Here is a 115,343-nt window from a genome sequence, read left to right as displayed (position 1 = left end):
ATAATGACGGTGGTAACTTTGATCAGTGAGAACCAATATTCCGCTTCACCAAATCCGCGAACGGAAATGTAGTTCAGCAGGAAGATAACGCCAAGGAACAGCGCACTCCAGATCCAGCCCGGCGTGTCCGGGAACCACCAGCTCATCACCAACTGTGCGGCCACCAGGTCAACGGCAATCGTTACCGCCCAGTTGTACCAGTAGTTCCAGCCCAGCGCGAAGCCAAAGCCTTCTTCTACATAGTTCTGACCGTAGGTGGAAAACGAGCCGGAAACCGGCATATAGGCAGCCAGTTCACCGAGGCTGGTCATCAGGAAGTACACCATCAGACCGATCAGAATATAAGAGAACAACGCGCCGCCTGGACCCGCTGCAGAAATAGTTGCACCAGATGCAACGAAAAGACCTGTACCGATGGAGCCTCCAATGGCAATCATCGTCAGGTGACGCGCCTTCAGTTCACGACGTAGCGTGGGCGCTTCTGTGGTTTTAGTTTCGGAAACCATGTGAAAATGCTATCCATCCAAAAAATGAGGCGCGATTGTAGCAGACGAAATGGCATTCTTCCGGCACAAATACGCTGTTATAAGAGACCTTCATGACTGGCCGCGGATTATAAGTAAAGCAGAAAATTTGCGGCGCACAGCGGTTAAGATATAACCGCCGTTCTATAAAGAGATGACCTTACGACTGTAAGCGCCCTATTCGCCCAGCTCGACCTGATCGCTGTAATGTAAAAAACGCGTAATGGCATTTGAAAGGTGTTTTTGACGGTGATGGACGCGCCAGAGAGTGCGGACTAAACGCGGCAGCGGCACGGGAACTTCGCTCAGCGTTCCCGCCTGCAACTGCTCCGCAATGACCCGACGCGACAAGCAGCTGATCCCGAGACCATGGCGTACCGCATGCTTAATGGCCTCTGAGTTACCCAACTCCATTGCCATCTGAAATCTCGGCAGATGAGACAACAGCAGGTAATCCACCAGTTCACGCGTACCGGATCCTCGCTCACGCAGGATCCACGGCGAAGCCGCCAGCTGTTCCAGCGTAACAGGCCCCTTTGTGAGCGGTGACGACGGTGCGGCAAACACCACCAGCTCGTCTTCCAGCCACGGTTCAGAGATAATTTCAGTACTGTGACACGGCCCTTCAATCAGCCCAATGTCTACCCGAAAATCAAGCACCGCATTGATCACATCCTGACTGTTACCCACGCTCAGCTCGAGCGGCAAATCAGGAAAATCCTGCCGATAGCGGGCGATCATAGCAGGCAAGATATAGTTACCAATGGTGCTACTGGCATAGACCCGAATGGCACCATTATCTTCGCGAAAAAGCTGTTCGATTTCGGTCGTTTGCTCAAGTAACGCCAACGCTCGCGGGTAGAGCAAACGCCCGTGCTCGTTGACCACTAGCCGTTTGCCGACGCGGTCAAACAGTTGCACGCCGAGTTGCCCTTCCAGATCGGTAAGTGCCGCACTCACCGCCGATTGCGACAATGCCAGCATGACAGACGCCTGGGTCGTTGAACCGCTTTTTAGTACCTCAGCAAACACTTCAAGTTGCCGCAAGGTGATATGCATAGTCGTTTTCCACCGGATATCCGTTACTTACCACTTATAGAGATTAATTATAAATATATAATCAATTTTATTTTTAAACCACTTCGCCGTACTCTTTTACCCAGATAAAGGAGAAGGATATGACAGAACTCACCTTGCAGACTCATCGTCGTACAGCGTGGCATTTTATTCCGGGGCTTGCCCTAAGTGCAGTTATCACTGGGGTCGCCTTATGGGGTGGATCCATTCCCGCCGTCGCAGGTGCCGGGTTCAGCGCCCTCACCTTAGCAATCTTGTTGGGGATGGTCCTCGGCAACACCGTCTATCCGCACATCTGGAAAAGCTGTGACGGCGGCGTGCTGTTTGCTAAACAACACTTATTACGTTTGGGGATCATCCTCTACGGCTTCCGCCTCACCTTCGCGCAAATTGCTGACGTCGGCGTCAGCGGTATCGTGATTGATGTGTTAACGCTGAGCAGTACCTTTATGATTGCCTGCTTCCTGGGGCAGAAAGTGTTTGGTCTGGACCGCCATACCAGTTGGCTGATTGGTGCGGGGAGCAGCATTTGTGGTGCCGCCGCCGTGCTGGCAACCGAGCCGGTAGTGAAAGCGGAAGCCAGTAAGGTAACCGTCGCTGTCGCCACCGTGGTGATCTTCGGTACCATCGCTATCTTCCTGTATCCGGCAATGTATCCGCTGCTGGCACACTGGTTTAGCCCAGAAACCTACGGCATTTACATTGGTTCCACCATGCATGAAGTAGCACAGGTAGTGGCTGCCGGGCACGCCATTAACCCGGATGCGGAAAACGCCGCGGTTATTGCCAAAATGCTGCGTGTCATGATGCTGGCACCGTTCCTCATCCTCCTGGCCGCACGCGTTAAACAGTTGTCTCCGGCTACGGGCGGTGAGAAAAGCAAAATCACTATTCCATGGTTTGCCATCCTGTTCATTGTGGTCGCGATTTTTAACTCGTTCCACCTGCTGCCGCAGTCGGTTGTGAACATGCTGGTAACGCTGGACACCATTTTGCTGGCAATGGCAATGGCTGCACTGGGGTTAACCACTCACGTTAGCGCACTGAAAAAAGCCGGTGCCAAACCGTTACTGATGGCCCTGCTGCTGTTTGTCTGGCTGATTGTCGGTGGTGGTGCGATTAACGTCGCTGTCCACGCCCTGATGGCATAAACGATCACGACTCACCTCCATTAACCCGCTATACTCTCCCTTTTTGTATTTGAGTATGGCGGGTTAAATTTATGAAATACATCGGAGCGCACGTAAGCGCCGCTGGCGGTCTGGCTAACGCCGCTATTCGAGCCGCAGAAATCGAAGCGACCGCATTCGCCCTGTTCACCAAGAATCAGCGCCAGTGGCGTGCTGCGCCGCTAACCACAGAAATCATTGATGATTTCAAATCTGCCTGCGAGAAGTACCACTACACCTCCGCACAAATCCTGCCTCACGACAGTTACCTGATTAACCTCGGTCACCCGGTCAGCGATGCGCTGGAAAAATCGCGTGATGCGTTTCTTGATGAAATGCAACGCTGTGAACTGCTGGGCTTATCCCTGCTGAACTTTCACCCGGGCAGCCATTTGATGCAGATCCCGGAAGATGAATGTCTGGCGCGCATTGCCGAATCCATCAACATCGTCCTCGCTCAGACCCAGGGCGTGACGGCAGTTATCGAAAATACCGCCGGACAAGGTAGTAATCTGGGATTCAAGTTTGAGCACCTGGCCGCCATTATCGACGGCGTCGAAGATAAGTCCCGTGTTGGCGTTTGTATTGATACCTGCCACGCTTTCGCGGCGGGGTACGATTTGCGTTCCGCAGAAGAGTGCGAAAAGACGTTTGCGGAATTTGAACGTATTGTCGGTTTCAAGTATCTACGCGGTATGCACCTGAACGACGCCAAGAGCGCGTTTGGCAGTCGCGTTGACCGTCATCACAGCCTGGGTGAAGGCAATATTGGCCATGATGCCTTCCGTTGGATTATGCAGGATAATCGTTTTGACGGTATTCCGCTGGTACTGGAAACCATTAATCCGGATATATGGGCCGAAGAGATCGCCTGGCTGAAAGCCCAGCAAACAGAAAAAGCAGTGGCGTAACGATCCCCGCGCGCCAGACAAGCTGGCGCGTATCAAGTGAGCGTAACCAGATCCTCTGGCATATGGTTGTACAAAATCCGCCAGAAATGCTCAGCCGTTTTATTCAAACGGGTATCCATTCGGTAAATATAGGCCTGAATTGGCACCATCAACTCCGGCGTGTCCAGACAAACCAGGCGCTTATCCCGTAGTTCGTTCACGATCGTCCACGCTGGCAGCCAGGCGATACCATGACCATCCAATGCCATATTCTTCAATAGCTCACTCATCGAAGACATAAACAGCGTACGCGCTGAAATACTCCCCACCTCCGCCAGGTGACGGTTAACCAATCTTCCCATGTAGGAAGTGCTGGTATAGTTCAGAATCGGCACCTGCGGCTGATAGATATCAAACAACGCCTTACCCTGTGCATCCGCAGCACAGACGGGATACAGCTCAGACTCAAAAACCTTCAAGCCGCAGAAAGGTGACTGCATTAAGTCTTCATCGCGAAAGGAGATAATAAAATCACTTTTCCCCTCGCGCAGCGTATTCACCGCCTGGACTACGTCAATCGCTTCGACGTGGTAAACAAACTCCTCGCCCCATGCCGACATTGAATGTACTAATCTGGGCAACATCGTCAGCGACAGAGAATGTGCCGCCGCTATTTTGATATTGGGAACGCCAAGCAGGTTGTGACCGCTTAGCTCATCTAAATTGCATTCCAGCTGTTGTAGCAGGCTACGGGTCTGCGAATGGAATAACTTACCCTCCTCCGTCAGCTGCAGTGGACTTGTCGTACGGTCAAACAGCAGCACCCCAACAGCGGATTCGAGCGCCTTGATCCGCCGACTAAATGCCGGTTGGGATAGGTTGCGCTCCTCTGCGGCCTGAGAAAAATGACGACACGCTTCCAGCGTTAGAAAATCATATAACCATTTTGTCTCGATATTTTTCATGCCTGTCACGCGGATGTTTAAATATGTCGATTAGTCTTAAGCATCATGCCTGAATATTCCCGGAGATGATATTCAACATCAGCATCTGGTGATTCGTTTTTTGCATAATACCTTCGTTTTTGACATTAACATGTTTCTTTACCCATCGACCACGACCGCTCACCCACCGCGTAATGTCGGGCCTCTGGCTGATTACCGGCCTGCTGAAGTGGTAAAAGACATCACACTCATGCGTTTATTGCATTGAATCAAACATTATTGCATTTCTCCTCACGACACTCTGCTGTTAAACATAAGCACCAGATAGAAACCAGCTCTGAATATTAAAAATCGGTAAATAGAGGTATATATCGTGAAAGGTTTAATTGGCGTACTTGGTGGTATGGGGCCTGCTGCAACCGTCGATCTTTTTAATAAATTCGTCACATTTACCGCAGCGCAACGCGATCAGGAACATATTCCATTAATTATTTCATCCATCCCTGATATTCCAGACCGAACTGATGCGTTAATGCATCATGGTCATTCCCCACTTCCGGCAATGCGTGATTATATGCACAAACTGGAAGATGCTGGTGCGGAGTGTATTGTGATCCCCTGTAATACCGCCCACTTTTGGTTTAATGAATTAAAAGAGTGCTGTCATACAGAGTTACTCAGTATCGTTGAAACAACCATGAATGAGGTCAAAAACTGCGGAAAATCACGTATCGGTTTACTTGCTACTAACGCCACCCTTTACATGGGACTCTACCAAAAAGGCATAGAATCTCTTGGTTTAACCTGCATCAGTCCTGATTCATCCGGTCAGGAAAAGGTCATGGAAAGTATTTATTGCTTAAAAGCCGGCGACCTTAAGCGGGCACAAACGCTGATGAATGAACAGGCTGAAGTGCTCTTCTCACGCGGCGCACAAATCATTGTACTGGGATGTACTGAAGTCCCCGTCATTCTTGCCGACGCAGTCAGAAAGTCTCCAGATAAATATATTGACTCAACCGGATCATTAGTTCGCGCCGGTATTAAATGGTACGAAAAACGAGTTGGCAAACATCATCTTCTGGCGCAATAACAGCCGTCACCAGATTAATAAAGCATTAAACAACCACTTATTTTAATAACAAATTATTCTCTGGCGGAGGCCATTATGGTTTGGTTAGAAATTATCGTCGTGTTGGGTGCAATATTTTTTGGTATCCGCCTCGGCGGAATAGGTATCGGTTTATGCGGTGGTCTGGGGCTGGCTATTTTAACGTTGGGATTTGATCTGCAAATTGGCTCGCCACCCGTTGACGTTATCCTCATTATTATGACAGTTGTCGTGGCAGCATCGGCGCTACAGGCCGCAGGAGGTATGGATTATCTGGTTCGCGTTGCCGGTAATTTCATGCGGCGTAACCCTAAATATATCAATATTATTGCACCGATTATCACCTGGTCGATGACCATTATGGCCGGAACAGGGTTCATTGTATTTTCTACCCTGCCAGTGATTGCCGAAGTCGCCAAAGAGTCCGGTATCCGCCCTTCTCGTACGCTCGCCGGATCCGTAGTCGCCTCCCAGGTGGCGATATCCGGTTCGCCGATCAGTGCCGCAATGGCGGCTATGCTGACCATTATGGAAGGCAACGGTATCACTTTTATTCAGGTCATGGCTGTATGTCTGCCAGCTTCTTTTGTCGCCGCGATGGTTGCCGCTTTTATCGCCTCACGTCAGGGATGCGAGCTACAGGATGATGAAGTCTATCTGGAACGCCTGCAAAAAGGATTAGTGCGTAAATATGAAGGGCAAAACAGCACCACGCCGGGTGCCAAACTCTCAGTCGCCCTGTTTATGCTGGCAACGGTCGTCATCGTTATTCTTGCCGCCTGCCCGCAGCTACGCCCTGGATTCGATGCAGGCAACCCAATGAATACCCGGGATATCATCATTATCTGTATGCTGGCTGCCGCTTGCCTGATGGTGGTGTTATGCAAAACTTCAACCGATGCTATTGTCCTGACATCCACGTTTCGATCGGGGATGAGTTCACTGGCGGTCATTCTCGGGATTGTTACACTGGGAACGACCTTCATTGATGCCCACTTAGCGGAGATTAAGGATATCGCAGGCGATATTCTACGGGCTTATCCCATGCTGTTGGCACTGGTGCTGTTTGGTACCTGCGCGCTTCTCTACTCGCAAGGCGCCACCACGCCGCTGATCATCCCTCTGGCCGTTGCGCTCGGCGTGCCTACATGGGCAATTCTGGCCTCCTATGTGGCGGTAACCGGGGTGTTTGTTCTACCAACATACCCGACTTCTCTGGCGGCAATGGAGTTCGACACCACAGGGACAACGCGCGTGGGCAAGTATGTCTTAAACCATCCATTTATGCTGCCAGGACTGGGTGGGATCATTGCTGGCGTTGCCTTTGGTTTTATCATTGCGCCAATGATTGCCTGACCCGTTTTATTAAGGCTGGATGGATTATTGTGGCGATGCTGCAACGGTATAGGTAAATGCATAAAAAAAGGGGCAGAGAATTCTCTGCCCCTGGTATTGACGTTAAATCAGGCCGCCCTTGCCACAACCTCAGCTTCCGGGCGCTTCAGCACCGCGTAGGAGAGACCGGCTACCAGCGTACCGGCAATAATTGCCAGCAGGTATCCCAACACCGGCGTGATTGCGCCTGGGATTAACAGGACAAACAGCCCGCCGTGTGGCGCCATCAGCTTCGCACCCACCGCCATCGAGATAGCCCCGGTAATCGCACCACCAACGATACAGCAAGGCAGAACGCGCATTGGGTCACGGGCAGCGAACGGGATTGCCCCTTCGGTAATAAAGCACAGGCCCAGTACCAGAGCAGCTTTACCGCCTTCCTGCTGCGCTTTGTCGAACTTACGACGCGCAACCAGCGTTGCCAGACCCAGAGCCAGCGGAGGTACCATACCCGCAGCCATGATGGCCGCCATCGGCGCATAAGTTTGCGTACTCAGCAGACCCACACCGAAAGCATACGCCGCCTTGTTAACCGGACCACCCATGTCGGTACACATCATGCCGCCAAGAATCGCGCCAAGCAGCACCGCATTGGCCGTACCCATGGTTTGCAGCCAGTGAGTCAAACCTTCCAGAATACCCGCCACTGGTTTGCCGATCAGGTAAATCATGGCCAGACCAACCACCAGGCTTGAGAACAGCGGAATGATCAGGATCGGTTTCAGCGCTTCCATACTCTGCGGGAGTTTCAGCTTCGTGCTGATAAGCTTCGCCACATAACCGGCAAGGAAACCAGCAATAATCCCGCCAATAAAGCCGGAACCGGTGCTCACCGCCAGCATACCGCCGATAAGACCCGGCGTCAGACCCGGACGGTCAGCGATGGAAAACGCGATATAACCTGCCAGTACCGGCACCATCAGCGCGAAGGCTGAACCACCGCCAATCTGCATCAGCGCCGCCGCCAGCGTACCCTGCTCTTTAAACGCTTCGATACCAAAAGCGAACGAGAGTGCAATACACAGACCGCCAGCAACCACCATCGGCAGCATGTAAGAGACGCCCGTCAGCAGGTGACGATACGCCCCCGCGCTCTCTTTCTTACTTTCGGTTGCTGAAGTCTGCGCTTTACCGGTTGGCTGGTACGGTGTTGCTTCTTCCAGCGCTTTGTCCAGCTCCTGCTTGGTTTTCTTCAACGCAAGACCGGTAGAGGTGCGGTACATCGGTTTGCCGGCAAACTTCGCCAGATCAACTTCAATGTCAGCGGCCACAATCACCAGATCAGCCTGAGCCACTTCTTCCGGCGTAATGGCATTACCTGCACCAACAGAACCTCGGGTTTCAACCTTCACCCACCAGCCACGTTTTTTCGCTTCAGTTTCAATCGCTTCAGCGGCCATAAACGTATGAGCAACACCGGTCGGACACGCCGTCACCGCCACCACGCGTTTTGGACCACTGCTGGCCACAGGTGCTGTTGCAACCGGGGCGCTGTAGGGTTTTGCATGGCCTTTAGCTTCGCTGAGGAAGAGTTCAGGATGCGCAACCGCACGACCAATGTCGCCCAGCCAGACTTTTTTGCCGTTCAGCGAACTGTCGGCAGGAAGCGTATCGCCCAGAACAATTGCCAGTTCGGCATCATTCGGATTATCAATAATTTCCAGATGTGCTTTCTGTGCCGCCGCTCCAAGCAGGGTTTTCGCCATGTAAGCGCGAGCCTGGCCGAGATTAGCGTCAATAATCAGCAGCGTTTTCATTATGCCTCTCCTGCTGTCAGTTAAACGGTTTTAAGTCGACACGCGCCATCATTGCGGCCAACTGAGGACGATCGGTAATGCCTACATTACTTTGGCTTACCGCCAGAGCGGCAACAGCCGTCGCCAGACGCAGGGTATGTTCGCTGGACTCACGCATCAGCAGACCGTAAATCAGACCGCCAACCATTGAATCACCCGCGCCGACGGTGCTGACCACCTCAACTGACGGCGGTTTAGCAATCCACTCACCTGAGGCGTTAACCCACAGCGCACCTTCCGCGCCGAGTGAAATCACCACATGAGCGATCCCCTGTTCACGCAGCGCATGCGCCGCTTCAATCACATCTTTCATTTCCGGCAGCTTACGGCCGGCCCAGATTTCCAGTTCGCGACGGTTTGGCTTCACCAGCCATGGTGCCGCTTTCAGACCTGCTACCAACGCTTCACGACTACTATCAAAGATAATGCAAGGACACTGACTACGCAGGCGCGTCATCCAGTCGGTGAAGGCTTCCGGGCTCACGCCGGTTGGCAAACTGCCGCTGACGCACACCATGTCGAACTGGCCCAGCCAGCTCAGCGAATCATTCACAAAGCGTTCCCAGTCAGCCGGGGTAACTTCAAAACCAGAGAAGTTAAAGTCAGATACTTCACCGTCTTTTTCGGTCAGCTTGACGTTAATACGGGTACGGCCCTGCACGACCTGAAAACGGTTGGCAATGCCCAGCTCGCTGAACAACTGCTGAAAACCATCCTGGTTGTCTTTACCCAGGAAGCCGCCCACAGTGACATCGATACCTAAATCCTTCAAAACCTTAGCGACGTTGATCCCTTTCCCTGCCGCATGCAGACCGGTGGTTTTAACCAGGTTCACTTCACCGCGTTCAATTTCCGGGCAGAAGCCCACCAGGTCGTAGGCCGGGTTAAGGGTGATAGTAGCAACACGTCTGCTCATTACGCGCCCTCCCCAAGACCTGCCGCGATGGCTTCGCCAATCGCCTTCAGCGCCTGTTCAGCATCTTCACCCTGTGCAGTAAAGCGCAGGTGATGTCCTTTCTTCACGCCTAACGCCACAACTTTCATCAGACTGCGTCCATTCGCCGGCTTGCCGGTTCCATCAAGATTTGTCACGGTAATTTCACTGTTAAATTGTTTAATCGTATTCACCAGCATGGTGCCCGGGCGGGCATGTAAACCATGCTCATTGCGCACAATAAATTCGGCGCTCAGTACATCATCAGTTAAGGCGTCATCGCTGGTCAGCAGCGCCAGCACCGTTGCCGCATCAGCTTTCAACAAACGGTCAGCTTTATTATTCAGCAGCAGATCGCCAAGGCGCTTCAGCACCGCAACCGGTTGATCGTCATTCATGGCGACGGTCACCAGCAGGGCTGCCGCTTCACCTTGTACATCGAACGCTGTTGCTGCACGGCTGACCGCAACGGCGCTACGCACGTTACCTTCAGCACAGTCATTCAGCCAGATCCCCTGACCAAGATTCATCGGCTGCTCATTGATTGCTCTGGCTACAAAGGTGGCGTCAACCGCACCGACTTCTTTCAGCCGCGCCGCGTTGAGTGCCTGCAGCGTCACCAGTGAGTTGGCCACGACATCCAGCGACAGCGTTTCGTTATCAAGCTTCAGCTGTTCACTTTGCTTTTCACCCATCAGCAGCGCACGCAGTTCTTCCGCCGTGGTCGCAGATTTCAGCTGTTCAGCGACGGAGTCATCGCTCAGCACGTGTGTCAGCTGACGCAGTAAACCGAGGTGTTCATCAGAGCTTGCGGCGATACCAATTGCCACATAAGCAACCTGCCCTTCGCCCCAGGTCACGCCTTGCGGAAACTGAAATACCTGCACACCGGTTTTCAGTACCTGATCGCGCGTGTCCGTCGTACCGTGAGGAATCGCAATACCGTTGCCGAGGAACGTGGACGTCTGTTGTTCGCGCGCCAGCATGCCATCGACGTAGCCTTCCGCGACGTTACCCGCCTGCACTAAGGCAGCGGCAACCTGGCGAATAGCCTCTTCTTTATTCCCGGCCTGTTCGCCCGGGTGAATATCCTGAACAGATAACTGGAACATGATTCTCCTCTCCCGCTGAATTGAAACGATTCAGCCAACATGAGAAAAAAGGCGCCACCCGACTCCATCAGTTAAGGCAAGATGACGCTGAAACGTTTCAAGAAGTCTTGCTCTTTTTTCTTCAGCACACAAGTAAAGTTGACAAATTACTTGCTGAATTTAGAGATAACGCACATTTTCTCTGCGAAGGAGTAAAAAATGCTGACGCAAAAACGCCGTCAGCTTGTCAGATTCAGCAACGTCAGCAAACAGCAGTCTTTGACTGAAATGCTATTTTGATTTTTGATGCCGATTTTGATTTGGCTCCCTGTTTATTTTCTGACAAGCGGCGTAAACTCCGCGTCTCTTCACATCATTGATATCAAAACATGCATAACACTCCCGTAGCCGCCACACCCAAGGCGTTTGATTTAACGTCTTCGGCGTTCCTGCTTGTCGCATTTCTGACGGGTATCGCCGGTGCGTTGCAGACGCCAACGCTCAGCCTTTTTCTGACGGATGAAGTCCACGCCCGTCCCGGCATGGTCGGGTTCTTTTTTACCGGTAGCGCTGTGATCGGTATTCTGGTAAGTCAGTTTCTGGCCGGACGTTCAGATAGAAAAGGCGATCGCAAGAACCTGATTGTGTTTTGCTGCGTGCTGGGGATGCTGGCCTGCGTGCTGTTCGCCTGGAACCGTAATTATTTTATCTTGCTGTTTGTCGGGGTATTCCTCAGCAGCTTTGGATCGACCGCCAACCCGCAAATGTTTGCTCTCGCCCGTGAACACGCCGACCGCACAGGTCGGGAAGCCGTCATGTTCAGCTCAATATTACGTGCGCAGGTTTCGCTGGCCTGGGTAATTGGCCCGCCGCTGGCCTACGCGCTGGCCATGGGATTCAGCTTTACGGTGATGTATCTCAGCGCGGCGGTGGCGTTTGTTGTCTGCGGCGTAATGGTCTGGCTGTTTTTACCCTCAATGAGTAAAAACGTGCCTCTCGCGACAGGCGCAGTTGAGGCCCCGCGCCGCAATCGACGCGACACGTTGCTGCTGTTTGTTATCTGCACATTAATGTGGGGAACCAATAGTCTCTATATCATTAATATGCCGCTGTTTATCATCAACGAACTGCATCTGCCGGAAAAACTGGCGGGCATCATGATGGGCACCGCAGCCGGACTGGAAATCCCAACCATGCTGATTGCTGGCTATTTTGCAAAGCGTCTGGGTAAACGTCTGTTGATGAGAATTGCCGTTGTTGCCGGATTCTTCTTTTATGCCGGTATGCTGCTGGCTCACTCTCCGGCGATATTGCTTGGCTTACAGCTGCTGAACGCGATTTACATCGGTATTCTCGGCGGGATTGGTATGCTCTATTTCCAGGACCTGATGCCGGGACAGGCGGGTTCAGCCACCACCCTCTATACGAATACCATTCGCGTAGGCTGGATTATTGCCGGATCGCTGGCAGGGATTGCCGCTGAAATTTGGAACTATCACGCGGTGTTCTGGTTTGCGCTGGTGATGATCGTCGCCACCGTCGCGTGCCTGGCGCGCATCAAGGACGTTTAAGGCGCGGTTAGCGCTTCAAGCTCGATGAGATAAACCATGGCCTGGTGCGTCGTCCGCCCGCACATTTCCGCACTGGGCTGTAAACCGCCGCACACCTTTGGTCGTAGCGGCGACGCAAAAATTTTGCAACGCAGGGATTCATCCAACTGAACGCAGGGCGTATTAGCGGGCTTGCCATCAGGCATACCGGGGATGGGACTGGAGATTGAAGGCGCGGTGCAGCATGCACCACAATCCGGACGGCATTCCATACAGTACTCTCTTTATCGTAAACCATCGGATTGTGCGGGAAGGGCACAGTACCACCTTTTTTGCACCAGCAAAAGCATGAATTCCGCTTGCCTGAATGCCCCGGCGCGAGTAGTTTTACGCGATATTTTAGACACTCCTCACTACAGGATTTTTTCGATGCCAAGAGCGAACGAAATTAAAAAAGGTATGGTACTGAACTACAACGGCAAACTGCTGATTGTAAAAGATATCGATATTCAATCACCGTCTGCACGTGGTGCTGCCACGCTGTACAAAATGCGTTTTTCTGATGTGCGTACCGGTCTGAAAGTTGAAGAGCGCTTCAAAGGTGACGATATCGTGGATACCGTCACTCTGAGCCGTCGTGGCGTTGATTTCTCCTACGTCGATGGCAACGAATACATCTTTATGGATAAAGAAGACTATACCCCGTATACCTTCACCAAAGACCAGATTGAAGAAGAGCTGCTGTTCATGCCGGAAGGCGGGATGCCGGACATGCAGGTACTGACCTGGGACGGCCAACTGCTGGCGCTTGAACTGCCGCAGACCGTAGACCTGGAAATCGTTGAAACTTCACCGGGGATTAAAGGTGCTTCAGCGAGTGCGCGCAACAAACCAGCAACCCTGAGCACCGGTCTGGTGATCCAGGTTCCTGAGTATCTGAGTGCGGGTGAAAAAATCCGTATTCATATCGAAGAACGTCGCTATATGGGCCGTGCAGATTAATTTTCTGCTGCGCAGTGACGGCAAGGGACAGCGCTGGCTGTAATGCTCGTCTTTTAAGCATGTATGGTGAACATGTGATTCCGGCTCAGGGTTCCGTTCATCTCAGCGGTGTCATTTCTCTGAAGCACCGATACCTGTGAACGTGCAAGGGAGGCTCACCGCCGCCTCCCTTGCAACCCAGGCTCCCGGCGGGAAAATCGTCGCTACGCGATTCATTCGTCTTATGCCGTCTGCCTGTCGGGTCGGGGCCGAGCCTGCGTCCATGCAGGCCGTCCCCTCTGCCCGCATCCCTGCGGGCAGTCCCGGTCAGTCGTCAACGCCTCATCGACTTTCAGCCGGACCAGGGTCATCGCTTCAACGCACTGACTTCCAGTTAAATCTTTTTTGCTGTTTAAACAAAAAACGCAGATGGTCAGGTGTGGGCTGGTCCGGCTGAAAATTGCCGACGTGTTTCCGTAAGGCCGGGAGAGCTAGCATGGATGCTGGCTCAGGGCGCGCTTTGCAGGGACGCTTCCTCGCGCCCGGCCCGGTAGCCAGGAGGAATAAGCGGAGGGTATTGCGTAGCAACAATTTTCCCGCCGGGAGCCGGGATTGTAAAGGGCGTGGCGGAGAACGCCCTTTACACGTTCACGGGAATCCGTGTTTCAGAGAAACGATGAACATGAGGTGAACGGAACTCTATCTCCGAGATAGCATGTTCTTAACCTCCGCCAGTTTACTGAAACTGAGGCGCTAACTGACTGGCATTACAACGCAGGCTGTCCCTTTTTTCATTTTCAGCGCTGGCTGCTGAAATAAAAATCATCCATCAGCAATGACTCCAGATACTGTTCATCCTCTTGCATAAAACGCACTATCAGATTCACCGCCTGAGGATAAAACCCCTCGTTATCCCGCACCAGACAAGCGTCGCGAAATAACGGTGCCCAGCACAGAATATGATGATGCAAAAAGTAATATTGCGCCGATACCCTCTCCTCTTTAGCAACCATCCTCGCCATTAATGCCAACTGCACAGCAATATGATCGGAGGGTTCATTCTCTCGCGCTGCCAGACCTTGCTCAATCAGCAGCACATTCATTTGCCGACGTTCTTCTGCCGCTGTCGTGTGTGGATAGTGCCCTGCATAGGGAGAAACACTAGCCGGCGGGGCCAGCAGAAACAGCGAGGCAAAATCTGCTGCCAGCTCCAGCTGTCGGGAGTCGCGCCGCAAAACCCGGCCCAGGCTGCGCTCAAAACGTTTAACCTCGGCAGACACTCCAGGAACCGCCGCCAGTGAGGCAATCCAAGCCTGGCTATCGCCGTTTTCCAGACTGGCGAGCTGTTTTTCATCCAGCTCACGAAATAACAGTTGCGAAAACCACTGGTACACAGCTGCCCGCTGCTGATGAATTTGCTTATGCTGCACTGGTCCCCTCCTCTTTCACAATCTGCGGACCACCGAAAGCCGTCACCTGCGGGGCTTTCTGCTGATAACGCTCGACCTCCACCAGCACGGTATGCGCTGAAGGCCCCTGGGCCAGCTGTGAAGTACCGATATCCGCGCTCAGCACGTTCGGGTCGCCATAAGTGCATAATGTCCCGGCTTTCCCCCCTTCCTGCGGGGAGTACCATGCACCTTCATGAATACGGACCACGCCAGGGGAAAAATCCGGGCTGACAACTACGCCAGCCAGTACCTGACCACGAGCGTTGAAGACGCGGGCGATATCACCGGCTTTTAAGCCACGAGCGGTGGCATCCTGTTCACTGATATAAAGCGGTTCTCTTCCGGCAACCGCATAGGTGTTGCGAAACACCTCGCTAGAGCACAGTTGGGAATGCAGACGTTTATCCGGATGGCAGGATTGCAGATGCAGTGGATATTTATCTTTTTTGCCACTATGGGTACGCTCAAAGGGTTCCATCCACACCGGATGCCCCGGACAATCCTCGTAGGCGAAGCCCGCGATGGTTTTACTGTAGATTTCAATCAGACCTGACGGCGTTCCCAGCGGATTCAGGTCTGGCTGGTCGCGAAACTCGCCGTGACGTACCCACGGCTGACCCGGCGGATATTCAATATATCCGTCACCCTGCCAGAACGTTGTGAAATCCGGTAATGAGACGCCGAGCGATGCCCCCATCTTCACGCCTTCGTCATAAAGCGCCTGTATCCACTGCATTTCATCACGGTTTTCACGGTACACCGCTTCCTTGTCAAAGCGCTTACACAGCCCGGCAAATACATCAAAATCATGTCGCGCTTCATATTGCGGTTTGACGATCTGATGCAACGCCATCAACCCTTTATTCGAATGCGTACCGAACTGCTCAATATCGTTACGTTCAAAGCGGGTAGTAACGGGCAGGACGATATCGGCAAATCGGCACGACGCGGTCCATTGGTGATCCAACACCACCACGGTTTCCAGCTTCTTCCACGCGTCGATCATGCGATTCCTGTCCTGCTGCGCATGAAATGGATTCGCCGCGCTGTAGATCGCCATTTTGATGTCAGGCCAGGTTAACGTCTCGCCGTTAAAGGCAACCTTTTTGCCCGGCTCAAGCAGGCAGTCAACGATACGCGAAGTGGGGATATGCTCCGATGCGCCGCGAAAATCCGCGTTGTACTTTGCCTTCGGGGGATTCGTGATCCCTCCCAGTCCAGAAAGCACAGGCCCGGCGGATGTTACCGTACCACCGCCGTTGTAGTGCCAGCCAAATCCTACCCCGCCGCCGGGCAAACCAATTTGACCGACCATGCTGGCCAGCACCACCAGCATCCACGGATACTGCTCACCATGGTGCATGCGTTGTACGCACCAACCGCCCATAAACTGTGTCCGGCCTTTCACCAACAGACGGGCGAAGTCTCGGATCTGCTCTGCCGTCAGGCCGCAGATTTCGGCCGCCCATTCGGCATTTTTCGGCTGTTTATCGGTTTCGCCCAGCAAATACGGCAAAAACTGCTCAAAACCGACGGTGTAATCGGTAATAAACGCCATGTCGTACAGTTTTTCTTCGTACAAGGTATGCGCCAGCGCCAGCATTAACGCGACATCGGTTTGTGGCCGCAACGCCAACTGCTCGCAGCCAAGATAGTTTTGCGACTTGCTACGCACCGGATCAACGCTGATAACGCGCATCTTACCCTGCGCTACCGCCTCTTTAATCTGCTGCCAGTAGCCAAACGCATCGTGATCGGGAACCAAAAACTCGATCTGCAGGTTCTTGATCGGATCGCAGCCCCACAGCACGATGGTATTGCTGTTTTGAATCACTAGCGGAAGCGACGTCTGCTGCTCATAAACTTCCAGCGAACCAATCACATGCGGTAAAATGACTTGTGCCGCTGCCGCAGAATAGTCGCCGACGGTTGTCACATAGCTACCATGCAGGCCAAGTCCCCGATCCATCGCCCCGCCCGCTTTATGGTATTTGCCCACCATTTGCCAGTCGGCAAGCCCGGTAAATACGCCTGATGAGCCATAGGTTTTTTGCACCCTCTCCAGCTCTTCGTAAAATAGATCCAGCGCCTGATCCCAACTGACCCGTACAAAACGGTTATCTCCGCGCTGACTGCGATCTGACTTCTCACGCTTACGCAGCCAGTCCAGACGCACCATCGGGTAGCGCACCCGCGACGGGTTGTAGACCACTTCACGCACCGCGTTCAGCATATCGCAGGGGTATTTGTCATGTTTGAACGGACGGGTTTCGGTCCACTCACCGTTGACCACTTTGGCTTCAAAAGCGCCATAGTGCGAACCAGATTGGATCCACTGTTCGGGATTTTCCCCCGCCGCCCACACTTTTGATATCAGCGGATTAGGCGCCAGTGCACTGGCAGCCCCCACCGCCAGCATTCCGTTGAGAAAACGGCGGCGGGACGGATTAAAGTCATGAATATCCATACATTATCCTTACTTTTTGTTGGTTTCAGACACATCGCTGGCGTGGGTCTGGAGGTATTTCAACAACGTACGTTCCTCCACCGGATTAAGCCGGTAATAGGTCGACATGGCTTTCAGTCCGGCGATCCAGCCGTTAGCGGTATATCGGGTTGTAGGAGGAGTGCTATGACAGGCGCTACAGGTGGATTGCAGCATTTGATCTGAGTATTCCCAGATTGGCGCAAGCGTGTTGATAAAGTCCTGATCGGTGGTCCAGGCGGTGACGCTCACCTGCTGCCATTCCTGATGTGAGTCAGGATCGACCTGGGTGTGTAGCACTTTTACGTTCGCCATCAGGGGCTCATCGAGAACGGCGGAGAAAACGCGTTTCCCCATATACTGGGTGATCACCCGTCCACGCCCTTTGCTTTCTCGCCAGCCCGTGATTTCGAGCTGCACGTTACTGCCTTCTTTTTTCAGCACCTTGACCTCGGTAGCAGGAAATAACAGCGCCTTCCCGGCCGGACTCCCTGCCGTTGCCGCCAGTGATTTTTCGCTTAATGAGAACAGTGTGGTCGCATCTGCTGGCATATCTCCCTGACGCTGTAGCTGCTTATAGCGATCGCGAAAACCGCTGCTCATATCGGGTTTGTGATGGGCTATTCCTTTGTGACAATCGATACAGTTACTGTCTTTTGCTGCCGCTGCGGTCATTTGCGCCGCCGCGTTTGCCGATTGCTTGCCATGATCCATTGCCTCATAGCTATGGCAGGATTTACACGCCGCTGAATTATTCGCGCTCATGCGTGCCCACTCCCGCTGGGCCAGCTCCGGGCGTTTGGCAGCAAACTTTTCAGGAGTATCGATAAAAGGAGAAATAAAGGTGTGATAGAGGTCGTTTAAGGCTTCAGTTTTACGAATAAGCGTTGGAACAACGCCCGGGGGGATATGACAATCCTTACACTCAGCCCGCACGCCAGATGCGTTACGAAAATGCACGCTGGTTTTATATTCCTCTCCAGCCGTGCGCATCGAGTGACACGATAAACAAAATTCGGTGGTACTGGTGTAATGAACGCCTTGCCACGTTCCCCAAATAGCCAGGGCCATTGCCACCGCCCCAGCCAATACGCACCACAATGCGTTCTTTCTTATCCACGACATGCTTGCCTCCATTTTTTTAATAGCGACACGCTAAGGGATAATAAAAATCAAAAATAGAGACAGCGATGGCAAGCTATAGGAACAGCCGCTACTCCATGAGGTGTATCAAATAGTAAAAACGAGAAATTCGTAATATAGTGGCTATATATTAATAAGGAATTCCTCATGCTTACATTAACGCTCAATAGAGAACTCCGCACTCCGCTGCAATTGCAAATTTTTCAATTTTATTTCCAGGCTATTCAGCGGGGAGATTTGCTTTGTGGCGATAAGCTTCCCTCTATTCGCGAGCAGGCTCAGGTATTGAACGTAGCCAAAATAACGGTAGTGATGGCCTATGATAAGCTTATGGCTGCAGGGTTAATCAAGAGCCGACACGGCATTGGCTATGAAGTGATATTCACCACGCCTGTACGTATAACACCAACGCATGTGCCCGTTACCCAGGGTTCTCCGCCGACAAAACCTAAAGCTGCCGGAGTCTCAACCGATGTTTACGCCGAGCCTGGACGAGAGTGCTACTGTCGGATGGGCGTCCCCGATCCCAACGCTTTTCCCTGGTCAAGTTGGCGGAAATGGAATAATGCTCCAAGCATACTTAAAGAACAATTATTTACCCGATACCATTCACCAAGTGGATTATTTTCACTGCGTGAGCAATTGGTCAGATACCTTAATTTATCCCGCGGAATTAATACCCGAGCAGAGAACATCATCATTACCAACGGGATTCAGGAAGGATTATCACTGCTCAGCCAAATATTTATTATTCATCATGCTGTCAGTCAGAAAAAAAAGTGCCATATTGTGACCGAATCCCCTTGTTATTCTGGCGCATGGCATCTTTTTAATTATTACGGTGCAGACATTACGTCAATTGCCGTAGATAACCACGGGCTGCAGACAGATAATTTACCCGAGTATGAAACCCAGCTTTGTTATGTTACTCCAGCGCATCAGTATCCGATGGGAAGCGTGCTTTCACTGGAGCGCCGTCAGTCATTATTAACGTGGGCGCAACGCGTCGGCGCTTACATCATTGAAGATGATTACGATGCCGTTTTTACCTATGGGGAAAATCCCCTTCCCGCGCTGAAAGCCATGGATTATCACAACCGGGTTATCTACATGGGGACATTTTCTAAAACGCTGGGGCCAGGCGCACGGCTTGGCTATCTTATTTGCCCTGATGAACTGCTTCCGGCGGTACAGAATATGAAAGCGCTCAATAACAACGGCAGTCAGTGGTTGTTGCAGCAATTTTTGGCCGAACTGATGCAAAACCAGGTGTTCTATACGCATATCAGCAAGCTGGCCTGCAGCTATGCGACGCGCCTCACCCTGTTACGCGATGGCCTTTCCACTCTGTTTCCCGAAGGGAAAATCGCTGGCGCAACGGCAGGTCTGCACCTCTCGTTACGCATTGCCAGACACGCAGAACTCATCACCAGGTTGCAGCAATGCTGCCTGTTGGCCGGGATCCGTTTCGACACTCTGCCGGATATAGAAAATGGATCAGAAGCCGCATGGCGCAAAGAGAACAGCGATGCTGTTATGTTTTTTGGGTTTGGTGGATTGCAGATACAGCAGATCAATAAAGTGCTGACAGTGCTGGAGCAGGCGCTCGCGCAGCCTTGATGAAAAACAGGGATCGCGCCTGTCGCGCAATCCCTGTTGTTAGACTTACAGCAGATCGCGGAACTGCGTTTGTTTCAGCGCCAGCTCAACGCCACGGACTTCTGCCAGGCCTTTCAGGCGGCCAATCGCAGAGTAGCCCGGGTTGGTTTTCTTGTGCAGATCGTCAAGCATCTGGTGTCCATGATCCGGACGCATCGGGATAGGACGCAGGTCGCCCGCCTTTTTACGCCGCTGCTCTTCGCTCAAAATGGCAGCCACCACCGATACCATATCCACATCGCCCTGCAGGTGCGCACCTTCGTGGAAGGTTTTCGGGTTATCTTCACGACAGGTTGAGCGCAGGTGCGTGAAGTGGATACGATCGCCAAAGGTTTCGATCATTTTCACCAGATCGTTATCAGCGCGCACGCCGTAAGAACCGGTGCACATGGTGAAACCGTTATTTATGCTGTCGACCGTTTCTTTCAGCCACTGCATATCTTCGATAGTCGAAACGATACGCGGCAGGCCAAGGATCGGGCGCGGCGGATCGTCAGGATGCACGGCCAGACGCACGCCGACTTCTTCTGCCACTGGCACAATCGCCCGCAGGAATACCGCCATATTATCGCGCAGATCGTCCTTGCTGATGCCGTCGTATTCAGCGAGACGCGCACGGAACTGATCCAGCGTATAGCCCTCTTCTGCACCAGGCAGGCCAGCAATGATATTGCGGGTCAGTTTTTCAATTTCTGCATCACTCATGGCATTGAAGTAGTCCATCGCCTGGCGTTGTTCTTCGGCGGTATAATCCGCTTCAGCTCCCGGGCGTTGCAGAATGTGAAGTTCAAAGGCCGCAAAAGCAATCTGGTCAAAACGCAGCGCTTTGGAACCATCCGGCAGTTGATATTCGAGGTCGGTACGCGTCCAGTCGAGGATCGGCATGAAGTTATAGCACACCGTATCGATACCACAGGTCGCCAGATTACGGATACTCTGCTGATAGTTGGCAATCCACGTTTGATATTGACCTGAACGCGTTTTGATATCTTCGTGGACAGGGATACTTTCCACTACCGACCAGGTCAGCCCTTTTTCAGCCAGAATGGCCTGACGCTGCTGAATTTCTTCTACCGGCCACACTTCACCGTTTGGAATATGGTGCAAGGCGGTCACAACACCCGTTGCGCCAGCCTGACGCACATCATCAAGCGATACCGGATCGTTAGGTCCGTACCAACGCCAGGTTTGTTCCATTGTTTCACCTCACAAGTTGTTATACCAAATTAAATCATCTTAATGACGACTACCATACAGGTATCCGTCAACTGATCAACACATTGCCGATTATTGGTTGATCAAGCTCACATTCCCCGGATAAATGAGGCACACCAATTCAATTTGTTGTCATATAACTTTATACTACCATTGTTAATTTATGGTTAATCAGGTGTATTAAATGAAAACTATTGCCTCAGCGCCACTGGCGGAAAATGTCATGATGCCGCAATACGACCGCCAGCAATTAAAAACGCGGATTGTGCATTTTGGTTTCGGTGCTTTTCACCGCGCCCATCAGGCGTTACTAACCGACAGGGTGCTGAATGCGCAGGGTGGAGACTGGGGTATTTGTGAGATCAGTCTGTTCAGCGGCGATCGACTGATGAGCCAACTACGCGAACAGGATCATTTATTTACCGTGCTGGAAAAAGGGGCCAACGGTAACCAACCAATTGTTATCGGCGCCGTCAACGAATGTCTCAACGCCAGGCTGGATTCGCTGGCGGCCATTATCGAAAAATTCTGCGAACCTCAGGTGGCTATTGTCTCGCTAACCATCACAGAAAAAGGCTACTGCATCGATCCAGCGACAGGCTCGTTAGACCTCAGTAATCCACGTATTGCTCACGATCTGCAAACACCGACTGAACCGCACTCTGCCCCCGGAATTATTGTTGAAGCCCTACATCGCCGACGTGAACGCGGGCTACAGCCGTTTACCGTCCTCTCTTGCGATAACATCCCGGACAATGGTCATGTGGTAAAAAACGCCGTCCTTGGAATGGCGGAGAAACGTTCACCAGAACTGGCAACCTGGATTCAGGAGCATGTCAGTTTCCCAGGCACCATGGTCGACCGCATTGTCCCTGCCGCCACTGAAGAGTCACTGGCCGAAATTGCCCGCGAGCTGGGGGTTGCTGATCCTTGCGCAATCAGCTGCGAACCGTTTATCCAGTGGGTGATTGAAGATAATTTTGTGTGTGGCCGCCCACAATGGGAAACGGCGGGCGTCCAGATGGTCGAAAATGTGTTGCCGTGGGAACAAATGAAACTGCGGATGCTGAACGGCAGTCATTCGTTTCTCGCTTATCTCGGCTATCTGGCCGGGTTCCAGCACATCAGCGACTGTATGCAGGACAGCGCATTTCGTGAAGCCGCTTACCGCCTGATGCTCAACGAACAGGCACCTACGCTGCAAATTACCGATGTTGATTTAGACCAGTATGCCCTAAGCCTGTTGGAGCGTTTTGCCAACCCAGCGTTGAAACATAAAACCTGGCAAATCGCGATGGACGGTAGCCAGAAATTACCCCAGCGCATGTTGGAAGGGATCCGCGTACATTTAGCCCGCCAAAGCGAGTGGCCACTGCTGGCGCTCGGCGTCGCGGGCTGGATGCGTTATGTGAGCGGCGTGGATGATTCAGGCACCGCTATTGATGTTCGTGACCCGTTGAGTGAAAAAATTGCCGCTCTGGTTAAACAGAGCACAGAGTCAGAACGCGTCAACGCCCTGCTTTCGCTGCGCGAGATTTTCGCCACCGATCTCGTACAGAATCCGCAGTTTGTCGCGGCCATTCAGCAGGCCTGGCAACGCATTGCCCAATACGGTGCGCATCAGGCTGTCATTGAGACGTTAAAAAGTTAACGATTTCTGCCATTAAGCAGGACGAAGCGCCTCTTCGTCCTCTCACCCCTTCTCTTTTTCCCCGTTTTTCGCCAGGATTGTTAAATGCCATTACGGTAATTTATGATTCTGGAGTAAATGTGACTAAAACCAATCTCATCACCGGTTTTCTCGGCAGTGGCAAAACCACCTCTATTCTTCATTTATTGGCAAACAAAGATCCTGCTGAGAAGTGGGCCGTGCTGGTTAATGAGTTTGGTGAAGTTGGCATTGATGGCGCGTTGCTGGCCGACAGCGGTGCGCTGCTAAAAGAGATCCCCGGCGGCTGTATGTGCTGTGTTAACGGTCTGCCAATGCAGGTTGGCCTCAATACGCTGCTGCGTCAGGGAAAACCCGAGCGCCTGCTGATTGAACCCACCGGCCTCGGGCATCCCAAACAGATTCTGGATTTACTCACCGCACCGGTTTATGAGCCGTGGATCGATCTGCGCGCAACCCTCTGTATCCTTGATCCTCGCCTGTTACTGGATGAGAAAAGCGTCGCCAATGACAATTTCCGCGATCAGCTGGCCGCCGCTGATATCATTGTTGCCAACAAAACCGACCGTGCCACGACGGAAAGCGAAAACGCCCTACAAAGCTGGTGGCAACACTACGGTGGTAATCGCCAGTTAGTTCATGCCGACCATGGGCAAATTGACGGACAGCTACTGGATTTGCCCCGACTAAACCTGGCGGAGCTTCCTGCAAGCGCGGAGCACGCCCATAGCCATGCCAACAAAAAGGGGTTGGCAGCGTTGAGCTTACCCGCACAGCAGCGTTGGCGTCGTAGCCTGAACAGCGGTCAGGGCCATCAGGCCTGCGGTTGGATTTTTGACGCCGATACAGTGTTCGATACCATCGGTCTGCTGGAATGGTCGCGTCTTGCTCCTGTTGGACGCGTGAAGGGGGTAATGCGTATTAAAGAAGGACTGGTACGCATTAACCGCCAGGGAGACGACTGGCATATAGAGACGCAAAACGTCGCGCCACCGGATAGCCGTATTGAACTCATCGCCAATACCGAGACCGACTGGAATGCGTTACAGAGCGCGTTGTTGAGACTTCGTTTAGACGCTAGCGCGTAAGGTTGCCTTCGTTTTTAGCAATGGTAAACGACGATGAAAACCCGATACCCTTTAATCCTCCTGCTTAATATTGCTGGTCTGGCACTGTTTCTGTCCTGGTATATTCCAGCCGGGCATGGGTTCTGGTCTTCACTCGATACGGGCGTTTTCCGCTTCTTTAATCATAAACTGGTGGAAAGCCCGCTGTTCTTATGGGTTGTTGCTATCACCAATAATCGGGCATTTGATGGCTGCTCATTGCTGGCTATGGGCGCATTGATGCTGCACTTTTGGCTCAAAGAGACGTCGGAAGGTCGCCGACGCATTGTGGCAATTGGTTTGGTTATGCTGCTCACCGCAGTGGTATTAAATCAGCTGGGCCAGGCGCTTATTCCCGTTAAACGCGCCAGCCCCACGCTTATGCTGGATAATATTTATCGCGTCAGCGAACTGCTGCATATTCCGACCAAAGATGCGTCGAAAGACAGTTTTCCTGGCGATCACGGCATGATGCTGCTTATTTTTTCCGCATTTATGCTGCGTTATTTCGGAAAAGTCGCAGGAATAATCGGCCTTATTATTGCTGTGGTTTTTGCCTTCCCGCGCGTAATGATTGGCGCTCATTGGCTCACCGATATCGTGGTTGGTTCCATGACGGTGGTCTTGATTGGCCTTCCCTGGTGGCTAATGACGCCATTAAGCGACCGATTAGTCACTCTGTTCGTGAATTATCTACCCGGCAAAAACAAACAATTTTTAAACAAATAACGCAGAGTAATTAACATCATCAGGGATACTTCTGATTCCCTGATGATGCCGGGCAATATTTCATCATTCTGATTGTCATTCTCCTGTCATCTTATTCATGTTTAAAATGAGTAGGTTGCGTATTTTTTACCCTGATTGTTCTTAATTTAGACAATGCCGTTTATTCACTTTCTGTATCAATTTTTCTTATAAGAAATCACGTAAAATCACTCGCATTGACCGGAACGATCGGGTAATCTCGAACTCGTTTTGCCTCGCGGGATAATTATTCCCTTTCAGAATAAATTTGTGCGTTCTGCCACAGATTTGACCTTAAGGAATTGTCTCATCGTGCGATGGTAATTAGTCTCGTCACGTTTGGCATTTTTTATAACGATATTTATCGTTAAGGACTTCAAGGGAAAACAAACAAAATGGTCAAATCTCAACCGATTTTGAGATATATCTTGCGGGGCATACCCGCGATAGCAGTTGCGGTTCTGCTTTCTGCATGTAGCACAACGAACACCGCCAAGAATATGCATTCTGAGACGCATGCTGTGGGCAATGGAGATAACTCTTCACTGCAAGCCTCTCAGGATGAATTTGAAAATATGGTACGTAATATCGATGTTAAATCACGTATTATGGACCAGTATGCTGACTGGAAAGGCGTGCGTTACCGCCTTGGCGGCAGCACCAAAAAAGGTATTGATTGCTCAAGCTTCGTGCAGCGTACATTCCGCGAGCAATTTGGTTTAGAGCTTCCGCGCTCAACCTATGAACAACAGGAAACGGGAAAATCCGTTTCGCGCACTAATCTGCGCACAGGCGATCTGGTTCTGTTCCGTGCTGGTTCTACTGGCCGTCACGTCGGTATTTATATCGGTAACAACCAGTTTGTACATGCCTCGACCAGCAGTGGCGTTATCATTTCCAGCATGAACGAGCCTTACTGGAAAAAACGTTACAACGAAGCTCGCCGGGTTCTGAGCCGCAGTTAGTTTCGTTTGGCAGCTATCCCTTGGCTATCCTGATGAGACATTCCAAAAGCACTGCTTCGGCGGTGCTTTTTTGTTTCCCCCTGCGACTAAGAAAAATCTCACAACATGAGTCATTTCAGGTTATATTCATACAGAGTAAGCGGTTAAACCAGGTAAAATAAGGATCTATGTTCAGACGCTCTTCTTCATCCGGTCGGAAAATCCTGCTTTCCTGTATGTTAACGGGGCTTATCGTCGCAATACTCGTGAGTACCCTGCAGTTTTTCGTCACCTGGCATAAACGAGAAGTTAAGTACGACACGCTCCTTGCCGATATCCAGAATTACGTCAGCAGCTACTTCACCGACCTCAAAACCACCACCGATGCCCTTCAGCCGCTGGTTGCCAACAGTTGCCAACAAGTCGGCGCTAAGCTGACCTCCAGTGCAGCCTTTAGCCTGAACGTTCGCGCTTTCTTGCTGGTAAAAGACGGCATCGCTTTCTGCTCTTCCGCGACAGGTTCCATGTTCACTCCGATTTTGGATTTGATACCAAACCTCGATATCAGCAGAAATATTGATGTGGAATTACTTCCCGGCACGCCCATGATGCCGGATAAGCCAGCGATCATGATTTGGCACCGAAACGCGTCGTTCAACGATAGCGGCGTATTTACCTCATTGAATATTAATCTGGCGCCTTACCTACTCTATACCGCCCGGCAGGATGATTTTGACGGTATTGCTATTATCGTTGGTAATACTGCAATTTCGACATTCTCATCGCAAATCATCGATGTCTCCGCTCTTCCTCATACCCCCTGGCGGCAGGCAACCCTTGAAGGGATCCCGCTTAAAATTCGCTTATACGCAGAAGAGTGGAACTATACCGACGTCTGGTATTCTATTATGTTGGGATGCATGGCTGGTATTATTGTCGCTCTTCTTCTCTGGTACTACATCTACAGCATCCGTTTACGCCCAGGCAAAGATATCCTCAACGCCATCAAACATAACCAGTTTTATGTGGTATATCAGCCCGTAGTAGAGATGCAAACGCTGGAGGTGAAAGGCGTCGAGGTCCTGTTACGTTGGAATCACCCAACAACAGGCGAGATCCCACCGGATGCCTTTATTCATTACGCTGAATCACAGAAAATGATCGTCCCGCTGACTCAGCATCTCTTTAAGTTGATCGCCCAGGACGCCCCGACACTACAAAAAGTGTTACCCGCTGGCGCAAAATTGGGGATCAATATCGCGCCATCGCATCTGCATGGCGAGACATTTAAAGACGACATCCGGCACCTGCACGCTTCACTTCCCGCAAACTATTTTCAGATAGTGCTGGAAATCACTGAACGAGATATGCTCAATCAGCACGAGGCCACAAAGCTATTTGAATGGCTGCATTCCGCAGGTTTTGAAATTGCGATTGATGATTTTGGCACCGGCCATAGCGCGCTTATTTATCTGGAACGCTTTACCGTTGACTACCTGAAAATCGATCGTGGGTTTATTAACGCCATTGGAACAGAAACCCTGACCTCTCCGGTTCTGGACGCCGTGTTGACACTTTCTAAACGTCTTAATATGCTGACGGTTGCGGAAGGGGTAGAAACTCCTGAACAAGCCCGTTGGCTGCGCGATCGTGGGGTGCATTTTTTCCAGGGATACTGGATTAGCCGACCATTACAGCTTGCTGATTTTGTGCGTTGGATGGCGCAGCCCAATAAGCAGACGTGGTGATCGCAGTATGCGATTCATATACTCTCACTCGCCGCTACATCCCTTATCTTTCAGGCATGATGCCCGTCGGGTTGTGGCAGGAAAAGGAAATCGCTTTTATATGATCCCTCGCGTACTGCTTCTGTTTATTACCCTCATCGGGTTTAGCGCCCAGGCGCAATCCATCAAAGAAAGCTATGCTTTTGCCGTACTGGGTGAACCAAAGTACGCATTTAACTTTAATCACTTCGATTATGTGAATCCCGCAGCCCCTAAAGGGGGTCAAATCACCCTGTCCGCCATTGGCACATTTGACAACTTTAACCGCTATGCGATGCGCGGTAACCCCGGCGCACGTACCGAAACGCTTTACGATACGCTGTTTACGACCTCTGACGATGAACCTGGTAGCTATTACCCGCTCATTGCCGACAGCGCGCGCTATGCTGACGACTATTCCTGGGTAGAAATTGCCATTAATCCACGAGCGCGTTTTCATGATGGCTCACCCATTACCGCCCGCGACGTCGCATTCACCTTCCACAAATTTATGACTGAAGGCGTGCCGCAGTTTCGTCTGGTCTACAAGGGAACAACGGTAAAAGCCATCGCGCCATTAACCGTACGCATTGAATTAGCCAAACCGGGTAAAGAGGACATGCTCAGCCTGTTTTCGTTACCTGTGATGCCAGAGAAGTACTGGAAAGATCATAAGCTCAGCGATCCCTTATCATCGCCACCGCTCGCCAGCGGCCCTTATCGTATTACGAAATGGAAGATGGGCCAGTATATTGTCTATTCGCGCGTCAAAGATTATTGGGCCGCTAATCTGCCCGTCAATCGTGGACGCTGGAACTTTGATACCATCCGCTACGACTACTATCTGGATGATAACGTCGCCTTTGAAGCGTTTAAGGCCGGTGCGTTTGATCTGCGTCTTGAAAATGATGCCAAAAACTGGGCGACGCGCTATACCGGGAAAAATTTCGCGAATCACTACATCATCAAAGATGAACAAAAGAACGAATCCGCGCAGGATACCCGCTGGCTGGCATTTAATATTCAGCGCCCGGTATTCAACGACCGACGGGTGCGGGAAGCCATCACGCTGGCCTTTGATTTTGAATGGATGAATAAAGCGCTGTTCTATAATGCCTGGAGCCGGACCAACAGCTATTTTCAGAATACCGAATATGCCGCGACAAAATACCCCGACGCAGATGAACTGGTGATACTCGCGCCCTTGAAAAAAGATCTCCCCTCTGAGGTCTTTAGCCAAATCTATCAGCCGCCAAAATCAAAAGGCGATGGCTACGATCGCGACAACCTGTTGAAAGCCGATACCTTACTGGAGCAGGCCGGGTGGGTACTAAAGGGTCAGCAGCGCGTAAATAGCGCCAGCGGTAAACCTCTGAGCTTTGAACTGTTGCTCCCGGCGGGCAGCAACAGTCAATGGGTGCTGCCGTTCCAGCACAACCTGCAGCGCTTAGGTATTACCATGAATATCCGCCAGGTGGATAACTCACAAATCACGAACCGCCTGCGCAGTCGCGACTATGACATGATGCCGAGGTTGTATCGCGCGATGCCGTGGCCGAGTTCGGACCTGCAAATTCTGTGGGCCTCTCAATATATTGATTCCAGCTACAACGCCCCCGGCGTACAAAGCCCGGTGATTGATAAACTGATCGACCAAATCATCGCGGCACAAGGTGATAAAGCCAAATTGATCCCACTGGGCCGGGCACTGGACAGGGTATTAACCTGGAACTACTACATGTTGCCGATGTGGTTTATGGCAGAGGATCGCATTGCATGGTGGGATAAATTTTCACATCCTGCTATTCGCCCAATTTACACCATTGGCCTCGACAACTGGTGGTATGACGTCAACAAAGCGGCGAAACTGCCCGCAGCCAGACGACAGGGAGAATAAATGGGCGCGTATCTGATTCGACGTCTACTGCTGGTGATCCCAACGCTTTGGGCCATCATCACCATCAACTTTTTTATCGTGCAAATAGCCCCAGGCGGACCGGTTGAACAGGCCGTCGCCGCCATTGAGTTCGGGCAAAGCGGGGCATTACCCGGCGCGGGTAGCGAAGGCGTTCGCGCCAGCCACGCGCAAACCGGCGTTGGTAACATCAGCGACAGTAATTATCGAGGCGGACGGGGTCTGGACCCGGAAGTGATCGCCGAAATCACTCGCCGCTATGGGTTCGATAAGCCCATTCATGAGCGTTACTTCAAAATGCTCTGGGATTACATTCGTTTCGATTTCGGTGACAGCCTGTTTCGTAGCGCCTCGGTGCTGACGCTTATCAAAGACAGCCTGCCTGTTTCCGTCACGCTGGGGCTGTGGAGTACGCTCATCATCTATCTGGTGTCGATACCGCTTGGGATCCGCAAAGCGGTGCATAACGGCAGCCGGTTTGATGTCTGGAGCAGCGCATTTATTATTATCGGCTATGCCATACCGGCCTTTCTGTTTGCCATTTTGCTGATCGTCTTTTTTGCCGGAGGAAGCTACTACGACCTGTTCCCGCTTCGCGGGCTGGTTTCCGCCAATTTTGACTCCCTGCCCTGGTATCAGAAAGTAACCGACTACCTTTGGCATATTACCCTGCCGGTGCTGGCGACGGTGGTTGGTGGGTTTGCCGCGCTGACTATGCTGACCAAGAACTCATTTCTGGATGAGGTGCGCAAACAATATGTCGTCACCGCACGCGCTAAAGGGGTCAGCGAGAAAAATATTCTGTGGAAACATGTGTTTCGCAATGCCATGTTGCTGGTGATCGCCGGCTTCCCGGCAACGTTTATCAGCATGTTTTTTACCGGCTCACTGCTGATTGAAGTGATGTTTTCGCTTAACGGCCTGGGATTGCTGGGTTATGAATCCACCGTATCACGCGACTATCCGGTAATGTTTGGTACGCTTTATATCTTCACCCTGATCGGTCTGCTGCTGAATATCCTCAGCGACATCAGCTATACGCTGGTCGATCCTCGTATTGATTTTGAGGGACGCTAATGTCGCGATTAAGCCCCGTCAATCAGGCCCGCTGGGCGCGCTTTCGCCACAACCGTCGCGGCTACTGGTCGCTGTGGATTTTTCTGGTGCTGTTCGGTCTTAGCCTGTGTTCAGAACTGATTGCCAATGATAAGCCGCTACTGGTGCGCTACGACAATAGCTGGTATTTCCCCCTGTTCAAAAACTACAGTGAAAGCGACTTCGGCGGACCGCTGGCGACTCAGGCTGATTATCAGGACCCATGGCTACAACAGCGCCTGGAAAACCAGGGCTGGATCCTGTGGGCACCAATACGCTTTGGGGCCACCAGCATTAACTTTGCCACCGATAAGCCCTTCCCTTCCCCACCTTCCGCACAAAACTGGCTGGGAACAGACGCCAACGGCGGTGATGTACTGGCGCGCATCCTCTACGGCACACGTATATCTGTCTTGTTTGGTCTAATGCTCACTCTCTGTTCGAGCGTGATGGGCATTATGGCTGGCGCAATTCAGGGCTATTATGGCGGCAAGGTGGACCTGTGGGGGCAACGATTCATTGAAGTTTGGTCAGGAATGCCAACGCTGTTTCTCATCATCCTATTGTCGAGCGTGGTCCAGCCTAACTTCTGGTGGCTGTTGGGCATTACCGTATTGTTTGGCTGGATGAGTCTGGTTGGCGTGGTGCGCGCGGAATTTTTACGTACCCGAAACTTTGATTACATTCGAGCCGCTCAAGCGCTAGGCGTAAGCGATCGCAGTATTATTCTGCGTCATATGCTGCCTAACGCGATGGTCGCGGCCCTGACTTTTTTACCGTTTATTTTATGCGCTTCGATAACTACTCTGACCTCACTGGATTTTCTTGGGTTCGGTTTACCGCTTGGCTCGCCATCACTGGGAGAACTCCTGTTACAGGGTAAAAACAACCTGCAGGCACCGTGGCTTGGCATCACCGCGTTCATCTCCGTTGCCCTGCTACTATCACTACTGATCTTTATTGGTGAAGCGGTACGCGATGCGTTTGATCCCAACAAGGCGATTTAAAATGACACAACCTCTGTTAGCCATTGAGAATTTATCGGTAGGTTTTCGTCAACAAGAGACCGTGCGCACCGTAGTCAATGCCCTCTCACTACGGGTTGATGCCGGACAAACGCTGGCGCTGGTGGGCGAGTCTGGCTCGGGGAAAAGCGTGACCGCGCTTTCTATCCTACGGTTGTTACCGTCCCCTCCGGTAGTTTACCCTTCCGGGGACATCCGTTTTCATGGTGAATCATTACTTCACGCCAACGAGCAGACGCTTCGCGGCGTACGGGGGAATAAAATCGCCATGATTTTCCAGGAGCCGATGGTGTCACTGAACCCGCTCCACAATCTGGAAAAACAGCTTTATGAAGTGCTGTCGCTGCATAGGGGAATGCGTCGGGAAGCGGCGCGGGCAGAAATCCTGACCTGCCTGGATCGCGTTGGCATCCGTCAGGCAGCCAAACGTCTCGCAGATTACCCACACCAACTGTCCGGCGGTGAACGCCAGCGTGTGATGATCGCCATGGCACTGCTGACACGACCTGAGCTGCTTATTGCTGATGAACCGACTACCGCGCTGGACGTTTCCGTTCAGGCACAGATCCTGCAATTGCTGAGGGAACTACAGCGCGAGCTGAACATGGGATTACTGTTCATCACCCACAACCTGAGTATTGTGAAAAAACTGGCCGATACCGTGGCGGTCATGCAAAACGGCCAGTGCGTTGAGCAAAATAGAGCAGCACAGTTGCTCACTGCGCCAACGCATCCCTACACGAAGAAATTGTTAAACAGCGAACCTTCCGGCGACCCGGTACCTTTGCCTGTCGGGCAAGCTCCGTTGCTGGAAGTGGAAAAACTCCGCGTCGCCTTTCCTATCCGCAAAGGTATCCTGAAACGCGTGGTGGACCACAACGTCGTCGTTAACGACGTCAGTTTTTCCCTCCGGCCCGGTGAAACGCTGGGGCTGGTTGGAGAGTCAGGCTCCGGAAAAAGCACTACCGGACTGGCGCTTCTGCGGTTAATCACCTCGCAGGGAAGCATTGTGTTCGATGGTCTGGCACTGCATACCTTAAATCGACGCCAGCTGTTGCCGGTCCGTCACCGTATTCAGGTGGTATTTCAGGATCCCAACTCCTCGCTGAACCCACGCCTGAGCGTGCTACAGATTATCGAGGAGGGGTTGCGCGTTCATCAGCCTACCCTGTCAGCCGAACAACGCGAGGCACAGGTGAAAGCGGTAATGGCGGAAGTGGGATTGGATAGCGAAACGCGACATCGTTATCCTGCGGAGTTTTCTGGCGGACAACGCCAACGCATTGCTATTGCGAGAGCATTGATTCTCAAACCTTCCCTGATCATTCTGGATGAACCAACATCGTCGCTCGACAGGACCGTACAGGCGCAAATCCTGACGTTGTTAAAATCCTTACAGGAAAAGCATCGGCTGGCTTATATTTTTATCAGCCATGATTTGCACGTAGTACGCGCATTATGCCATCAGGTTATTGTGCTACGTCAGGGAGAGGTCGTGGAGCAAGGGCAATGCGAGCACGTCTTTAACGCACCACAGCAGGCCTATACGCGTCAGCTGCTCGCGCTAAGCTGACGCTCAAAAAGGATTGTTGTTTGAAAATGGTTCTGCGATAGCCACGCCGAAGTTTTTCAGTCTGCAGGTCGCGGCAAATTCGTCCTGACGATTCACAAACAGGCACGGCTCCCCTTCACATTCCAGTACGGAACAAGGGACCTCGATATCACTGAGGGCCTGGCTGAGCTTATGCATGACTGACCACGCGCTGTCACCATCAGGACTGAGCAATTTGAGTGCCACCAGGCTGTTCTCATTACTCTGACCGTTTTGCGGAATCGGTTCAACTTTCGAACCTGCGAAACCCACCGACCAACGATAGCTCTGCGGCAGACGATGAACGATTGAGAGTTGTAATGTCATCACTTTCTTTCCCTGGAAGCACAATCACTTCACAATTATTTTACATCAATATTAACACATCATTGACAATACGTCTTTAGACAGTTGGTAAACGTTTACATCCAGTACTTATGCTGCTTACAGAACCCAGTAATTAAATTTATTCAACGGTTCTGGCATATTTCCGGGCTATATGTACTCGTTTCTGCGATCTAACTCAACCTTTTTAACTACAATGATGTGACTTTTTACATAAATTGATTTTACATAAAATAAACATAAGCGGGGGAAATGATAGATTTGCGGTTGATGTACATCAACTCTGGAGACCTTATGGCCCCCAGGTTGTGTAATAGATCACCGTTTTTGAGCGCGACTGGCGTAAAGATAGAAGAGAATTGAGCAGGTAGCGCAAAATGCGATCGACCATATCATTGGCCAGGCCGAGTTAAAGGTCGCCAGAGACAACAGGGCCCCGACAATGGCGCCAATTCCGAAGCGGAATGTCCCAGCCAGCGATGACGCCGTTCCCGCCATATGCGGAAATTCATCCAGAATAACCGCCATGGCGTTTGATGACACCATCGATACACAGCCAACAAACGCCGCAACGCCAACGACCAGAGCCCAGAACCCCAGCCCAAACAGTGCGCTAAAGACCATCCATCCCGCCATCACGAACTGGATCCACAGACCGGTACGGAACATATTCAATGCCCCAACCCGACGCACAAAGCGACTGTTGATGATAGTCATCACGAACAGGAATACGATGTTCAGTGCGAAGTAATAACCGAAATGCTGCGGTGAAACGTGGTTGATCTCAATGTAAACAAAGGGTCCGGCGCTCAGAAACGAGAACATCCCGGCAAAGCTGAACCCGCTGGCCAGCATATAGCTCAGCACTCGTTTATGACGAAACAGCGAGGCAAAGTTGCCAATAGTGGTACGCAGGCGAAACGGCTGGCGACGCTCTACAGGCAGGGTCTCTTTGATCAGCGTAAAGATCATCACCGACGCCAGAACAGCCGCCATGGCGAGGATCCAAAAGATATAGTGCCAGCTCAGCCATACCAGCACCCAACCACCCACGATAGGTGCCAACAAAGGCGCAATTGTCGTGACCAGCATGACGAATGACATCATGCGTGAGAACTCTTCCTTCGGATAGATATCGCGCATCAGGGCGTTGATAACCACGCTCGCCGCCGCGGCAGCCAGACCGTGGAAGAAACGCATCACGATCAGTTGATCAATAGTTTGCGCCAGGGCGCAGGCCACTGCCGCCGCCGCAAACACCAGCGTTCCGCCCAGAATCACCGGCTTGCGCCCAATGCTGTCAGCCATTGGGCCATAGAGCAACTGCCCCACTGCAAACCCCAGAATATAGGTACTGAGGGTCATCTGCGCGCTACCCGCAGGCACACCAAACTGTTCTGAGATAACAGGTAGCGCCGGAAGATACATATCAATCGACAACGGCATCAGCATGGCTAACAAGCCAAGGATAAAGACTATGGCAATTGACGAGTTCTGCCGGGTGGTCACATTTAGCTCCTGAAATTAACGCGGGGTTAAGTTAACGCTGGCGATTTCTTCTTCGGTCAATGGACGGTATTCACCCGGCTCCAGATCGTCATCAAGCCTGATGTCACCAATTCGTTCACGGTGCAGTTCCACAACGTGGTTACCCACCGCGGCAAACATACGTTTTACCTGATGATAACGCCCTTCGCTGATGGTCAATCGCACCTGAGTTGGCGTAATGACCTCCAGAACAGCCGGTTTGGTCAGGTCTTTTTCATTATGCAACTGTACGCCATGGGCAAACTGCTCGGCGGTATCGTCTGCCACTGGCGACTCCAGCGTCACCAGATAGGTTTTCTCACAATGGTGACGAGGAGAGGTGATACGATGCGACCACTGTCCGTCATCGGTCATCAGTACCAGTCCGGTGGTGTCGATATCCAGACGCCCTGCCGCATGCAGTTTGTAGGCAACCGGTTCATCAAGGAAATAGAGCACCGTCGGATGATCCGGGTCATCCGTTGAGCAAACATAACCCTGAGGCTTATTCAGCATAAAATAGCGCGGGCCATTTTGTTGAACCAGGGAATTACCGTCATATTCGACGTCGTGTTCTGGTAGCAGCTTAAAGGCACTGTTTTTAACGATTTCACCGTCGACGGTAACGCGGTTAGCACGGATCTCACGCCCGGCAATAGCGCGGCTGACGCCGAGTTGCTGAGCGATAAATTTATCAAGTCGCATGAGTGTGATTTTTGCCTGTAAAAATACGAGAAGCGGGTTTACGCCCGAAAAGTGGGACTATTATCCGCCCAGTATAGCGGTGTTACACCATCCCTCAAGGGAAATGATTCATGGCATACTATACATTGTTGCTGTTTACCTTAATGAGCTCATGATTTTTACTCTTCGCCCGTACCAAAAAGAAGCCGTGGACGCCACGCTCAACCATTTTCGCCACCACCGCACCCCGGCGGTTATCGTCCTGCCAACCGGCGCGGGCAAAAGTCTGGTGATTGCTGAACTGGCCCGCGTGGCACGTGGTCGCGTACTGGTACTGGCGCACGTCAAAGAACTGGTCGCACAAAACCATGCCAAATATTGTGCGCTGGGGCTTGAAGCCGATATTTTTGCCGCAGGCCTGAAGCGTAAAGAGAGCCACGGGAAAGTAGTCTTTGGCAGCGTACAGTCGGTAGCGCGTAATCTGGAGGCCTTTCAAGGTGAATTCTCCCTGCTGATCGTCGATGAATGCCACCGTATTGGCGATGATGAAGAGAGTCAGTATCAGCAAATCCTCACTCACCTGACTAAAGTAAATCCCCACTTACGTCTGCTCGGGCTTACTGCCACACCTTTTCGTTTGGGTAAGGGCTGGATTTATCATTTTCATTATCATGGTATGGTGCGCGGCGATGAAAAAGCGCTGTTTCGCGACTGCATTTATGAATTACCGCTGCGCTACATGATTAAACACGGCTATCTGACGCCGCCAGAACGCCTCGACATGCCGGTCGTGCAGTATGACTTTAGTCGCCTGCAGGCGCAAAGTAACGGCCTGTTTAGCGAAGCGGATCTGAATCAGGAGCTGAAAAAGCAGCAGCGAATAACGCCGCATATCATCAGCCAGATTATCGAGTTTGCTCAAACCCGCAAAGGGGTGATGATTTTCGCCGCTACCGTTGAGCACGCCAAAGAAATTCTGGGCTTGCTGCCCGCTGACGACGCCGCGCTAATCACTGGGGATACGCCAGGCGCTGAGCGCGACGTGCTGATTGAAGAGTTCAAAGCCCAGCGCTTTCGCTATCTGGTGAATGTGTCGGTCCTGACCACCGGCTTCGATGCCCCGCACGTTGACCTTATCGCCATTCTGCGCCCGACGGAATCAGTTAGCCTTTACCAACAAATTGTCGGTCGTGGGTTGCGCCTTGCACCGGGTAAAACCGACTGTCTGATCCTCGATTATGCCGGCAACCCGCACGATCTGTACGCACCGGAAGTGGGTGCACCGAAAGGGAAAAGCGACAACGTTCCGGTACAGGTGTTCTGTCCTGCCTGCGGATTTGCAAACACCTTCTGGGGCAAAACCACGGCAGACGGCACGCTGATTGAACATTTTGGCCGCCGCTGCCAGGGATGGTTTGAAGATGATGACGGCCATCGCGAACAGTGCGATTTTCGTTTCCGTTTTAAAAACTGTCCACAGTGCAACGCGGAAAATGACATTGCTGCCCGCCGTTGTCGGGAGTGCGACACGGTGCTGGTTGACCCGGATGACATGCTGAAAGCCGCGCTCAGGCTCAAAGATGCGCTGGTCCTGCGCTGTAGTGGTATGGTGTTACAAAACGGGCAGGATGATAAAGGCGAATGGCTGAAAATCACCTATTACGATGAAGATGGCGCTGACGTCAGCGAACGCTTTCGCCTGCACACTCCCGCGCAGCGTACGGCCTTCGAACAACTGTTTATTCGCCCGCACACCCGAACACCCGGTATACCCTTACGCTGGATAACCGCCGCCGATATCCTCAATCAGCAGGCGTTGTTACGGCATCCTGATTTCGTGGTGGCGCGCATGAAAGGTCAGTACTGGCAGGTCCGTGAAAAGGTCTTCGATTATGAAGGACGCTTTCGTCGGGCACATGAATTACGCGGTTAATCGTACTTTTGATTGATGTACCAGCCGTTTGAGTATAGAATCTCGCCCGCTTTTGCATACGCAAAGCAGATCACTTACCTGTTGCTGGGTCGCCTGTAGCAGGAATTATTAAAGAGAGATTTAAATGTTTACTATCAACGCTGAAGTACGTAAAGAGCAGGGTAAGGGTGCGAGCCGCCGCCTGCGTGCCGCTAACAAGTTCCCGGCAATCATCTACGGTGGCGCAGAAGCCCCGATTGCTATCGAACTGGATCACGATGCAGTTATGAACATGCAAGCTAAAGCTGAATTCTACAGCGAAGTTCTGACCATCGTTGTTGACGGTAAAGAAGTTAAAGTTAAAGCTCAGGCTGTACAGCGTCACCCGTTCAAGCCGAAGCTGTCCCACATCGACTTCGTTCGCGCGTAATCGCAAACAAGTTGAAGAAAAACCCCGCCAAGGCGGGGTTTTTTTATGGGATTTTGTCATCGATACTGATGGTTCTCGTCGACCGGATAAGGCGTTAACGCTCTCACCCGGCACACGGTTTTATTTCCCGCCAGACGTGCGGCGCTGCAGCTGGTCGCGCAGGTTCGGCGGCGTACCTTTGATGGTCAAGGTGTCCGTCGCCGGATCCCAGAAAATACGTTCACCCAGTAACATAGCGTCGAAGTTAATGGTTAACCCACCGCCGCTGCCGGCAAATTTGGTTAACTGACGCAGCGTACTGCGATCCGCAGGGAAGCTCTCTTCCAGCTCGTAGCCTTTATCAGCGGTAAATTCGCTGAAGCTGACTTCACTGACGCCGGAAAGCTCTTTAGACAGCGACTCCAGTTCGATCTCTTCACCAGCCTGCAACTGCTCGTTACAGTAGCTGTACACCTGCTGACGCACGTTCTGGCGTTCGGCTTTATCGAGTTGCGCCTCATTGGTAAAGTCATCGAGCGCTTGCAGCAGGCCACGGTTTTGCGCTTTGGCGTTCAGACCTTCGCTGGCACCGAGGAAATCCATAAAGAAATCGGCGACTTTGCGCCCTACCCGCCCTTTCAGGAACGTCAGATAACGCGTGGACTCCGGATTGGTTTCCCACTCGGTTAAATCAATACGCGCCACGATGTCCGCATGATTGATATCCAGATAGTGCGTCGGGTTGATATCCAGATTTTCATTGACGCGCATGCTGCTTAAATTGTTCAGCACGGCGACCAGCAGATACTCTACCGCCAGATAGCGGTAATGGCAGAACAGGACAATGCCGCCGTCGGCAAAAGGATATTTCGCCAGCTCGTCCCGCAAGCGTCCGGTCGCGGCACGACTAAATGCCAGAAAATCCTCTTCGCCCTGACGCTGTAAACGCAGCGTTTGCGCCAGTTCACTCTCTTCGCTAAACAGGCCATAGGCTTTATTCTTGGCGCTATACACCCGATGCAACTCAGCCATCATATCGACAACCGTCGCTGTCGGTTCCAGTAATGAATCGCGCAAGACCAGCTCAAGGTTCTGCTCGTCACGTTTGATAAGCTGGTGCAGGGCAATCTGGTTGATATCCAGACTCATGATAAACTCTCCTTTTAGACCGGGCGGTATTCAACCACCTGCCGGGCAGTGACGCAATAGAAGATAAAAAAGCAGAAAAAAAACTGTCTGTACGGTAATATGTTGCCCTTTCATGAACAGACTGATTTCGATTTATGCCACAAATTTCCCGCTATAGTGACGAACACGTTGAACAACTGCTGAATGAGATGCTCAACGTACTGGAAAAACATAAGGCGCCGACCGACCTTTCCCTGATGGTTCTGGGAAACATGGTGACTAACCTTATCAATACAAGCATCGCACCGGCCCAGCGCCAGGCGATTGCCAACTCTTTTGCCCGCGCATTGCAGTCTTCGGTAAACGACGACCAAGCGCATTAAGAGCCTGCTCCGGGGAAACGAACAACAGTTTATGGTAACTCATCGTCAGCGCTACCGTGAGAAAGTCTCCCAGATGGTTAGCTGGGGGCACTGGTTTGCCTTGTTCAACATTCTGTTGGCCATGGTTCTCGGTAGCCGTTACCTGTTTGTCGCCGACTGGCCGACAACCCTTGCAGGTCGTGTATATTCCTACCTGAGCGTTGTCGGGCATTTTAGCTTTCTGGTGTTTGCCACCTATCTGCTAATCCTGTTTCCCCTGACGTTTATCGTCATGTCCCAGAGGCTGATGCGATTCTTATCAGCTATTCTGGCGACAGCTGGCATGACGCTGTTGTTAATCGACAGCGAAGTTTTCACCCGCTTCCACCTGCACCTTAACCCGATAGTCTGGGAACTGGTCATTAATCCTGACCAGAACGAAGCGGCGCGTGACTGGCAACTGTTGTTTATCAGCGTGCCGGTTATCCTGTTAATAGAAATGTTGTTTGCGACCTGGAGCTGGCAAAAGCTGCGCAGCCTGACGCGTCGTCGCCATTTCGCCAAACCGTTAGCGGCATTCTTCTTCGTTTCTTTTATCGCCTCGCATGTGGTGTATATCTGGGCAGATGCCAATTTCTATCGCCCGATTACCATGCAGCGCGCAAACCTGCCGCTCTCCTACCCGATGACGGCGCGTAAGTTTCTGGAAAAACATGGCCTGCTGGATGCGCAAGAGTATCAGCGTCGCCTGATCGAACAGGGTAATCCGGAAGCGGTTTCCGTGCAGTACCCGCTCAGCGAACTGCACTATCGCGATCTGGGCACCGGCCAGAACGTTCTGCTGATCACCGTAGACGGCCTGAACTACTCACGCTTTGAAAAACAGATGCCTGCGCTGGCTGAGTTCGCCGGGCAGAATATCTCCTTTACACGTCACATGAGCTCAGGCAACACCACGGATAACGGGATCTTTGGCCTGTTCTATGGTGTATCGCCAAGCTACATGGACGGCATTTTGTCGACCCGAACGCCTGCGGCGCTGATCTCTGCACTGAACCAGCAAGGGTATCAGTTAGGACTATTCTCCTCGGATGGCTTTACCAGCCCGCTTTATCGCCAGGCGCTGCTGTCAGACTTCTCCATGCCGAGCGTGCAAACGCAATCTGATGAGCAAACCGCAAGCCAATGGATTAACTGGCTGGGACGCTACGCGCAGGAAGATAATCGCTGGTTCTCCTGGGTCTCCTTTAACGGGACAAATCTTGATGACAGCAACCAGAAGAACTTTGCCAAACGCTACGCCAGCGCCGCTCAGGATGTGGATGCCAATATTAACCGTGTACTTAGCGCCCTGCGCGACTCGGGTAAACTGGACAACACGGTGGTGATTATTACCGCTGGCCGCGGTGTACCACTGACTCAGGAAGAGAACAACTTTGCCTGGTCGCGCGGTCATCTGCAGGTTCCTCTGGTGATTCACTGGCCGGGAACACCTGCCCAGCGTATCAATAGCCTGACCGATCATACAGACCTGATGACGACGCTGATGCAGCGCCTGCTGCATGTCAGCACGCCGGCTAACGAATACTCGCAGGGGCAGGATTTGTTCAATGCTACACGTCGCCATTACTGGGTGACCGCCGCTGACGGCAGCACGATGGCAGTGACTACGCCAGAGATGACGCTGGTGCTGAACAACAACGGAAATTATCAGACCTATGATTTACGTGGCGAGAAAATAAAAGATCAGAAACCGCAGCTCAGCCTGCTGCTACAGGTTCTGACGGATGAGAAACGATTTATTGCTAACTGATTAATTATAAATCAGTTAGTGAGGCATCCTCTTGCATTCGTAGCGGAAAGCAGTAGTATTAGCAGCCATAGCGTCGGCACGTAGCGCAGCCTGGTAGCGCACCGTCATGGGGTGTCGGGGGTCGGAGGTTCAAATCCTCTCGTGCCGACCAAAAATCCCTAAAAAAACCAACCCTTGCGGTTGGTTTTTTTATGTCTGCGATTCCGCATTCCTGAGTTTTACAGCAGCCTTCAGCACAGGTTTTGCTACTTACCCATGCACAAATTGGGGTAAAATTCATCCTCTCATCAGCGCGATGAATCTGGACGATTGATGCGCTGAAAACAATAATGATACTAATAAAAGCTCAGGAGAATAGTATGCCTGAAGTAACGCCTTTTCGGGTGCTGATTGTCGACGACCACCCGCTCATGCGGCGGGGAATTAGTCAATTATTGCAACTGGATCCCGCATTTGACGTAGTCGCTGAAGCAGGCGACGGCGCAAGTGCTATCGATCTGGCAAACCGTCTGGACCTTGATGTGATCCTGCTGGATCTCAATATGAAAGGTATGAGCGGGCTGGACACCCTGAATGCGCTGCGTCGGGACGGCGTCACCGCGCAAATTATTATTCTTACCGTATCGGATGCCGCCAGCGATGTGTACGCCTTAATTGATGCCGGCGCGGATGGTTATTTACTGAAAGATAGCGATCCTGAAGTCTTGCTGGAAGCCATTCGTAACGGCGCCAAAGGGGGTAAAGCGTTTAGCGCTCGCGTTAGCGAATATCTGCGCGAACGTGACCTGTTTGGTGCGCAGGAAGATCCATTCAGCATTCTCACCGAACGTGAACTGGATGTATTGCATGAACTTGCTCAGGGACTGTCGAACAAACAGATTGCATCAGTGCTGAATATTTCTGAACAGACGGTGAAGGTGCATATTCGCAACCTGCTGCGCAAACTCAATGTGCGTTCTCGCGTTGCTGCGACCATCCTGTTTTTGCAAACGCGCGGCATGCAGTAATCAATGAGATGCCGGATGACGACGCAGCAGCGTCTTATCCGGCCTACAAAGCTCGCACAGGCCCGAAAGCAGCACGCCTTCGGGTAATCTGGACTCTTACTTCTCCTGCGGCGTTAGCTGCTCCATCGCCTGCTTAATGCTGCGTTCTATCACCGCCCGACGGGTATCATTGGCCGGTAATAATTTCAGCATCATCTCCCACGCCGCAACCGCCTCGCCGAAGCGCTGCTGTTCAAAAGCGTTAAACGCGTACATGCTGAGAACCCGCACGTTGGCATGCTCGCCGCGCACCAGCTGGCGTAACAGCTCCCCTCCCCGGCGGTTATCGTCAGGATCGGATGAACGGGTCAGTGCTTCCGCATAACCCAGCGCCGCATCGCTGTTTTTAGGATCCAGTCGATAGGCATTGGCATAGGCTTCAGTGGCCGTACTGGCGTTACCGAGTACCATGCCAATACGCCCAAGCATGATCCAACCTTCAACGTTTGTAGGATCGGCTTGTAAACGCGTGCGCAGCCCCAGCGCCAGACGTGTCATATCCTCTTCATTGAGCGGGTCAGCTTTCGGATCCAACGCGCGTTCCAGCAGCGCCGGAGCCTGAGCGGTGGCTTGCTGCCAGACCTGAACCTGCTTATAGCTGCCGGTTTCATAATAGCTCACCGCGCCAACGATCAGCGCCACCACGATGCCGGGCACAAACAACCCAAATCCACCGCGTTTGCCATCCGGGATAACGTCGTCAGGAAACTCTTCCAGCTTCACCCGGACGCGTCGGCGAGTACGGGCAAAAATAATCCAGCCGCCCAAACCAATCGCTACCACCGGCATCACCCACAAAAGCACTGTAAGCGGCGTCAACGGTGGATCGTAGGTGACGAAGTTGCCGTAGCGCGCCACCATGTAGTCGACAATCTCTTTCTGACTTTTTCCTTCCTGCATCAGTTCGTACACTTTCTGGCGCAGGTCAGTGGCAATCATCGAGTTAGAATCGGCGATACTGTTGTTCTGACATTTAGGACAGCGCAGCTGTTCGGTAAGCTGACGGAACTGCTGCTCCTGCGCTTCATCCTTAAACTGCATCACATCGATGGTCGCCAGCGCAGATCCCGAGATAACCAGCATCAGCAGGCCCAGTAAAAATCTCATTGCGCAGCCTCCTTACTGTACTTATCCCACAACGGTTTGATCTCGCTCTCCCACACCCTGGCATTCAAATCACCGGCATGGCGATAGCGAATAATACCTTTACCGTCGATCAGGAACGTTTCCGGCGCGCCGTACACGCCAAGATCCAGACCGAGCATACCGTCGCCGTCAAACAGGCTTAATGAGTAAGGATTGCCCAGCTCTTTCAGCCAGACAATGGCTTTCTGACGATCGTCTTTATAGTTCAGACCCACCACCCGCACGCCTTGTGCAGATAGCTGGTTCAGATACTGATGTTCGGCGCGACAGGTCGGGCACCAGGTCGCCCAGACGTTCAGCAGTACCGGTTTGCCCTGGGTCAGCACATCGGCCTGATAATGCTGACCCGGATTCTCCAGCGACTCCAGGCGGAATGTCGGAACGGGTTTGCCGATCAGCGCCGATTCCAGATTCGTGGGATCGTCCCCCTGAGCGTTACGCGCCAGCTGCCACAGCAGCGCCGCAGCAATGATCAGAAAAATAATAAACGGAATTAACAGTGCGTTGCGCTTCATACAGCCTCCGACGCATTTTTTTGCACCGCTGCGCGAGGACGCGTGCGCTGACGATAGCGTGGATCAAACAGGCAGAACAATCCGCCCAGCGCCATCAGCAATCCTCCGGCCCAAATCCAGCGAATAAACGGTTTGTAGTACAGACGCACAGCCCATGCGCCGTTATCCAGTTCTTCACCCAGCGCGGCGTACAGATCGCGCGTGAACCCGCCGTCAATTGCCGCTTCGGTCATCATCGAACTGGTGCTGTTATAGAAGCGTTTTTCCGCATGCAGCGTGGCTTCCGGTTTACCATCTCGGGTAACGCCAATAATGGCGACACCGCCCCGGTAGTTAGGTCCGGTAATATCTTTCACTTCGCGGAACGTGAACTGATAGTTATGGATACTGACGCTATCACCCGCTTTCATGCGCACATCGCGTTCAACGCTGTAGTTCTGGCTGAAGGCAATACCGACAATAGTAATCGCCAGCCCAACGTGGCCCGACACCATGCCCCAATAGCTTGGTGTTAACTTCGTTCCGCGGGAAACACGCAGGAACGCTTCGGACATCGCCAGCACAAATATCCAACATGCCATCGCCAGCCCTACCACCGTCATAGCGGCAATGCGATCCTCAAACAACCACGGCAGCAGCAGCGACAGAACAAGCGTGGTGACAAACGCGATAATCAGTAACGTTTTCAGTTTACGCGGTCGGTCACGGCCCCAGCGCACTAATGGCCCAATTCCCAGCAACAGCGCGAACGGCGCCATCAGCCAGGTAAACATGGTGTTGAAGAACGGTTCGCCAATCGAAATGCTGCCCAGACCCAGCTGTTTGTGCACCAGCGGCAGCAGCGTGCCCAAGAGCACCACCAGCATGGCGGCAATCAGCAGAACGTTGTTGCCCAACAGCAGAGATTCACGCGACCACAGCGCGTTGTTTACCCGTGAACGGACCTTGTGACCGCGCACCGCAAACAGCAGCAGGGAGCCGCCAATCACTAATACCATAAAGGCCAGAATAAACATCCCGCGTGACGGATCGGAGGCGAAGGCATGCACCGATACCAACACGCCGGAGCGCACCAGGAAAGTACCTAACAGGCAAAGCGAGAATGCGCAGATTGACAGCAGCAGCGTCCAGGCTTTAAAGCTGGCACGCTGTTCGGTTACCGACAGCGAGTGCATCAGCGCCGTTCCCACCAGCCATGGCATAAACGAGGCGTTCTCAACCGGATCCCAGAACCACCAACCGCCCCAGCCCAGCTCGTAATAGGCCCAAGCCGAACCGAGCACAATACCCAGCGTCAGGAACACCCACGCCGCCAGCGTCCACGGACGAGAAAAACGGGCGAAGGTACTGTCCAGTCGTCCGCTCATTAGCGCGGCAATCGCAAACGCGAAGGCTACCGAGAAACCGACATACCCCATGTACAGCAACGGCGGATGGAAAATCAGCCCCGGATCCTGCAACAGCGGGTTCAGGTCGCGCCCTTCAATAGGGAAGTTGGGCAACGTACGGGCAAACGGGTTGGATGTAAACAGAATAAACAGCAGAAAGCCAACGCTTACCATCCCCATTACCGCCAGCACGCGGGCAACGATGTCCAGCGGCATACGCTGGCTGAACGCCGCAACGGCGAACGTCCAGCCGCTCATCAGCAATACCCATAGCAGCAGAGAGCCTTCATGGGCACCCCAGGTTGCTGCCACCCGATACCAGACCGGAAGCTGGGTATTGGAGTTGCTGGCAACGTAGGTGACGGTAAAGTCATTAACCACGAAGGCGTTGACCAGAATCAGGAACGCCCCCATCACACAGATAAACAGAACCCAGGCAAAAGGCCGCGCGGAGGCCATCATTCGCACGTCGCCGCGCGCTACGCCCCACAGCGGATAGACCGACAGTAGTAACGCCACGCCGAGCGCAAGGCACAACAGCGCATTGCCAATTTCAGGCATCATGACGTTTTATCCTTATAAACACTTTCCGGGCGACGATGGTTTTCCTGCATCGCTTTTTCGACTTCCGGCGGGGTGTAATTCTCATCATGTTTGGCAAGAACCTCTTTGGCCTGCACATGATTTCCTTCGTCCAGTTCGCCCTGAACAACGACACCCTGCCCTTCGCGGAACAGATCCGGCAGAATGCCTTCGTAGGTGACATCCACCACACCTTCGGCGTCATAGATACTGAAATTCACCTTCAACGACTGCGGATCGCGCTTTACGCTACCGGGCATCACCATTCCGCCCACGCGCAGGCGCTGACCGACTTCGGGCATCTGCTGCGTTTCGCGCTTACCGTAGAGTATCTCTCCCGGCGTATAAAACAGGTCAATATTAGAACGCAGCGCATAAAGCACCAGCGTAATGGTCAACGCCAGACCCGCCAGTACCGCACAGGCTATCCATAACCGATTTTTACGTCGAATATTCACGCCGCCTCCCGTTGCACTTGCGCCGCACGCATACGCGCTTCTCTCGCCCGCTGCTGCGCCACACCGCGTAAAATTGCGCGATGTTGTAACGAGGAATGCAGTACCAGCACCACCAGCGGGATAACACTCATCGCTACGGCAAGCCAGACATACAAGGCGTAGCCGCCCATCGCGAAAAAATCACTCCATGATGCAAATGCAGGGGTCATTGGCGGCCTCTTTTTAAGATCAGTTCGCTCACCCACGGGCGGCGTTTTTCCATCATCAAAATCAGGTTACGCATGCGCATCAGCGCCAGCGTGACAAACAGTAAAAGGTAGCCGACGATCGCCAGACGCAGCGGCGTACGCATCGCCGGATCGATGCTTTGCTGCATGCGGGTAGAACCCTGATGCAGCGTATTCCACCACTCAACCGAGTAGTGGATAATCGGTAAGTTGACCACGCCAATCAGCACCAGAATACCGGCGGCACGACCTGCCAGACGACGGTCGTCAAAGGCATGCCACAGCGCAATGGCGCCCACGTAGAGAAACAGCAGCACCAGTTCAGAGGTGAGTCGGGCATCCCAGACCCACCAGGTTCCCCACATCGGTTTGCCCCATGCGGAGCCGGTCACCAGCGCAATAAAGGTAAACACTGCACCAATCGGCGCCATCGCAGCCAGCGCCAGATTGGCCATTTTCATCTGCCAGACCAGGCCGATAAACGCGGCAACAGCCATCGAGGCATAAATGCCCATCGACCAGATTGCCGCCGGAACGTGCAGATAAATAATGCGATAGCTCTGCCCCTGCTGATAGTCCGCAGGCGCAAAACCAAAGCCCCAGACCCATCCCGTTATCAGTACCACCGCGCTGGCAATCGCCAGCCACGGGATAAACCAGCCACAGATCTGATAGAGCCGAGGGGGCATCGCCAATTGATGAAGTGTTTTCCACATAGTTCAGTCACCAGACTCCATAAATTAAAATCCGTTGTGCCAGAGCACCTTGCCCGGCCTACACATCTAATTCTCGTTACTGCACGCTTATCCGTAACGCCGCAGCTGTGGCAAACGGGCTTAACGTGGCGCTGCCGACCAGCAACGCGCCCAGAATTGCCATGTACCCTTCAACCGGTAAGTGCATAGAAGCCGCATCCATCGCGGCGGTTGCAAAAATCAGTAAGGGTATGGTGAGCGGGAGCACCAGCACGCTTAACAACACGCCGCCGCGCTTTAAGCCCACCGTCAGCCCCACACCCGGCGCACCGAGGAAGCCCAGCGTCGGCGTTCCGAGTAACAACGTCAGCGCCATAATTTTCCAGCTGTACATATCCATGCCCAGCAGCAGCGCCACTAGCGGCGAGAGGATCAACAGCGGCAGGCCGGTCACGACCCAGTGCGCCATCACTTTCGCCAGCACCACGGCCGGTAGCGGTAACGGCAGCAGCATCAGTTGCTCAAGGCTGCCGTCCTGCAGATCATCACGAAACAGGCGTTCCAGCGCCAGCAATGACGCCAGCAGCGCCGCAACCCAAATGATGCCCGGCGCAATGCGCGCCAGTAGCTGCGGTTCCGGCCCAATGCTCAGGGGGAACAGCGTAATAACAATCAGGAAGAACCATAAAGGATTGGCGATTTCCGCACTATGACGAAACGCAACTCGCAGTTCTAAACGGAAGATTCGCCACATCATTGCGTTGCCCTCTCGCTGGTCAGCGCAATACGTCGCACTTTATCGGTTTCGACATTGAGCGGTTGGTGGGTGGTGAGAATAACAATACCGCCCTGCTCTGTATGCTGCGCCATACGCTGAGTCAGTCGCTCAACGCCGTTCACATCAATGGCGGTAAAGGGTTCATCAAGGATCCACAGCCGGGCGCGGGTCAGCCACAAACGGGCCAGCGCCACGCGCCGCTGTTGTCCGGCGGAGAGCTGGTTCACCGGAATATCTTCATATCCGGCAAGTCCCGCCTGTGCCAGCGCAGCCAGACACTGTGCAATGTCGCCGTCATGATGGAAGAAACGCAGGTTCTCCAACGCCGAAAGCCGGGTTTTTATCCCCGGCTGATGTCCGATCCACAGCAGTTGCTGATGGTAGCTGTCCCGCACGTGATGCAGCGGCTGCTCTTGCCAGCAAACCTCCCCTGCATCGGGACGCGCCAGCCCGGTAAGCAACCGCAGCAGAGTGGTTTTCCCTGCGCCGTTGCTGCCGGTAATTTGTACCCATTCCCCTGCGTTGACGCGAAATGACAGATTGCTGAACAGTATTCTGTCATCTCGCTCGCAAAGTAATTCTCTGGCTTCAAGCATACCTGGTTATCTACATCCTGTTAAAAGCCCGGTTTGACTTCGCGCATATCAGGCAGTTTGTGCGCTATCCCTTTATGACAGTCAATACAGGTTTGCCCGTCTTTCACGGCCTGGTCGTGCATTTTGGCCGCAACGCCTTTCTGGGCGGTTAAATCCATAAACTCGAAGTTGTGACAGTTTCGGCACTCTTGCGAATTATTATCTTTCATACGCCGCCACTCATTTTGCGCCATCGTCAGACGATGGTCTTCAAATTTCTGCGGTGTATCTATCAGCCCCAGTGCTTTCGCGTACAGCTCTTTACTGGCCTTGATCTTACGAATCATTTTCGGGCCCCACTCATGCGGGACGTGGCAATCAGGGCAAGTCGCTCGCACACCACTGCGGTTGTTGTAGTGTACGGTTTCCATATATTCCTGGTATACCGTATTGCGCATTTCGTGACAGCTAATGCAGAACTCTTCTGTATTGGCCTTTTCCATACCGGTATTAAAGCCGCCCCAGAAAATAATGCCGCCCACAAAGCCGATTAACAACAGCGTGCCGAGCGCCAGACGGCTGGGGCGACGCCACCATTGCCAGACGCGCTTAATCCAGCCTGGTTTACGGTTAGAATTTTCCATAATGACCTCTTATTTCCCGTAACCTTTCGAGGGGGTGAAGGTATTTTCAACAATCGGCGCGGCGTCAGCCTGCGGAACGTGACATTGCAGGCAGAAATAACGACGCGGCGCAACTTCAGCCAATACCTTGCCGTCGCTGTCCATAAAGTGCGTCGGACTGATGCGCGGCGCACCGGTGGTGCGATAGCTTTCCACACCGTGGCATTGCAGGCAGCGGTTAGTGTTAGTCGTCACCTGATACCCTTCAACGCTATGCGGAACCATCGGCGGCTGATTCACATAGTTCAGCGGCATGCGCTCTTGCTCTTTCGGCATGCGAATCGCCCCTTCCTGTGTTCCTGAGACTTCCGGTGACTGGCTCAGATCCACTCCATTTGCAGCCCAAACGGCCCCACTGACGACCAGGGCAAGCAGGGCCGTCCATTGACACAGCGTCTTAATCAGGTCATGGCTTTTCATGATTTCGCTCCCGAACTCCATCGTGTTGTTATTGTAAAAACATCCTCAGAACAGACATCCACGCAGCGACCGCAGGCCATGCAATCGCGGCTGGTTACCTGCACCGGACTTTGCTCATCCAGCACCGGCGCACGTAGCACATGCGGTTCCGGGCAAACATGAAAACAATCCATACAGCGGTTACATCTGTTACGTTCTTTTGCCGAAACGGTTAATGCCCCTTTGCTTCCCACCACGCTATACAGCGCACCCAGTGGGCAAAGATGCCCGCACCAGCCATGCTCAACGACCAGTAAATCAAATAAAAACAGCGCGAGGATCAGCAGCGCTCCGCTACCGAATCCCATTACCAGGCTCCGTCCAAGCAGAGAGACTGGATTTATCCACTCCCACAACAGCGTACCGGTCAGGGCGGAACCGACCAGGATAACCACCAGCAGGACGTACCGTATATGGCGCGGCAGGGTTGCGGACTGATTCAGGTCAAACCTTCTGCGCAACCAACTGGCTAAATCGGTAACCGGGTTCATGGGACAAACCCAACTGCAAAACAGTCGCTTACCGGCCAGGGCATACAGCACCGTGATGATAGCTGCTCCCGTTAACGCCACCGTCGCCGGCAGATGCCCACTGGCCAGGCTTTGCAGAGTAATCAGCGGATCGGTGAACGGGATAGCGTCCAGCAACAGGCTGCTACTGTAGTTGCCATGCAGGATCCACACGCCAAGCCACGGGCCGCTGAGGAACATCGCCAGTATCAGAAATTGACTCAAACGACGCAGCAGCAGCCAGCGATGACTCTTCCACCATCCTTTTTTTGCCTGCGCTTCACGCCCGGCATCACGTTTACGATTTGCCATTGTTCCCCTCCAGCCAACCGAAGCGGTAATGGTGTCCTAATTCCCCTTTCGCCAGCGACAGCGGCAGCACTTTTATTGCTGGCTGTTCCAGTACGCAGACTTTTTCGCATTTCCCACAGCCGGTACAGGCATCGCTGTGCACGGTCGGAATAAACCGCGCATGCTTGCCGGTACGCATATTGCGGTCCAGCTCCAGGGTGATCGCCTCATCAATTTTCGGGCACTCGCGATAGCAAACGTCGCAGCGCAATCCCTGATAGTTGAGGCAGTTTTCGTGATCCAGCAGTACCGCCAGCCCCATACGCGAATCGTCAATGGATTCAATTTCCCTGTCCAACGCGCCGCTCGGGCAGACTTTGGCACACGGAATGTCCTCACACATTTCGCAGGGAATATCACGGGCGACAAAATATGGCGTACCGGCCGCCAGCCCGGAGGCCAGCGTTGCCAGCTTCAGCGTGTCATAGGGACATGCCTGAACGCACTGACCGCAACGTACGCAGGCGCTGGCGAATGCCTCCTCGCTCAGTGCACCAGGCGGGCGCAACCGCACGCCGGTTGCGCGTGCGGTTTGTTGTTGCAACCCCAGCGCCACGCCAACGACGGCCAGCCCGCCCGCTGCGCGAACCATATCGCGCAGAAAGCGGCGGCGGCCATTTTGGGGTTTTGCTGACCGGGACATAACGCGTTACACCTTCGCCAGTTTCACGGCGCACTTCTTGAAATCCGTCTCTTTGGAGAGCGGATCCGTCGCATCCAGCGTCAGGTTGTTCACCAGCTGTGCGGCATCGAAGAACGGCATGTACACCAGCCCCTGCGGCGGACGGTTACGACCGCGTGTTTCAACAATCGAAATCACTTCGCCACGACGGGAAATCACTTTGACCTTATCGCCACGGCGCAGATCGCGTGCTTTTGCATCCAGCGGGTGGATAAACAGCACGGCTTCCGGGAATGCACGGTGTAGTTCAGGCACACGACGCGTCATACTGCCGGTATGCCAGTGTTCCAGCACACGTCCGGTAGACAGCCACAGGTCATATTCTTTATCCGGCGCTTCAGCAGCAGGTTCAAATGGCAGCGCGAAGATAACCGCTTTACCGTCCGGTTTACCGTAGAACTTGTAGCTTTCACCTGCTTTCACGTAAGGGTCGTTGCCTTCGCTGTAGCGCCACTGGGTCTCTTTACCCTCAACGACCGGCCAGCGTAAACCGCGCGCTTTGTGGTAATCGTCAAATGGCGCAAGATCGTGCCCGTGACCGCGGCCAAACCAGGCGTACTCTTCGAACAAGCCTTTTTGCAGATAGAAGCCCAGCTCGCGGGATTCATCGTTCAGTTGATCTTCAGCCAGTTCAGTCACTGGGAATTTCGTTACTGCTGGCGTAGCAAACAGCACGTCATACAGCGTTTTACCGCGCAGTTCCGGTTTTTGTGCCAGCAGCTCTTCCGGCCATACTTCTTCTGTTTTGAAGCGACGAGAGAACTGCACCAGCTGCCACAGATCCGATTTCGATTCGCCCGGCGCTTTAATTTGCTGACGCCAGAACTGTGTACGGCGTTCCGCGTTACCGTAGGCGCCTTCTTTCTCTACCCACATCGCGGTCGGCAGGATCAGGTCAGCCGACAGGGCGCTGATCGTCGGGTACGGATCGGAGACGATGATGAAGTTGCGCGGATCGCGCCAGCCCGGCATACGCTCTTCGTTGATGTTCGGACCGGCCTGCATGTTGTTAGTACACATCGCCCAGTAGACATTGAGCTTGCCATCTTTCAGCGCGCGGTCTTGCGCCACGGCGTGCAGACCAACTTTTGCCGGAATGGTCCCTGACGGAATATTCCAGTGCTTCTCACAGATATCGCGGTGTTTTTCGTTCGTTACCACCATGTCCGCAGGCAGACGGTGGGAGAACGTACCGACTTCACGCGCGGTGCCGCAGGCTGAAGGCTGGCCGGTCAGAGAGAACGGGCCGCAGCCTGGCTGAGAGATTTTGCCGGTCAGCAAGTGCAGGTTATAGACTAGGTTGTTGGCCCACACGCCGCGGGTGTGCTGGTTAAAGCCCATCGTCCAGTAGGAGATGACTTTTTTCTTCGGATCGGCATACAGCTGCGCCAGCTGTTCCAGCTGATCTTTCGGTACGCCGGTCATTTCGGCGGTTTTATCCAGCGTGTACTCAGCAACGAAGGCTTTGTAATCCTCAAAGCTCATCGGTTCAGAAGCATCGGATCCCGGGTTTTTCGCCGCTTTTTCCAGCGGATGGGTTGGACGCAGACCGTAGCCGATGTCCGTCACGCCTTTACGCAGGTTAACGTGCTTGCTAAAGAAATCCTGGTTAATCGCATTGTTTTGAATGATGTAGTTCGCGATGTAGTTGAGGATCACCAGATCGGTTTGCGGCGTGAAGACCATACCGTTATCCGCCAGCTCAAAGCTGCGGTGCTGGAAGGTGGAGAGAACCGCGACGTTCACGTTAGGATCGGACAGACGACGGTTGGTGATGCGCGACCACAGGATCGGGTGCATTTCCGCCATATTCGCGCCCCACAAGACGAAGGCATCGGCATGTTCGATATCGTCATAGCAGCCCATCGGTTCATCCATACCGAAGGTACGCATAAAGCCGACTACCGCTGAGGCCATGCAGTGACGTGCGTTCGGGTCGATGTTATTGGAACGGAAACCCGCTTTAAACAATTTGGCAGCGGCATAACCTTCCCAAATCGTCCACTGGCCAGAGCCGAACATACCGATAGACTCAGGGCCTTTCTCTTTCATCGACGTTTTGAATTTCTCTTCCATCACGTCAAAGGCCTGGTCCCAGCTAATCGGGGTGAACTCGCCTTCTTTGTGATACTTGCCGTCTTTCATGCGCAGCATCGGCTGCGTTAAACGGTCTTTTCCGTACATGATTTTCGGCAGGAAGTAACCTTTGATGCAGTTGAGCCCACGGTTAACCGGCGCATCCGGATCGCCCTGACATGCCACAACACGCCCTTGCTGCGTTCCGACCAATACGCCACAGCCCGTCCCGCAAAAACGGCACGGGGCTTTGTCCCATTTAATGGCTTCTTGCTGACCGACTACCGCGCGGGCAACGCCCGGCACGCTTAACCCGGCAGCCGCCGCAGCGGCCGCAACGGCGTTAGCTTTCATAAAGCTACGACGACTGAGTTTCATGGTGTTTCCTCACCTTGCTCATCCTGCTGGTGATAAACCAGCGACACCGCCAGTACGCCCGCAACGTTGCGTACTGACTCAATTGTTTTCATTAGCGTTTCACTTTGCTCAGCTTCCACCACCACAATCAACTGACCACTTTCCACATCGCTGAGTGCAACTTCGCAACCGGGAAAAGAACGCAACTGCGTGGCGATATCGTTGATATGCTGGCTTTTGGCCTGAACGACCAGGCTGCAGACCTGCCAGTTATTGTCCATGGTTGTACTCCGCGTTAATGGCTGATACCGGGCAGATAGCGACACAGGCGCCACATCCGTTACAGTCCTGATTGTCGAGCTGCGGCTGATAAATGCCGGACAGCGTGGGACGAAAGGTTATTGCCATGGGCTCACAGCTATCCTGACAGCGGTGACATTCAACGGACTGATGTGCGAGACAGTTTTCCCCAATCGTAAAATTCAGATCCCATGCCCTGGTGTGGCGCGGAAGAAAAAGTGATTCGGGACAGGCTTCTGCGCAGGCATAGCAAAAGCTGCACTCGCCGTGTTTGAAATTTACGCTCGGGTAACCACCCTGGCCTCGCTGCAGGATGTCGGTTTCGCACGCCTGGATGCAGGCGTCACAACGGAGGCAATGGGCCAGAAAGTGAGAGTCTTCCTTGCTCCACGGCGGACGGATCCCTGCGCTGGCGTTTCGCCAACTGCCTGTCAACATACCTCGACGGGATAAATCAACCATGACATTGTCCTTCCATAATGACGCCCTCCCTCGGCGGGTTGAACGACATAAAAAACTGCACTATTTATGAGTAGTTATTTTTAGCCGTAAGATATTTCAGGATGTGTTAGAGGTGCATACCCCAATTGGGGTAAATGCTGTTGCCGGATCAAAGGAGTGTTGAGTTGGCGGGAAAAAATGCGCTTTTGCTCACATTTCAATGAGTTATATAACAATGTATATAACGAATTATTCAAAAAGACAAAGATCTCAATATTAGGATAATTCCTAGTATATATCGCTACCATGGCAACAAAACTCTACTTAATACACTTTAAATATAAGTAAATCCAGATTAATAGATTATCCAAATATGTTAACCTGCTACAGACTCGTTCATAAGACAGAAGAAAGGAAACACTGTGAACAATAAGATGAAGACAATTGTCCCTGCCGTACTTTTCGCCGCCTTTGCCAGCACCTCTGCATGGGCTGCCAGTAACGAAACCGCCGCTCAGCCGCTGGAAAAAGTCGCCCCTTATCCCAAGGCGGAAAAGGGTATGAAGCGCCAGGTTATCCAGCTTACCCCTGAGAAAGATGAATCTACTCTGAAAGTAGAACTGCTGATCGGACAAACGCTGGAAGTTGACTGTAACCAACACCGCCTGGGCGGAGAACTGGACAGCAAAACGCTGGAAGGTTGGGGATATGACTACTATGTCTTTGACAAAGTTACGTCTCCGGTTTCAACCATGATGGCCTGCCCAGACGGTAAGAAAGAGAAGAAATTCATTACTGCGCATCTGGGTGATGACGGAATGCTGCGTTACAACAGCAAGCTGCCGATTGTGGTCTACACCCCGGAAAACGTGGACGTTAAATACCGTATCTGGAAAGCGGAAGACAAAATTCAGGACGCAGTCACGCGCTAAGTGAGAATGTGCCGGATGGCGGCGTCCCGCCTTATCCGGCCTACAGACGCATAAACAATGCCGGATAAGCGCAGCAGCGCCATCCGGCATTTTATTTTACAGCGCTATATCCGCAACGGCTTTCTGTTCAGGCTGCGGTTGTGCCTGAGGTTTCAGTTGTGGTTTCGGTGCTTCATCAGCAACCTGCGGCTTGTCATATTTCAGACCCAGAACCTCACTGGTGTACTGCAACTCTTGTTCCGTAGCCTCAACGTTACCGTTCAGCTTAGTACCATAAGACGGAATAATGGTTTTCAGCTTCGCCTGCCACTCGGGGCTGGCTACTTTATCTTTAAACACTTTTTCCATCAGATGCAGCATGATCGGTGCCGCGGTTGATGCGCCCGGAGAAGCTCCCAGCAGCGCTGCAATCGTGCCTTCTTTATCGCTGACGACTTCAGTACCCAGACGCAGCACGCCGCCCTTCTCCGCATCGCTTTTGATGATCTGCACACGCTGGCCCGCCTGCCATAAACGCCAGTCTTCTTTTTTCGCCTGCGGATAGTACTCTTGCAGCGCGGCGAAACGGTCGTCGTCGCTGAGCATGACCTGGCTCACCAGATATTTCACCAGATCGAAGTTATCCAGACCCACGTTGACCATCGGCATAAAGTTCGAGGTGGTGGTCGAGCTGAGCAGATCCCACAATGAACCATTCTTCAGGAACTTGGTGGAGAATGTCGCGAATGGCCCAAACAGCACAACGCGCTTGCCATCAAGGATACGGGTATCGATATGCGGTACAGACATCGGCGGCGCGCCAACGGAGGCCTGACCGTACACTTTCGCCAGGTGGCGATTGACCACATCCGGATTTTCTGCAACCAGGAACTGCCCGCCAACCGGGAATCCGGCATAGCCTTTCGCTTCCGGAATGTCGGTTTCCTGCAACAGCTTCAGCGCAGCGCCACCGGCACCGATAAAGACAAACTTCGCCTTGATATCGTGTTCCGCTTCGTTATTTTTCAGATCGGCGACTGTGACAGTCCAGCTATTGTCAGCATTACGCTTAAAGCCACGCACTTCGGTACTCAACTGCAGCGCAAAGTTAGGCTTTTTCTGTAATGAGGTAATCAGTTGGCGGGTGATTTCGCCGTAGTTCACGTCAGTACCAATCTCGGTACGCGTTGCCGCGACTTTCTGCTGCGGATCGCGACCTTCCATGACCAGCGGCGCCCACTCTTTGATCTGCGCGTGGTCTTCGGAATAGCGCATACCACGGAACAGCGTGCTCTGCTGCAGTGCGGTGTAACGGGCACGCAGGAAGTTCACGTTCTCGTCACCCCAGACAAAACTCATGTGCGGAACGGTGGTGATAAACGAGCGTGGTTCATGCATTACGCCATTATTGACCTGATAGGCCCAAAACTGGCGGGAAATCTGGAAGGCTTCGTTAATTTCGACTGCCTTTTCAATGCTGATGCTACCGTCGGCCTTTTTAGGCGTGTAGTTCAGCTCCATCAGTGCGGAGTGGCCGGTTCCGGCGTTATTCCAGCCGTTTGAGCTTTCCTGCGCTACACCATCCAGTCGCTCAACCATGGTCATTGACCATTGCGGCTCCAGCTCCTGTAAATAGGTTCCCAGCGTGGCGCTCATGATGCCGCCGCCAATCAACAGTACATCCGTTTCCTGCTCTTCCGCCGCTTTCGCTTTTGCCGCCATCGAGACAACATTCAGCCCAACGGCCATGGTGAAGAGCATGGCAGTCACTTTTTTCATAATGTTAATGCCTTACTTTTAGTATCGCTTTTTTGCTTTTAATGCAGGTGAAAATCGAGCGGCACCAACGGTAACACTTAAGTAAAAATAATTAAATAAAGTTTATAAATTATATTTAATTTTTAAAAATGTTATTAATACGTTGATAGTTTATGCGGTTATTGACAATCATTTCTGGAAACCGGTCCATCTGACGGGTACTATGCTGCGCTTTGCTATTCACCGCACGGATGCCTGTCGGTCTGCTGTATCAGGCCATTTTTGACCTGAGTGTAACTATGTCTGCAACTCAACATTCCTCTGCCGCAGTCGCTGAACACGCGACCCGCGCCGTGCTCCGCCAACCCCGTCTGCTGGTGCGCGAAACGCTGGCCGGTGTGGTAACCGCCCTGGCGCTGATCCCGGAAGTAATCTCGTTTTCCGTGATCGCAGGCGTTGATCCTAAAGTCAGTCTGGTAGCCTCCGTCGTACTGTGCCTGGCGATGTCTTTTTTAGGCGGTCGTCCCGCAATGGTTACCGCCGCTGCAGGATCGGTCGCGCTGGTGATTGGTCCGATGGTGCATCAACACGGCGTGCAATACATCCTGCCTGCAGTGGTGCTGGCCGGGATGATTCAGATCCTGTTTGGTGTATTGGGAATGGCACGTCTGATGCGATTCATCCCTACGGCCGTGATGACCGGTTTTGTTAACGCGCTGGGGATATTGATTTTCTTTGCCCAGGTCCCGCATTTCTGGGGCAAAAGCCCGCTCATCTGGGGGCTGTTTGTCCTGACGCTGCTGATTGTGCTGTGGGTTCCGCGGTTTATTAAAGCAATCCCCGCACCGCTTATCGCCATCGTGCTGCTAACCGTGTTCACTGTCACCAGCGGGCAACTGTTACCGACCGTCGGTGACGAAGGTTCAATGAGCGGCGGACTGCCGGGTTTCACCCAGTTGTTGGCTCCGCTCAACCTGCACACGCTGGCGATTATCTGGCCCTGCGCGCTGAGTATCGCTTTTGTTGGTTTGATGGAGTCGTTGTTAACCGCCCGTCTGGTGGATGACCTGACGGTGACGCCGTCGAATAAAAATCGCGAGAGTGCCGGGCTGGGGATAGCCAATATTCTGGCCGGATTTTATGGCGGCATCGCCGGGTGCGCGATGATTGGTCAAACCATCGTTAACGTCGAGATGGGCAAAGGACGCAGCCGCGTCTCGACGGTTGCCGCCGGACTGGTATTACTCCTGTTAGTCACAGGGTTAAGCGAAGTGATGGCAGAAATACCCATGTCGGTGCTGGCAGGTATTATGGTAATTGTGGCGGTAAAAACCTTCAGTTGGCACAGCATCCAGCCCGCCACGCTGACGAAACTCCCCGTCACTGAAACGCTGGTGATGCTGGTGACCGTCGCTGCCACGGTTTCTACCGGCAACCTGGCGATTGGCGTGGTTGCCGGGGTGATGACGATGCTCATTCTACCGCGTATCGTCAGACGCAAACGGGCGACTACATCAGAAACAGCGTTGCCAGACCGAGAAAAATAAAGAAACCACCAGTATCAGTGATAGCGGTTATCATGACGCTCGAGCCGACCGCCGGGTCGCGCCCGAGCTTCACCATCGTCATCGGAATGATAACCCCCATCAACGCCGCCATCAGCAGATTGAGCATCATCGCCAGAGTCATCACACCACCGAGCGCCATATCATCGTACAGCCACCAGGTAATGCCACCCATAATCCCGCCCCACACGAGGCCGTTGATTAGCGCCACGCCCATCTCGCGCAGGATGAGAAACGTCAGGTTCCCCGGCTGAATATTTTGCAGCGCCAGCGCGCGGACGATCATAGTGATAGTTTGATTCCCGGTATTGCCGCCGATACCCGCCACAATCGGCATCAACGAGGCCAGCGCCACCAGTTGCGAAATCGTATGTTCAAAACCGTCGATCACCCGCGAGGCGATAAAGGCGGTACAGAGGTTAACGGCCAACCACGCCCAGCGGGTTTTTACCGCTTTGGTAACAGGCGCAAACACGTCCTCTTCGGCGCTTAAGCCCCCCATTCGACGCAGATCGGTGTCGGTTTCTTCATAGACAACGTCGACGATCTCATCGATGGTTAAACGGCCCATCAGTTTACCGGAAGGGTCAACCACCGCGGCGCTGACCAGGTTGTCGCGTTCGAAGGTACGCGCAGCGTTTTCGGCGATATCTTCAGGAGAAAAGGTGAGCGGGTCATCTTCCATCACCTCGCTGACTTTTCGCTGCACATCATTGAGTAAAATGCAGGTTAGCGTCAGTTCGCCAACCAGCACTTTATTGCGATCGGTCACGAAAAGTTTATCGGTGTTCTCCGGCATTTTCCCCAGCCGCCGCAGATAGCGTTGCACCACTTCCAGCGTCACGTCCGGACGCACAGTGATGACCTCGAACTCCATGATCGCGCCGACGCTATTTTTCTCGTAGTGCAGCACCTGGCGGACGCGCGTCCTCTCCTCTGCCGGTAACGTCGCCAGCAGACGACCGGTAAGGTTACGAGGCAAATGCTGCACCAGGTAAATCTGTTCATCGATATCGAGATATTGCAGCGCATCCAGCAGCTCGCGGTCGCTCATCTCATCGATCAGGTCGTCCCAGACGTTTTCAGACGCCTCAAGCAAGACGTTACCGCGCTTTTCATTTTCGACCAGTCGCCACAGGGCGTGGCGCTCTTCAGAGGGCAAAGCTTCGAGGGTATCGGCGAGGTCAGGCGGTGGCAGGTGGGCCACCAGCGCCCCTACCTCAGCAATATCGTCGGCTAACGTACCGACGTCATATTGCTCAGCCAGGGTAAGCTTGCCCAACAGCGTTGAAATAATGGCTTTATCAGTGGTCAGCAGCCAGATGAGGCGCGCACGCTCTTCATCACGCAGTCTGGCGCTGTTTTTGTTTATTACGGACATTAATCATAAATCCATGATATGAAATATCATTAATCATGATGCCGATTTATGTAAATAACAATAAACAGTGCCGCCGGGTGGCTAAAAAACCGGCGGCACGATGGATCAGGCTGTGCGAGCCACCGCGTCGCGCGAGGCGGCGTCACGTTCATCGCCCAACAGTTCACTCAACTGTCCGTTACGCATTTCCAGTAGACGATCGGCGTGAATAAAATAGTGATCGTCGTGGCTGATGGCGAAAATGGTTTTCCCCATTTCCTGCATCAAAGGCAATAGCATCTGATAGAACTCCCGGCGGAAATGGGGATCCTGATCGGCGGCCCATTCGTCCAGCAGAATGATGTCGCGCTCCTCCGCCAGGGCCAGCAGCAGCGCCACGCGTTTCTTCTGCCCTTTCGACAGCTTCAGATTGAGGATACGACCATCGCTCAACTCCAGCTTATGACCCATCTTCAGATGTTCCAGCCACTTCGCGACCAGCTGCGGATTAGCCTCTTTACCTTCCGGCCCCAGCAGTTTGTCGAACAGCCAGACGTCGGTAAACACGGCGGAGAAGAGCTTGCGGTAGTCTTCCGGTTTTTCAACGGCAACGGCCTTACCATCAAGCAATATTTCGCCTGACTGCGGCTGGTACAGACCGGTCAGTAACATCGCCAGCGTAGATTTCCCGCTACCGTTACCGCCAATCAGAAAGATCAGTTCACCGCGATGAATCGTCAGATTCACCGGCCCTACGGAAAACGCATTATCCTGATAGTGAAAAACCACGTTGCGCAGCTCCAGCGTTTGCCAGTTGGGAAACGCGGTTGGGCGTGGGAATTCGGCCTTAAAAGGTGCCAGTGCGAATTTATTCAGCTTGTTGAACGCCACCTGTGCCGTGAGCAGTGTCGGCAGCGCGCCAACGGCAGAGAGCAACGGTGTTCGCAGGAATAACAGCGTCAGAGAATAGGTCGCGGCCACGGCGGTATCAGCCCATCCCAGACTGTTAGCCATCCAGAACACCAGGCCAATGGCACCCAGCATCATAATGTTCGACCAGTTAACCGCGCTCAGGTGGAAGGTATCGGCACGGATAATATGGTGGCGATACTCTTTGGCATCCGGGACGTACATCTGATTAAAGATATGCTCGGCGCGCTCGCGGTTAAGCGTCAGCTCTTTGCGCCCTTCCAGCACCGTCTGATAATCGTTGTACAACTTGTCTTCAGTTTCGCGCAAGGTGGCCATGTGTTTATACACCCGCGCCACCAGCACAAATCCGCCCCAGATGGTGATTGCCATCCAGATTGCCGTTACCAGTAGCATTTTGGTCGACAGCATCGCCAGATACGCCGCCGATCCTATGGTCAGGATAATCCCCTGCACCAGCTCAGGCAGACGAACAAAGGCGATGGTGATGTTGCGGATATCACTGGTTAAACCGGCCAGCAACGAGGCGCTGCCAAGCTGTTCAATACGCTCAACGTGAGTATCCAGAATTCGTTTGATAAATTCGCTACGCAGGCGGTAGACAAAGTGGTGACCCAGCGTGGTCAACGCCAGCTGAGAACCGAGGGTGACAACCATCAACAACAGCAGCAGGCCAAGAAACTCCGGTAGCACCATCAGCGTGGTGTCGACCGTTTCGATCAAGCGCTGGTTGATAAACGCAATCAGCCCAATCCCCAACGCGGCGCTGGCGAGGCTGAGCGCCATCACGCTGATAAATGGCCAGCGATACTGCCGCCAGACAAGAAGTAAAAGTTCCATGCAAACAACCCGGACAAGTAATAACAGCCCGCAGTTTAAACATCTCTTCGTCGACAGCAATAATAATTCTTATTTTTATTCTTTTTTACCCGCCAGACGAAACGTCAGGTTGTAACGACAGTCTCCGGTTAATGGGTGATACCCTGTTTTAAGCGGCTGGATCCCATGATAAAACAGCCGCGAATTACCGCCCCATACCACGACATCGCCATGTTCCAGCAGCAAACGCTTTAAAGGGTCATTACGGTGCAATCCGCCAAATTGAAAGATGGCTGGTAGCCCCAGCGATACAGAGACAATCGGCGCCCGCAGGTCGGGCTCGTCTTTATCCTGATGTAAGGACAGTTTTGCCCCTGGCGTGTAGCGGTTAATCAGGCAGGCATCGGGTTGAAAATCAGCATAGCCCGCCGCCGTCGCCGCCTGTTGGCACAGATCAGCGAACGCATCCGGCAGCGGCGGCCAGTGCGTGCCGGTGAGTGGATCAAACGGAGAATAAAGATAGCCATGCTGATCCGTCGTCCAGCCCAGATGGCCGCAGTTGGTCATCGCCACCGACATTGTATAGCCGCCGGGCGTCACCATCTGGCGAAACGGCGACTGTCTGGCGACAGCCGCTATTGCCTGAAGTAAAGTGGGCGCGGAGTCAAAAGCGAAACGTCGCAGAATAACCGCACCTGACGCCAGCGGTTCCTGCCAGGGTTTCGCATCCGCAAAGAGATCGAGCATTATGTTTCCTCGCCAGTAGTTTCCCGTTGCAGTAACTGCGCCTTGCGCGCAATACCCCATCGGTAGCCCGAAAGTGCGCCATCGCCACGGATCACCCGGTGACACGGGATAACAATCGCCAGTTTGTTGGCCCCACAGGCACTGGCCACCGCGCGCACCGCCTTCGGTTTGCCGATGGCGCTGGCCAACTGTTGGTAACTCACTGTTTCACCGCACGGAATTGCGCACAGCGCCTGCCACACCTGCTGCTGAAAGGCTGTTCCCCGAATATCCAGGGGTAGCGATAGCGACGCGTCACGCGAGTTGATCGCGACGATCACTTCGCGCACGCGCTGCTGAAAATCGGCATCTGCAGGTACATCCTGCGCGGCGGGAAACAGCGCATGAAGATCCGCAACCAACGTAGCGTCATCATCGCCAAGCAAGATCGCGCAGATACCCCGCTCGCTTTCCGCCACCAGACAGCGACCCAGAGCGCAATCTGCGAGGGTATAGCGTACAGATACGTTATCGCCACCTTTACGAAATTGCTTTGCCGTCATGCCTAATGCTTGATCGGCTTTGCGGTAGTAGCTGCTGCTGTCGGGGAATCCGGCGTTGAGAATCGCCTGTGTAACCGAAACACCTTTCGCCAGGGCATCGCGCAGACGGCGAGCACGCCATGATTGTTGCCACACTTTCGGGGTCATGCCCGTCGTGGCTTTGAACAGACGATGCAAGTGATACGGGCTCATTGCCACCTGCTGTGCCAGCTCGTCCAACGTAAGAGGTGACTCTTGCTCCAACAACTGACAGGCGCGGGCAATTTTATCCAGCCGATGCTGTTGCGCGCTGTCTTTATCCGGCTGGCAGCGCTTACAGGGGCGAAACCCGGCATCCTGTGCCTGCTGGGCATCGGCGAAAAAACGGACATTTTTGCGCAGCGCATGTTTTGCCCGACAGGACGGACGGCAGAAAACACCGGTGGTCTGGACGGCAAAAACAAACTGACCGTCGGCGTTAACGTCGCGATCCACAACGGACTGCCAACGGTCATCGTCAGTGATGCGTAAACGATTTTTCATTTCGGACTCCTTTGTTAAGCATAGCGCTTAGCCTCAGTGTGTCCCCATCGTCGGGCATAAAAACCCGCAATCTTGCTTTTTAATTTTTTTCGCTGACCAGAAAACTATTAAACTGCGGCGACATCCAGGTTTTAAACCCCTCACCCTCTTTCACAATCATATAGACCGCCAGCCCTTCACGACGCACGACTTCTTTGGCCTTTTCCGGGCCGAGCACCATCAATCCGGTATCCCAGCCATCGGCTTCCAGCGCCGTTGGCGCAATCACCGTTACGGACACCAGATTATGTTCGATCGGGCGACCGGTTTGTGGATCGATAACATGGGAAAGGCGCTTACCGTCCAGCTCATAATAGTTCCGGTAGCTGCCGGAGGTGCTAATGCCGTGCCCGTTAATGTCGACAATCGCCTGCACCGCGTTTTCACGATCGGTGGGTTTCTGGATTGCCACTCGCCACGGATGCCCTTCAGCATTCATTCCCCTGCTGTTCAGCGCACCACCAACGGAAACCAGATAACGGGCGATCCCCTCTTGCTCCATCAATCGAGCCAGATGATCGGCGGCGTACCCTTCACCAACGGTCGAGAGATCAACATACAGATCCGGCAAGTCTTTTTGCAGGTAGTTCTGATGCGCTTCATTCACAACTTTCAGATGAGAAAGCCCGGTTTGCGCTTTTGCAGCGTCAATTTGCGCTTGGGTGGGAATATGCAACGGCTGCTGATCCGGGCCAAAGCCCCACAGGTTGACTAACGGCCCCACGGTGATATCCATGGCCCCATCGGTTTTTGCACCAATGCGTAGCGCCGAAGTCACGATATCCGCCATGGCGTCGTTAACCGGCCACGGCGACAGGCTTTTCGACAGGTTAAAGCGCATTAACGCAGAATCGTTTTTATAGGTGGAGAGCAGTTGATCATCGGCATCAAGCTGAGTCTGGATCTTGGCCTGCAGTTCCCTGGCGCGTTTGGCATCTACGCCTACCACACTGACCCGCCAGAAAGTGCCCATCGTTTTACCTTCCAGAACCGTGGCAGGAATTGTGGTCTGAGCAGGTTTCGGGGCCTCATCGCACCCGACAAAAAAGATCGTCACAGCCAGCAGTGCTGCGCGATAAAAATTCATTTCCATACGTAATTATCCTCATGCGAACGGGCGCAAGAGTACACCAAAAATCGTTGTTTGTACGGCGAAAAAACGGCATTAAAAAAGGCCCCGCAGGGCCTTTGATAGACATAATGTAGATTAGAACTGGTAAACCAGACCCAGTGCTACGATGTCATCGGTGCTGATGCCAGCATCACGAGTGAACTGGTTGTCATCCAGCAGGTTGATTTTGTAATCAACATAGGTGGACATGTTTTTGTTGAAGTAGTAGGTCGCGCCAACATCAACATATTTCAGGATATCTTCGTCGCCATAGCCGCGGCCCAGGTCTTTACCTTTGGACTGCAGGTAAGCCACGGACGGACGCAGACCGAAGTCGAACTGGTACTGAGCAACGGCTTCGAAGTTCTGTGCTTTGTTAGCCCAGCCCAGGGAGCCCGCACGCGTTGCGTTGTAGGTCTGGGTGTACTGTGCCGCCAGGTACACGTTGTTCGCGTCGTATTTCAGACCACCAGTGTAGGTTTCAGCACGGTCGCCAGTACCGAAGTTCAAACGGTTCTGCTCGTCAGTACGTTTGGAGCTGGTGACAGCAGTACCCAGCGCGAAGCCTTCACCGATATCATAAGTGATAGATCCGCCAACGCCGTCGCCGTTTTGACGCAGCGCGTCACGACCGTTGTTGGTCACGCCAGTGAACGTTCTGCCGTTCTCGTCTTCGCCGCTTACGCTACCGTTTTTACCCTGATACTGAATGGCAAAGTTCAGGCCATCAACCAAACCGAAGAAGTCGGTGTTACGGTAGGTCGCAAAGCCGTTACCACGCTGCTGCATGAAGTTGTCAGCACCGTAAGTATCGCCGCCGAATTCTGGCAGGACGTCGGTCCAGGACGTTACGTCGTAAACTACGCCGTAGTTACGACCGTAGTCGAAAGAACCTACGTCAGCGAATTTCAGACCCGCAAACGCCACACGCGTCCAGGCGTTGTTTTCACTTTCAGCCGCATTACCCTGAATCTGGTATTCCCACTGGCCGTAACCGGTCAGTTGGTCGTTAACCTGAGTTTCGCCTTTGAAGCCGATACGCATGTAAGTCTTGTCACCATCATCACCTTTGTTGTCGGAGAAATAGTGCAGACCGTCGACTTTACCGTACAGATCTAATTTGTTGCCGTCTTTGTTATAAATTTCAGCCGCATTCGCTGCGCCTGCTACCAGCAGTGCTGGTACCAGGAGGGACAGTACTTTAACTTTCATGTTATTAACCCTCTGTTATATGCCTTTATTGCTTTTTTATGCCACTGCATACTGATTAAGGTCATTAACCAGTCGGCAACTTCATTCTCCGCAAAAACACAGAATAATCCAACACGAATATGATACTAAAACTTTTAAGGTGTTTCATTTATCGGCATAGATGTTTCTAAATGTTAATGCAAGGGAACTTTTTTAAAATCAAAAAACAGTCGAAATAAGCACAAATAATCAAGAATCATTTCAATTATCTTTAAAATCAATGCATTGTACAAAAATATCTTATAGCACTGAATGACAAAACAAAATCTTCACTCGCAACTAAAATAGACCCGCTATCATCATTAACTTTATTTATTACCGTCATTCATTTATGAATGTCTGTTTACCCCTATTTCAGCCGAATGCTCAGCGTTCGGTTTTTTTTTACCCTTCTTTACACAAAGCTTACCTTTCTGTGCTACCGATGAAAAACTATAACAACTATTAACTATCTCGGGCGTCACGATCAGATATAAGTTTGATAAATAATTTCTTGTTATTTAATGCTAAATGTATACATTCCGTACGAATATTTGTACCCGCCTTTATCCACTGTACACCTTTGCACCGCCATGACTGCAACAAAATCAGGCGCAAAGAATGCAGGCCAGGCGGCGCGGTGTAAGTGTGGTAATTCATACATTACCCTTTATACTGCCCTTTCATCTTTCGCGTCGTTTAACAGGTCATAAACACGAATGAGTCAGTCTGACACAACGGTTTCCACCCGATTCTCCCTGTTACCAGGAAGTATTACCCGTTTCTTCTTATTACTGATCGTTGTGCTGTTGGTGATGATGGGTGTTATGGTCCAGAGCGCCGTCAACACCTGGCTAAAGGATAAGAGTTATCAGATTGTCGATATTACCCATGCCATTCATAAAAGGGTCGATACCTGGCGATACGTGACCTGGCAAATCTATGACAATATTGCCGCTACAACCAGTTCGCCAGGCGCAGATGGGCTACAGGAAACGCGTCTGAAACAAGATATCTATTATCTTGAGAAACCCCGCAGAAAGACTGAAGCGCTGATTTTCGGCTCGCATGACAGTTCTACACTGGAAATGACCCAGCGCATTTCAACGTATCTGGATACGCTGTGGGGCGCGGAGAATGTCCCATGGTCAATGTATTACCTGAATGGTCAGGATAACAGCCTGATCCTAATCTCAACGTTACCACTGAAAGATCTTACCTCCGGTTTTAAAGAATCGACGATTGGGAATATTGTCGATTCCCGACGCGCTGAAATGCTGCAACAGGCTAATGCGCTGGATGAGCGTGAAAGCTTCTCTTCTTTGCGCCGCCAGGTCTGGCAGAACGGACATTACTTCACGCTACGCACGACCTTTAATCAGCCAGGGCATTTGGCCACCGTTGTCGCCTTTGACCTTCCCATTAATGACCTGATTCCTCCCGGGATGCCGTTGGACGGTTTCCATCTGGAACCTGATGCCACCTCAACAACCGAGCATGTTACTGAAAAAGAGTCACCAGACAGCGTCAGTATCAGCTTCAACAATGGCAAGATTGAAATCTCTTCAGCGCTGAATTCAACGGATATGCGACTGGTATGGCAAGTTCCATTTGGTTCCTTGCTGCTGGATACGCTGCAAAACATTCTGCTGCCGCTGTTATTGAACATTGCGTTACTGGCCCTGGCGCTGTTTGGTTATTCCACCTTTCGCCACCTCCCTGCCCGTTCGACTGAAGTGGCGCCAAACCTTGCGGCAAATAATGAGCTGCGTGTTCTGCGCGCAATCAATGAAGAGATTGTTTCCCTTCTGCCGCTGGGATTACTGGTACACGATCAGGAAGCAAACCGCACGGTTATCAGCAATAAAATTGCCGACCACCTGCTGCCGCATTTAAATCTGCAAAACATTACCAATATGGCAGAGCAGCATCAGGGAGTGATTCAGGCCACCATCAATAATGAACTGTATGAAATCAGACTGTTTCGCAGCCAGATCTCCCCGAGAACGCAGATCTTTATCATTCGTGACCAGGACCGCGAGGTGCTGGTCAATAAGAAACTGAAACAAGCACAGCGGCTGTATGAGAAAAACCAGCAGGCCCGCGCGGCCTTTATGCAGAATATTGGCAGCGCGCTGAAAGACCCCGCGAAAACGCTGGCTGCTAATGCCGCCGCGCTCAATACACCAGACAGCCAGAAACTGGCCAATCAGGCCGACGTTCTGGTGCGCATGGTGGACGAAATCCAGCTAGCCAACCTGCTGGAGAACGATGCCTGGAAAGGTGAATCCACACTGTTTTCCGTGCAGGCATTAATTGACGACGTGGTTCCGGAGGTTCTGCCGGCCATTAAGCGTAAAGGGCTGCAACTGCTGATTAAAAATCACTTAAGCGCCCATGACGAACGCCGTGGCGATCGCGATGCCTTGCGCCGTATTTTGCTGCTGTTGATCCAATATGCGGTAACCACCACGCAGATTGGTAAAATCACGCTGGAAGTCGACCAGGATGAGTCAGAGGCCGAACGCCTGACCTTCCGCATTCTGGATACCGGGGAAGGCGTCACATTAAATGAAGTTGATAATCTCCATTTCCCATTCATTAATGACACGCAGGGCGATCGGTATGGCAAAGCCAACCCGCTGACGTTCTGGCTGTGCGATCAGTTAGCCCGCAAGCTTGGCGGACACCTGAATATTAAAGCACGGGAAGAACTTGGAACACGTTACATCGTCCATGTTAAAATGCCGCTGCACGATCAACATGCTGATAGTGAAGAGCGCCTGTTGGATGACGTCTGCGTAATGGTTGATGTCACCTCAAATGACGTACGGAGCATTGTATTACGTCAGCTGGAAAACTGGGGGGCAACCTGCATCACGCCTGATGAACGGTTGAATAGTCAAGAATATGATCTCTTTTTAACAGATAATCCGTCTAATCTTACTGCCTCGGGCTTGCTTTTAAGCGATGATGAGTCTGGCGTACGGAAAATTGGCCCTGGTCAGCTGCGCGTCAACTTTAATATGAGCAATGCTATGCAGGAAGCTGTCCTTGAGCTGATTGAAGAGCAGCTGGCACAAGAAGAGTTCCAGGAACTCCCCCTCGGCGGAGATGAAAACGCCGAACTTCATGCCAGTGGTTACTACGCACTCTTTGTAGACACAGTACCGGATGATGTTAAGAGGTTGTATACTGAGGCGGCTATCAGCGATTTCGCTGCATTAGCCCAAACGGCCCATCGCCTGAAAGGCGTGTTTGCCATGCTTAATCTGGTACCCGGCAAGCAGTTATGTGAAGCGCTGGAACATCTTATCCAAGAGAAAGATGCTCCAGGTATAGAAAAATACATCAGCGACATTGACGTTTACGTCAAGAGCTTGCTGTAGCAAGGTAGCCCAATACATGAACACTATGAACGTAATTATTGCCGATGACCACCCGATTGTACTGTTCGGTATTCGTAAATCACTTGAGCAAATCGAGTGGGTAAATGTTGTCGGCGAATTTGAAGACTCCACTGCACTGATCAACAATTTGCCTAAGTTGGATGCGCATGTGTTGATTACCGACCTCTCCATGCCGGGAGATAAATACGGTGATGGGATCACGTTAATTAAATATATCAAGCGTCATTTCCCGAGCCTGTCGATTATCGTTCTGACCATGAACAACAATCCGGCTATCCTGAGCGCGGTACTGGATCTCGATATTGAAGGGATCGTACTGAAGCAAGGTGCGCCAACCGACCTGCCAAAAGCGCTGGCCGCGCTGCAGAAAGGTAAGAAATTTACCCCGGAAAGCGTGTCTCGTCTGCTGGAGAAAATCAGCGCCAGCGGCTATGGCGACAAACGTCTGTCACCGAAAGAGAGTGAAGTTCTGCGCTTGTTTGCCGAAGGTTTCCTGGTTACTGAGATCGCCAAAAAGCTCAACCGCAGCATTAAAACCATCAGTAGCCAGAAAAAATCGGCAATGATGAAGCTCGGTGTGGAAAACGATATCGCACTGCTGAATTACCTCTCCTCCGTGACGCTGAGTCCGTCAGACAAAGAGTAATTCTTTATCACGTCAAAATGCCTGATGGCGCTGCGTTTATCAGGCCTACGAACACACAGCATCGTGCACGTTTCGTAGGCCAGGTAAGACTAACGCCGCCATCCGGCTCTTTTATCCCCTATCCCCGCGTTTTTCTCACTCTTTCCGCATAGACCGCCAGCGTTTGCTTCAATACGTCTAAGGTCACCGGCTTGGACAGACAGCTATCCATACCTGATTCCAGACAACGCTGCTTCTCTTCGGCAAGCGCGTTTGCCGTTACCCCCACAACAGGCAGCGTTAACCCTAGCTGGCGGATACGCTGCGTCAGGCGATAACCATCCATATTTGGCATGTTGACGTCACTCAGCACGATATCGATATGGTTTTTGCTGAGTACGTTGAGCGCATCCACACCGTCATTCGCCGTTTTACACTGATATCCCAACGATCCCAGCTGATCGGCCAGTAAGCGCCGGTTGATAGGGTGATCGTCAACAACCAGGATCATCATGTCATCGTTCGTCGCACCGGCTTTATCCGGGGCTGGCAGCGCCGTGGAGAGATCTTCACTCCCCAGCTCTACGCTATAGATATGCGCCAACAGCGCAGGCAGTTCGTGCGGTGACGCCACGCTGTGTACCCATTCTCCAGGCTCTCTTTCCAGCGGAATGCCAATATGGCGGCGGCAGAAAATTACCGCTGCCCGTCCCTGCCAGGCCTGTTCCAGCACATCGTCGGCCACCAGCAGGTCATCCGCATCGGGCTGTTGTCCCTCATATCGCAGCACCGTCATCCCGTTACGCGTCAGGCTGGATTCGAGAAATTGGTACAGTGACGCATTGCGTACTGCCAGCCAGCAACGCGTGCCAGCCAATCCTTCTACACCCTTTTTCAACGGATACTGTGCGCCATAAAGCGGAATACGCAGCGTAAACTGACTCCCCATTCCCGGCTCGGAATCGACGGAAATATCCCCATCCATCATGCTGATCAGTTTTTCACAAATCGCCAAACCGAGTCCCGTTCCCTGGAAATTACGCTGTACGCCAGTCCCCACCTGGAAGAAAGGATCGAACAACCGAACCACCTCTTTGGCAGGGATCCCTACACCGGTATCACGCACTCGAATGCTCAGGTAGTCGCCGCTGCACTGCACGTGCAGCACAATACAACCGGTATCGGTAAACTTGATTGCGTTACTCAGCAGATTAGAAATCACCTGTTGTAAACGCATCGGATCGCCATTCAGCGCCACGGGCACATCCGGGTCGATAAAGCAGTACAACCCCAACTGCTTGCGGACCACCAGCGGCAAATAGTTAGCCGTAATATGGTTCATGACTTCACGCGGTGAAAACTCTCGCGGCTCAATCTTCAGCTGTTCAGATTCAATTTTTGAGAAGTCGAGAATATCGCTGATAATTTTCAGCAGCAGGCTGGAAGAGTTATTCATCGCCGTTACCAGACGATCCACCCCACTCGGTAACTCTTTGGTTTGCAACAAATCAAGGTTACCGATAATGCCATATAGCGGTGTACGTAGCTCATGGCTCACCGTAGCAAGGAACATCGATTTGGACTGGCTGGCCTGTTCCGCCGCCTGCGCCATCTCCTGCAACGACTCTTCCATTTTAACGCGCGCACTGACATCAACCAGGACACAAATTGCCACATTTTCATTGCGATAGCGCGAGTGCACAAAGCTGATTTGCAGATTGGTATTGTTGCTGGTTAGCACATCAACAAAATTGACCTGTTGGCCGCAAATAATTTGCGTTAACCGCTGACGGTCTTCATGCGTCAGCATATTCAGATAGGTGTGCGCCAGTTCGTTACTCAGGATGTTAATCCCATCCATCGTGCGCAGAATACAAATACCCACCGGCGCAGAAGCTACGATTTTACGGTTAAACTGCTCATGTTCTTCCAGCCGCTGAGCATCGCTTTCCGCTGGAATAAAAATGCGCCGTTCATACATGCGCGTGAGCATAAACAATGCCGCGCCAACCAGCACGTTCAACAAGATAGCGTTCAGGATCATCATGCGGATCCGCTCCAGCACCAGATCGACCGGAACGGAATAGACGATGCTCAGGGAGGACGGAGGCAGATTCTTCTTCAATACCAGCTCGCGGAAACCCGGCGTGTAACCAAACCAGGAACGTTCCTGCATCCAGTGGGGCTCAGCCTTAATATTCCCTTCAGGGCCAGTGAGCGAAATCAGCGCATGCCCATTTTCGTCGAGGATGGTCACGCCCATCGGTAAACTGCCCGGCGTGAAGAAATTCTCCATACGAATAGGCTGCTCTACGCCCAACAGCGCCTGGAGGCGATTGGCGAGGTAAACCGGCGTCAGCGCATAGAAATACCCTACTCCAGGACGCGGCCCCTGGCTGATCCAGAACAGGTTGTTGCCATTTTCGTCTTGCGTAGCATTGCGATACTTAATAATGCGCTCATGCAGCGCCTTCAGGGCCTCGTCACGTTCGACAGGCATGTCACGCAAGCCGAAATTGGCCATACAGAGGTTGTCGCTGCCAATCAGGAACACTCGATTTAAATCATAGGCGGCGGAAAAGTTGTCGCGCCAGTAGCGCATAAACCATGCCAGTGATTCCAGAGAACCTCGCCAGGCGTTGCCCATGACAGAACAGTCGGAGTCGGCAAACAGCGGCTCAAAATTTGGCACGACGGTTTTATCATCTCGCGCCCGCAGCGACATCACGCCGTTTTCTGCCGTTAAGCGATTCTCGGCAATATATTTCAGTTCTTTAATGACATCAGATGTGCGCTGAATGTAGCGCTGGGCCTGATCGGAGCTGAGATTAAGCTCCTGATGGATCTCAGACTCTCGCTGATGCAGCGCATTCACAATGTAGAACACGGAGGCGAACGCAATCAGACACCAGATAACGAGCGCAAACGCTCTGAACAGGTAGCGTGAAACTTTTAGGGTTGAATGAACGGAAGCAAGGTATTTCAAAGGGGCGAAGCTCCGCCTCAGGGCATTAATAGAGTGTGGTTAAGGTAGCGGTAAATGTCTTTTGTCGCAATGCCATTAAAAAAAGGGCCGGATTTCTCCGGCCCTTTTTATAGCGTCTTAATTACTCGTCAGCGTCATCCGCTGCTGCATCATCATCGCTTTCCGCTTCAGGTGCGATATCCTCGTCACCTTCAGCTGCACTTCCGTCGATGGAATCGAGCTCTTCATCATCAACCGGTTCAGCAACGCGTTGCAGACCCACGACGTTTTCGTCTTCCGCAGTACGGATAAGGATAACGCCCTGGGTATTACGCCCTACCACGCTGATTTCCGACACGCGAGTACGTACCAGCGTACCAGCGTCGGTGATCATCATGATCTGGTCGGTATCTTCAACCTGCACTGCGCCAACAACGGAACCGTTGCGCTCGGTAACCTTGATGGAGATAACGCCCTGGGTCGCACGAGACTTGGTCGGATACTCTTCCGCCGCCGTACGTTTACCGTAACCGTTCTGAGTAACGGTCAGGATCGCACCTTCACCGCGCGGAACGATCAGCGATACCACGCTATCTTTTTCCGCCAGCTTGATACCGCGTACACCGGTCGCGGTACGACCCATTGCACGGACAGCATCTTCTTTAAAGCGTACCACTTTACCTGCCGCAGAGAACAACATGACTTCGTCACTGCCGGATGTCAGATCTACACCAATCAGTTCGTCGCCTTCGTTCAGGTTAACCGCAATAATACCGGCAGAACGCGGACGGCTGAACTCAGTCAGCGCCGTTTTCTTCACGGTACCGCTGGCGGTTGCCATGAAGACGTTCACGCCCTCTTCGTACTCACGTACTGGCAGAATTGCGGTAATACGTTCGTTAGCTTCCAGCGGCAGCAGGTTGACGATTGGACGTCCACGTGCGCCACGGCTTGCTTCCGGCAACTGATAGACCTTCATCCAGTACAAACGACCACGGCTGGAGAAGCAGAGGATCGTGTCATGGGTGTTGGCCACCAGCAGGCGGTCAATAAAGTCTTCTTCTTTAATGCGTGCTGCTGATTTACCTTTACCGCCACGACGCTGCGCTTCGTAATCGGTTAACGGCTGATATTTCACGTAACCCTGATGAGACAAGGTTACGACAACATCTTCCTGGCTAATCAGATCTTCGATGTTGATGTCAGCGCTGTTCGCGGTGATTTCAGTACGACGAGCGTCACCGAACTGTTCACGAATCAGCTCCATCTCTTCACGGATAACTTCCATCAGACGATCGGCGCTGCCCAGAATGTGCAGCAGTTCAGCGATCTGTTCCAGCAGCTCTTTGTATTCGTCGAGCAGTTTTTCGTGCTCAAGGCCGGTCAGTTTCTGCAAACGCAGATCCAGAATAGCCTGGGCCTGCTGTTCAGTCAGATAGTACTGACCGTCACGCACGCCAAATTCCGGCTCCAGCCATTCAGGACGCGCGGCGTCATCACCGGCACGTTCCAGCATGGCGGAAACGTTGCCCAGTTCCCACGAACGCGCAACCAGCGCAGCTTTCGCTTCAGCCGGGGTCGGCGCGCGGCGGATCAGTTCGATGATCGGATCGATGTTCGCCAGCGCAATCGCCAGCGCTTCAAGGATGTGCGCACGGTCGCGGGCTTTACGCAGTTCAAAGATAGTACGACGGGTTACGACTTCACGGCGGTGACGTACGAACGCGGCAATAATATCTTTCAGGTTCATGATCTTCGGCTGGCCATGGTGCAATGCAACCATGTTGATACCGAAGGAAACCTGCAGTTGGGTCTGGGAATAGAGGTTGTTCAGAACCACTTCCCCGACCGCATCACGTTTCACTTCAATCACGATGCGCATACCGTCTTTGTCAGACTCGTCACGCAGCGCGCTGATGCCTTCAACGCGTTTGTCTTTTACCAGCTCGGCGATTTTCTCAATCAGGCGCGCTTTGTTTACCTGATACGGAATTTCGTGAACGATGATGGTTTCGCGACCCGTTTTGGCATCCGCTTCGACTTCCGCGCGTGCGCGAATGTACACTTTGCCACGACCGGTACGGTAGGCTTCTTCGATACCACGACGACCGTTGATGATCGCGGCAGTCGGGAAGTCCGGACCCGGAATATGTTCCATCAGCCCTTCAATGCTGATGTCTTCATCGTCAATATATGCCAGACAGCCGTTGATCACTTCGGTCAGGTTGTGCGGCGGAATGTTGGTCGCCATACCTACCGCGATACCGGACGAACCGTTCACCAGCAGGTTAGGAATTTTGGTCGGCATGACGTCAGGAATTTGTTCGGTGCCGTCATAGTTGTCGACGAAATCAACCGTTTCTTTTTCCAGGTCAGCCATCAGCTCATGGGCGATTTTCGACATACGGATTTCCGTATAACGCATCGCCGCTGCGGAGTCGCCATCGACAGAACCAAAGTTACCCTGACCATCTACCAGCATATAGCGCAAGGAGAATGGCTGCGCCATACGAACAATGGTGTCGTAAACGGCGATATCACCATGAGGGTGGTATTTACCGATTACGTCACCAACGACACGGGCAGATTTTTTATAGGCTTTATTCCAGTCGTTGCCCAATACGTTCATGGCGTAAAGTACGCGACGGTGAACCGGTTTCAGGCCATCTCGGACGTCCGGCAGCGCACGGCCAACAATGACCGACATCGCATAATCCAGATAGGAGCTCTTCAGCTCTTCCTCAATGTTGACCGGTGTAATTTCTCTCGCAAGGTCGCTCATCTAACCGCTATCCCTCTACTGTATCCCGGATTCAAAGGTCGCAAATTATAACACATCCGTGCAGATTCAGGTAAATGGATTCCCCCAGACAGAGGCTTTATTCATCTCGTCAGGCTGATATACTCATTTGCATCGCAAATTTAGGAGTAGAAGCCCCAATGAATGCCGAAAAACCTCCGGTAGCTCACAACGTTGACCATGAAGAAATTGCCAAGTTTGAAGCAGTCGCGTCACGCTGGTGGGATCTTGAGGGTGAATTTAAGCCGCTGCACCGCATTAACCCACTACGTCTGGGCTATATTACTGAGCGCTCAGGCGGCCTGTTTGGTAAAAAGGTACTCGACGTCGGATGCGGCGGCGGTATTCTGGCGGAGAGTATGGCGCGCGAAGGTGCCAACGTCACCGGACTGGACATGGGTTTTGAACCGCTGCAGGTAGCAAAACTGCATGCACTGGAAAGCGGTATCCAGGTAGAGTACGTACAAGAAACCGTCGAAGAGCATGCGGAAAAGCATGCACATCAGTATGACGTTGTCACCTGCATGGAAATGCTGGAGCACGTGCCAGACCCACAGTCAGTGGTCAGAGCTTGCGCCAGGCTGGTCAAACCGGGTGGCGAAGTATTTTTCTCCACGCTTAACCGCAACGGCAAATCCTGGCTGATGGCGGTGGTCGGAGCGGAATATATTCTGCGCATGGTGCCGAAAGGCACGCACAATGTGAAAAAGTTTATTAAGCCTGCTGAATTATTAGAGTGGGTTGACCAGACCGTACTGAAAGAGCGTCATATGACCGGCCTGCATTACAACCCCATCACCAACACCTTCAAACTTGGCCCGGGCGTTGATGTGAACTATATGGTACATACCACCGCCAAGGTTGATTAACCGCTCCTGTAGGCCGGATAAAGCGTGCAACGCCGCTATCCGGCATGCTTACTGGAACCATGCCTGATGACGTTTCGCTTATCAGGCCTACAAATCCTGTGCCAGATCATAAGAACTTTCCTTGCCTTAGATGAAGAAATCAGCACTCGATCAAATTTTCTATTTTTTTTCTCAATTATTGACATCCCCGCCAGGCCTTATAAGACGCGCACTTAGCGATTATCACCCTTTTGCAACCTCAATTTAACCTCAAAATCAACTCTTGTGCTGAAAAGAATCCCTACTAGAATACTCACCATATAGCGTCTATTTTATCAAACAACCCCTACATATAGTATTTATCCACAGACTTAGTCACAACATGACTCTGTGGATAATATGGGGGATATTTTTTCTTTCACGGACAGGTAAAAAACCACATGAATCAGAGTCTGCTGGTGACAAAGCGTGATGGTAGTACAGAGCGCATCAATCTCGACAAAATCCACCGAGTTCTGGATTGGGCGGCAGAAGGACTGAATAACGTATCGATTTCTCAGGTCGAGCTGCGCTCCCACATTCAGTTTTATGACGGAATCAAGACCTCCGACATCCATGAAACAATCATCAAAGCAGCCGCCGACCTGATCTCCCGCGAAGCGCCGGATTATCAATATCTGGCTGCCCGTCTGGCGATTTTCCATCTGCGTAAAAAAGCGTACGGTGAGTTTGAACCGCCAAAGCTGTTCGACCATGTCGTGAAAATGGTTGAAATGGGCAAATACGACAATCATCTGCTGGAAGACTACACGGAAGAAGAGTTCAAGCAGATGGACTCGTTCATCGTACACGACCGTGATATGACCTTCTCCTACGCTGCGGTGAAGCAGTTGGAAGGTAAATATCTGGTGCAAAACCGTGTTACCGGTGAGATCTATGAAAGCGCACAGTTCCTCTACATTCTGGTAGCGGCTTGCCTGTTCTCTAACTATCCGCGTGAAACACGTCTGCAATATGTAAAACGTTTCTACGACGCCGTTTCTACGTTCAAAATCTCGCTGCCGACGCCAATTATGTCCGGCGTGCGTACCCCAACGCGTCAGTTCAGCTCCTGCGTACTAATCGAGTGCGGCGACAGCCTGGACTCCATCAACGCAACCTCCAGCGCAATTGTGAAATATGTTTCTCAGCGTGCCGGTATCGGCATTAACGCTGGTCGCATCCGTGCGCTGGGTAGCCCGATTCGCGGCGGTGAAGCGTTCCACACCGGCTGTATTCCGTTCTACAAGCATTTCCAGACTGCAGTGAAATCCTGCTCTCAGGGTGGCGTACGCGGTGGTGCAGCCACGCTGTTCTACCCAATGTGGCACCTGGAAGTTGAAAGCCTGCTGGTCCTGAAAAACAACCGTGGCGTAGAAGGCAACCGCGTACGTCACATGGACTACGGCGTGCAGATCAACAAACTGATGTACACCCGTCTGCTGAAAGGCGGCGACATCACCCTGTTCAGCCCGTCCGACGTCCCGGGTCTGTATGACGCGTTCTTCGCCGATCAGGATGAGTTCGAGCGTCTGTACACCCAATATGAAAACGACGACAGCATCCGCAAACAGCGCGTGAAAGCAGTTGAGCTGTTCTCACTGATGATGCAGGAACGTGCCTCGACCGGTCGTATCTACATTCAGAACGTTGACCACTGCAACACCCACAGCCCGTTTGATCCGGTTGTCGCGCCGGTACGCCAGTCCAACCTGTGCCTGGAAATCGCCCTGCCGACCAAACCGCTGACCGACGTTAACGATGAAAACGGCGAAATTGCGCTGTGTACGCTGTCCGCATTTAACCTGGGCGCTATCGAAAGTCTGGACGAACTGGAAGAGCTGGCCGTACTGGCGGTACGTGCGTTGGATGCGCTGCTCGATTACCAGGATTATCCGATTCCGGCCGCCAAACGCGGTGCGATGGGTCGTCGTACGCTGGGCATTGGCGTGATCAACTACGCTTACTGGCTGGCGAAAAATGGAAAACGCTACTCTGACGGCAGCGCCAATAACCTGACTCACAAAACCTTTGAAGCGATTCAGTATTACCTGCTGAAGGCTTCTAACGAGCTGGCAAAAGAGCAAGGCGCATGCCCGTGGTTTAACGAAACTACCTATGCGAAAGGCATTCTGCCGATTGATACCTATAAAAAAGATCTTGATGCTATCGTCAGCGAGTCCCTGCATTACGACTGGGAAAGCCTGCGCGAATCAATTAAAACTCACGGTCTGCGTAACTCCACGCTGTCAGCCCTGATGCCGTCCGAGACCTCTTCGCAGATCTCCAACGCCACCAACGGCATTGAACCGCCACGCGGTTACGTGAGCATCAAAGCATCGAAAGATGGAATTCTGCGTCAGGTCGTGCCGGACTACGAACACCTGCACGACGCATACGAACTGCTGTGGGAAATGCCAAACAACGACGGCTATCTGCAGCTGGTAGGCATCATGCAGAAATTTATCGATCAGTCGATTTCCGCCAACACCAACTACGATCCGTCGCGCTTCCCGTCCGGAAAAGTACCGATGCAGCAGTTGCTGAAAGACCTGCTCACCGCCTACAAATTTGGTGTCAAAACGCTGTATTATCAGAACACCCGTGACGGTGCGGAAGACTCTCAGGACGATCTGGTACCGTCCATTCAGGACGATGGCTGCGAAAGCGGCGCATGTAAGATTTAATCTTTTGCCGGGTGGCGTAGCGCTTACCCGGCCTACAAATTAATTCGCGGTATTGTAGGCCGGATAAGCAAAGCGCATCCGGCAGTACATTCCAGACAGGATTCACATCAATGGCATACACCACTTTTTCACAGACGAAAAATGATCAGCTTCTGGAACCGATGTTCTTCGGCCAGCCGGTGAACGTCGCCCGCTACGATCAGCAAAAATATGACATCTTTGAAAAACTGATCGAAAAGCAGCTCTCTTTCTTCTGGCGTCCGGAAGAAGTCGATGTTTCTCGCGATCGTATCGACTTCCAGGCATTGCCGGAACATGAAAAACATATCTTCATCAGCAACCTGAAGTATCAGACGCTGCTGGACTCCATTCAGGGACGTAGTCCTAACGTCGCGCTGCTGCCGTTAATCTCGATCCCTGAACTGGAAACCTGGGTGGAAACGTGGGCGTTTTCTGAAACGATCCACTCCCGCTCTTATACCCACATCATCCGTAATATCGTTAACGATCCGGCGGTGGTGTTTGACGATATCGTCACCAACGAGCAAATCCAGAAACGCGCAGAAGGCATCTCCAGCTACTACGACGAATTGATCGAGATGACCAGCTACTGGCATTTGCTCGGTGAAGGTACGCATACTGTTAATGGTAAAACGGTTGTCGTAAACCTGCGTGAGCTGAAGAAGAAGCTGTATCTGTGCCTGATGAGCGTGAACGCGCTGGAAGCGATCCGCTTTTATGTCAGCTTCGCCTGCTCTTTCGCCTTCGCCGAACGTGAACTGATGGAAGGCAACGCGAAAATTATTCGTCTGATCGCCCGCGACGAAGCCCTGCACCTGACCGGTACTCAGCATATGCTGAACCTGCTGCGCAGCGGCGTGGACGATCCGGAGATGGCGGAAATTGCCGAGGAGTGCAAACAAGAATGCTACGACCTGTTCGTACAGGCCGCGCTGCAGGAAAAAGAGTGGGCAGATTATCTGTTCCGTGATGGCTCAATGATTGGCCTGAACAAAGACATTCTGTGCCAGTACGTTGAGTACATCACCAACATCCGTATGCAGGCTGTTGGGCTCGATCTGCCATTCCAGACACGTTCTAACCCGATCCCGTGGATCAACACCTGGCTGGTGTCCGATAACGTCCAGGTTGCGCCGCAGGAAGTGGAAGTCAGCTCTTATCTGGTCGGCCAGATCGATGCCGAAGTCGATACTGACGATCTGAGTAACTTCCAGCTCTGATGGGCCGCGTGACTCTGCGCATCTCTGGCACGCAGTTGCTGTGCCAGGATGAACACCCTTCCCTGCTTGCCGCGCTCGAGTCGCACGATGTTGAAGTCGAATATCAGTGTCGTGAAGGCTACTGCGGCTCCTGCCGTACCCGCCTGGTGGCGGGACAGGTTGACTGGATTGCAGAACCGCTGGCCTTCATTCAGCCCGGTGAAATATTGCCGTGCTGTTGCCGGGCAAAAGGCGATATTGAAATAGAGTTGTAGTGTTTAGTGAACTTCATGCGCGGAGACCAGTACCACGTCTCCGCGTTTTTTCATCTGCATGATATACAGCGCCCCGGCCAGTACCACCAGCAGCGCACCCACCAGATAAATCGCCCGATATCCCACGCCCTCGACCATCATCCCCATGATAAACGCGCCGATTGCCATTCCCGCATCCATCGCATTGAAAAACAGCGAATTGGCGATACCAATTTTATGCGGTTCCACCGAACTAATAATTTGTGTCTGAAATACGGGTGTGACCGAACCATAACCGATGCCAATTAATCCACCGGAAATAATCATCATAATGCTGCCGTTAGTATAGCCAAGCGCCACCAGCCCGACGGTGAAAGCCAGCAAACACGGATAGACCACGTATTTCGGCCCTTTTTTATCACAAATATTGCCGGTAAAGGTTCGACAGATCATCAGGCAAATGGCGTAGCACAGCAGGAAATTACTGGCGGCGGCCATTAGATCGAGCTCGCGCGCATACAGTGCGAGAAAAGCGGAAACGCCCGCGTACGAAAAGGTCATGAAAAACGTCACCATCGCGAAAGGCAGTGCGGCGCGATCAAACATTGCAGCAAATCCCAGCTTCGGTTTTGAGCCGTCAGCATGACGGATAACCGGCGGTACGGCGACAATCAATGACAGGATAATACCCAGTACGGCAACCGCGCTACACAGCCAGAATGCAGTGGTAAAAGCTTCCCAGCGTGCCATGTTCAGCCCTACCCACGGCCCCACAACCATTGCCAGTCCCATGGCTAACGAGAAAAAACTGATGCCCTCCCCACGTCGGGAGGCCGGTATCAACCGCGCGGAAATCGTTCCTTTTACCGTGGTAATAACGCCAAACGTTACACCATGAAGCACCCGAATCAACAGCAGTGATTCAATTGAGTGGCAAAAAGGATACAGCGCAGTGACCACCAAAAAGGCCAGAGAAGAGAGCACCAGAATTGTTTTATTCGAATATTTTCCTACCCATTGTCCCGCAAACGGGCGCACAACAATGGCGGCCCCCAAAAAGAAGGTGACTAATAATCCGGCCTTATCTGGAGTGGCATGCAGTCGATCCGAAATATAGATCGGTAACAGCGTGAGCAGGACATAAAAAACAAAAAATATAATAAAGCTGATTATCGTTATTGCCCAAAAATCTTTCGTCCACAGTTTTTCTTTCATATTCGACAACCTGTCCAGACGGCGCACGCAGGCAACGCTCAGCTCAACTGAACTACGGACAGGTGCGTCGAAGTGTGATTTTACGGTAGACCGCAAGTATAAACAGGTCCATTATATTAGAGAAATTAATCGTTTTAATATTGTTGATTAGAGGGAGCTAATGACATTAACCCAGATCCATGCCCTGCTTGCCGTACTTGAGTACGGTGGTTTTACCGAAGCCAGCAAGCGGCTGTACATGACCCAATCCGCCGTTAGCCAGGCAATTTCAGCGCTAGAGGAAGAACTAGGGGTTGATATTCTTATCCGCGAACGCCGCAAAGACATTCAACTTAGTCCGGCCGGGAGTCGGATCGTTTCACACCTGCGGACGATCGTGTCTGAAACCAACGCGGTGAAAGAGATTGCCGAGCAAGAGCGACAAAACCCGGCCAGAACCCTGCGAATCGGCTGCTTTCCCAGCGCCTGTGCCTGTATTTTGCCCGGTATCATCCACCACTTCGAGCAGCACCACCCGCATATCAAAATTATCCCTTATGAAGAAAACAGCACGGCAATCGTTGATTCCCTGCGCAGTGGGGATATCGATGCGGGATTTGTACATTTCCCGGTAAATGGCATGTACTGCGTACCGGTGTATCGCGACAAATTTACCGTTGTAGTTCCTGAAAGCCATCCGCTGGCGGCCAATAGAACGATTTCAGTGGAACAACTGGTTGGAGAACCGCTCATTATCAGCAAAGGTCGCTATGAATTAAGCATCATGGCGCTATTTAAAGAGAAGGGAATTGAACCGGTCATTAAATACGAGTTTAACCATCCGGATACCGCGATGAGCTTTATTCGTCAGGGGCTGGGTATAGCGTTATTACCGGAATTAACGCTGAAGGCGGTTGGTGGGAAAGTACGCTCAGTCCCGCTGGAACCGACGTTCTATCGACAGATATCCTTACTGGCAAAAGAGCCGCCGGTGGACGGCAGCCCTTTATTTCTCCTGCAGGCATGTATGGAAACGTTGACAGCAGACGGCCTTATCTAGCAGTTAAAACGTTTCATCCATTAAGGCCTGTGACCGGAGGTGCATCACAGGCCTTACGCCATCACTCTTTATTCAAGAATTTCACTGCTTTGTCGGGGAAGTCGGTGAACAGCCCGTCCACGCCCGCCTTGTTATAAAGAATGTCATACAGCTGGTTTACGTCAGTGGTGTAATCCGGCAGTTGATCGGCGCGAACGGTATAAGGATGCACAACCATCTTATTCTGATGTGCGTCCTGCACCATGCCAGTTAACGAGATATTGCCCTTCTTCGACTTCTCATCAATCAGCATGTGATAGTCCGGCCCAATGCCGTCCGCATACTGCGCAACCTGCTTCATGGCACCCGGTTTAAACATCCAGTCGTAGTTGTAATTAACCCAACTACCGTCCGGCTTTTTCTCCTGGGTTTCATTCCAGTCAGTGTACGCAATCAACTGTACCAGATTGAGATCCATCCCCATCTTCGGTTCCAGTTCATTTTTAATGCGCTTCAACTCTGCAACATCAAAACACTGTAGATAGACCTTGTCGTTCTTGTCGGTATACCCGTACTTTTTCAGTACTTCCAGCGTTTTAGCCGCAATGTCCTTCCCTTCCTGGTGATGGAACCACGGCGCTTTCATTTCCGGGTAAATACCGATGTTTTTACCGGTGGAATGATTTAATCCCTGAACAAACTCAATCTCTTCTTCGAACGTGTGCACGCGGAAATCAGATTTACCCATCGGGAAGCGCCCTGGGTAGGTCTGGACCTTTTTGCCATTTTCGATATCGAAGCCTTCGGTAAATTTCAGCGATTTAATTTCATCCAGCGTAAAGTCGATGGCGTAGTAACGCCCATCTTTACGCGCACGATCCGGAAAACGCTCGGCAACATCGGTGACGCGGTCAAGATAATGATCATGCAGGACGACCAGATGGTCATCCTTGGTCATCACCAAATCCTGCTCCAGATAATCCGCACCCTGGGCATAGGCCATCGCTTTCGCTGGCAGCGTATGCTCCGGTAGATAACCGCTCGCACCACGGTGCGCAATCACGATTTTATCTGCGGCAACCGCCGCGCTGCTGACCACCATACCTGTGAGCATCAGCGCCACGCTGAGACTTTTCAATGTAGTTTTCATCTATTAGCCCCCGTTACGTTTCAGTTGCATCTCTTCGTGATGGCGTTTTTCGCCAATCATGACGACCACCAGCAGGATAACCGCCAGCACGCTACCGCCAATCATCACCATAAAGCCGCCGTCCCAACCGAAGAAGTCAACGGTGTAGCCAACAATGGCGCTCGCAGCCACAGAACCGCCGAGATAACCGAACAGACCGGTAAAGCCAGCTGCCGTTCCCGCCGCTTTTTTCGGTGCCAGTTCCAGCGCGTGCAAACCAATCAACATTACCGGACCGTAGATCAGGAAGCCGATGATGATCATACAAGCCATATCCACGTTCGGGTTGCCTGCCGGGTTCATCCAGTAAACGATGGTCGCAATAGTTACCAGCGTCATAAAGAACACGCCGGTCGCGCCACGGTTACCACGGAAGACTTTATCCGACATCCAGCCGCACAGCAGCGTGCCTGGAATACCCGCATACTCATACAGGAAGTAGGCCCAGGATGATTTGTCCAGTGCGAAATGCTTCACTTCTTTCAGGTAGGTTGGTGACCAGTCCAGGATGCCGTAGCGCAGCAGATAAACAAACACGTTGGCGATAGCGATGTACCACAACAGTTTGTTCGGCAGTACGTACTGCATGAAGATCTGCTTCGCAGTCAGCTCTTCTTCCGCTTTCTCGGTGTAATCGTCCGGATAGTCGTTCTTATACTCTTCGATAGGCGGCAGACCACAGGACTGCGGTGTATCACGCATCAGGGCAAAAGCAATCAGCGCGACGACGATCGCACCGAAAGCAGGCATATACAGCGCCGCTTTCCAGTCATTGAACCAGGCCATACCCAGCAGGAACAACAGCGGAGGCAGACCGCCACCCACGTTATGCGCACAGTTCCAGACGGAAACAATGCCTCCACGCTCTTTCTGCGACCACCAGTGCACCATGGTACGGCCACACGGCGGCCAGCCCATCCCCTGGAACCATCCGCAGAGGAACAGCAGCACAAACATAATAGCAATGCTCGATGTCGCCCACGGCACAAAGCCCATGAACAACATCACAGCGGCGGCCAGTATCAGACCGGCTGGCAGGAAAACGCGCGGATTCGAGCGATCCGAAATGGACCCCATGATGAATTTCGAAAATCCGTAAGCAATGGAGATACCGGACAACGCAAAACCCAGATCGCCACGCGAGAAACCTTGTTCAACCAGATACGGCATCGCAAGGGCAAAGTTCTTACGTACCAGATAGTACGCGGCATAACCAAAGAAAATCCCCAGAAAAATCTGCCAACGTAATCGACGATATGTCGGGTCGATCTCCGCTGCAGGTAAACGCGCCGTGTGTGACGCTGGTTTAAAAATGCTCAACATAGTGTAGCCTCCGTGGCCGTCTTTCATTCGAAGTAAACACTGCAGTTCGTCATTACTACCCTACCGCTCCCAGTGTGGCCGCGATGTTAAGGAAAGATACATAACAAAAATGTGAAACGCAGCACATATTGTTACAGATTTATGACAAATGTTCATAAAGGCGCACGAAATCACGTTTCATTTTCGAATAATGAGCGATTATGCGCGAAATCAAACAATCCATGTTTTTTATGTGGCTAAATGATAAAAAACGAACTGTGAGGAAAAACAATGAAAACTCGCGACTCGCAAACAAGTGACGTGATTATCATTGGTGGAGGAGCAACAGGTGCAGGGATCGCACGTGACTGTGCGCTGCGCGGGTTGCGCGTCATCTTAGTGGAACGCCACGATATCGCCACAGGTGCGACCGGACGCAACCACGGCCTGCTGCACAGCGGTGCACGCTACGCCGTCACCGACGCTGAATCTGCCCGTGAGTGCATCAGCGAAAACCAAATTCTGAAACGTATCGCCCGTCATTGCGTTGAGCCAACGGACGGTCTGTTTATTACTCTGCCGGAGGATGAGCTGTCCTTCCAGGCCACCTTTATTCGCGCCTGTGAAGAGGCAGGGATTCGCGCAGAAGCGATTGACCCTCAGCAGGCACGTATTATCGAACCTTCTGTGAATCCACAGCTGATTGGTGCAGTAAAAGTACCAGACGGCACGGTCGATCCTTTCCGCTTAACAGCAGCTAACATGCTGGATGCGCGTGAGCATGGCGCGGTTATCTTAACGGCGCATGAAGTGACGGGACTGATCCGCGAAGGCGCAACGGTTTGCGGCGTTAACGTGCGCAATCATCTGACAGGCGAAATGCAGTCCCTGCATGCACCGGTTGTCGTCAACGCCGCTGGGATCTGGGGTCAACGCATTGCGGAATATGCCGATCTGAGCATCCGTATGTTCCCGGCCAAAGGTTCGTTGCTGATTATGGATCATCGTATTAACCAGCATGTCATTAACCGCTGCCGTAAGCCTTCTGACGCCGATATTCTGGTGCCTGGCGATACCATTTCACTGATCGGTACCACCTCACAGCACATTGATTACGACGATATCGACAGCAACCGCGTCACCGCAGAAGAGGTCGATATTCTGCTGCGTGAAGGCGAGAAGCTGGCGCCGATTATGGCGAAAACACGCATTTTACGCGCCTACTCCGGCGTACGCCCGCTGGTGGCCAGCGACGACGACCCAAGCGGTCGTAACGTCAGCCGTGGGATTGTACTGTTCGATCACGCTGAACGTGACGGACTGGAAGGGTTTATCACCATTACCGGCGGCAAACTGATGACCTACCGCCTGATGGCGGAATGGGCCACCGATGCCGTTTGCCGTAAGCTGGGCAATACCCAGCCTTGCACAACGGCAGACACCGCGCTGCCTGGCTCACAGGAATCTACCGAGCATACGCTTAAACGCGTGATCTCATTGCCAGCTCCACTGCGCGGCTCGGCGGTCTACCGTCACGGCGATCGCACCCCTGCGTGGCTTAGCGAAGGCCGCCAGCACCGCAGTCTGGTCTGTGAATGCGAAGCAGTCACCGCAGGCGAAGTGCAATACGCCGTCGAGAATTTAACCGTCAACAGCCTGCTCGATTTGCGTCGCCGTACCCGTGTTGGAATGGGGACCTGCCAGGGCGAATTGTGTGCCTGTCGCGCCGCAGGTTTGCTGCAACGTTTCAATGTCACTACCGCAGCGCAGTCCATTACCCAGCTTTCCGACTTCCTCAACGAACGCTGGAAAGGCGTGCAGCCCATCGCCTGGGGAGATGCGCTGCGCGAAAGCGAATTCACGCGCTGGGTTTATCAAGGGTTGTGTGGTCTGGAAAAGGAGCACCAGGATGAAATTTGATACCGTCATTATCGGCGGCGGCCTCGCCGGACTGCTATGTGGCCTGCAACTGCAAAAAAGCGGACTGCGCTGCACGATTGTTACCCGCGGCCAAAGCGCCCTGCATTTTTCCTCCGGCTCACTGGATTTGCTCAGCAGCTTACCCGATGGTCAGCCGGTGACGGATATAGAAGCGGGTTTGAATGCGCTGCGCACTCAGGCACCCGCACATCCGTATAGCACCATCGGAACGCAGAACGTTCTGGAACTGGCCCAGCAGGCGCAAAATTTACTGGAAGAATGCGGAACACATTTGCAGGGCAAAGTGCATCAGGCGCATCAACGTGTTACCCCGCTGGGCACCCTGCGCTCAACCTGGTTAAGTTCCCCGGAAGTGCCGGTCTGGCCGCTGTCCGCGCAGCGTATCTGCGTTGTAGGGATTAGCGGGTTACTGGATTTTCAGGCGCATCTCGCCGCGGCGTCATTACGCCAACGCAATCTCAGCGTCGAGACGGCAGAAATCGAGCTACCGGAGCTGGATGTCCTGCGTGATAACCCAACCGAGTTTCGCGCCGTTAATATTGCGCGCCTGCTGGATAACGAAGATAAATGGTCGCTGCTCTATGACGCATTGCTGCCTATGGCAAAAACCTGCGACATGATAATCATGCCGGCATGCTTTGGTCTGGCCGATGAGCGGCTCTGGCAGTGGCTTAACGAGCGCCTCCCCTGCTCGCTGACACTGTTACCGACCCTACCACCTTCGGTACTGGGCATGCGTTTGCACAACAAATTACAGCGCCAGTTTGTGCGCCAGGGCGGTGTGTGGATGCCGGGTGATGAAGTGAAAAAAATCACCTGTCAGGATGGCGTGGTCAGCGAAATCTGGACCCGAAATCATGCCGATATCCCCTTGCGGCCACGTTTCGCCGTGCTCGCCAGCGGCAGTTTCTTCAGCAGCGGGCTGGTCGCCACGCGTGAGGCAATCCATGAACCAATCCTGGGACTGGATGTACAGCAAACAGCTACCCGCGCCGAGTGGTATAAGCGTGATGTTTTCGATCCACAACCGTGGCAACAGTTTGGCGTAACAACCGATTCCGCATTGCGTCCATCACTGGCGGGAAAAACGATAGAGAACATGTATGCCATCGGTTCCGTCCTCGGCGGATTCGATCCTATCGCCCAGGGTTGCGGAGGCGGCGTGTGTGCAGTTAGCGCCTTACATGCCGCACATCATATTGCGAAACGTGCAGGAGGACAGCAATGAGCGACACACGTTTTGAAAGTTGTATCAAATGTACGGTGTGCACCACCGCCTGCCCGGTAAGCCGCGTCAATCCGAGCTACCCTGGCCCTAAGCAGGCCGGCCCGGACGGTGAACGTCTGCGCCTGAAAGATGGCGCGCTATATGACGACGCGCTGAAATACTGCATCAACTGTAAACGCTGCGAAGTGGCCTGTCCGTCAGACGTGAAAATCGGCGATATCATTCAGCGTGCGCGCGCCAAATACGACACGACACGCCCATCGTTGCGTAACTTTGTCTTAAGCCATACCGATTTAATGGGCAGCGTATCCACTCCCTTCGCCCCAATAGTGAATACCGCCACCTCATTAAAACCGGTGCGTCAACTGCTGGATTACGCGTTAAAAATCGATCATCGTCGTACGCTGCCGAAGTACTCCTTTGGCACCTTCCGCCGCTGGTATCGCAGCGTTGCCGCACAGCAGGCGCAATATCAGGATCAGGTCGCCTTTTTCCACGGCTGTTTTGTGAATTACAACCATCCCCAGCTCGGCAAAGACCTGATCAAGGTGTTGAATGCGATGGGTACTGGCGTGCAACTGCTGAGTAAAGAGAAATGCTGTGGCGTGCCGCTGATTGCCAACGGTTTTACCGATAAAGCGCGTAAGCAGGCAGTAAGCAACGTGGCCTCACTCAGGGAGGCGATTGATGGCAAAGGCATTCCGGTGATCGCCACCTCATCAACCTGTACCTTTGCGCTACGTGATGAATATCCGGAAGTGCTGGATGTCGACAACTCAGGCCTGCGTGAACACATTGAACTGGCAACCCGCTGGCTGTGGCGCAAGCTGGATGAAGGTAAAACGCTGCCGCTGAAAACGCTGCCGCTGAAGGTGGTCTATCACACGCCATGTCACATGGAGAAAATGGGCTGGACGCTCTATACGCTGGAGCTACTGCGACAAATTCCAGGGCTGGAGCTGACGGTGCTGGATTCTCAGTGTTGCGGGATTGCCGGGACTTACGGCTTTAAAAAGGAAAACTACCCGACATCACAATCGATTGGCGCACCGTTATTCCGCCAAATTGAAGAAAGCGGCGCTGATATCGTCGTCACCGACTGCGAAACCTGTAAATGGCAGATTGAGATGTCAACAAGCAAACGCTGCGAACATCCTATCACCCTGCTTGCCAAAGCGTTGGGTTAACTCTGTTGCCCGGTGGTGTTTGCTACCGGGCATTTTTGCGTAGCCCGTTCCGCTTAATTGAATACGTTGCAGTCGGACGTATTTATCTCTGATTCACCCACGCAAAGAACCCATTTCCCGCATGCAGCGCATATTAAAAGTGGATACCGTCACGCCATCTTCTCTTTCTGGTGACGGACTACCATGGCTAAATCCACTACATCTACACCGCATGATGCCGTTTTTAAAAAGATAATGTCTTACCCTGAGATGGCTCGGGATTTTCTGGAGATACACCTTCCTATCGCATTACGTGAGATATGTGATTTACAAACGCTGAAGCTGGAGTCCACCAGTTTTATCGAACAAGATCTCCGCGCATACTACTCCGACGTAGTGTGGTCACTAAAAACCCGCGAAGGTCAGGGCTATATTTATTGTGTTATTGAACATCAGAGTACCGCGGTACCGCATATGGCATTTCGCCTGATGCGTTATGCCACCGCGGCGATGCAGCATCATCTTGATGCCGGGAATAAAACGCTGCCGCTGGTGATCCCCATGCTGTTTTATCACGGCCAACAAAGTCCCTATCCCTGGTCGCTCAACTGGCTGGATGAATTTGATAATCCGCAACTGGCGCGACAACTGTATTCAGAGGCTTTTCCGCTGGTCGACATTACCGTAATACCTGACGATGAAATCGCGCAGCATCGCAGGGTTGCGCTGCTTGAATTGATGCAAAAACATATCCGCGATCGTGACTTAATGGGGTTAGTGGATCGACTGGTCTCGCTATTAGTTACAAGCACTGCTAATGACAGCCAGCTACAAACGCTATTTAATTACCTGATACGGTACGGCGACGTTTCTCGCGTCAGCGAGTTTATCCGCGAAGTTGCCGAACGATCCCCCCATCACAAGGAGAAGCTGATGACAATTGCAGAGAGGCTCAGGCAGGAAGGCCACCAAAATGGACTGCAAGAAGGGATACAGCAAGGGGTGCAAAAAGGTACGCAAGAAGAAGCCCTACGTATCGCTCACATAATGCTGGAACAAGGTATTGATCGTGATTTAGTTCAGTTAATTACCGGGCTATTGCCTGGCGATACCACCGCATGAGCCAGATTGGGAAGGCATTTAGCCTTCCCAATCTGTGATTAAATCGTCAACGACTCAACCACTTCGATCCAGCCGTGTTCGCTAGCGATTTCCAGATTGTTAAGCCAGCGGCGCAGCATATTTAGTGCCATCATCGCGCACACTTCCTGACGAATCGCCAGGCTGTAGCGATTTGCATTCAGCCGTACGCGCAAGGCGTGTGTCCCATCAGCCGTGGCCAGCGCAAAGTTAATATGTTCGTTTTCGAAAGCCGATATCGCGAGTGCTAATCCAGCATAATGCTTGCTGCGTCGCTCGGTTATCCAATGCGCCGTTTGCGCCAGCGTTTCTTCCTGAGGCGGAACCACTTCACTCGCCAACAGTGGCGCATTCGAACGAGAAAGCTGCAATGCCACCAGACCACCGGTGAATTGTTCGCTCAGCGTCAGGCTGAATTGCCGTTCTTGCAACGTGCGGGCGATTTGCGCGGGTAAGCCTTCCGTACCTTCAAAAATCATATTCTGCCCGGCAACCCGCTTAACTTCTGGCCACAGCGCCAGCATCGCTTCCCGTTGAGAATCCGGCCCGGTCAGCTTCAGCTCAATAATCGGCATTGAGGAGCGGTAGCCCATTGTCACTCCCGGTGGCAACGGGAGCGGATCCAGGCTCTGCGCCAGGTCGCTTTCAGAACGGCCAAAGGTGGTTAATCGCAGGCATAACGGGGGCTGAGCCAAAGAGAAACGCTCACGCAAACGAGGCAGGATCTCATGCTCCACCATGACTTTGAATTCTGACGGTACACCCGGTGTAAAGAACATCAGGCAGCGGTTAAGCTTCAGGGCGAACCCGCACGCGGTACCCACCGGATTATTGATAAACTCAGCGCTGGCCGGAAGTTCAGCCTGTTTGCGGTTGCTTGGCGCCATCACGCGGCCACGATCGCGGAAATATCGCTCCATCTCGGCCAGCCATGCTTCATGCAGCACCAACCCTTCGCCTTTTGCCGTTGCCGCTGCCAGCGCGCTCAAATCATCGCTGGTAGGTCCCAGACCGCCATTAACGATCAGTACATCGGCGTGCTCGCTACGCTCACGCAAAACGGCGACCAAATCGTTAAGATTGTCACCTACCGTGTTGCGGCGTGTTAGCGGTAAACCCTGATTAAAGAAAAAATCGGCCAGCCAGGCGGCATTGGTGTCGACGATTTGTCCGTGCAACACTTCATCCCCTGTGGATAGCATCTCCACGTTTAACATCGTGTTCTCCTGCTTTTATGATGAAAACACTATAACGCATGGAGGGGGGAAGGCGCGACTGAACGCCGCGCCAGAAATGTTAGAAGCTGGCGTTAACCCCAACGTACGGGCCATCAGCAATCGCGTTATCACGGTTGCCGTCTTTGCCTGCCAGGTTCAGGTAACGATAACCGGCTTCGATGCTCAGCGGACGCATAATGGTCAGACGCGCACCGGCATTCGCTTCTTCATAGCTGTCGATACCGCTGGAAAGTGAATCAGGAGAGTAATAATACTCACCAAACAGACGGAAGCTATCGCCAATTGGCCATTGTAAACCACCACCGACAGCAGCAGCATAACCTTCATCGCCATCGTTTGGATTAGTATAAACACCTTTACCACCAACGGTCGCCATCAGCGGCCCCAGTGGGATATTCAAACCTAAACCCAGCCCGGCAACATCACCGTCGTCATCGTTATGCATCCAGTTACCGCTGACGGCCAGACCAGTACTCTCAGTGCCCATACCGAAGCCCAGGTTGGTGTAGTCTTCACCAGCCTGGCCGCTGATGCTAATCGCGCTAGCCGACGCGGAAACAAACAGCATTCCGGCAAAACCCAACATTAAACTTTTTTTCATTTTCTATCCTTTCCAGCAAGAATCAAAACATAGCCCCAAAACCGATGAATTGTACTGTCAGATGGCGAGGAATCAATGAGCTAAAAAAGCGATGCAATGACATATTGTAACTAAATACTACTCACAAGATTTATTTAAGGTTAAATTCTTGTGCCAATTACACCGTTGGACGTCCCAGAACGTCATTTTCAACAAACATCCTGTTTTCCCTGCCAAAGCGCTCTTGATCACCGATGAAACATTTTTTCTGCCGCCAGCAAAAGGTAAGATGCGTGCATGACGGAATTTTCTCTACCTCCCCAACAAGGACTCGACTGATGCGCCAAAGAACGATTGTTTGCCCATTAATTCAAAACGATGGCTGTTATTTACTCTGCAAAATGGCTGATGACCGCGGTGTGTTTCCCGGTCAGTGGGCGCTTTCTGGCGGCGGTGTTGAACCGGGTGAACGTATTGAAGAAGCTCTGCGCCGTGAAGTGAGGGAAGAGCTGGGCGAGCAACTGGTGTTATCAGAAATTACCCCCTGGACCTTCAGTGATGATATTCGCACTAAAACCTATGCTGATGGCAGTCAGGAAGAGATTTACATGATTTATCTTATCTTCGATTGTGTCGCGGCGAATCGTGAAGTGAAGATTAACGAAGAGTTCCAGGCATTCGCCTGGGTTAAACCGGAAGATCTCAGTGCCTACGATTTAAATATCGCCACGCGTAAAACGTTAACCTTAAAAGGGTTACTGTAGGTTATCATTTTAATAACGGCATATAATTAACATTCTGAATAGCGGCATTGCACTCATCAACTTATAGCAAACAGCAATGTCGCAAAAACCTAAAAAGACACTTAATTTCATTAAGATAAACATAAAAACACCTCTATTTAGCTATCGTTCCCAAACCTTAAACTCTTAAGGATAAATTAACCTTCAGTCATTAACCTTTGTAGCCTGATGAAATAATTAACGACGCCCCTGTTTATCACTAAAAATAAAACTTCGGTGGCGTTAAATGGCTTGAAGGAATAATGATGTCTGACTTTTTGCCTTTCTCTCGCCCGGCCATGGGCGCTGAAGAACTTGCCGCAGTGAAGGCGGTTCTGGACTCTGGATGGATAACCACCGGCCCGAAAAATCAACAGTTGGAAGAGGCTTTTTGCCAGCTCACGGGGAATAAGCATGCCGTCGCCGTTTGCTCCGCCACTGCAGGAATGCACATTACGCTGATGGCGCTGGGCATTGGTGCGGGCGACGAGGTCATTACGCCGTCGATGACGTGGGTTTCTACCCTCAACATGATTGTTTTGCTGGGGGCGACGCCAGTGATGATCGATGTCGACCGCGATACGCTTATGGTGACACCTGAGCAAATTGAAGCTGCTATTACCCCACGAACCAAAGCCATTGTTCCAGTACATTATGCTGGCGCCCCCGCCGACCTCGACGCAATTTATGCCATTGGCGAGCGTTATGGAATCCCGGTAATAGAAGACGCAGCCCATGCCGTAGGGACATTGTATAAGGGCCGTCATGTCGGTGCTCGCGGCACGGCAATCTTCTCGTTTCACGCTATTAAAAATATCACCTGTGCGGAAGGTGGACTGATCGTTACCGACGACAGCCAGCTTGCTCAGCGGCTTCGCAGTCTGAAGTTTCACGGTCTGGGCGTTGATGCTTTTGATCGACAAACCTATGGTCGGGCACCGCAGGCCGAAGTGCTTGCACCTGGATACAAATACAACCTGACGGATATCAATGCCGCTATTGCGCTGGTACAGCTCAATAAGCTGGAGCAACTGAACTCACGCCGGGCGCAAATTGCCCAGCACTATCAAAAAGCGCTGGCTGATACGTCATTTCAACCGCTGGGCCTACCGCAGTGGTCGCACGTTCATGCCTGGCATCTGTTCATCATTCGCGTTGACGAAGCGCGCTGTGGCCTGAGCAGAGATGCGCTGATGGAAGCGCTAAAGGCCAAAGATATCGGCACCGGCCTGCATTTTCGTGCAGCCCATACGCAAAAATATTATCGCGAACGCTTCACTACCCTTTCGCTCCCAAATACAGAATGGAATAGCGCACGCATCTGTTCGCTGCCGTTATTCCCCGACATGACCGACGCTGACACTCAGCGGGTCATTACGGCGCTTCGCGAGATAGCAGGACAATGAGCATGTTTGAAGCCACACCGATTAAAAAAGTCTCGGTTGTTATTCCCGTTTTTAATGAACAGGAAAGCCTGCCAGAGTTAATCAGACGCACCAGCGACGCCTGCGAGAAATTGGGCAAAGACTATGAAATTCTGCTAATCGACGACGGCAGCAGCGACCGTTCCGCTCAGTTGATGATGGACGCCTCTCAGGCACCGAACAGCCATATTGTCTCTATTTTACTGAATCGTAATTACGGACAGCACTCGGCGATTATGGCCGGTTTCAGCCATGTCACCGGAGACTTGATCATCACGCTGGATGCTGATTTGCAAAACCCGCCGGAGGAGATCCCACGGTTGGTCGCCACTGCAGATGAGGGTTTCGATGTGGTAGGCACGGTACGCCAGAACCGTCAGGATAGCGTATTTCGTAAGACCGCCTCACGAATGATCAACCATCTGATCCAACGAACCACCGGTAAAGCAATGGGCGACTACGGCTGCATGCTACGCGCCTATCGCCGTCACATCGTCGATGCCATGCTGCATTGCCAGGAGCGCAGCACCTTTATCCCTATTCTGGCCAACATTTTTGCCCGTCGCGCCACGGAGATCCCGGTACATCATGCAGAGCGTGAATTTGGTGACTCCAAATACAGCTTCATGCGTCTGATCAACCTGATGTATGACCTGGTGACTTGCCTTACCACAACACCGCTTCGCATGTTGAGCCTGCTGGGCAGCGTGATCGCTGCCACGGGCTTTACCTTATCAGTCCTGCTTGTTGTTCTGCGCCTGACGCTCGGCCCACAGTGGGCAGCAGAAGGGGTATTCATGTTGTTTGCCGTCCTGTTTACCTTTATCGGCGCACAGTTTATTGGCATGGGTTTACTCGGCGAATATATCGGTCGCATCTATAACGATGTCCGCGCCCGCCCCCGCTATTTTGTTCAACACGTTATCCGCCCACAAACTACGCAGTCAACCGAGGAAAACCGCGCATGAAAGCCGTCGTATTTGCCTATCACGATATGGGATGTCAGGGTATCCAGGCCTTGATGGATGCAGGTTATGAAATCGCTGCCATTTTTACGCACACCGACAACCCGGGTGAAAAAGCGTTTTTTGGATCTGTTTCCCGCCTCGCGGCCAGCGCCGGTATTCCGGTTTACGCCCCAGACGAGGTTAATCATCCCCTGTGGATTGAGCGCATTAGCCAACTGGCACCCGATGTTATCTTCTCGTTCTACTATCGCCATTTACTGAGTGATGAGATCCTCAGTCTTGCCCCTAAGGGTGCATTTAATCTGCACGGCTCGCTGCTGCCGAAATACCGTGGCCGCGCACCGCTGAACTGGGTATTGGTCAATGGTGAAACCGAAACCGGCGTCACGCTTCACCGCATGGTTAAACGCGCGGATGCTGGTGCCATAGTTGCCCAGCAGCGTGTCGCTATTTCACCGGATGATGTGGCGTTAACGCTGCACCATAAGCTGTGCCAGGCTGCGCGTCACCTGCTGGAAGAGGCGCTGCCCGCGATTAAAACGGGAGATTATGCAGAACTCTCCCAACAGGAAGCAGAGGCGACCTGTTTTGGTCGCCGCACACCGGAAGATAGCTTCCTCGACTGGAACAAGCCTACTGCGGAATTACATAACCAGGTCCGTGCCGTCAGCGATCCATGGCCGGGTGCATTTAGCTATGTCGGCACGCAAAAGTTCACCGTCTGGTCATCGCGCGTTTGCACAAACGACATTGCGGCCCAGCCGGGCACCGTCATCTCCGTGTCTCCTTTACTGATCGCCTGTGTCGATGGCGCACTGGAGATTATTACCGGACAAGCTGGCGATGGTATTGCAATGCAGGGTTCACAACTGGCGCAAGTTCTGGGTCTGGTGCCAAGTTCTCGCCTGAACAGCCAGTCAGTGACCACCAGCAAACGCCGTACTCGCGTACTGATCCTCGGCGTTAACGGCTTCATTGGTAACCATCTGACCGAGCGCCTGCTGCAAGAAGATAATTACGAAGTGTATGGACTCGATATTGGCAGCGACGCCATTGGGCGTTTCCTGCAACATCCGCGATTCCATTTTGTCGAAGGTGATATCAGCATTCACTCCGAATGGATTGAATATCATGTGAAAAAATGCGACGTTGTACTGCCGCTGGTGGCGATCGCAACGCCTATCGAATATACCCGCAACCCGCTGCGCGTATTTGAGCTCGATTTTGAAGAGAACCTGAAAATCATTCGTTACTGCGTGAAATACCGCAAGCGCATCATTTTCCCGTCAACCTCCGAAGTCTACGGCATGTGTACCGACAAAGTCTTTGATGAAGACAGTTCGAATCTGATCGTCGGTCCGGTCAATAAACCACGCTGGATCTACTCCGTATCCAAGCAGTTGCTGGACCGTGTTATCTGGGCGTACGGCGAAAAAGAGGGATTGCGCTTCACCCTGTTCCGCCCGTTTAACTGGATGGGACCGCGTCTGGACAGCCTTAACGCCGCGCGTATCGGCAGCTCACGCGCCATTACACAGCTGATCCTCAACCTCGTGGAAGGTTCACCGATTAAGCTGATTGAAGGCGGTAAGCAAAAACGCTGCTTTACCGACATTCGCGATGGTATCGAAGCTCTGTACCGCATCATTGAAAACGAAGGCGGCCGCTGTGACGGTGAGATTATCAACATCGGTAATCCACAGAACGAAGCAAGTATTCAGGAACTGGCAGAAATGCTGCTTTCCTGCTTTGAAAAACATCCGTTGCGTAACCACTTCCCGCCGTTTGCCGGTTTCCGTGACGTCGAAAGCAGCACCTACTACGGTAAAGGTTATCAAGACGTTGAGCATCGTAAGCCTAACATTCGCAATGCAAAACGCTGCCTGAACTGGGAACCGACCATTGAGATGCAGGAAACGGTAGAAGAGACGCTGGACTTCTTCTTACGCAGTGTGGATATCACGGAACACACATCATGACCAAAGTAGGCTTGCGCATTGATGTCGATACATTCAGGGGGACGCGCGAAGGCGTGCCCCGCCTGCTGGAGACATTAAACCGACATAACGTTCGGGCAAGTTTTTTCTTTAGCGTTGGGCCTGACAACATGGGACGCCATCTCTGGCGTCTGGTGAAGCCACAATTTCTGTGGAAGATGCTGCGTTCAAACGCAGCATCGCTCTACGGATGGGATATTTTATTGGCGGGAACCGCATGGCCGGGAAAAGAGATCGGCCAGGCCAACGCGGCAATCATTGCACAAACCGCCCAGATTCATGAAACCGGTTTGCATGCCTGGGATCATCACGCCTGGCAGGCGCGAAGCGGAAACTGGAATGACAAACAGCTGATTGATGATATTTCGCAAGGTATCACCGCACTTGAAGCCATCATCGGTCAGCCAGTCACCTGCTCTGCCGTTGCCGGATGGCGTGCCGACAACCGTGTCGTCCATGCCAAAGAAGCATTCCATCTGCGCTATAACAGTGACTGTCGGGGAACGTCGTTATTTCGTCCGGTGCTGGAATCCGGGAAAACGGGGACGCCACAAATTCCCGTCACCCTACCAACATGGGATGAAGTGGTTGGTCAGGAGGTCCAGGCGGTGGACTTCAACTCCTATATTCTCTCCCACATCCAGATGAGCAGAGGAACACCGGTGTACACCATTCATGCGGAAGTTGAAGGTATCGCCTTTCATCAGAATTTTGACGAGTTGCTCATTCGTGCTGCCGATATGGGGATGACATTCTGCCCGCTTGGCGAGCTGTTACCTGACGACATCAGTACGCTGCCGTTAGGACAGATAGTACGTGGAAAAATACCCGGCAGAGAGGGATGGCTCGGCTGCCAACAACCGGTGAGTGTGACACCATGAAACCTGCTGCCCGCTACACTCTGGCATTTATCGCTTTAATCGCACTGTATTTTATTTTACCTATCAACAGCCGTATGCTCTGGCAGCCTGATGAAACGCGCTATGCTGAAATCAGCCGGGAAATGCTCAACTCTGGTGACTGGATCGTTCCACACTTTTTAGGGCTGCGTTATTTTGAAAAACCAATTGCCGGATACTGGTTGAACAGCATCGGACAATGGCTGTTTGGCGCAAACAATTTTGGTGTCAGAGCGGGTGCTATTTTTGCCACTTTGTTGGCCGCATTACTGGTAGCCTGGCTTGCCATGCGGTTATGGCAGGATAAGCGTACCGCCATACTCTCCTCCGCTATCTTTTTAACGTTTTTTTCGGTTTACAGCATCGGCACCTACGCGGTACTTGATCCCATCATAGCGCTTTGGCTGATGGCGGGCATGTGCTGTTTTTGGGAAGGCATGCAGGCCACCACCAGAACACGCAAAATCATCGCTTTTTTGCTGCTTGGGCTGACCTGCGGTATGGGTGTAATGACCAAAGGTTTTCTGGCACTCGCTGTCCCTGTGCTTAGCGTATTACCCTGGGTTTTTGCACAAAAGCGTTGGAAAGACCTCATTCTCTACGGTCTGCTGGCGGTGATCGGCTGCATCGCGATCGTACTACCGTGGGGTATAGCGATTGCACAACGCGAACCGGATTTCTGGCATTACTTCTTCTGGGTTGAACATATTCAGCGCTTTGCGCAGGATGATGCCCAGCATAAGGCTCCTATCTGGTACTACATCCCGATATTTGTGGCAGGCACATTACCGTGGCTCGGTCTGCTTCCCGGCGCGCTGCGTACGGGCTGGCGTGAGCGGGATGTTCCGCGCAGTGCTCTGTACCTGTTAAGCTGGATTATTATGCCAATCCTGTTTTTCAGCATCGCGAAAGGAAAACTGCCGACCTATATTCTTTCCTGCTTCGCGCCGCTGGCGATATTAACGGCGCGCTTCGGCCTGCAGGCTGCGGAAAAAGACTCAGCATCCCTGCGCATCAATGGCTGGATCAACGTGCTATTTGGTGTCGTCGGCATCGTCGCTACGTTTATTGTTTCCACGCTGGGACCATTGAAGACGCCGGTCTGGTCGCATATCGAAACGTATAAGGTTTTTTGTGCCTGGGGCATCTTTATCATCTGGACGCTTTTTGGCTGGTATACGCTAAATAACCGCGAGAAGAACTGGAAATTCGCAGCACTATGCCCATTAGGGCTGGCGCTGTTATTTGGCTTCTCCATTCCTGACCGGGTGATGGAATCTAAACAGCCGCAGTTTTTTGTCGAGATGACCAAAGAATCGCTGGAGCCGAGCCGTTATATTCTCACCGACAGCGTTGGCGTCGCTGCGGGACTGGCCTGGAGCCTGAAGCGCGACGACATCATGATGTACGGACAAACGGGCGAGTTAAAATACGGCCTCAGCTACCCAGATGCTCAAGGCCGCTTTGTCAGCCGGGAAGGCTTTGCCGACTGGTTAGCGCAACATCGACAGCAAGGAAACATTACGCTCGTGCTCTCGATTGATAAGAATGAAGATATTAATCAGCTTGCCATCCCTCCCGCTGACTACATTGATAATCAGGGGCGTCTGGTCCTGATTCAGTATCGGCCCAAATGATCTGGATAGCCTTAGTCCTCGCCAGCCTGCTCAGCGTCTGCGGCCAGCTATGCCAGAAGCAGGCGACCCGACCGGTGTCTGTTCGTGCACGAAAACGCTACATTACGCAATGGATTGGGCTTGCTCTGGCAAGCCTCGGTCTGGCCATGCTGCTATGGCTGGCGGTTTTACAAAACATTCCTGTCGGTATTGCCTATCCCATGCTGAGCCTTAACTTTGTCTGGGTTACTCTCGCGGCATGGAAAATCTGGCGCGAACCCGTCACAACCCGCCACTGGCTGGGCGTTGGGCTAATCATTACCGGCATATTTATTCTTGGGAGCGCAGTGTAATGGGCATATTTTGGGGATTATGTAGCGTTATTATCACCTCTGCTGCCCAGTTGAGCCTTGGCTTTGCGATGGATAATCTGCCGCCAATGCTGCAGCCGCTGGCGTTCATCTCCGCCGTATTCTCTGTCAGTATTGGTGCGTTTGCTTTATATGCCGGGCTGGCAGGGTATTTGCTGTCGGTTATTTGCTGGCATAAAGCCCTACACCAACTCGCGCTGAGCAAAGCCTATGCCCTACTCAGCCTGAGCTATGTGCTGGTGTGGGTTGCCTCAATGATCCTGCCCGGCTGGCAGGGAACATTTTCAGTGAAAGCGCTGGCAGGGGTACTGTGCATCATGGCAGGGCTAATGACGATTTTTCTGCCTTCACGCAAACACCAGCCCTGAGATTACTTATCTTCAGACAGTCGTAACAGACGTTCCCATTCATCACAGATGTACTGTCTGGCATCAATTACCTTAATGACACGGGATTTATCGCGGTTAATACAATACTGTGCATCCTTCAGCGGTGAAAGGAGATCGCCGGGCTTAATCCGCTCGGAAGATTGCGCCTCAGCAAGCATCTTGATGCGAACCACCGCTATCGCAAAGTACGATATAGAGCCTCCCTGCTTTTTTGTGACAGCAAGACTTCTTCACATGCCATTCCATAGCGCACCTTTTGTTAATAAATTTCACAATAGGTTACACTTTAGCAGATAAACAAAAGGACAATAGCTGCGGAATGACAATAACAAGAAATACTATTAATGTTTTCTTAATGTTAATGATGAAGCACTTACCCAATCCAATAACGCACGGCGCGAAATTTTAATTCCTCCTGCTTTGAGCTCGGGCGGCAATGTTAGCCAACAAATCGGCTGCTGAAAGCGGGCTAGCTTATCTTTTACCCACTCTGCGAGATTAGTTTCTCCAGCATTAGCGTCATACTCAATGACCGCCACCGGGCGATGGCCAAACTCTTTGTCTTCTATTGGCACAATAAAGGCTTGTAGAACATGCGGATGCGCTGCAATCACGCGTTCCACTTCTTCCGGCTGTATACCTTCCCCGCCGCTAAAAAACAGATTATCCATACGACCGACAATCGTTAACTTGCCGTCCTTTAGCACGCCGCGATCGCGGGTTGCAAACCAGCCTTCCGCGTTCACTAAAGGAATAAGCTGTCCGTTACGCCAGTAACCTTGCGCCATGCTGGCGGCTCGCAGCCAGACTTCATCATCAACGATTCTGACTTCTCTGCCCACCAGGGGGGAACCCACATCTGCCAAACCATCTGCTTCTTTCGCACAGACCGTAGAAGCAAACTCCGTTAATCCGTAACCGCACCAGCAACGAATCCCTTGCTCGCACGCTTGCTCCGTCAATTCAACAGAAATTGCCGCACCTCCCAGCAGTACCGCTTTGAGCGTGACCGGCGTGTTGTTGACCAGCAAGCGCCACAGCTGCGTGGGCACCAGTGAAGCGTGGGTACATCCAGCCAGCATTTGCTCCAGCGGCTGCTTGTCGCGCACGGTCATTCGCGCTCCGGCGAACAACCAGCGCCACAAAATACCCTGGCCGGAAACATGAAACAGCGGCAGCGAGAGCAGCCAGTCATCCTCAGCACCAAACGGCATTAATGACAGGACGCCCTGCGCGCTTGCCAGATGCGCCTGACAGGTATGAACAGCCGCTTTTGGCAATCCGGTAGAACCTGAAGTTAACGTCATCGTGCTCAAACGTTCAGGCAACCACGCCGCGGCGCGATCGCCTGGTAACGACCGCATCTGCAACGGGCTGAGTTCCGGAAGTGCGATAGCGGCCTCCAGATCCAGCGCAAAACGTAGCGTTAAGTCCGGGATCAGCGCATCAAGCAGCGGCTGAGGCAACTGTGGGTTCACAGGTAAAACCCGCGCCCCACATTGCAGCAGCGCGAGCCAGGCCAGCAAAGCGCGAGGATGATTCCAGGCGCGAAGCAGAACACCATCGCCCTCTTCCACGCCCTGAGCGGCAAAACCGCAGGCCAGATGATCTACACGTGTGCAAAGATCGCTCCAGCTTAATACCTCATCGTTGAGGCGTAAGGCTAGCGCCTTCGCACGAACCTGTTGCCAGTGACGCCAAGGCCAGTCACTGAACTGCACCAGGCCCGATAAGCTCACGCTATCGGGCATTTCCTGCTGGGTCATAGCAGACGTTCCAGCGCATCAACGTCGATACACGGCAACGTGCTACCCGGCCAGGTGCGTACCTGCTGGCACTGCATCAGACTCAGGGTATCCAGACCCGGAATGGTCTGCGGCGTTAACCAGGCGGCAATTCTCGCCAGCTGGGTTAAGCCCAGACTCGACTCGATTGACGAACTGATAACGGCAGTAAGACCAAGCGCATGCGCCGCAGCCACCTGTTCACGGACTTTATCGAGACTGCCGGTCAGCGTAGGTTTGATAACCACGGCCCTGACGCCTTCTTCGGCTTCGAAGGTGAAATCCGCTTCACGCAGACTTTCATCCCAGGCGATGGCAATGCCGGTTTCACGCGCGAAGGCACGAGAATCATCGCGGGTTTTGCACGGCTCTTCGAGGAAGGCAATGCGTCCACGATATTCCGGATTAACGTATTTCGCGAACTGCTGTGCTTTCAACGGCGTCCAGGCCCGGTTGGCGTCAAGTCGCAAATGCAGCTCCGGGATCGCCTCAAGCAGCAGATTGGCTACCATGCCGTCGCGGACCGCTTCATACAGACCGACCTTGATCTTCGCCACTTTTTCGCCCGGCATATCCGCCAGTTGTAGCACCAGATCGTCAGGATCGCCGGTACACAGCGGCGCAGCACGATAGTCCGCGTCCTGTGGCAATACGCCAGCCAGTTCGGCCAGCGCACAGCTTACGCCAAAGGCGACCGAAGGCAGTTGCGGTAAGGAGTCATCCCCTTGCAACCAGCCTTTCACCCAGGCCAGCAGCTCGGTTTGTGCCTCTTCCCAGCTTTCCTGACTGAAGCCCGGCAGTGGGGAAATTTCTCCCCACCCTTCGCGCTCGCCGTCACAAAGACAAACGTACAGCCCGTCACGCGTTTTTAACCGCCTGTCGCGCAGAATCACCCCCGCGTCCATGGGGATCTGCCAGCGGTATACCTGCGCGCTACGCATTACGGATTCCGTTTGAATTTGCTGAAATCAGGCTGACGTTTTTGGTTAAAGGCGTTACGGCCTTCCTGACCTTCTTCCGTCATGTAGAACAGCATAGTGGCGTTACCTGCCAGCTCCTGCAGACCAGCCTGACCATCACAGTCGGCGTTCAGTGCGGCTTTCAGGCAGCGCAGCGCCATTGGGCTGTTTTGCAGCATTTCACGGCACCAGCGTACGGTCTCTTTTTCCAGATCCGCCAGCGGAACCACTGTGTTGACCAGACCCATATCCAGCGCCTGTTTTGCATCGTACTGACGGCACAGGAACCAGATTTCACGCGCTTTTTTCTGACCAACGATGCGCGCCATGTAGGAAGCGCCCCAACCGCCGTCGAAAGAACCGACTTTCGGGCCGGTCTGACCAAAGATGGCGTTTTCAGCCGCAATGGTCAGGTCACACATCATGTGCAGCACATGGCCACCACCAATGGAGAAACCTGCAACCATCGCTACTACCGGTTTCGGACAGGTACGAATCTGACGCTGGAAGTCCAGTACGTTCAGGTGATGCACACCGGAGTCATCCTGGTATCCGCCGTAGTCACCACGCACTTTCTGATCGCCGCCTGCGCAGAACGCTTTGTCGCCAGCACCGGTCAGAATAATTACGCCGATGTTGTCATCATAGCGGGCATCCGCCAGCGCCTGGATCATCTCTTTCACGGTGACCGGACGGAAGGCATTGCGTACCTGTGGACGATTAATAGTGATTTTTGCGATACCGTCGGTGGATTTCTCGTAAAGAATGTCGGTATAGCCTTCAGAGCAATCGTGCCATTCTACCGGTGCGTAAAGCATTGTTTCATCAGGATAGATCATAAAATGTCCTATAGTCAGCGACGCAGAATCTGAGCCAGACAGTCCACTACGCCCGCGGGGTTGTCCCGATGCGCGTTGTGTCCGGCATTACGAATCACATGGTTTGGTACTGATATTTCCGCCGCCAGAGCGCGGAATTTTTCGTCACGTTCACCACATAAATAATAAAACGGAAATGTGCGCGTCGTGAGTTGCGCACGTAAATCAGGCTGTACGGCAAGCGAGGTGGCCTCCAGCATTGCCGCCAGCGTTTGCCCATTATTCTGGCTACGCAGAGCGACCAGCGCCTCTCTTTGTGCCGCGTTCAGCGAGGAAAAAACGGGCTGTTGATACCAGTCATTAAACACCTCACGTAGCGGCTCTGCGCGAAAACGTGCAGCCCAGCGGCCATCCGAGAGACGACGCTGAACGCGCGCCTCCTCGCTTTGCAAGCCGGGATGTCCGCCTTCAACCACCAGACCACAAAGCCCAGGCATCTCCTGACAGGCCGCCATCATGGCGACTCTGCCGCCAAGAGAGTATCCCACCAGCCAGTAGTTAAGTATGTTGTAACTAAGTAGAGTGTTACGCAGCAAAACGCTGACATCATCGAACCCACTCACGCCGATGTCAGCGGAGCCACCGTGTCCCGGCAAGTCGATGTATAGCCGCGAATAATCCTGAAACGCTTCGCCGACCGTCTGCCATTCCTGGCAATCGCCAGAGAAACCGTGCAGGAAAACCAGCCAGGGAAATCCCGTCTGCCCCTCTTTCGCCTGCGCATGCAGGATCATAGGTGACTTACCTGCGCCAGCAGTTGCTGCAAGGTTTGCGCCCCGTCAGTTTCGTTCACCACCAGCTCAATCACCGTGGCCGCAGGTGTACGCCACGCGTTAGTCAACGCGCTCTCCAACTGCTCCCAGTTTTCCGGGCGCTGGTATTTAAGGTTAAACATGGCGGCAGCATGCTCGAAATGTACGTTCTGCGGCATCAGATAGAACCGTTCGCGTTCGCTGGCTGGTGTCGGCAGCAGGGAAAAAATCTGCCCGCCGTTATTATTGACCACTATCAGGACAAACGGTGCAGAAACCTGGCGCAATAACGCCAGCGCATTCAGGTCATACAATGCAGATAAATCGCCAACAATCGCCAGCGTCGATTTCGCGCTGGCACGCTGTACACCAGCTGCCGTTGACAGCAGGCCGTCAATACCGCTCGCGCCACGGTTGCTATAGACCGGGTAACCAGCCGGAAGCTGCGACAGCGCATCAATCAGGCGTACCACCAGACTGTTACCCACGAACAGCTGCCCCTGCTCCGGCAAGTAGTCGCGGATACGGTGGGCTAATTGCGCTTCACCAAACGCCTCACGACGGGCTTCTACCGCCTGCCAGGCCTGTTGCGCCAGATGAGGGATCTCAATACACCAGGGCTGACGTTTCTCCGCCGGATGCAGCTCCAGCCAGTCGCCAACTTTCGCCACCAACCTGCGGCCGCGATGATGGGCCGGATCGAGGCGGCCTTCGATATTATCGACAATCCAGTATTCCTGCGGATCGCAGCTGGCCTGCCATTGCAGCAGACGTTTTCCAGTCAGGCTGCTACCAAGCTGCACCACAATCTGCGCCTGGTGCAATTCAGCTACAGCTTTCGCATTTCCCAGCCACAGGTCGGCGCACGGCAGCGGTTGTCCGGTTTGCGACAAAACATCGCCAATCAGCGGCCAGCCTAACGTCTGCGCCCACTGCGCAACCTTCTTACCTTCTTCCGCGCTCATGCGGCCCGCAATGACTATGCCGCGTTTTTGTCGCCAGAAAAACCAGTCACGCTGTTTGTCGCTTTCCAGCCGACGCGCTTCTCGCAGCCAGGGTTTATCGTCCTGCCACCAGTCGCCGAGGCGCTGCTGCCAGGCAATCCCCGTTTCGTCCATATCGCCATACAGCGGTTCCGCAAACGGGCAATTGATATGAACTGCCCCGCTATGCAGGGCAGCTAACGCATTATCAATAGTGGACACCAGCCAGCTTGCCGGAATGTCCTGAGTCGGGCGTGGTAAAGAGAGCGTTTGCGATGGATGCGAGGCAAACATTCCGGCCTGACGAATCGCCTGGTTCGCGCCACAGTCGATAAGCTCTGGCGGTCTGTCAGCGGTAAGTAAAATCAGTTTTTCACCGGTCAGGCCCGCTTCAATCAACGCGGGATATAAATTCGCCACCGCGGTACCGGACGTCACAATCACGGCGACAGGCTGCCGGCTGACTTTTGCCAGACCTAAAGCCAGATGCCCAAGACCGCGCTCGTCAAAATGGGTGTGGTGGATGAATGCGGGGTTTTCCGCTGCCGCCAGCGTCAACGGTGTAGAACGAGAGCCAGGGGCAATGCAGACATGCCTGACGCCGTGGCGAGTGAGTGCTTCCAGAATGACCGCCGCCCAGCGTCGGTTAAATGCGCTTACTGACATGAGATTGTCCGGTATCAATATTGCGACACAGTATAGAGAATCGAATAAATGGATTTTTGATATGAATCGGAAATATACACGAAATCACTATCCTTCCATCTGTAATAAAGTACGTAACCCTGCCGCTTTATTGTCTATTTCTTGCCATTCCTGCTCAGGATCTGAGCCACGTACAATCCCTGCCCCGGCATACAGGCGTACCACGTTTGCGCTAATTTTCGCCGAACGCAATGACACGCAAAACTCGCTTTGGCGCAAAGAAAGATAACCCGCTGAACCGGCATACCACTCGCGTTCAAAGGGTTCATTTTGCTGGATGAATTCACGCGCCAGCTCACGCGGAATACCGGCGACTGCCGCCGTGGGCTGAAGCTGCATCAGGCAAAGCATATCGTCGGCCTGATTCAGTTCCGTCCAGATGCAACGGCGCAGGTGCTGCACTTTACGCAGCCTGAGCACCTGCGGTGGCAGCACATCGAGAGTTTGCGTACAGCCTTGCAGGCGCTGGCAAATATCTTCGACCACCAGCATATTCTCGCGCTGGTTTTTATCATCTTTCATTAGCCAGTCGCCCAATTGCCAGGCCCGATGCTCCTCAGGGTGATTGGCCACGGTTCCGGCCAGCGCCTCGGTGCGCAGCGCCGTATCACGTCGTCGATACAGACGTTCAGGAGAAGAGCCAAGAAAAGCGGTGTCGGCGGAGAATGCCATAAAGAAATGGTAGCAGTTCAGATTTAAGCGACGGCTGGAAGCCATCACGGCAGCGGCATTAACCGACTGAGAAAACTGTAAATCGGTCGCCCGCGCCAGCACGACCTTGTCGAGGTCTTCTCCTGCGATCGTTTGAGTGGCGAGTTTTATCAGGTCTATCCAGCCAGCTTTCTCCGGCCAGTGCTGTTCTCCCGTCAAATTCAAACGCAATGCAGGGAGCGGTTTTACGGGAGCAAGCGATGAGATGAAGGCGATCGCTTGTGCAGCGTCTTCACGTAGCGACACGTCGCTATAGAGATGTAAGCGTAAGCTCGCCACTCCGGCGCAACGTCGCCACTCCAGCCGCGGCAGCAGTAAATTGCCACTCTGAGGCTCAAAGGCATTCAGGCCCCAGATGCGCAGGTCGGGATGATTATCATGCTGATGTAAAAATTGCTGGGCTGATTCCAGCGAGGAAAATGCGGCGACGGTCCCTAATACGGCGGCTTCTTCATCGCCGTTACGCTGCTGCCAGTAAAACTGGGGCCAGACGGGTTGACTGGCCAGCCATCCTAAAGCGTCAAACGCATCATTCAGTGGGAAAGGTATATCGTAAATACGAATTCCAGGTGCTGCTGGCATCTCTTGCGATAAATGACGCATCAGACTTTCCAGCGCAGTAGTGATTGAATGCACGCGGACCTCTCCCTGTTAAAAACCTCTCATTATACGGGGTACTGAGCAGAAAAAGCAGTACCCCCAGTTAGGGAGTACGTACAAATGCGATGACAGAACGGAATTTATCGCCGCGCTAACAATAATCCCATCACTAAACCGACCGTGGCGCCAACGCCGATTCCGCGCCAGGGTTTTTCGTGCACATAGTCATCCGCCCGACAAACGGCTTTTTTCGCACGGTAATAGTAGCTGTCAGAAGCATGGCTGACGCGATTTCTCACCTCTTCTAACGCCCGCTCTGCCCGCGCTTTTAACTCAAGGTATTTTTGATCTGCTGGGTCGCCAGAAGAACGCAGCACCTCTTCCAGCGTTTCACTTAATAATTCCAGATCATCATCGATACGTGATTCATAAGAATGAAAAGACATTATATTCTCCCTTTCTATTGACGTACCCGCTAACTATAGACAACCTGGACTGATTGCGCCTGTTTACGCCTGATGTGCTTCCCGCGCCATTCCGACGTGTGGAATACCATCTTCGTCATAAATATCCGTCACCGGAACAAAGCCAAAGCGCGCATAGAACGATTGCAGATGCGCCTGCGCGCCCAGATACAACGCCTTGTGTGGCCAGTGTTGCGCGCAGGATGCCAGCGTCTGGGCCATTAGCTGTTGCCCCAGTTTTTCACCACGCAGCGCTTCGCTTACAATCACCCGACCAATCACTACCGGCTCCAGCTCGTCATCGCTTTTCAGAATCCTCGCATACGCCACCAGCTCATCGTTATGCCAGCCCAGAATATGCCGATTCTCTCCAGCCAGGTCATCGCCATCCACATCCTGGTACGGACACTGTTGCTCAACTACAAACACCGCGCATCGTAGCTGAAGTAGTGCGTACAGTTGTTGGGTACTCAGCTTTGCATGGTGGAGATCTTGCCAGTGAATCATTGTCTGCCCCTATGTTGTGATAACCTGAACACCCTGCCTTATTGATGGCGAAAAGTGTAACGCAAAGATGGAATTACTATTTTTAGGCACGTCTGCGGGAGTCCCCACGCGCTCACGCAATGTAACGGCAATTTTACTGAATCTGCAACACCCGACTCAGGCGGGGCTGTGGCTTTTTGATTGCGGCGAAGGGACGCAGCATCAGATGCTCACCACGCCTTTCAATCCAGGAAAACTCGATCGTATTTTTATCAGCCATCTGCACGGCGATCACCTGTTTGGTTTACCGGGGCTACTGTGCAGTCGCTCAATGGCCGGCAATGTCCAGCCTCTGACGCTCTACGGGCCAAAAGGTTTGCGAGAGTTTACCGAAACCGCATTGCGTCTGAGCGGCTCCTGGACCGATTATCCTCTGGATATTGTAGAAATTACCGCGGGTGAGATTGTGGATGACGGCCTGCGAAAAGTAACGGCGTACCCGCTGGTGCATCCGCTGGAATGCTACGGTTTTCGCATTCAAGAGCACGACAAACCGGGTGCGCTTGACGCTAGCGCCCTGAAGGCGGCAGGCGTTAAAGCGGGCCCGTGGTTTCAGGATTTGAAAGCCGGAAAAACCATCGTGCTGGAGGATGGTCTAGCGATTAACGGTGCCGATTTTCTTTCCCCGCCCACCAGGGGAAAATCAGTCGCTATTTTCGGTGACACAGGACCCTGCGCATCCGCCATTGAACTGGCACGAGGTGTGGATGTGATGGTACATGAAACCACACTGGACGCCTCAATGGAGGAAAAAGCCAACAGCCGCGGGCACAGCTCGACCCGACAAGCCGCAAAGCTGGCGCTGGAGGCCGGAGTGGGACGCCTGATCATGACCCACGTTAGCTCACGTTACGATGAAAAAGGCTGTCAGCGATTACTCGCAGAGTGCAAAGCAATATTTCCAGACACGGAACTGGCTCACGATTTCGCCATTTTCACCGTTTAACGCTCTATTTTTCCGCCTCAGTGCCGATAACAGTGGAAAGGCTGGCTTTCACACTGAGGACAGGATGAACAATTTCCAGAAAGATATTGATGACAGGACAAACCTAACCCTGTCTAACCGTTTTGAACTGCTGCTGTTTCGCCTCGGCAAATCTGTTGAGGAGCAGAAATCAGAGCTGTTTGGCATCAACGTATTCAAGCTGCGTGAAATCGTGCCGATGCCGACCTTTACGCGTCCGGCGGGTATGAAGGCCCCGTTACTGGGTATGGTTAACATTCGCGATCAGGTGATCCCGGTGATTGACCTGCCCGCCGTCGCGGGCTGTAAGCCAGAGACCGGACTCAATATTCTGTTGATCACAGAATATGCCCGCAGCGTCCAGGCTTTTGCGGTGGAGTCAGTGGAAAATATTATGCGCCTGGACTGGCAACAGGTGCATACCGCCGAGAAAGCCGTCAATGGTCGCTATATCACCAGTATCGCTTGCCTGGACGACAACAAAGAGACCAACAACCTGGCGCTGGTACTCGACGTTGAGCAGATCCTGTACGACATCGTACCGGCAAACCACGACCTGCGCGCAACCGATCTGAAAACCAATAAATTCAACATCACGCCGGGTGCGGTGGCGATTGTGGCTGATGATTCCAAAGTGGCCCGCGCCATGTTGGAAAAAGGTCTAAACGCCATGGAGATCCCGCATCTGATGCATGTAACAGGTCAGGATGCGTGGGAAAAAATACAGCAGCTTTCCGCAGAAGCGCTGGCGGAGGGCAAGCCGGTCAGTGAGAAGATCGCTCTGGTTCTCACCGATCTCGAAATGCCGGAGATGGACGGTTTTACGCTTACCCGTAAGATAAAAACCGACGAACGTCTGAAGAAAATCCCGGTCGTTATCCACTCTTCGCTTTCCGGTAGCGCGAACGAAGATCACGTTCGCCGTGTAAAAGCGGATGGCTATGTGGCCAAATTCGAAGTCAATGAGCTTTCTTCAGTGATCCAGGAAGTGATGGATCGCACAGCGAAAGGCATCAGCGGTCCGCTGGTGAGCCGTCAGCTATTAAACTGACCGTATTTCACGCATAAAAAAACCCGCCAAGGCGGGTTTTTTCGTTTCTGCATTTCGTTTACATCAGCGGAGTCGCTAACTGCACAATGCTGATCAGCGGTTGCGGGTAAATACCCAGCACCAGTACCAGCAGAGCAGAAATCAGCACCACGATACCGCCCGCGCTGTACTGCCAGTTAGACGGCGCATCACGGTTCAGCTGCTGCGGTGCGCTCAGGTACAAGCTTACGGCAACGCGCAGGTAGTAGTACAAACCAATCGCAGAACCGACCACCACCGCGGCAACCAGCCACCACAGGTTAGCCTGTACACCGACGGCCAGTACGTAGAACTTACCGATAAAGCCCAGCGTCATCGGGATACCTGCCAGAGACAGCATCATCACCGTCATCACTGCCGCGAGGATCGGACGATGCCAGAACAGACCACGGTAGGAGAACAGAGAGTCCGCATCCGGGCCGCGGTACGGGCTGGACATCAGACTGACCACACCGAACGCGCCGAGGCTGCTGAACAGGTAACCGGCCAGGTAAACGCCAACTGCTTCCATCGACATCTCGCCGCTCTGCAGAGCAATAAGCGCCACCAGCAGGTAGCCGAGGTGAGAGATAGAAGAGTAACCGAGCAGACGTTTAATATTGGTCTGGCTCAGCGCCATCAGGTTACCGAAGATGATGGAAGCAAAGGCAATCACGCCCAGTACGATACGTACCGCTTCGCTATCTCCTACCGGTGCGTACAGGAACAGACGCATCACCACGCCGAAGATAGCGATTTTGCTCGCCGTCGCCAGGAAGGTGGAAACCGGAGCAGGAGCGCCCTGGTATACGTCTGGCGTCCACAGGTGGAACGGAACCAGCGAGAGTTTAAAGCCGAGGCCAACAATCATCAGACCGAAGCCCGCCAGCAGCAGCGGTTCGTGCAGCATGCCGTCGCCGAGGCTCTTACCGAGCGCAACAAACGACAGATTACCAGACTGCGCGTACACCAGCGCCATACCGAACAGCAGGAAGGAAGACGCTGCGGCAGACAGAATGGTGTATTTGATACTGGCTTCCAGCGAACGTTTCTGACGGAACGCATAGCCAACCAGACCAAACAGCGGCAGAGAGATCAGCTCAATACCAAGGAACAGCGCCGCCAGATGGTTAGCGTTAGCCAGCAGAATACCGCCGAGCGCGGCAATCAGCACCAACAGGTAGAACTCTTCCCGGTTGTCATCGTAGCCTTCCAGCCACGGGTAAGCGAAGGTACAGGTGGCAAGACTCGCCAGCAGCACCAGCCCGGTGTAGAGCATGGCGAAACCGTCAACCCGCATCAGCGGGGTGACGTCCATGGCGCCCGCCTGGCCAACAAACCAGAGCGAAACCAGCGCGGCGTTAAGCCCAATGACCGACAGCGTGGCATTGAGGAAGTGATTGCGTCGCCACGCAATGGAGAGCATCACAACCACCACCGTCAAGCCGACGATCAGCAGCGGTAGCAGCGCAATCAGGTGTTGTGGAGTTATTGTCATGGCGATTTACGGCCTTGTAGTAGTAACGGAATTAACAAACCACTGCTGGATGTTGCTCATCGCAGAATGCGAGGTATCCAGAATCGGCTGCGGATAGAAGCCAAGCAGTACCAGAAGCACGACCAGCAACAGGATGATAAACAGCTCACGCAGCGACATCCCTGGCAGTTCAACACTGGCAATCTGGCTCTTCGCTTTACCGAAGTAAGCGCGATGCAGCATCGCCAGCGAGTAAACAGAGGCAAACACCAGACCAAAGGTCGAGATCACGGTAATGACCGGAACCACCTGGTAGCTGCCGAACAGAATCATAAATTCGCCAACGAAGTTACCTGTACCCGGCATACCCAGCGTACACACTGCGAAGAACATCGACAGCGCAGGCAACCATTTCATTTTGCCCCACAGGCCGCCCATCATACGCATATCACGCGTGTGCAGACGTTCGTACAGCTGACCACACAGAATGAACAGACCGGCTGCGGACAGACCGTGCGCAATCATCTGGATAACAGCACCCTGGTACGCCAGCTGGCTGCCGGTGTAGATAGCAATCAGTACGAAGCCCATGTGCGATACGGAGGTGTAAGCGATCAGACGTTTGATATCGTACTGATTAAAGGCCATCCACGCGCCGTAGAAGATACCGATAACGCCCAGCCACATTGCGATAGGTGCAAACTCAGCCGACGCGTTCGGGAACAGCGGCAGAGAGAAGCGCAGCAGACCGTAAGCCGCGGTTTTCAGCAAGATCCCCGCCAGGTCAACGGAACCTGCGGTCGGCGCCTGGGAGTGCGCATCCGGCAACCAGCCGTGCAGCGGAACTACCGGCATTTTCACCGCGAAGGCAATGAAGAAGCCCAGCATCAGCAGATATTCCACACCGTGGGACATCGGGGTATTCAGCAGCTCTTCATAGTTGAAGGTCCACACACCGGTCGCTTTATAGTGCACAAACACCAGCGCCAGGATGGCAATCAACATCACCAGACCACTCGCCTGGGTATAAATGAAGAACTTGGTCGCCGCCGTGATACGCGTTTTACCGTCAGAGGCTTTATGCCCCCACAACGCGATCAGGAAGTACATCGGCACCAGCATCATTTCCCAGAAGAAGAAGAACAGGAACATGTCGATGGCAAGGAACACGCCGATCACGCCGCCTAAGATCCACATCAGGTTCAGATGGAAGAAGCCCTGGTATTTTTCGATTTCATTCCAGGAGCAAAGTACCGCCAGAACACCGAGCAGACCGGTCAGCACTACCATCAGCAGCGACAGACCGTCGATAGCCAGATGAATAGAGATGCCAAAACGTGGGATCCACGGCAGGACAAATTCAGACTGCCACTGCGGAATGCCAGCGGATTGCGTCAGTGAATAGCCGCCCTGCAACCACAGTTGCAGGCCAAGCGCCAGCGTCAATCCCATGGTAATCAGCGCAATCCAGCGCGGCACCTTCACGCCAAAGCGTTCGGTCTGCCAGCACAGGAAGCCACCGATAAAGGGAATTAATATCAACCAGGGTAATAACATAGCTAAGTATGTCCCTTATATTTACTCCTGCTCAGGCTATCTCACTCGTCAGCCCAAATCCCGGCAGTGCTCGCAATCCTCACGTACTTCAGTACGCTCCGGTTGCTCTGCGCTGGCGGTCTCCGGTCTGACTTCGCCGATGACGCCTGTACATCAGGAACAGATTTTCAACGAATTCTAAAAATTATTTTTGGGTTTGTAGGCCGGATAAGCGCAGCGCCATCCGGCAATCGTTCATCCAGCCAACAAACTCAACGCAGTACCATCAACAGTGCCAGCACAACGACGGCGCCGATGCTCATTGATGCAACATACCAGCGCAGATAAC

General features: G+C 52.8%; 99 protein-coding genes, 1 tRNA gene and 1 pseudogene (2 of these 101 cut by a window edge). 45 read left to right on the top strand and 56 right to left on the bottom strand.

Annotation, left to right across the window (positions count from 1 at the left end; genetic code table 11):
• On the bottom strand, window positions 1-506 hold the 5' end (the start) of the coding sequence (lysP, locus tag OGY67_RS01680; RefSeq protein ID WP_003834517.1) for a lysine-specific permease. Its footprint begins 964 nt before the window's first position; only the first 506 of its 1,470 coding nucleotides appear in the window; it begins with the start codon at window positions 504-506; the stop codon falls past the left edge of the window.
• Window positions 507-701: 195 nt separating this feature from the next.
• Window positions 702-1,583, bottom strand: coding sequence for a DNA-binding transcriptional regulator YeiE (gene yieE / locus OGY67_RS01675; RefSeq protein WP_111465325.1), 882 nt, complete (start codon window positions 1,581-1,583; stop codon window positions 702-704).
• 119 nt (window positions 1,584-1,702) lie between these two features.
• Between yieE and OGY67_RS01670 the strand changes: the two genes are divergently transcribed.
• Together OGY67_RS01670 and nfo are read left to right on the top strand one after the other, a co-directional pair.
• Window positions 1,703-2,752: a YeiH family protein gene (locus OGY67_RS01670; RefSeq protein ID WP_071444678.1), complete on the top strand. Its 1,050-nt coding sequence runs from the start codon at window positions 1,703-1,705 to the stop codon at window positions 2,750-2,752.
• Window positions 2,753-2,823: 71 nt separating this feature from the next.
• Window positions 2,824-3,681 (top strand): deoxyribonuclease IV, encoded by an 858-nt coding sequence (gene nfo, locus OGY67_RS01665; RefSeq protein ID WP_032944004.1) that lies wholly within the window; start codon window positions 2,824-2,826, stop codon window positions 3,679-3,681.
• A 32-nt stretch (window positions 3,682-3,713) separates the two neighbouring features.
• Here the strand turns inward: nfo and hypT are convergent, their stop codons facing one another.
• Window positions 3,714-4,625, bottom strand: a complete 912-nt coding sequence (gene hypT / locus OGY67_RS01660) for a hypochlorite stress DNA-binding transcriptional regulator HypT (RefSeq protein ID WP_020996669.1) — start codon at window positions 4,623-4,625, stop codon at window positions 3,714-3,716.
• Between the two features lie 352 nt (window positions 4,626-4,977).
• Here hypT and cuyB point away from each other — a divergent pair, with 352 nt between their 5' ends.
• Window positions 4,978-5,697 carry a cysteate racemase gene (cuyB, locus tag OGY67_RS01655; RefSeq protein ID WP_020996671.1) on the top strand — a complete coding sequence of 240 codons (720 nt, stop codon included), beginning with the start codon at window positions 4,978-4,980 and terminating at the stop codon, window positions 5,695-5,697.
• Between the two features lie 75 nt (window positions 5,698-5,772).
• Complete coding sequence (locus OGY67_RS01650; RefSeq protein ID WP_008785273.1) at window positions 5,773-7,071, top strand: anaerobic C4-dicarboxylate transporter; 1,299 nt, start codon at window positions 5,773-5,775, stop codon at window positions 7,069-7,071.
• A 107-nt stretch (window positions 7,072-7,178) separates the two neighbouring features.
• Here the strand turns inward: OGY67_RS01650 and fruA are convergent, their stop codons facing one another.
• Genes fruA through fruB form a run of 3 tightly spaced genes read right to left on the bottom strand, consistent with a single transcriptional unit; the run spans window position 7,179 to window position 10,952 of the window.
• Window positions 7,179-8,867: a PTS fructose transporter subunit IIBC gene (gene fruA, locus OGY67_RS01645; RefSeq protein ID WP_286573204.1), complete on the bottom strand. Its 1,689-nt coding sequence runs from the start codon at window positions 8,865-8,867 to the stop codon at window positions 7,179-7,181.
• A gap of 16 nt (window positions 8,868-8,883) precedes the next feature.
• Window positions 8,884-9,822: a 1-phosphofructokinase gene (gene fruK, locus OGY67_RS01640; RefSeq protein ID WP_003834544.1), complete on the bottom strand. Its 939-nt coding sequence runs from the start codon at window positions 9,820-9,822 to the stop codon at window positions 8,884-8,886.
• Window positions 9,822-10,952 (bottom strand): fused PTS fructose transporter subunit IIA/HPr protein, encoded by a 1,131-nt coding sequence (fruB, locus tag OGY67_RS01635; RefSeq protein WP_003834546.1) that lies wholly within the window; start codon window positions 10,950-10,952, stop codon window positions 9,822-9,824. The genes fruK and fruB overlap by 1 nt, the downstream gene beginning before the upstream one ends.
• A gap of 368 nt (window positions 10,953-11,320) precedes the next feature.
• Between fruB and setB the strand changes: the two genes are divergently transcribed.
• Window positions 11,321-12,502 (top strand): sugar efflux transporter SetB, encoded by a 1,182-nt coding sequence (setB, locus tag OGY67_RS01630; protein WP_003834548.1) that lies wholly within the window; start codon window positions 11,321-11,323, stop codon window positions 12,500-12,502.
• Here the strand turns inward: setB and OGY67_RS01625 are convergent.
• Complete coding sequence (locus OGY67_RS01625) at window positions 12,499-12,753, bottom strand: YkgJ family cysteine cluster protein (RefSeq protein WP_008785278.1); 255 nt, start codon at window positions 12,751-12,753, stop codon at window positions 12,499-12,501. The genes setB and OGY67_RS01625 overlap by 4 nt on opposite strands.
• A 157-nt stretch (window positions 12,754-12,910) precedes the next feature.
• Between OGY67_RS01625 and yeiP the strand changes: the two genes are divergently transcribed.
• Window positions 12,911-13,483, top strand: a complete 573-nt coding sequence (gene yeiP / locus OGY67_RS01620; RefSeq protein WP_003027452.1) for an elongation factor P-like protein YeiP — start codon at window positions 12,911-12,913, stop codon at window positions 13,481-13,483.
• A 776-nt stretch (window positions 13,484-14,259) separates the two neighbouring features.
• On the opposite strand, the gene torD is transcribed toward yeiP, so the two are convergent.
• The 3 genes from torD to torC are packed head-to-tail and all read right to left on the bottom strand — an operon-like array spanning window position 14,260 to window position 18,523.
• Window positions 14,260-14,892: a molecular chaperone TorD gene (gene torD / locus OGY67_RS01615; RefSeq protein ID WP_286573202.1), complete on the bottom strand. Its 633-nt coding sequence runs from the start codon at window positions 14,890-14,892 to the stop codon at window positions 14,260-14,262.
• A complete protein-coding gene (torA, locus tag OGY67_RS01610) occupies window positions 14,882-17,380 on the bottom strand; it encodes a trimethylamine-N-oxide reductase TorA (RefSeq protein WP_286573200.1) in 2,499 nt (832 codons plus the stop codon). The genes torD and torA overlap by 11 nt, the downstream gene beginning before the upstream one ends.
• Before the next feature lie 9 nt (window positions 17,381-17,389).
• Window positions 17,390-18,523: a pentaheme c-type cytochrome TorC gene (gene torC / locus OGY67_RS01605; protein WP_286573196.1), complete on the bottom strand. Its 1,134-nt coding sequence runs from the start codon at window positions 18,521-18,523 to the stop codon at window positions 17,390-17,392.
• Between the two features lie 165 nt (window positions 18,524-18,688).
• Between torC and pdxR the strand changes: the two genes are divergently transcribed.
• Window positions 18,689-20,161, top strand: coding sequence for a MocR-like pyridoxine biosynthesis transcription factor PdxR (pdxR, locus tag OGY67_RS01600; RefSeq protein WP_286573194.1), 1,473 nt, complete (start codon window positions 18,689-18,691; stop codon window positions 20,159-20,161).
• 45 nt (window positions 20,162-20,206) lie between these two features.
• Here pdxR and uxuA read toward each other — a convergent pair whose 3' ends face one another.
• Window positions 20,207-21,397, bottom strand: coding sequence for a mannonate dehydratase (gene uxuA, locus OGY67_RS01595; protein ID WP_032944021.1), 1,191 nt, complete (start codon window positions 21,395-21,397; stop codon window positions 20,207-20,209).
• Window positions 21,398-21,599: 202 nt separating this feature from the next.
• On the opposite strand from uxuA, the gene OGY67_RS01590 reads away from it, so the two are divergent.
• From OGY67_RS01590 to yejF, 9 genes are all read left to right on the top strand, one after another.
• Window positions 21,600-23,066 (top strand): mannitol dehydrogenase family protein, encoded by a 1,467-nt coding sequence (locus tag OGY67_RS01590; protein WP_008785284.1) that lies wholly within the window; start codon window positions 21,600-21,602, stop codon window positions 23,064-23,066.
• 119 nt (window positions 23,067-23,185) lie between these two features.
• The gene (locus tag OGY67_RS01585) at window positions 23,186-24,172 is read left to right on the top strand and encodes a CobW family GTP-binding protein (protein WP_286573191.1); all 987 of its coding nucleotides are present in this window, start codon (window positions 23,186-23,188) and stop codon (window positions 24,170-24,172) included.
• A 33-nt stretch (window positions 24,173-24,205) separates the two neighbouring features.
• The gene (locus tag OGY67_RS01580) at window positions 24,206-24,919 is read left to right on the top strand and encodes a phosphatase PAP2 family protein (protein ID WP_032944023.1); all 714 of its coding nucleotides are present in this window, start codon (window positions 24,206-24,208) and stop codon (window positions 24,917-24,919) included.
• A gap of 413 nt (window positions 24,920-25,332) precedes the next feature.
• On the top strand, window positions 25,333-25,902 hold the full coding sequence (mepS, locus tag OGY67_RS01575; RefSeq protein WP_003834567.1) for a bifunctional murein DD-endopeptidase/murein LD-carboxypeptidase: 570 nt from the start codon (window positions 25,333-25,335) through the stop codon (window positions 25,900-25,902).
• Window positions 25,903-26,069: 167 nt separating this feature from the next.
• Entirely contained in the window at window positions 26,070-27,629 is a 1,560-nt protein-coding gene (locus tag OGY67_RS01570) for a cyclic di-GMP phosphodiesterase (RefSeq protein WP_286573189.1), read from the top strand.
• 100 nt (window positions 27,630-27,729) lie between these two features.
• The gene (locus OGY67_RS01565; RefSeq protein WP_286573187.1) at window positions 27,730-29,544 is read left to right on the top strand and encodes an extracellular solute-binding protein; all 1,815 of its coding nucleotides are present in this window, start codon (window positions 27,730-27,732) and stop codon (window positions 29,542-29,544) included.
• On the top strand, window positions 29,545-30,639 hold the full coding sequence (locus OGY67_RS01560; RefSeq protein WP_003834575.1) for a microcin C ABC transporter permease YejB: 1,095 nt from the start codon (window positions 29,545-29,547) through the stop codon (window positions 30,637-30,639).
• Window positions 30,639-31,664, top strand: a complete 1,026-nt coding sequence (locus OGY67_RS01555; protein WP_003834577.1) for an ABC transporter permease — start codon at window positions 30,639-30,641, stop codon at window positions 31,662-31,664. Before OGY67_RS01560 ends, OGY67_RS01555 begins: the two co-directional genes overlap by 1 nt.
• A 1-nt stretch (window position 31,665) precedes the next feature.
• Window positions 31,666-33,255 (top strand): microcin C ABC transporter ATP-binding protein YejF, encoded by a 1,590-nt coding sequence (gene yejF, locus OGY67_RS01550; RefSeq protein ID WP_032944026.1) that lies wholly within the window; start codon window positions 31,666-31,668, stop codon window positions 33,253-33,255.
• A 3-nt stretch (window positions 33,256-33,258) separates the two neighbouring features.
• Here the strand turns inward: yejF and OGY67_RS01545 are convergent, their stop codons facing one another.
• The 3 genes from OGY67_RS01545 to rsuA all read right to left on the bottom strand — a co-directional run bounded on the left by OGY67_RS01545 (window position 33,259) and on the right by rsuA (window position 35,850).
• On the bottom strand, window positions 33,259-33,603 hold the full coding sequence (locus tag OGY67_RS01545) for a YejG family protein (RefSeq protein ID WP_085951589.1): 345 nt from the start codon (window positions 33,601-33,603) through the stop codon (window positions 33,259-33,261).
• Window positions 33,604-33,936: 333 nt separating this feature from the next.
• Window positions 33,937-35,127: a Bcr/CflA family multidrug efflux MFS transporter gene (locus OGY67_RS01540; RefSeq protein ID WP_003834584.1), complete on the bottom strand. Its 1,191-nt coding sequence runs from the start codon at window positions 35,125-35,127 to the stop codon at window positions 33,937-33,939.
• A 15-nt stretch (window positions 35,128-35,142) separates the two neighbouring features.
• On the bottom strand, window positions 35,143-35,850 hold the full coding sequence (gene rsuA / locus OGY67_RS01535; protein WP_008785291.1) for a 16S rRNA pseudouridine(516) synthase RsuA: 708 nt from the start codon (window positions 35,848-35,850) through the stop codon (window positions 35,143-35,145).
• Window positions 35,851-36,001: 151 nt separating this feature from the next.
• On the opposite strand from rsuA, the gene radD reads away from it, so the two are divergent.
• A complete protein-coding gene (gene radD, locus OGY67_RS01530) occupies window positions 36,002-37,762 on the top strand; it encodes a DNA repair helicase RadD (RefSeq protein ID WP_258735463.1) in 1,761 nt (586 codons plus the stop codon).
• A 124-nt stretch (window positions 37,763-37,886) separates the two neighbouring features.
• Window positions 37,887-38,171 carry a 50S ribosomal protein L25 gene (gene rplY / locus OGY67_RS01525; RefSeq protein ID WP_003027502.1) on the top strand — a complete coding sequence of 95 codons (285 nt, stop codon included), beginning with the start codon at window positions 37,887-37,889 and terminating at the stop codon, window positions 38,169-38,171.
• 120 nt (window positions 38,172-38,291) lie between these two features.
• Here rplY and yejK read toward each other — a convergent pair whose 3' ends face one another.
• Window positions 38,292-39,299, bottom strand: a complete 1,008-nt coding sequence (gene yejK / locus OGY67_RS01520; RefSeq protein WP_048234884.1) for a nucleoid-associated protein YejK — start codon at window positions 39,297-39,299, stop codon at window positions 38,292-38,294.
• A gap of 134 nt (window positions 39,300-39,433) precedes the next feature.
• On the opposite strand from yejK, the gene OGY67_RS01515 reads away from it, so the two are divergent.
• From OGY67_RS01515 to narP, 4 genes are all read left to right on the top strand, one after another.
• Window positions 39,434-39,661, top strand: coding sequence for a YejL family protein (locus OGY67_RS01515; protein ID WP_003027506.1), 228 nt, complete (start codon window positions 39,434-39,436; stop codon window positions 39,659-39,661).
• Window positions 39,662-39,692: 31 nt separating this feature from the next.
• A complete protein-coding gene (gene yejM / locus OGY67_RS01510) occupies window positions 39,693-41,453 on the top strand; it encodes an LPS biosynthesis-modulating metalloenzyme YejM (RefSeq protein WP_057066518.1) in 1,761 nt (586 codons plus the stop codon).
• Window positions 41,454-41,527: 74 nt separating this feature from the next.
• Window positions 41,528-41,604 (top strand) — tRNA-Pro (locus OGY67_RS01505).
• Between the two features lie 208 nt (window positions 41,605-41,812).
• Window positions 41,813-42,460, top strand: a complete 648-nt coding sequence (gene narP / locus OGY67_RS01500; protein WP_003834605.1) for a nitrate/nitrite response regulator protein NarP — start codon at window positions 41,813-41,815, stop codon at window positions 42,458-42,460.
• A 96-nt stretch (window positions 42,461-42,556) separates the two neighbouring features.
• On the opposite strand, the gene OGY67_RS01495 is transcribed toward narP, so the two are convergent.
• The 15 genes from OGY67_RS01495 to napF form a co-directional block, all read right to left on the bottom strand.
• Complete coding sequence (locus OGY67_RS01495; RefSeq protein ID WP_032944027.1) at window positions 42,557-43,606, bottom strand: cytochrome c-type biogenesis protein CcmH; 1,050 nt, start codon at window positions 43,604-43,606, stop codon at window positions 42,557-42,559.
• Window positions 43,603-44,160 (bottom strand): thiol:disulfide interchange protein DsbE, encoded by a 558-nt coding sequence (gene dsbE / locus OGY67_RS01490; protein ID WP_003834613.1) that lies wholly within the window; start codon window positions 44,158-44,160, stop codon window positions 43,603-43,605. The genes OGY67_RS01495 and dsbE overlap by 4 nt, the downstream gene beginning before the upstream one ends.
• Complete coding sequence (locus OGY67_RS01485) at window positions 44,157-46,112, bottom strand: heme lyase CcmF/NrfE family subunit (protein ID WP_079937667.1); 1,956 nt, start codon at window positions 46,110-46,112, stop codon at window positions 44,157-44,159. Before OGY67_RS01485 ends, dsbE begins: the two co-directional genes overlap by 4 nt.
• Entirely contained in the window at window positions 46,109-46,588 is a 480-nt protein-coding gene (ccmE, locus tag OGY67_RS01480) for a cytochrome c maturation protein CcmE (protein WP_003834619.1), read from the bottom strand. The genes OGY67_RS01485 and ccmE overlap by 4 nt, the downstream gene beginning before the upstream one ends.
• Window positions 46,585-46,797 (bottom strand): heme exporter protein CcmD, encoded by a 213-nt coding sequence (gene ccmD, locus OGY67_RS01475; protein WP_100272104.1) that lies wholly within the window; start codon window positions 46,795-46,797, stop codon window positions 46,585-46,587. Before ccmD ends, ccmE begins: the two co-directional genes overlap by 4 nt.
• Window positions 46,794-47,531, bottom strand: coding sequence for a heme ABC transporter permease (locus OGY67_RS01470; protein WP_003027538.1), 738 nt, complete (start codon window positions 47,529-47,531; stop codon window positions 46,794-46,796). The genes ccmD and OGY67_RS01470 overlap by 4 nt, the downstream gene beginning before the upstream one ends.
• Before the next feature lie 76 nt (window positions 47,532-47,607).
• Complete coding sequence (gene ccmB / locus OGY67_RS01465) at window positions 47,608-48,267, bottom strand: heme exporter protein CcmB (RefSeq protein ID WP_048215891.1); 660 nt, start codon at window positions 48,265-48,267, stop codon at window positions 47,608-47,610.
• Complete coding sequence (gene ccmA / locus OGY67_RS01460; protein WP_008785298.1) at window positions 48,264-48,884, bottom strand: cytochrome c biogenesis heme-transporting ATPase CcmA; 621 nt, start codon at window positions 48,882-48,884, stop codon at window positions 48,264-48,266. The genes ccmB and ccmA overlap by 4 nt, the downstream gene beginning before the upstream one ends.
• A 20-nt stretch (window positions 48,885-48,904) precedes the next feature.
• Window positions 48,905-49,507: a cytochrome c-type protein NapC gene (gene napC, locus OGY67_RS01455; RefSeq protein WP_003027548.1), complete on the bottom strand. Its 603-nt coding sequence runs from the start codon at window positions 49,505-49,507 to the stop codon at window positions 48,905-48,907.
• Between the two features lie 9 nt (window positions 49,508-49,516).
• Window positions 49,517-49,966 (bottom strand): nitrate reductase cytochrome c-type subunit, encoded by a 450-nt coding sequence (gene napB / locus OGY67_RS01450; protein WP_003834627.1) that lies wholly within the window; start codon window positions 49,964-49,966, stop codon window positions 49,517-49,519.
• Window positions 49,963-50,826: a quinol dehydrogenase ferredoxin subunit NapH gene (gene napH / locus OGY67_RS01445; protein WP_003027552.1), complete on the bottom strand. Its 864-nt coding sequence runs from the start codon at window positions 50,824-50,826 to the stop codon at window positions 49,963-49,965. The genes napB and napH overlap by 4 nt, the downstream gene beginning before the upstream one ends.
• A complete protein-coding gene (gene napG, locus OGY67_RS01440; protein ID WP_003834629.1) occupies window positions 50,813-51,508 on the bottom strand; it encodes a ferredoxin-type protein NapG in 696 nt (231 codons plus the stop codon). Before napG ends, napH begins: the two co-directional genes overlap by 14 nt.
• Window positions 51,509-51,514: 6 nt before the next feature.
• Window positions 51,515-54,001 carry a nitrate reductase catalytic subunit NapA gene (napA, locus tag OGY67_RS01435; protein ID WP_008785300.1) on the bottom strand — a complete coding sequence of 829 codons (2,487 nt, stop codon included), beginning with the start codon at window positions 53,999-54,001 and terminating at the stop codon, window positions 51,515-51,517.
• Window positions 53,998-54,261, bottom strand: a complete 264-nt coding sequence (gene napD, locus OGY67_RS01430) for a chaperone NapD (RefSeq protein WP_003027560.1) — start codon at window positions 54,259-54,261, stop codon at window positions 53,998-54,000. The genes napA and napD overlap by 4 nt, the downstream gene beginning before the upstream one ends.
• Window positions 54,251-54,742, bottom strand: a complete 492-nt coding sequence (gene napF / locus OGY67_RS01425) for a ferredoxin-type protein NapF (protein ID WP_003027564.1) — start codon at window positions 54,740-54,742, stop codon at window positions 54,251-54,253. The genes napD and napF overlap by 11 nt, the downstream gene beginning before the upstream one ends.
• A 413-nt stretch (window positions 54,743-55,155) precedes the next feature.
• On the opposite strand from napF, the gene eco reads away from it, so the two are divergent.
• Window positions 55,156-55,653: a serine protease inhibitor ecotin gene (gene eco, locus OGY67_RS01420; protein ID WP_032941984.1), complete on the top strand. Its 498-nt coding sequence runs from the start codon at window positions 55,156-55,158 to the stop codon at window positions 55,651-55,653.
• Window positions 55,654-55,749: 96 nt separating this feature from the next.
• On the opposite strand, the gene mqo is transcribed toward eco, so the two are convergent.
• Window positions 55,750-57,411, bottom strand: a complete 1,662-nt coding sequence (gene mqo / locus OGY67_RS01415; RefSeq protein WP_003834639.1) for a malate dehydrogenase (quinone) — start codon at window positions 57,409-57,411, stop codon at window positions 55,750-55,752.
• A gap of 278 nt (window positions 57,412-57,689) precedes the next feature.
• On the opposite strand from mqo, the gene OGY67_RS01410 reads away from it, so the two are divergent.
• Window positions 57,690-58,937 carry a SulP family inorganic anion transporter gene (locus OGY67_RS01410; RefSeq protein WP_286573175.1) on the top strand — a complete coding sequence of 416 codons (1,248 nt, stop codon included), beginning with the start codon at window positions 57,690-57,692 and terminating at the stop codon, window positions 58,935-58,937.
• Here the strand turns inward: OGY67_RS01410 and mgtE are convergent.
• From mgtE to OGY67_RS01380, 6 genes are all read right to left on the bottom strand, one after another.
• Window positions 58,900-60,336: a magnesium transporter gene (gene mgtE, locus OGY67_RS01405; RefSeq protein WP_008785304.1), complete on the bottom strand. Its 1,437-nt coding sequence runs from the start codon at window positions 60,334-60,336 to the stop codon at window positions 58,900-58,902. The genes OGY67_RS01410 and mgtE overlap by 38 nt on opposite strands.
• 105 nt (window positions 60,337-60,441) lie before the next feature.
• The gene (locus OGY67_RS01400; protein ID WP_197385678.1) at window positions 60,442-62,085 is read right to left on the bottom strand and encodes a multidrug ABC transporter permease/ATP-binding protein; all 1,644 of its coding nucleotides are present in this window, start codon (window positions 62,083-62,085) and stop codon (window positions 60,442-60,444) included.
• A gap of 75 nt (window positions 62,086-62,160) precedes the next feature.
• Window positions 62,161-62,811, bottom strand: a complete 651-nt coding sequence (gene alkB, locus OGY67_RS01395; protein WP_079934555.1) for a DNA oxidative demethylase AlkB — start codon at window positions 62,809-62,811, stop codon at window positions 62,161-62,163.
• On the bottom strand, window positions 62,811-63,875 hold the full coding sequence (gene ada, locus OGY67_RS01390; RefSeq protein WP_250671952.1) for a bifunctional DNA-binding transcriptional regulator/O6-methylguanine-DNA methyltransferase Ada: 1,065 nt from the start codon (window positions 63,873-63,875) through the stop codon (window positions 62,811-62,813). Before ada ends, alkB begins: the two co-directional genes overlap by 1 nt.
• A gap of 79 nt (window positions 63,876-63,954) precedes the next feature.
• Window positions 63,955-65,007 (bottom strand): FAD:protein FMN transferase ApbE, encoded by a 1,053-nt coding sequence (gene apbE / locus OGY67_RS01385; protein ID WP_071444655.1) that lies wholly within the window; start codon window positions 65,005-65,007, stop codon window positions 63,955-63,957.
• A 114-nt stretch (window positions 65,008-65,121) separates the two neighbouring features.
• A complete protein-coding gene (locus OGY67_RS01380) occupies window positions 65,122-66,237 on the bottom strand; it encodes a porin OmpC (RefSeq protein ID WP_048215883.1) in 1,116 nt (371 codons plus the stop codon).
• 737 nt (window positions 66,238-66,974) lie between these two features.
• On the opposite strand from OGY67_RS01380, the gene rcsD reads away from it, so the two are divergent.
• Complete coding sequence (gene rcsD / locus OGY67_RS01375) at window positions 66,975-69,644, top strand: phosphotransferase RcsD (protein ID WP_286573171.1); 2,670 nt, start codon at window positions 66,975-66,977, stop codon at window positions 69,642-69,644.
• A 16-nt stretch (window positions 69,645-69,660) separates the two neighbouring features.
• On the top strand, window positions 69,661-70,311 hold the full coding sequence (gene rcsB / locus OGY67_RS01370; protein ID WP_003027592.1) for a response regulator transcription factor RcsB: 651 nt from the start codon (window positions 69,661-69,663) through the stop codon (window positions 70,309-70,311).
• Window positions 70,312-70,429: 118 nt separating this feature from the next.
• On the opposite strand, the gene rcsC is transcribed toward rcsB, so the two are convergent.
• Together rcsC and gyrA are read right to left on the bottom strand one after the other, a co-directional pair.
• Complete coding sequence (rcsC, locus tag OGY67_RS01365) at window positions 70,430-73,276, bottom strand: two-component system sensor histidine kinase RcsC (protein WP_286573169.1); 2,847 nt, start codon at window positions 73,274-73,276, stop codon at window positions 70,430-70,432.
• 121 nt (window positions 73,277-73,397) lie between these two features.
• On the bottom strand, window positions 73,398-76,037 hold the full coding sequence (gyrA, locus tag OGY67_RS01360; protein ID WP_057066395.1) for a DNA topoisomerase (ATP-hydrolyzing) subunit A: 2,640 nt from the start codon (window positions 76,035-76,037) through the stop codon (window positions 73,398-73,400).
• Window positions 76,038-76,195: 158 nt separating this feature from the next.
• Between gyrA and ubiG the strand changes: the two genes are divergently transcribed.
• The 4 genes from ubiG (at window position 76,196) to yfaE (ending at window position 81,124) form a co-directional block, all read left to right on the top strand.
• Complete coding sequence (ubiG, locus tag OGY67_RS01355) at window positions 76,196-76,924, top strand: bifunctional 2-polyprenyl-6-hydroxyphenol methylase/3-demethylubiquinol 3-O-methyltransferase UbiG (RefSeq protein ID WP_137377467.1); 729 nt, start codon at window positions 76,196-76,198, stop codon at window positions 76,922-76,924.
• A gap of 419 nt (window positions 76,925-77,343) precedes the next feature.
• Window positions 77,344-79,629 carry a class 1a ribonucleoside-diphosphate reductase subunit alpha gene (gene nrdA / locus OGY67_RS01350; RefSeq protein ID WP_048215880.1) on the top strand — a complete coding sequence of 762 codons (2,286 nt, stop codon included), beginning with the start codon at window positions 77,344-77,346 and terminating at the stop codon, window positions 79,627-79,629.
• Window positions 79,630-79,739: 110 nt separating this feature from the next.
• A complete protein-coding gene (nrdB, locus tag OGY67_RS01345) occupies window positions 79,740-80,870 on the top strand; it encodes a class Ia ribonucleoside-diphosphate reductase subunit beta (RefSeq protein WP_003834668.1) in 1,131 nt (376 codons plus the stop codon).
• The gene (yfaE, locus tag OGY67_RS01340; RefSeq protein WP_003027609.1) at window positions 80,870-81,124 is read left to right on the top strand and encodes a ferredoxin-like diferric-tyrosyl radical cofactor maintenance protein YfaE; all 255 of its coding nucleotides are present in this window, start codon (window positions 80,870-80,872) and stop codon (window positions 81,122-81,124) included. Before nrdB ends, yfaE begins: the two co-directional genes overlap by 1 nt.
• A gap of 3 nt (window positions 81,125-81,127) precedes the next feature.
• On the opposite strand, the gene OGY67_RS01335 is transcribed toward yfaE, so the two are convergent.
• On the bottom strand, window positions 81,128-82,318 hold the full coding sequence (locus tag OGY67_RS01335; protein ID WP_079934560.1) for an MFS transporter: 1,191 nt from the start codon (window positions 82,316-82,318) through the stop codon (window positions 81,128-81,130).
• Between the two features lie 160 nt (window positions 82,319-82,478).
• Between OGY67_RS01335 and OGY67_RS01330 the strand changes: the two genes are divergently transcribed.
• Window positions 82,479-83,357, top strand: a complete 879-nt coding sequence (locus OGY67_RS01330; protein WP_057066394.1) for a LysR family transcriptional regulator — start codon at window positions 82,479-82,481, stop codon at window positions 83,355-83,357.
• Between the two features lie 61 nt (window positions 83,358-83,418).
• Here the strand turns inward: OGY67_RS01330 and glpQ are convergent, their stop codons facing one another.
• Together glpQ and glpT are read right to left on the bottom strand one after the other, a co-directional pair.
• The gene (gene glpQ / locus OGY67_RS01325) at window positions 83,419-84,486 is read right to left on the bottom strand and encodes a glycerophosphodiester phosphodiesterase (protein WP_032944051.1); all 1,068 of its coding nucleotides are present in this window, start codon (window positions 84,484-84,486) and stop codon (window positions 83,419-83,421) included.
• Between the two features lie 3 nt (window positions 84,487-84,489).
• Complete coding sequence (gene glpT / locus OGY67_RS01320) at window positions 84,490-85,848, bottom strand: glycerol-3-phosphate transporter (protein ID WP_198801522.1); 1,359 nt, start codon at window positions 85,846-85,848, stop codon at window positions 84,490-84,492.
• A 270-nt stretch (window positions 85,849-86,118) separates the two neighbouring features.
• Here glpT and glpA point away from each other — a divergent pair, with 270 nt between their 5' ends.
• The 4 genes from glpA to OGY67_RS01300 all read left to right on the top strand — a co-directional run bounded on the left by glpA (window position 86,119) and on the right by OGY67_RS01300 (window position 91,284).
• On the top strand, window positions 86,119-87,747 hold the full coding sequence (gene glpA, locus OGY67_RS01315; RefSeq protein WP_032944055.1) for an anaerobic glycerol-3-phosphate dehydrogenase subunit A: 1,629 nt from the start codon (window positions 86,119-86,121) through the stop codon (window positions 87,745-87,747).
• Window positions 87,737-88,996, top strand: a complete 1,260-nt coding sequence (glpB, locus tag OGY67_RS01310; RefSeq protein ID WP_071445255.1) for a glycerol-3-phosphate dehydrogenase subunit GlpB — start codon at window positions 87,737-87,739, stop codon at window positions 88,994-88,996. Before glpA ends, glpB begins: the two co-directional genes overlap by 11 nt.
• Window positions 88,993-90,183, top strand: a complete 1,191-nt coding sequence (gene glpC, locus OGY67_RS01305; protein WP_003834686.1) for an anaerobic glycerol-3-phosphate dehydrogenase subunit GlpC — start codon at window positions 88,993-88,995, stop codon at window positions 90,181-90,183. The genes glpB and glpC overlap by 4 nt, the downstream gene beginning before the upstream one ends.
• Window positions 90,184-90,366: 183 nt before the next feature.
• Window positions 90,367-91,284 carry an Rpn family recombination-promoting nuclease/putative transposase gene (locus tag OGY67_RS01300; protein ID WP_286573163.1) on the top strand — a complete coding sequence of 306 codons (918 nt, stop codon included), beginning with the start codon at window positions 90,367-90,369 and terminating at the stop codon, window positions 91,282-91,284.
• 38 nt (window positions 91,285-91,322) lie between these two features.
• On the opposite strand, the gene OGY67_RS01295 is transcribed toward OGY67_RS01300, so the two are convergent.
• Together OGY67_RS01295 and OGY67_RS01290 are read right to left on the bottom strand one after the other, a co-directional pair.
• Window positions 91,323-92,519 (bottom strand): nicotinamide mononucleotide deamidase-related protein YfaY, encoded by a 1,197-nt coding sequence (locus tag OGY67_RS01295; protein WP_048215872.1) that lies wholly within the window; start codon window positions 92,517-92,519, stop codon window positions 91,323-91,325.
• A 79-nt stretch (window positions 92,520-92,598) separates the two neighbouring features.
• Window positions 92,599-93,141, bottom strand: coding sequence for a YfaZ family outer membrane protein (locus OGY67_RS01290; protein WP_048215871.1), 543 nt, complete (start codon window positions 93,139-93,141; stop codon window positions 92,599-92,601).
• Between the two features lie 317 nt (window positions 93,142-93,458).
• On the opposite strand from OGY67_RS01290, the gene nudI reads away from it, so the two are divergent.
• From nudI to arnF, 8 genes are all read left to right on the top strand, one after another.
• The gene (nudI, locus tag OGY67_RS01285) at window positions 93,459-93,884 is read left to right on the top strand and encodes a nucleoside triphosphatase NudI (protein WP_048215870.1); all 426 of its coding nucleotides are present in this window, start codon (window positions 93,459-93,461) and stop codon (window positions 93,882-93,884) included.
• Between the two features lie 284 nt (window positions 93,885-94,168).
• Window positions 94,169-95,308, top strand: coding sequence for a UDP-4-amino-4-deoxy-L-arabinose aminotransferase (arnB, locus tag OGY67_RS01280; protein ID WP_048224702.1), 1,140 nt, complete (start codon window positions 94,169-94,171; stop codon window positions 95,306-95,308).
• A 2-nt stretch (window positions 95,309-95,310) separates the two neighbouring features.
• Window positions 95,311-96,294: an undecaprenyl-phosphate 4-deoxy-4-formamido-L-arabinose transferase gene (gene arnC, locus OGY67_RS01275; protein WP_008785329.1), complete on the top strand. Its 984-nt coding sequence runs from the start codon at window positions 95,311-95,313 to the stop codon at window positions 96,292-96,294.
• On the top strand, window positions 96,291-98,273 hold the full coding sequence (arnA, locus tag OGY67_RS01270; RefSeq protein WP_286573160.1) for a bifunctional UDP-4-amino-4-deoxy-L-arabinose formyltransferase/UDP-glucuronic acid oxidase ArnA: 1,983 nt from the start codon (window positions 96,291-96,293) through the stop codon (window positions 98,271-98,273). The genes arnC and arnA overlap by 4 nt, the downstream gene beginning before the upstream one ends.
• Complete coding sequence (arnD, locus tag OGY67_RS01265; protein ID WP_008785331.1) at window positions 98,270-99,172, top strand: 4-deoxy-4-formamido-L-arabinose-phosphoundecaprenol deformylase; 903 nt, start codon at window positions 98,270-98,272, stop codon at window positions 99,170-99,172. Before arnA ends, arnD begins: the two co-directional genes overlap by 4 nt.
• Window positions 99,169-100,827 (top strand): lipid IV(A) 4-amino-4-deoxy-L-arabinosyltransferase, encoded by a 1,659-nt coding sequence (gene arnT, locus OGY67_RS01260; protein ID WP_286573797.1) that lies wholly within the window; start codon window positions 99,169-99,171, stop codon window positions 100,825-100,827. The genes arnD and arnT overlap by 4 nt, the downstream gene beginning before the upstream one ends.
• On the top strand, window positions 100,824-101,159 hold the full coding sequence (gene arnE, locus OGY67_RS01255; RefSeq protein WP_003834709.1) for a 4-amino-4-deoxy-L-arabinose-phosphoundecaprenol flippase subunit ArnE: 336 nt from the start codon (window positions 100,824-100,826) through the stop codon (window positions 101,157-101,159). Before arnT ends, arnE begins: the two co-directional genes overlap by 4 nt.
• Entirely contained in the window at window positions 101,159-101,545 is a 387-nt protein-coding gene (gene arnF / locus OGY67_RS01250) for a 4-amino-4-deoxy-L-arabinose-phosphoundecaprenol flippase subunit ArnF (RefSeq protein ID WP_103014181.1), read from the top strand. The genes arnE and arnF overlap by 1 nt, the downstream gene beginning before the upstream one ends.
• A gap of 2 nt (window positions 101,546-101,547) precedes the next feature.
• Here the strand turns inward: arnF and pmrD are convergent.
• From pmrD to OGY67_RS01205, 9 genes and pseudogenes are all read right to left on the bottom strand, one after another.
• A pseudogene (gene pmrD, locus OGY67_RS01245) lies at window positions 101,548-101,812 on the bottom strand (signal transduction protein PmrD).
• A 95-nt stretch (window positions 101,813-101,907) separates the two neighbouring features.
• The gene (menE, locus tag OGY67_RS01240; RefSeq protein WP_286573157.1) at window positions 101,908-103,332 is read right to left on the bottom strand and encodes an o-succinylbenzoate--CoA ligase; all 1,425 of its coding nucleotides are present in this window, start codon (window positions 103,330-103,332) and stop codon (window positions 101,908-101,910) included.
• The gene (gene menC, locus OGY67_RS01235) at window positions 103,329-104,291 is read right to left on the bottom strand and encodes an o-succinylbenzoate synthase (RefSeq protein WP_032944069.1); all 963 of its coding nucleotides are present in this window, start codon (window positions 104,289-104,291) and stop codon (window positions 103,329-103,331) included. Before menC ends, menE begins: the two co-directional genes overlap by 4 nt.
• Window positions 104,291-105,148: a 1,4-dihydroxy-2-naphthoyl-CoA synthase gene (menB, locus tag OGY67_RS01230; RefSeq protein WP_003027671.1), complete on the bottom strand. Its 858-nt coding sequence runs from the start codon at window positions 105,146-105,148 to the stop codon at window positions 104,291-104,293. Before menB ends, menC begins: the two co-directional genes overlap by 1 nt.
• A gap of 14 nt (window positions 105,149-105,162) precedes the next feature.
• Entirely contained in the window at window positions 105,163-105,921 is a 759-nt protein-coding gene (gene menH, locus OGY67_RS01225) for a 2-succinyl-6-hydroxy-2,4-cyclohexadiene-1-carboxylate synthase (RefSeq protein ID WP_128611957.1), read from the bottom strand.
• A complete protein-coding gene (menD, locus tag OGY67_RS01220) occupies window positions 105,918-107,588 on the bottom strand; it encodes a 2-succinyl-5-enolpyruvyl-6-hydroxy-3-cyclohexene-1-carboxylic-acid synthase (protein WP_286573153.1) in 1,671 nt (556 codons plus the stop codon). Before menD ends, menH begins: the two co-directional genes overlap by 4 nt.
• 87 nt (window positions 107,589-107,675) lie before the next feature.
• Window positions 107,676-108,974, bottom strand: a complete 1,299-nt coding sequence (menF, locus tag OGY67_RS01215) for an isochorismate synthase MenF (protein ID WP_286573151.1) — start codon at window positions 108,972-108,974, stop codon at window positions 107,676-107,678.
• A 104-nt stretch (window positions 108,975-109,078) separates the two neighbouring features.
• Window positions 109,079-109,384 carry a stress response protein ElaB gene (elaB, locus tag OGY67_RS01210; protein WP_003027683.1) on the bottom strand — a complete coding sequence of 102 codons (306 nt, stop codon included), beginning with the start codon at window positions 109,382-109,384 and terminating at the stop codon, window positions 109,079-109,081.
• 63 nt (window positions 109,385-109,447) lie between these two features.
• Window positions 109,448-109,909, bottom strand: a complete 462-nt coding sequence (locus OGY67_RS01205; RefSeq protein ID WP_008785342.1) for a GNAT family N-acetyltransferase — start codon at window positions 109,907-109,909, stop codon at window positions 109,448-109,450.
• Window positions 109,910-109,976: 67 nt separating this feature from the next.
• Here OGY67_RS01205 and rbn point away from each other — a divergent pair, with 67 nt between their 5' ends.
• Both rbn and OGY67_RS01195 read left to right on the top strand, forming a co-directional pair.
• Window positions 109,977-110,894: a ribonuclease BN gene (gene rbn, locus OGY67_RS01200; RefSeq protein ID WP_191215533.1), complete on the top strand. Its 918-nt coding sequence runs from the start codon at window positions 109,977-109,979 to the stop codon at window positions 110,892-110,894.
• Between the two features lie 64 nt (window positions 110,895-110,958).
• On the top strand, window positions 110,959-111,963 hold the full coding sequence (locus OGY67_RS01195) for a chemotaxis protein (RefSeq protein WP_032944079.1): 1,005 nt from the start codon (window positions 110,959-110,961) through the stop codon (window positions 111,961-111,963).
• Window positions 111,964-112,021: 58 nt separating this feature from the next.
• Here the strand turns inward: OGY67_RS01195 and nuoN are convergent, their stop codons facing one another.
• From nuoN to nuoL, 3 genes are all read right to left on the bottom strand, one after another.
• Entirely contained in the window at window positions 112,022-113,479 is a 1,458-nt protein-coding gene (nuoN, locus tag OGY67_RS01190) for an NADH-quinone oxidoreductase subunit NuoN (RefSeq protein ID WP_003027689.1), read from the bottom strand.
• Window positions 113,480-113,485: 6 nt separating this feature from the next.
• Window positions 113,486-115,015 (bottom strand): NADH-quinone oxidoreductase subunit M, encoded by a 1,530-nt coding sequence (gene nuoM, locus OGY67_RS01185; RefSeq protein WP_003027692.1) that lies wholly within the window; start codon window positions 115,013-115,015, stop codon window positions 113,486-113,488.
• Between the two features lie 251 nt (window positions 115,016-115,266).
• Window positions 115,267-115,343, bottom strand: partial view of an NADH-quinone oxidoreductase subunit L gene (gene nuoL, locus OGY67_RS01180; RefSeq protein ID WP_003834744.1) — the end only. The gene runs 1,765 nt beyond the window's last position; the window shows 77 of its 1,842 coding nt (coding positions 1,766-1,842); the start codon falls outside the window, past its right edge — the gene reads right to left on this strand; the stop codon is at window positions 115,267-115,269.

This window comes from Citrobacter sp. Cpo015 (assembly GCF_030333035.1).
Classification (GTDB): Bacteria; Pseudomonadota; Gammaproteobacteria; order Enterobacterales; family Enterobacteriaceae; genus Citrobacter; species Citrobacter portucalensis.
This window is presented reverse-complemented; position numbering and strand designations above follow the sequence as displayed.

Bases quoted from the DNA above. Each gene is read 5' to 3' on its own strand.
- arnB (WP_048224702.1), top strand. From the start codon at position 94,169: ATGTCTGACTTTTTGCCTTTCTCTCGCCCGGCCATGGGCGCTGAAGAA.
- OGY67_RS01195 (WP_032944079.1), top strand. From the start codon at position 110,959: ATGAACAATTTCCAGAAAGATATTGATGACAGGACAAACCTAACCCTG.
- glpQ (WP_032944051.1), bottom strand. From the start codon at position 84,486: ATGAAAACTACATTGAAAAGTCTCAGCGTGGCGCTGATGCTCACAGGT.
- nfo (WP_032944004.1), top strand. From the start codon at position 2,824: ATGAAATACATCGGAGCGCACGTAAGCGCCGCTGGCGGTCTGGCTAAC.
- gyrA (WP_057066395.1), bottom strand. From the start codon at position 76,037: ATGAGCGACCTTGCGAGAGAAATTACACCGGTCAACATTGAGGAAGAG.
- glpB (WP_071445255.1), top strand. From the start codon at position 87,737: ATGAAATTTGATACCGTCATTATCGGCGGCGGCCTCGCCGGACTGCTA.
- rbn (WP_191215533.1), top strand. From the start codon at position 109,977: ATGGAATTACTATTTTTAGGCACGTCTGCGGGAGTCCCCACGCGCTCA.
- arnD (WP_008785331.1), top strand. From the start codon at position 98,270: ATGACCAAAGTAGGCTTGCGCATTGATGTCGATACATTCAGGGGGACG.
- setB (WP_003834548.1), top strand. From the start codon at position 11,321: ATGCATAACACTCCCGTAGCCGCCACACCCAAGGCGTTTGATTTAACG.
- menE (WP_286573157.1), bottom strand. From the start codon at position 103,332: ATGACCCAGCAGGAAATGCCCGATAGCGTGAGCTTATCGGGCCTGGTG.
- OGY67_RS01295 (WP_048215872.1), bottom strand. From the start codon at position 92,519: ATGTTAAACGTGGAGATGCTATCCACAGGGGATGAAGTGTTGCACGGA.
- menC (WP_032944069.1), bottom strand. From the start codon at position 104,291: ATGCGTAGCGCGCAGGTATACCGCTGGCAGATCCCCATGGACGCGGGG.
- OGY67_RS01570 (WP_286573189.1), top strand. From the start codon at position 26,070: ATGTTCAGACGCTCTTCTTCATCCGGTCGGAAAATCCTGCTTTCCTGT.
- OGY67_RS01300 (WP_286573163.1), top strand. From the start codon at position 90,367: ATGGCTAAATCCACTACATCTACACCGCATGATGCCGTTTTTAAAAAG.
- arnA (WP_286573160.1), top strand. From the start codon at position 96,291: ATGAAAGCCGTCGTATTTGCCTATCACGATATGGGATGTCAGGGTATC.
- arnF (WP_103014181.1), top strand. From the start codon at position 101,159: ATGGGCATATTTTGGGGATTATGTAGCGTTATTATCACCTCTGCTGCC.
- OGY67_RS01515 (WP_003027506.1), top strand. From the start codon at position 39,434: ATGCCACAAATTTCCCGCTATAGTGACGAACACGTTGAACAACTGCTG.
- fruB (WP_003834546.1), bottom strand. From the start codon at position 10,952: ATGTTCCAGTTATCTGTTCAGGATATTCACCCGGGCGAACAGGCCGGG.
- napH (WP_003027552.1), bottom strand. From the start codon at position 50,826: ATGGCAAATCGTAAACGTGATGCCGGGCGTGAAGCGCAGGCAAAAAAA.
- alkB (WP_079934555.1), bottom strand. From the start codon at position 62,811: ATGCTCGATCTCTTTGCGGATGCGAAACCCTGGCAGGAACCGCTGGCG.
- nrdA (WP_048215880.1), top strand. From the start codon at position 77,344: ATGAATCAGAGTCTGCTGGTGACAAAGCGTGATGGTAGTACAGAGCGC.
- fruK (WP_003834544.1), bottom strand. From the start codon at position 9,822: ATGAGCAGACGTGTTGCTACTATCACCCTTAACCCGGCCTACGACCTG.
- OGY67_RS01485 (WP_079937667.1), bottom strand. From the start codon at position 46,112: ATGATGCCTGAAATTGGCAATGCGCTGTTGTGCCTTGCGCTCGGCGTG.
- rplY (WP_003027502.1), top strand. From the start codon at position 37,887: ATGTTTACTATCAACGCTGAAGTACGTAAAGAGCAGGGTAAGGGTGCG.
- OGY67_RS01330 (WP_057066394.1), top strand. From the start codon at position 82,479: ATGACATTAACCCAGATCCATGCCCTGCTTGCCGTACTTGAGTACGGT.
- nuoN (WP_003027689.1), bottom strand. From the start codon at position 113,479: ATGACAATAACTCCACAACACCTGATTGCGCTGCTACCGCTGCTGATC.
- mepS (WP_003834567.1), top strand. From the start codon at position 25,333: ATGGTCAAATCTCAACCGATTTTGAGATATATCTTGCGGGGCATACCC.
- nrdB (WP_003834668.1), top strand. From the start codon at position 79,740: ATGGCATACACCACTTTTTCACAGACGAAAAATGATCAGCTTCTGGAA.
- radD (WP_258735463.1), top strand. From the start codon at position 36,002: ATGATTTTTACTCTTCGCCCGTACCAAAAAGAAGCCGTGGACGCCACG.
- napB (WP_003834627.1), bottom strand. From the start codon at position 49,966: ATGAAAAGCCATGACCTGATTAAGACGCTGTGTCAATGGACGGCCCTG.
- fruA (WP_286573204.1), bottom strand. From the start codon at position 8,867: ATGAAAACGCTGCTGATTATTGACGCTAATCTCGGCCAGGCTCGCGCT.
- napD (WP_003027560.1), bottom strand. From the start codon at position 54,261: ATGGACAATAACTGGCAGGTCTGCAGCCTGGTCGTTCAGGCCAAAAGC.
- mqo (WP_003834639.1), bottom strand. From the start codon at position 57,411: ATGAAAAAAGTGACTGCCATGCTCTTCACCATGGCCGTTGGGCTGAAT.
- OGY67_RS01565 (WP_286573187.1), top strand. From the start codon at position 27,730: ATGATCCCTCGCGTACTGCTTCTGTTTATTACCCTCATCGGGTTTAGC.
- arnT (WP_286573797.1), top strand. From the start codon at position 99,169: ATGAAACCTGCTGCCCGCTACACTCTGGCATTTATCGCTTTAATCGCA.
- napA (WP_008785300.1), bottom strand. From the start codon at position 54,001: ATGAAACTCAGTCGTCGTAGCTTTATGAAAGCTAACGCCGTTGCGGCC.
- arnE (WP_003834709.1), top strand. From the start codon at position 100,824: ATGATCTGGATAGCCTTAGTCCTCGCCAGCCTGCTCAGCGTCTGCGGC.
- yejF (WP_032944026.1), top strand. From the start codon at position 31,666: ATGACACAACCTCTGTTAGCCATTGAGAATTTATCGGTAGGTTTTCGT.
- OGY67_RS01410 (WP_286573175.1), top strand. From the start codon at position 57,690: ATGTCTGCAACTCAACATTCCTCTGCCGCAGTCGCTGAACACGCGACC.
- napG (WP_003834629.1), bottom strand. From the start codon at position 51,508: ATGTCCCGGTCAGCAAAACCCCAAAATGGCCGCCGCCGCTTTCTGCGC.
- yfaE (WP_003027609.1), top strand. From the start codon at position 80,870: ATGGGCCGCGTGACTCTGCGCATCTCTGGCACGCAGTTGCTGTGCCAG.
- glpT (WP_198801522.1), bottom strand. From the start codon at position 85,848: ATGTTGAGCATTTTTAAACCAGCGTCACACACGGCGCGTTTACCTGCA.
- yieE (WP_111465325.1), bottom strand. From the start codon at position 1,583: ATGCATATCACCTTGCGGCAACTTGAAGTGTTTGCTGAGGTACTAAAA.
- apbE (WP_071444655.1), bottom strand. From the start codon at position 65,007: ATGGAAATGAATTTTTATCGCGCAGCACTGCTGGCTGTGACGATCTTT.
- yeiP (WP_003027452.1), top strand. From the start codon at position 12,911: ATGCCAAGAGCGAACGAAATTAAAAAAGGTATGGTACTGAACTACAAC.
- OGY67_RS01205 (WP_008785342.1), bottom strand. From the start codon at position 109,909: ATGATTCACTGGCAAGATCTCCACCATGCAAAGCTGAGTACCCAACAA.
- OGY67_RS01495 (WP_032944027.1), bottom strand. From the start codon at position 43,606: ATGAGATTTTTACTGGGCCTGCTGATGCTGGTTATCTCGGGATCTGCG.
- mgtE (WP_008785304.1), bottom strand. From the start codon at position 60,336: ATGTCCGTAATAAACAAAAACAGCGCCAGACTGCGTGATGAAGAGCGT.
- rcsB (WP_003027592.1), top strand. From the start codon at position 69,661: ATGAACACTATGAACGTAATTATTGCCGATGACCACCCGATTGTACTG.
- elaB (WP_003027683.1), bottom strand. From the start codon at position 109,384: ATGTCTTTTCATTCTTATGAATCACGTATCGATGATGATCTGGAATTA.
- napC (WP_003027548.1), bottom strand. From the start codon at position 49,507: ATGGAAAATTCTAACCGTAAACCAGGCTGGATTAAGCGCGTCTGGCAA.
- torC (WP_286573196.1), bottom strand. From the start codon at position 18,523: ATGTCGTGGATAAGAAAGAACGCATTGTGGTGCGTATTGGCTGGGGCG.
- dsbE (WP_003834613.1), bottom strand. From the start codon at position 44,160: ATGAAGCGCAACGCACTGTTAATTCCGTTTATTATTTTTCTGATCATT.
- OGY67_RS01555 (WP_003834577.1), top strand. From the start codon at position 30,639: ATGTCGCGATTAAGCCCCGTCAATCAGGCCCGCTGGGCGCGCTTTCGC.
- menH (WP_128611957.1), bottom strand. From the start codon at position 105,921: ATGATCCTGCATGCGCAGGCGAAAGAGGGGCAGACGGGATTTCCCTGG.
- ccmD (WP_100272104.1), bottom strand. From the start codon at position 46,797: ATGACCCCTGCATTTGCATCATGGAGTGATTTTTTCGCGATGGGCGGC.
- OGY67_RS01650 (WP_008785273.1), top strand. From the start codon at position 5,773: ATGGTTTGGTTAGAAATTATCGTCGTGTTGGGTGCAATATTTTTTGGT.
- narP (WP_003834605.1), top strand. From the start codon at position 41,813: ATGCCTGAAGTAACGCCTTTTCGGGTGCTGATTGTCGACGACCACCCG.
- nuoM (WP_003027692.1), bottom strand. From the start codon at position 115,015: ATGTTATTACCCTGGTTGATATTAATTCCCTTTATCGGTGGCTTCCTG.
- OGY67_RS01670 (WP_071444678.1), top strand. From the start codon at position 1,703: ATGACAGAACTCACCTTGCAGACTCATCGTCGTACAGCGTGGCATTTT.
- rsuA (WP_008785291.1), bottom strand. From the start codon at position 35,850: ATGCGACTTGATAAATTTATCGCTCAGCAACTCGGCGTCAGCCGCGCT.
- torA (WP_286573200.1), bottom strand. From the start codon at position 17,380: ATGGATATTCATGACTTTAATCCGTCCCGCCGCCGTTTTCTCAACGGA.
- ada (WP_250671952.1), bottom strand. From the start codon at position 63,875: ATGAAAAATCGTTTACGCATCACTGACGATGACCGTTGGCAGTCCGTT.
- eco (WP_032941984.1), top strand. From the start codon at position 55,156: ATGAAGACAATTGTCCCTGCCGTACTTTTCGCCGCCTTTGCCAGCACC.
- OGY67_RS01625 (WP_008785278.1), bottom strand. From the start codon at position 12,753: ATGGAATGCCGTCCGGATTGTGGTGCATGCTGCACCGCGCCTTCAATC.
- OGY67_RS01470 (WP_003027538.1), bottom strand. From the start codon at position 47,531: ATGTGGAAAACACTTCATCAATTGGCGATGCCCCCTCGGCTCTATCAG.
- arnC (WP_008785329.1), top strand. From the start codon at position 95,311: ATGTTTGAAGCCACACCGATTAAAAAAGTCTCGGTTGTTATTCCCGTT.
- menD (WP_286573153.1), bottom strand. From the start codon at position 107,588: ATGTCAGTAAGCGCATTTAACCGACGCTGGGCGGCGGTCATTCTGGAA.
- ubiG (WP_137377467.1), top strand. From the start codon at position 76,196: ATGAATGCCGAAAAACCTCCGGTAGCTCACAACGTTGACCATGAAGAA.
- glpA (WP_032944055.1), top strand. From the start codon at position 86,119: ATGAAAACTCGCGACTCGCAAACAAGTGACGTGATTATCATTGGTGGA.
- OGY67_RS01400 (WP_197385678.1), bottom strand. From the start codon at position 62,085: ATGGAACTTTTACTTCTTGTCTGGCGGCAGTATCGCTGGCCATTTATC.
- glpC (WP_003834686.1), top strand. From the start codon at position 88,993: ATGAGCGACACACGTTTTGAAAGTTGTATCAAATGTACGGTGTGCACC.
- OGY67_RS01590 (WP_008785284.1), top strand. From the start codon at position 21,600: ATGAAAACTATTGCCTCAGCGCCACTGGCGGAAAATGTCATGATGCCG.
- ccmA (WP_008785298.1), bottom strand. From the start codon at position 48,884: ATGCTTGAAGCCAGAGAATTACTTTGCGAGCGAGATGACAGAATACTG.
- menB (WP_003027671.1), bottom strand. From the start codon at position 105,148: ATGATCTATCCTGATGAAACAATGCTTTACGCACCGGTAGAATGGCAC.
- nudI (WP_048215870.1), top strand. From the start codon at position 93,459: ATGCGCCAAAGAACGATTGTTTGCCCATTAATTCAAAACGATGGCTGT.
- rcsD (WP_286573171.1), top strand. From the start codon at position 66,975: ATGAGTCAGTCTGACACAACGGTTTCCACCCGATTCTCCCTGTTACCA.
- hypT (WP_020996669.1), bottom strand. From the start codon at position 4,625: ATGAAAAATATCGAGACAAAATGGTTATATGATTTTCTAACGCTGGAA.
- yejM (WP_057066518.1), top strand. From the start codon at position 39,693: ATGGTAACTCATCGTCAGCGCTACCGTGAGAAAGTCTCCCAGATGGTT.
- uxuA (WP_032944021.1), bottom strand. From the start codon at position 21,397: ATGGAACAAACCTGGCGTTGGTACGGACCTAACGATCCGGTATCGCTT.
- OGY67_RS01335 (WP_079934560.1), bottom strand. From the start codon at position 82,318: ATGAAAGAAAAACTGTGGACGAAAGATTTTTGGGCAATAACGATAATC.
- pdxR (WP_286573194.1), top strand. From the start codon at position 18,689: ATGCTTACATTAACGCTCAATAGAGAACTCCGCACTCCGCTGCAATTG.
- napF (WP_003027564.1), bottom strand. From the start codon at position 54,742: ATGGTTGATTTATCCCGTCGAGGTATGTTGACAGGCAGTTGGCGAAAC.
- OGY67_RS01290 (WP_048215871.1), bottom strand. From the start codon at position 93,141: ATGAAAAAAAGTTTAATGTTGGGTTTTGCCGGAATGCTGTTTGTTTCC.
- OGY67_RS01380 (WP_048215883.1), bottom strand. From the start codon at position 66,237: ATGAAAGTTAAAGTACTGTCCCTCCTGGTACCAGCACTGCTGGTAGCA.
- OGY67_RS01580 (WP_032944023.1), top strand. From the start codon at position 24,206: ATGAAAACCCGATACCCTTTAATCCTCCTGCTTAATATTGCTGGTCTG.
- yejK (WP_048234884.1), bottom strand. From the start codon at position 39,299: ATGAGTCTGGATATCAACCAGATTGCCCTGCACCAGCTTATCAAACGT.
- ccmB (WP_048215891.1), bottom strand. From the start codon at position 48,267: ATGATGTGGCGAATCTTCCGTTTAGAACTGCGAGTTGCGTTTCGTCAT.
- OGY67_RS01560 (WP_003834575.1), top strand. From the start codon at position 29,545: ATGGGCGCGTATCTGATTCGACGTCTACTGCTGGTGATCCCAACGCTT.